103 protein-coding genes and 1 tRNA gene (2 of these 104 running past the window's edge) are annotated in these 115343 nt (G+C 65.7%); 86 read left to right on the plus strand and 18 right to left on the minus strand.

All coding sequences use genetic code 11. From position 1 onward, the window contains the following. The 3 genes from E3T29_RS17095 to E3T29_RS17105 form a co-directional block, all read left to right on the plus strand. A protein-coding gene (locus E3T29_RS17095) for an ROK family glucokinase (RefSeq protein ID WP_134346721.1) crosses the window boundary here: on the plus strand, nt 1-27 show its end. The gene continues 918 nt to the left of window position 1, outside the view; the window shows 27 of its 945 coding nt (coding positions 919-945); its start codon lies off the left edge, out of view; its stop codon occupies nt 25-27. An 82-nt stretch (nt 28-109) separates the two neighbouring features. Then, nucleotides 110-799, plus strand: a complete 690-nt coding sequence (locus E3T29_RS17100) for a 1-acyl-sn-glycerol-3-phosphate acyltransferase (protein WP_134346722.1) — start codon at nt 110-112, stop codon at nt 797-799. A gap of 99 nt (nt 800-898) precedes the next feature. Beyond that, the gene (locus E3T29_RS17105) at nt 899-2269 is read left to right on the plus strand and encodes a class II 3-deoxy-7-phosphoheptulonate synthase (RefSeq protein WP_092339752.1); all 1371 of its coding nucleotides are present in this window, start codon (nt 899-901) and stop codon (nt 2267-2269) included. A gap of 592 nt (nt 2270-2861) precedes the next feature. Here the strand turns inward: E3T29_RS17105 and pknB are convergent. Continuing rightward, a complete protein-coding gene (gene pknB / locus E3T29_RS17110) occupies nt 2862-4814 on the minus strand; it encodes a Stk1 family PASTA domain-containing Ser/Thr kinase (RefSeq protein WP_370449199.1) in 1953 nt (650 codons plus the stop codon). A gap of 106 nt (nt 4815-4920) precedes the next feature. Continuing rightward, on the minus strand, nt 4921-6237 hold the full coding sequence (locus E3T29_RS17115; RefSeq protein WP_134346724.1) for a LysM domain-containing protein: 1317 nt from the start codon (nt 6235-6237) through the stop codon (nt 4921-4923). 209 nt (nt 6238-6446) lie between these two features. Between E3T29_RS17115 and E3T29_RS17120 the strand changes: the two genes are divergently transcribed. Next, nucleotides 6447-6779: an Rv2175c family DNA-binding protein gene (locus E3T29_RS17120; protein WP_369827365.1), complete on the plus strand. Its 333-nt coding sequence runs from the start codon at nt 6447-6449 to the stop codon at nt 6777-6779. 45 nt (nt 6780-6824) lie between these two features. On the opposite strand, the gene E3T29_RS17125 is transcribed toward E3T29_RS17120, so the two are convergent. Next, complete coding sequence (locus E3T29_RS17125; protein WP_134346725.1) at nt 6825-8003, minus strand: polyprenyl synthetase family protein; 1179 nt, start codon at nt 8001-8003, stop codon at nt 6825-6827. A gap of 119 nt (nt 8004-8122) precedes the next feature. Between E3T29_RS17125 and E3T29_RS17130 the strand changes: the two genes are divergently transcribed. From E3T29_RS17130 to E3T29_RS17235, 22 genes are all read left to right on the plus strand, one after another. Next, a complete protein-coding gene (locus E3T29_RS17130) occupies nt 8123-8500 on the plus strand; it encodes a DUF3040 domain-containing protein (protein WP_092339756.1) in 378 nt (125 codons plus the stop codon). Between the two features lie 283 nt (nt 8501-8783). Then, nucleotides 8784-9215 (plus strand): division/cell wall cluster transcriptional repressor MraZ, encoded by a 432-nt coding sequence (mraZ, locus tag E3T29_RS17135; RefSeq protein WP_092339873.1) that lies wholly within the window; start codon nt 8784-8786, stop codon nt 9213-9215. Nucleotides 9216-9313: 98 nt separating this feature from the next. Beyond that, nucleotides 9314-10285, plus strand: coding sequence for a 16S rRNA (cytosine(1402)-N(4))-methyltransferase RsmH (rsmH, locus tag E3T29_RS17140; RefSeq protein ID WP_134346726.1), 972 nt, complete (start codon nt 9314-9316; stop codon nt 10283-10285). Beyond that, a complete protein-coding gene (locus E3T29_RS17145) occupies nt 10282-10848 on the plus strand; it encodes a hypothetical protein (RefSeq protein WP_092339758.1) in 567 nt (188 codons plus the stop codon). The genes rsmH and E3T29_RS17145 overlap by 4 nt, the downstream gene beginning before the upstream one ends. Before the next feature lie 27 nt (nt 10849-10875). Continuing rightward, nucleotides 10876-12693: a penicillin-binding protein 2 gene (locus E3T29_RS17150; protein ID WP_134346727.1), complete on the plus strand. Its 1818-nt coding sequence runs from the start codon at nt 10876-10878 to the stop codon at nt 12691-12693. A gap of 15 nt (nt 12694-12708) precedes the next feature. Next, nucleotides 12709-14253, plus strand: a complete 1545-nt coding sequence (locus E3T29_RS17155; RefSeq protein ID WP_134346728.1) for a Mur ligase family protein — start codon at nt 12709-12711, stop codon at nt 14251-14253. Continuing rightward, on the plus strand, nt 14254-15663 hold the full coding sequence (gene murF, locus E3T29_RS17160; RefSeq protein ID WP_134346729.1) for a UDP-N-acetylmuramoyl-tripeptide--D-alanyl-D-alanine ligase: 1410 nt from the start codon (nt 14254-14256) through the stop codon (nt 15661-15663). Beyond that, on the plus strand, nt 15660-16751 hold the full coding sequence (mraY, locus tag E3T29_RS17165; RefSeq protein ID WP_134346730.1) for a phospho-N-acetylmuramoyl-pentapeptide-transferase: 1092 nt from the start codon (nt 15660-15662) through the stop codon (nt 16749-16751). Before murF ends, mraY begins: the two co-directional genes overlap by 4 nt. Then, nucleotides 16751-18235, plus strand: a complete 1485-nt coding sequence (gene murD / locus E3T29_RS17170; RefSeq protein WP_134346731.1) for a UDP-N-acetylmuramoyl-L-alanine--D-glutamate ligase — start codon at nt 16751-16753, stop codon at nt 18233-18235. The genes mraY and murD overlap by 1 nt, the downstream gene beginning before the upstream one ends. 5 nt (nt 18236-18240) lie before the next feature. Next, the gene (ftsW, locus tag E3T29_RS17175; RefSeq protein WP_134346732.1) at nt 18241-19626 is read left to right on the plus strand and encodes a putative lipid II flippase FtsW; all 1386 of its coding nucleotides are present in this window, start codon (nt 18241-18243) and stop codon (nt 19624-19626) included. Beyond that, nucleotides 19623-20714 (plus strand): glycosyltransferase, encoded by a 1092-nt coding sequence (locus tag E3T29_RS17180; RefSeq protein ID WP_134346733.1) that lies wholly within the window; start codon nt 19623-19625, stop codon nt 20712-20714. Before ftsW ends, E3T29_RS17180 begins: the two co-directional genes overlap by 4 nt. 60 nt (nt 20715-20774) lie before the next feature. Next, nucleotides 20775-22196, plus strand: coding sequence for a UDP-N-acetylmuramate--L-alanine ligase (gene murC / locus E3T29_RS17185; protein WP_134346734.1), 1422 nt, complete (start codon nt 20775-20777; stop codon nt 22194-22196). A 292-nt stretch (nt 22197-22488) separates the two neighbouring features. Continuing rightward, entirely contained in the window at nt 22489-23385 is an 897-nt protein-coding gene (locus E3T29_RS17190) for an FtsQ-type POTRA domain-containing protein (protein ID WP_241987876.1), read from the plus strand. Between the two features lie 446 nt (nt 23386-23831). Continuing rightward, nucleotides 23832-25043 carry a cell division protein FtsZ gene (ftsZ, locus tag E3T29_RS17195; RefSeq protein ID WP_134346735.1) on the plus strand — a complete coding sequence of 404 codons (1212 nt, stop codon included), beginning with the start codon at nt 23832-23834 and terminating at the stop codon, nt 25041-25043. A gap of 93 nt (nt 25044-25136) precedes the next feature. After that, the gene (locus E3T29_RS17200; RefSeq protein ID WP_174776440.1) at nt 25137-25853 is read left to right on the plus strand and encodes a YggS family pyridoxal phosphate-dependent enzyme; all 717 of its coding nucleotides are present in this window, start codon (nt 25137-25139) and stop codon (nt 25851-25853) included. A gap of 35 nt (nt 25854-25888) precedes the next feature. Beyond that, entirely contained in the window at nt 25889-26431 is a 543-nt protein-coding gene (locus E3T29_RS17205; RefSeq protein WP_092339768.1) for a cell division protein SepF, read from the plus strand. Nucleotides 26432-26439: 8 nt separating this feature from the next. Next, complete coding sequence (locus tag E3T29_RS17210; protein ID WP_174776441.1) at nt 26440-26742, plus strand: YggT family protein; 303 nt, start codon at nt 26440-26442, stop codon at nt 26740-26742. A gap of 148 nt (nt 26743-26890) precedes the next feature. Next, a complete protein-coding gene (locus E3T29_RS17215; protein ID WP_134346737.1) occupies nt 26891-27493 on the plus strand; it encodes a DivIVA domain-containing protein in 603 nt (200 codons plus the stop codon). Continuing rightward, nucleotides 27483-28121 carry a signal peptidase II gene (gene lspA, locus E3T29_RS17220; protein ID WP_134346738.1) on the plus strand — a complete coding sequence of 213 codons (639 nt, stop codon included), beginning with the start codon at nt 27483-27485 and terminating at the stop codon, nt 28119-28121. Before E3T29_RS17215 ends, lspA begins: the two co-directional genes overlap by 11 nt. Beyond that, nucleotides 28118-29068, plus strand: a complete 951-nt coding sequence (locus E3T29_RS17225; RefSeq protein ID WP_134346739.1) for an RluA family pseudouridine synthase — start codon at nt 28118-28120, stop codon at nt 29066-29068. The genes lspA and E3T29_RS17225 overlap by 4 nt, the downstream gene beginning before the upstream one ends. A 111-nt stretch (nt 29069-29179) precedes the next feature. Next, nucleotides 29180-32647 (plus strand): DNA polymerase III subunit alpha, encoded by a 3468-nt coding sequence (dnaE, locus tag E3T29_RS17230; protein ID WP_092339876.1) that lies wholly within the window; start codon nt 29180-29182, stop codon nt 32645-32647. Nucleotides 32648-32714: 67 nt separating this feature from the next. Then, a complete protein-coding gene (locus tag E3T29_RS17235) occupies nt 32715-33500 on the plus strand; it encodes a 1-acyl-sn-glycerol-3-phosphate acyltransferase (RefSeq protein WP_134346740.1) in 786 nt (261 codons plus the stop codon). A gap of 136 nt (nt 33501-33636) precedes the next feature. Here the strand turns inward: E3T29_RS17235 and E3T29_RS17240 are convergent, their stop codons facing one another. Further along, a complete protein-coding gene (locus tag E3T29_RS17240; protein WP_134346741.1) occupies nt 33637-34191 on the minus strand; it encodes a flavin reductase family protein in 555 nt (184 codons plus the stop codon). Nucleotides 34192-34273: 82 nt separating this feature from the next. On the opposite strand from E3T29_RS17240, the gene hisD reads away from it, so the two are divergent. The 7 genes from hisD to E3T29_RS17275 all read left to right on the plus strand — a co-directional run bounded on the left by hisD (nt 34274) and on the right by E3T29_RS17275 (nt 41158). Next, nucleotides 34274-35578 (plus strand): histidinol dehydrogenase, encoded by a 1305-nt coding sequence (gene hisD / locus E3T29_RS17245; protein WP_134346742.1) that lies wholly within the window; start codon nt 34274-34276, stop codon nt 35576-35578. Nucleotides 35579-35684: 106 nt separating this feature from the next. Next, complete coding sequence (gene nrdR / locus E3T29_RS17250; RefSeq protein ID WP_092339776.1) at nt 35685-36203, plus strand: transcriptional regulator NrdR; 519 nt, start codon at nt 35685-35687, stop codon at nt 36201-36203. 13 nt (nt 36204-36216) lie between these two features. Then, nucleotides 36217-37257 carry a quinone-dependent dihydroorotate dehydrogenase gene (locus tag E3T29_RS17255; protein WP_134346743.1) on the plus strand — a complete coding sequence of 347 codons (1041 nt, stop codon included), beginning with the start codon at nt 36217-36219 and terminating at the stop codon, nt 37255-37257. A 208-nt stretch (nt 37258-37465) separates the two neighbouring features. Further along, nucleotides 37466-38551 (plus strand): ABC transporter substrate-binding protein, encoded by a 1086-nt coding sequence (locus tag E3T29_RS17260; RefSeq protein ID WP_134346744.1) that lies wholly within the window; start codon nt 37466-37468, stop codon nt 38549-38551. A gap of 179 nt (nt 38552-38730) precedes the next feature. After that, on the plus strand, nt 38731-39543 hold the full coding sequence (locus E3T29_RS17265) for an ABC transporter ATP-binding protein (RefSeq protein WP_134346945.1): 813 nt from the start codon (nt 38731-38733) through the stop codon (nt 39541-39543). Continuing rightward, complete coding sequence (locus E3T29_RS17270; protein ID WP_241987877.1) at nt 39540-40352, plus strand: ABC transporter permease; 813 nt, start codon at nt 39540-39542, stop codon at nt 40350-40352. The genes E3T29_RS17265 and E3T29_RS17270 overlap by 4 nt, the downstream gene beginning before the upstream one ends. Then, the gene (locus E3T29_RS17275; protein WP_134346745.1) at nt 40349-41158 is read left to right on the plus strand and encodes an ABC transporter permease; all 810 of its coding nucleotides are present in this window, start codon (nt 40349-40351) and stop codon (nt 41156-41158) included. Before E3T29_RS17270 ends, E3T29_RS17275 begins: the two co-directional genes overlap by 4 nt. 20 nt (nt 41159-41178) lie before the next feature. On the opposite strand, the gene E3T29_RS17280 is transcribed toward E3T29_RS17275, so the two are convergent. Then, a complete protein-coding gene (locus E3T29_RS17280) occupies nt 41179-42252 on the minus strand; it encodes an App1 family protein (protein WP_370449192.1) in 1074 nt (357 codons plus the stop codon). Nucleotides 42253-42349: 97 nt separating this feature from the next. Between E3T29_RS17280 and E3T29_RS17285 the strand changes: the two genes are divergently transcribed. The 5 genes from E3T29_RS17285 to E3T29_RS17305 all read left to right on the plus strand — a co-directional run bounded on the left by E3T29_RS17285 (nt 42350) and on the right by E3T29_RS17305 (nt 46463). Further along, nucleotides 42350-43027: a TetR/AcrR family transcriptional regulator gene (locus E3T29_RS17285; RefSeq protein WP_092339780.1), complete on the plus strand. Its 678-nt coding sequence runs from the start codon at nt 42350-42352 to the stop codon at nt 43025-43027. A 185-nt stretch (nt 43028-43212) separates the two neighbouring features. Further along, nucleotides 43213-44118, plus strand: a complete 906-nt coding sequence (locus tag E3T29_RS17290) for an ABC transporter ATP-binding protein (protein WP_134346746.1) — start codon at nt 43213-43215, stop codon at nt 44116-44118. After that, entirely contained in the window at nt 44115-44804 is a 690-nt protein-coding gene (locus E3T29_RS17295) for an ABC transporter permease (protein ID WP_134346747.1), read from the plus strand. Before E3T29_RS17290 ends, E3T29_RS17295 begins: the two co-directional genes overlap by 4 nt. Further along, on the plus strand, nt 44801-45556 hold the full coding sequence (locus tag E3T29_RS17300) for an ABC transporter permease (RefSeq protein WP_134346748.1): 756 nt from the start codon (nt 44801-44803) through the stop codon (nt 45554-45556). The genes E3T29_RS17295 and E3T29_RS17300 overlap by 4 nt, the downstream gene beginning before the upstream one ends. Continuing rightward, nucleotides 45540-46463 carry an ABC transporter substrate-binding protein gene (locus tag E3T29_RS17305; protein WP_134346749.1) on the plus strand — a complete coding sequence of 308 codons (924 nt, stop codon included), beginning with the start codon at nt 45540-45542 and terminating at the stop codon, nt 46461-46463. Before E3T29_RS17300 ends, E3T29_RS17305 begins: the two co-directional genes overlap by 17 nt. An 11-nt stretch (nt 46464-46474) precedes the next feature. Here the strand turns inward: E3T29_RS17305 and E3T29_RS17310 are convergent, their stop codons facing one another. Then, nucleotides 46475-47464, minus strand: a complete 990-nt coding sequence (locus E3T29_RS17310) for a M56 family metallopeptidase (RefSeq protein WP_134346750.1) — start codon at nt 47462-47464, stop codon at nt 46475-46477. A gap of 44 nt (nt 47465-47508) precedes the next feature. Further along, nucleotides 47509-47895 carry a BlaI/MecI/CopY family transcriptional regulator gene (locus E3T29_RS17315; protein WP_134346751.1) on the minus strand — a complete coding sequence of 129 codons (387 nt, stop codon included), beginning with the start codon at nt 47893-47895 and terminating at the stop codon, nt 47509-47511. Between the two features lie 104 nt (nt 47896-47999). Here E3T29_RS17315 and E3T29_RS17320 point away from each other — a divergent pair, with 104 nt between their 5' ends. The 4 genes from E3T29_RS17320 to cydC are packed head-to-tail and all read left to right on the plus strand — an operon-like array spanning nt 48000 to nt 53816. After that, nucleotides 48000-49412 (plus strand): cytochrome ubiquinol oxidase subunit I, encoded by a 1413-nt coding sequence (locus E3T29_RS17320; protein ID WP_134346752.1) that lies wholly within the window; start codon nt 48000-48002, stop codon nt 49410-49412. Nucleotides 49413-49424: 12 nt separating this feature from the next. Next, nucleotides 49425-50429 carry a cytochrome d ubiquinol oxidase subunit II gene (cydB, locus tag E3T29_RS17325; RefSeq protein WP_134346753.1) on the plus strand — a complete coding sequence of 335 codons (1005 nt, stop codon included), beginning with the start codon at nt 49425-49427 and terminating at the stop codon, nt 50427-50429. A gap of 20 nt (nt 50430-50449) precedes the next feature. Beyond that, nucleotides 50450-52126 carry a thiol reductant ABC exporter subunit CydD gene (gene cydD / locus E3T29_RS17330; protein WP_134346754.1) on the plus strand — a complete coding sequence of 559 codons (1677 nt, stop codon included), beginning with the start codon at nt 50450-50452 and terminating at the stop codon, nt 52124-52126. After that, nucleotides 52119-53816: a thiol reductant ABC exporter subunit CydC gene (gene cydC, locus E3T29_RS17335; RefSeq protein WP_134346755.1), complete on the plus strand. Its 1698-nt coding sequence runs from the start codon at nt 52119-52121 to the stop codon at nt 53814-53816. The genes cydD and cydC overlap by 8 nt, the downstream gene beginning before the upstream one ends. A 4-nt stretch (nt 53817-53820) precedes the next feature. Here the strand turns inward: cydC and E3T29_RS17340 are convergent, their stop codons facing one another. Next, nucleotides 53821-54456 carry a DedA family protein gene (locus tag E3T29_RS17340; RefSeq protein ID WP_134346756.1) on the minus strand — a complete coding sequence of 212 codons (636 nt, stop codon included), beginning with the start codon at nt 54454-54456 and terminating at the stop codon, nt 53821-53823. An 87-nt stretch (nt 54457-54543) separates the two neighbouring features. Between E3T29_RS17340 and E3T29_RS17345 the strand changes: the two genes are divergently transcribed. The 5 genes from E3T29_RS17345 (at nt 54544) to holA (ending at nt 63049) form a co-directional block, all read left to right on the plus strand. Then, nucleotides 54544-55980: an anthranilate synthase component I family protein gene (locus E3T29_RS17345; protein ID WP_134346757.1), complete on the plus strand. Its 1437-nt coding sequence runs from the start codon at nt 54544-54546 to the stop codon at nt 55978-55980. Between the two features lie 97 nt (nt 55981-56077). Next, a complete protein-coding gene (leuS, locus tag E3T29_RS17350) occupies nt 56078-58663 on the plus strand; it encodes a leucine--tRNA ligase (protein WP_370449194.1) in 2586 nt (861 codons plus the stop codon). Between the two features lie 137 nt (nt 58664-58800). Continuing rightward, nucleotides 58801-59526, plus strand: coding sequence for a helix-hairpin-helix domain-containing protein (locus E3T29_RS17355; protein WP_134346759.1), 726 nt, complete (start codon nt 58801-58803; stop codon nt 59524-59526). Next, nucleotides 59523-61955: a ComEC/Rec2 family competence protein gene (locus tag E3T29_RS17360; protein WP_134346760.1), complete on the plus strand. Its 2433-nt coding sequence runs from the start codon at nt 59523-59525 to the stop codon at nt 61953-61955. The genes E3T29_RS17355 and E3T29_RS17360 overlap by 4 nt, the downstream gene beginning before the upstream one ends. A gap of 38 nt (nt 61956-61993) precedes the next feature. Continuing rightward, nucleotides 61994-63049, plus strand: coding sequence for a DNA polymerase III subunit delta (holA, locus tag E3T29_RS17365; protein WP_134346761.1), 1056 nt, complete (start codon nt 61994-61996; stop codon nt 63047-63049). A 15-nt stretch (nt 63050-63064) separates the two neighbouring features. Here holA and E3T29_RS17370 read toward each other — a convergent pair whose 3' ends face one another. The 4 genes from E3T29_RS17370 to E3T29_RS17385 form a co-directional block, all read right to left on the minus strand. Then, complete coding sequence (locus E3T29_RS17370) at nt 63065-63694, minus strand: hypothetical protein (protein ID WP_134346762.1); 630 nt, start codon at nt 63692-63694, stop codon at nt 63065-63067. Between the two features lie 243 nt (nt 63695-63937). After that, a complete protein-coding gene (gene rpsT, locus E3T29_RS17375) occupies nt 63938-64201 on the minus strand; it encodes a 30S ribosomal protein S20 (RefSeq protein ID WP_092339797.1) in 264 nt (87 codons plus the stop codon). Nucleotides 64202-64460: 259 nt separating this feature from the next. After that, a complete protein-coding gene (locus E3T29_RS17380) occupies nt 64461-65111 on the minus strand; it encodes an LD-carboxypeptidase (RefSeq protein ID WP_241987878.1) in 651 nt (216 codons plus the stop codon). Between the two features lie 15 nt (nt 65112-65126). Continuing rightward, nucleotides 65127-65855, minus strand: a complete 729-nt coding sequence (locus E3T29_RS17385) for an alpha/beta fold hydrolase (RefSeq protein WP_134346763.1) — start codon at nt 65853-65855, stop codon at nt 65127-65129. Nucleotides 65856-65970: 115 nt separating this feature from the next. Between E3T29_RS17385 and E3T29_RS17390 the strand changes: the two genes are divergently transcribed. The 5 genes from E3T29_RS17390 (at nt 65971) to hemW (ending at nt 71449) form a co-directional block, all read left to right on the plus strand. Then, the gene (locus E3T29_RS17390; RefSeq protein ID WP_134346764.1) at nt 65971-67194 is read left to right on the plus strand and encodes an amidohydrolase; all 1224 of its coding nucleotides are present in this window, start codon (nt 65971-65973) and stop codon (nt 67192-67194) included. Nucleotides 67195-67257: 63 nt separating this feature from the next. Further along, complete coding sequence (locus tag E3T29_RS17395; protein ID WP_134346765.1) at nt 67258-67515, plus strand: hypothetical protein; 258 nt, start codon at nt 67258-67260, stop codon at nt 67513-67515. A 183-nt stretch (nt 67516-67698) separates the two neighbouring features. Continuing rightward, nucleotides 67699-69549, plus strand: a complete 1851-nt coding sequence (lepA, locus tag E3T29_RS17400) for a translation elongation factor 4 (protein ID WP_092339801.1) — start codon at nt 67699-67701, stop codon at nt 69547-69549. A gap of 5 nt (nt 69550-69554) precedes the next feature. Continuing rightward, a complete protein-coding gene (locus tag E3T29_RS17405) occupies nt 69555-70205 on the plus strand; it encodes a DUF1990 family protein (RefSeq protein WP_134346766.1) in 651 nt (216 codons plus the stop codon). A 20-nt stretch (nt 70206-70225) separates the two neighbouring features. Continuing rightward, entirely contained in the window at nt 70226-71449 is a 1224-nt protein-coding gene (gene hemW, locus E3T29_RS17410; RefSeq protein WP_134346767.1) for a radical SAM family heme chaperone HemW, read from the plus strand. 22 nt (nt 71450-71471) lie between these two features. On the opposite strand, the gene E3T29_RS17415 is transcribed toward hemW, so the two are convergent. Further along, a complete protein-coding gene (locus E3T29_RS17415) occupies nt 71472-71858 on the minus strand; it encodes a DUF4870 domain-containing protein (RefSeq protein WP_233197512.1) in 387 nt (128 codons plus the stop codon). Nucleotides 71859-71949: 91 nt separating this feature from the next. Then, on the minus strand, nt 71950-72432 hold the full coding sequence (locus E3T29_RS17420) for a DUF4870 domain-containing protein (protein ID WP_134346768.1): 483 nt from the start codon (nt 72430-72432) through the stop codon (nt 71950-71952). A 239-nt stretch (nt 72433-72671) separates the two neighbouring features. On the opposite strand from E3T29_RS17420, the gene hrcA reads away from it, so the two are divergent. From hrcA to era, 8 genes are all read left to right on the plus strand, one after another. After that, nucleotides 72672-73691, plus strand: coding sequence for a heat-inducible transcriptional repressor HrcA (hrcA, locus tag E3T29_RS17425; protein ID WP_092339805.1), 1020 nt, complete (start codon nt 72672-72674; stop codon nt 73689-73691). Nucleotides 73692-73757: 66 nt separating this feature from the next. Further along, entirely contained in the window at nt 73758-74864 is a 1107-nt protein-coding gene (dnaJ, locus tag E3T29_RS17430; RefSeq protein WP_134346769.1) for a molecular chaperone DnaJ, read from the plus strand. 1 nt (nt 74865) lies between these two features. Further along, on the plus strand, nt 74866-75606 hold the full coding sequence (locus tag E3T29_RS17435) for a 16S rRNA (uracil(1498)-N(3))-methyltransferase (RefSeq protein ID WP_104130685.1): 741 nt from the start codon (nt 74866-74868) through the stop codon (nt 75604-75606). 19 nt (nt 75607-75625) lie between these two features. Continuing rightward, nucleotides 75626-76003 (plus strand): HIT domain-containing protein, encoded by a 378-nt coding sequence (locus E3T29_RS17440; protein ID WP_134346770.1) that lies wholly within the window; start codon nt 75626-75628, stop codon nt 76001-76003. Between the two features lie 28 nt (nt 76004-76031). Next, the gene (locus E3T29_RS17445) at nt 76032-77045 is read left to right on the plus strand and encodes a PhoH family protein (RefSeq protein ID WP_134346949.1); all 1014 of its coding nucleotides are present in this window, start codon (nt 76032-76034) and stop codon (nt 77043-77045) included. After that, nucleotides 77042-77506, plus strand: coding sequence for an rRNA maturation RNase YbeY (gene ybeY / locus E3T29_RS17450; protein WP_092339809.1), 465 nt, complete (start codon nt 77042-77044; stop codon nt 77504-77506). Before E3T29_RS17445 ends, ybeY begins: the two co-directional genes overlap by 4 nt. Continuing rightward, nucleotides 77506-78852, plus strand: coding sequence for a hemolysin family protein (locus tag E3T29_RS17455; RefSeq protein WP_134346771.1), 1347 nt, complete (start codon nt 77506-77508; stop codon nt 78850-78852). Before ybeY ends, E3T29_RS17455 begins: the two co-directional genes overlap by 1 nt. After that, nucleotides 78849-79766 carry a GTPase Era gene (era, locus tag E3T29_RS17460; RefSeq protein WP_104090761.1) on the plus strand — a complete coding sequence of 306 codons (918 nt, stop codon included), beginning with the start codon at nt 78849-78851 and terminating at the stop codon, nt 79764-79766. Before E3T29_RS17455 ends, era begins: the two co-directional genes overlap by 4 nt. Before the next feature lie 135 nt (nt 79767-79901). Here the strand turns inward: era and E3T29_RS17465 are convergent, their stop codons facing one another. Then, the gene (locus tag E3T29_RS17465; protein ID WP_134346772.1) at nt 79902-81758 is read right to left on the minus strand and encodes an HNH endonuclease signature motif containing protein; all 1857 of its coding nucleotides are present in this window, start codon (nt 81756-81758) and stop codon (nt 79902-79904) included. Nucleotides 81759-82090: 332 nt separating this feature from the next. Here E3T29_RS17465 and E3T29_RS17470 point away from each other — a divergent pair, with 332 nt between their 5' ends. Together E3T29_RS17470 and E3T29_RS17475 are read left to right on the plus strand one after the other, a co-directional pair. Beyond that, the gene (locus E3T29_RS17470; protein ID WP_166792449.1) at nt 82091-82309 is read left to right on the plus strand and encodes a hypothetical protein; all 219 of its coding nucleotides are present in this window, start codon (nt 82091-82093) and stop codon (nt 82307-82309) included. 2 nt (nt 82310-82311) lie between these two features. Next, nucleotides 82312-83709 (plus strand): MFS transporter, encoded by a 1398-nt coding sequence (locus E3T29_RS17475; RefSeq protein WP_134346774.1) that lies wholly within the window; start codon nt 82312-82314, stop codon nt 83707-83709. A 25-nt stretch (nt 83710-83734) separates the two neighbouring features. Here E3T29_RS17475 and E3T29_RS17480 read toward each other — a convergent pair whose 3' ends face one another. Next, on the minus strand, nt 83735-84583 hold the full coding sequence (locus tag E3T29_RS17480) for a GNAT family N-acetyltransferase (RefSeq protein ID WP_134346775.1): 849 nt from the start codon (nt 84581-84583) through the stop codon (nt 83735-83737). A 22-nt stretch (nt 84584-84605) separates the two neighbouring features. On the opposite strand from E3T29_RS17480, the gene E3T29_RS17485 reads away from it, so the two are divergent. The 6 genes from E3T29_RS17485 (at nt 84606) to leuA (ending at nt 95216) form a co-directional block, all read left to right on the plus strand. Continuing rightward, nucleotides 84606-85202, plus strand: coding sequence for a DUF2975 domain-containing protein (locus E3T29_RS17485; RefSeq protein WP_134346776.1), 597 nt, complete (start codon nt 84606-84608; stop codon nt 85200-85202). Further along, nucleotides 85202-85450, plus strand: coding sequence for a helix-turn-helix transcriptional regulator (locus tag E3T29_RS17490; protein ID WP_134346777.1), 249 nt, complete (start codon nt 85202-85204; stop codon nt 85448-85450). Before E3T29_RS17485 ends, E3T29_RS17490 begins: the two co-directional genes overlap by 1 nt. Next, nucleotides 85447-89196, plus strand: a complete 3750-nt coding sequence (locus E3T29_RS17495) for an SCO7613 C-terminal domain-containing membrane protein (RefSeq protein ID WP_134346778.1) — start codon at nt 85447-85449, stop codon at nt 89194-89196. The genes E3T29_RS17490 and E3T29_RS17495 overlap by 4 nt, the downstream gene beginning before the upstream one ends. Before the next feature lie 209 nt (nt 89197-89405). Then, nucleotides 89406-90725: an alpha/beta hydrolase family protein gene (locus E3T29_RS17500; RefSeq protein WP_166792451.1), complete on the plus strand. Its 1320-nt coding sequence runs from the start codon at nt 89406-89408 to the stop codon at nt 90723-90725. Continuing rightward, a complete protein-coding gene (locus tag E3T29_RS17505) occupies nt 90722-93271 on the plus strand; it encodes a bifunctional lysylphosphatidylglycerol flippase/synthetase MprF (protein ID WP_134346780.1) in 2550 nt (849 codons plus the stop codon). Before E3T29_RS17500 ends, E3T29_RS17505 begins: the two co-directional genes overlap by 4 nt. Before the next feature lie 178 nt (nt 93272-93449). After that, nucleotides 93450-95216 carry a 2-isopropylmalate synthase gene (gene leuA, locus E3T29_RS17510; protein WP_134346781.1) on the plus strand — a complete coding sequence of 589 codons (1767 nt, stop codon included), beginning with the start codon at nt 93450-93452 and terminating at the stop codon, nt 95214-95216. A gap of 126 nt (nt 95217-95342) precedes the next feature. Here leuA and E3T29_RS17515 read toward each other — a convergent pair whose 3' ends face one another. Then, nucleotides 95343-96020: a hypothetical protein gene (locus E3T29_RS17515; RefSeq protein ID WP_198417783.1), complete on the minus strand. Its 678-nt coding sequence runs from the start codon at nt 96018-96020 to the stop codon at nt 95343-95345. Between the two features lie 170 nt (nt 96021-96190). Between E3T29_RS17515 and recO the strand changes: the two genes are divergently transcribed. The 16 genes from recO (at nt 96191) to E3T29_RS17590 (ending at nt 112424) form a co-directional block, all read left to right on the plus strand. Continuing rightward, nucleotides 96191-96931: a DNA repair protein RecO gene (recO, locus tag E3T29_RS17520; protein ID WP_134346782.1), complete on the plus strand. Its 741-nt coding sequence runs from the start codon at nt 96191-96193 to the stop codon at nt 96929-96931. Then, nucleotides 96928-97746 (plus strand): isoprenyl transferase, encoded by an 819-nt coding sequence (locus tag E3T29_RS17525; protein ID WP_233206245.1) that lies wholly within the window; start codon nt 96928-96930, stop codon nt 97744-97746. Before recO ends, E3T29_RS17525 begins: the two co-directional genes overlap by 4 nt. A gap of 61 nt (nt 97747-97807) precedes the next feature. Beyond that, nucleotides 97808-98533 carry a DsbA family protein gene (locus tag E3T29_RS17530; RefSeq protein WP_198417784.1) on the plus strand — a complete coding sequence of 242 codons (726 nt, stop codon included), beginning with the start codon at nt 97808-97810 and terminating at the stop codon, nt 98531-98533. A gap of 78 nt (nt 98534-98611) precedes the next feature. After that, nucleotides 98612-98746: a hypothetical protein gene (locus tag E3T29_RS20520; RefSeq protein ID WP_255410059.1), complete on the plus strand. Its 135-nt coding sequence runs from the start codon at nt 98612-98614 to the stop codon at nt 98744-98746. Nucleotides 98747-98884: 138 nt separating this feature from the next. Further along, nucleotides 98885-100069 carry a tRNA dihydrouridine synthase DusB gene (dusB, locus tag E3T29_RS17535; RefSeq protein WP_134346783.1) on the plus strand — a complete coding sequence of 395 codons (1185 nt, stop codon included), beginning with the start codon at nt 98885-98887 and terminating at the stop codon, nt 100067-100069. Continuing rightward, nucleotides 100062-101312 carry a deoxyguanosinetriphosphate triphosphohydrolase gene (locus tag E3T29_RS17540; protein ID WP_134346784.1) on the plus strand — a complete coding sequence of 417 codons (1251 nt, stop codon included), beginning with the start codon at nt 100062-100064 and terminating at the stop codon, nt 101310-101312. The genes dusB and E3T29_RS17540 overlap by 8 nt, the downstream gene beginning before the upstream one ends. A gap of 139 nt (nt 101313-101451) precedes the next feature. Beyond that, nucleotides 101452-103323, plus strand: a complete 1872-nt coding sequence (gene dnaG / locus E3T29_RS17545; RefSeq protein WP_134346785.1) for a DNA primase — start codon at nt 101452-101454, stop codon at nt 103321-103323. Nucleotides 103324-103540: 217 nt separating this feature from the next. After that, nucleotides 103541-105175, plus strand: a complete 1635-nt coding sequence (locus E3T29_RS17550) for an ABC transporter substrate-binding protein (RefSeq protein WP_134346786.1) — start codon at nt 103541-103543, stop codon at nt 105173-105175. Nucleotides 105176-105275: 100 nt separating this feature from the next. Continuing rightward, entirely contained in the window at nt 105276-106367 is a 1092-nt protein-coding gene (locus E3T29_RS17555) for an ABC transporter permease (RefSeq protein WP_092339826.1), read from the plus strand. A gap of 2 nt (nt 106368-106369) precedes the next feature. Beyond that, nucleotides 106370-107458 (plus strand): ABC transporter permease, encoded by a 1089-nt coding sequence (locus E3T29_RS17560; RefSeq protein ID WP_134346787.1) that lies wholly within the window; start codon nt 106370-106372, stop codon nt 107456-107458. Beyond that, the gene (locus tag E3T29_RS17565) at nt 107458-109161 is read left to right on the plus strand and encodes an ABC transporter ATP-binding protein (protein ID WP_134346788.1); all 1704 of its coding nucleotides are present in this window, start codon (nt 107458-107460) and stop codon (nt 109159-109161) included. The genes E3T29_RS17560 and E3T29_RS17565 overlap by 1 nt, the downstream gene beginning before the upstream one ends. 5 nt (nt 109162-109166) lie before the next feature. Continuing rightward, nucleotides 109167-110057: an ATP-binding cassette domain-containing protein gene (locus tag E3T29_RS17570; RefSeq protein WP_134346789.1), complete on the plus strand. Its 891-nt coding sequence runs from the start codon at nt 109167-109169 to the stop codon at nt 110055-110057. 230 nt (nt 110058-110287) lie between these two features. Then, nucleotides 110288-110360: transfer RNA gene (locus tag E3T29_RS17575), tRNA-Asn, on the plus strand. Between the two features lie 122 nt (nt 110361-110482). After that, on the plus strand, nt 110483-111358 hold the full coding sequence (locus E3T29_RS17580; protein WP_092339830.1) for a sensor histidine kinase: 876 nt from the start codon (nt 110483-110485) through the stop codon (nt 111356-111358). Nucleotides 111359-111378: 20 nt separating this feature from the next. Next, nucleotides 111379-112122, plus strand: coding sequence for an AzlC family ABC transporter permease (locus E3T29_RS17585; RefSeq protein ID WP_134346952.1), 744 nt, complete (start codon nt 111379-111381; stop codon nt 112120-112122). Continuing rightward, nucleotides 112119-112424 (plus strand): AzlD domain-containing protein, encoded by a 306-nt coding sequence (locus tag E3T29_RS17590; protein ID WP_092339832.1) that lies wholly within the window; start codon nt 112119-112121, stop codon nt 112422-112424. The genes E3T29_RS17585 and E3T29_RS17590 overlap by 4 nt, the downstream gene beginning before the upstream one ends. On the opposite strand, the gene def is transcribed toward E3T29_RS17590, so the two are convergent. Further along, complete coding sequence (gene def, locus E3T29_RS17595; RefSeq protein ID WP_134346790.1) at nt 112425-112997, minus strand: peptide deformylase; 573 nt, start codon at nt 112995-112997, stop codon at nt 112425-112427. It abuts the gene before it with no gap. 40 nt (nt 112998-113037) lie between these two features. Between def and E3T29_RS17600 the strand changes: the two genes are divergently transcribed. Both E3T29_RS17600 and E3T29_RS17605 read left to right on the plus strand, forming a co-directional pair. Next, nucleotides 113038-113952 (plus strand): DMT family transporter, encoded by a 915-nt coding sequence (locus E3T29_RS17600; RefSeq protein WP_134346791.1) that lies wholly within the window; start codon nt 113038-113040, stop codon nt 113950-113952. A 155-nt stretch (nt 113953-114107) separates the two neighbouring features. After that, on the plus strand, nt 114108-115343 hold the 5' portion of the coding sequence (locus E3T29_RS17605) for a glycosyltransferase (RefSeq protein WP_134346792.1). 45 nt of this gene lie beyond the right edge of the window; only the first 1236 of its 1281 coding nucleotides appear in the window; its start codon is at nt 114108-114110; the stop codon falls past the right edge of the window.

The following is a 115343-nucleotide window of genomic DNA, read 5'->3' on the forward strand; positions in this document are numbered from 1 at the left end:
CTGGCCCGGCTGCACGCGGTGCGTTGATCGGGCGCTATGGACGTCGGGGCGGCATCCGCTTCGATGCGGCGGGCGGACTAAGCTTTTCTAGTCGGATGAAGGAGTGCGAGTGTTCTATTGGATCATGAAGAACATCGTCATTGGCCCGCTGCTGCTCTCGCTGTTTCGACCGTGGATCATCGGCCTGGAGAACATTCCCAAGACCGGGCCGGTCATTTTGGCCAGCAATCACCTGTCGTTCATCGACTCGGTGTTTCTGCCGCTGGTCGTGCCGCGCCGCGTGGCGTTTCTGGCCAAGAGCGACTATTTCACCGGCAAAGGCCTGAAAGGCTGGGCGACCCGGCAGTTTCTCACCGCCGCCGGGCAGCTTCCGATCGACCGGTCGGGCGGTAAAGCCTCGGAGGATTCGCTCAATACCGGCCTGCGGGTACTCGGCGAGGGTCGCATCCTCGGAATCTATCCGGAGGGCACTCGCAGCCCGGACGCCCGCCTGTATCGCGGGCGCACCGGGGTAGCCCGCATGGTGCTGGAATCGGGCGTGACGGTCATTCCGGTGGCCATGATTGATACCGAGAAGGCCATGCCGACCGGCACCAGGATTCCGCAGGTGCGGCGGATCGGCATTGTGATCGGCACACCGCTCGACTTCACCCGCTTTGAGGGAATGGAGGGCGACCGGTTCGTGCTGCGGAGCGTCACCGACGAGCTCATGTACGAACTGCAGCGACTCAGCACGCAGGAGTACGTCGACGTCTACGCCTCCTCGGTCAAAGAGAAGCGGGCCAGCCTTTCGCGCTAGGCTGCCAGAAGTGCTGTCTGCGCTTTGCGCGCTGCGGCACCTCATCCATTTCGGTTCGGTGCGCGTCACCGGTCCAGTACAGAAAACAGGAACTATCCCGTGGTAGACCCCACCGAGCCCATTGTTGCCGCAGAAGCCTCTGTCATCACGGGTCTGGACCACTGGCGCACCCTACCGATCAAGCAGCAGCCGACCTGGCCCGACGCGGCCAAGGTGGCTGCGGCATCCGCTGAACTGGCGACGCAGCCGCCGCTGGTCTTCGCCGGTGAGGTCGACATCCTGCGCGACCGGCTCGCTCAGGCGGCCGGCGGGCAGGGTTTCCTGCTGCAGGGCGGCGACTGCGCCGAGACGTTCAGCGGGGCCACAGCGGATCAGATTCGCAACCGGGTCAAGACCGTGCTGCAGATGGCCGTCGTGCTCACCTACGGTGCGTCGATGCCGGTGATCAAGATGGGGCGCATGGCTGGCCAGTTCGCCAAGCCCCGCTCGAGCGACTTCGAAACCCGCGGCGACGTGACGCTGCCGGCGTACCGCGGCGATATCGTCAACGGCTACCCGTTCACGCCCGAGTCGCGCGAGGCCGACCCGGACCGGCTCGTCAAGGCCTACCACACGTCGGCGTCGACCCTCAATCTGATTCGTGCGTTCACGCAGGGTGGCTTCGCCGACCTGCGTCAAGTGCACAGCTGGAATCAGGGCTTCGCCGCCAACCCGGCCAACCAGCAGTACGAGAAGGTGGCCAAGGAGATTGACCGCGCGATCAAATTCATGATCGCCTGCGGCGCCGACTTCGAGGCGATGCGCCGAACGGAGTTCTACACCAGCCACGAGGGCCTGCTGATGGATTACGAGCGCCCGATGACCCGCATCGACTCCCGCACCGGAACGCCGTACAACACCTCGGCCCACTTCATCTGGATCGGGGAGCGTACCCGCGACCTCGACGGCGCGCACGTGGACTTTTTGTCGCGGGTACGCAACCCGATCGGTGTCAAGCTCGGCCCGGCCACCTCGGCCGACGACATGCTGCGCCTGGTCGACAAGCTCGACCCGAACCGCGAACCCGGTCGCCTGACCTTCATCACGCGCATGGGTTCCGGCAAGATTCGGGACGCCCTGCCGCCGCTGCTCGAAGCCATCAAGGCGAGCGAGGCGACACCGCTGTGGGTGACTGACCCGATGCACGGCAACGGTGTCACCACACCGACCGGCTACAAGACCCGTCGGTTCGATGACGTCGTCGACGAGGTCAAGGGCTTCTTCGAGGCGCACCGCGCCGTCGGCACACACCCGGGCGGAATTCACGTGGAGCTCACCGGCGACGACGTCACCGAGTGCCTCGGCGGGTCGGAGCACATCGACGAGGCCGCCCTGGCGACCCGCTACGAGTCGCTCTGCGACCCGCGCCTGAACCACATGCAGTCCCTGGAACTGGCCTTCCTGGTGGCCGAGGAGCTGGCCGCCCGCTAGCCCCGCCCGCCCCATTCTCTGGACGGGGCCCAGGCCCCGTCCCCGGGCCCAGCTTATAAACTGGGCCCGGGGACGTAAAGTGGGCCCGGTGAGCGGATGCGGCGAGTTGCGTCGTGACGCCCGGAACGTTCATGAGGCGGCCAGCACAAGGAGGCGGGTCATCCGCTCCTCGCTCAAACATTGCGATGTTCCGGTGGCCTTGCGCGTGTTTCGACAGGCTCAACAACCAGCGTGCGCAAGACCGCCGAAACACCGCAAAACTCGCAACCCCGCAGACAACCCGCCTCCGCCGCTTCCCCGAAGTCGCTCTGAAGCCACGGATTTGATCGAGCCGTGAGTTTTCGAGGTGGGGCGTCGTCGAGGTGTGAGTTTTGAACGTTTCAACAGCCGAAATCGGGCCGAAACTCACACCTCGGTGATCAACACTCACGGGTCGGCGAGCGGATGCTGCACACGCGATCTTCCGCACCCCGACAGGTCGGATGGGTGCGGGTCCAGCCAGCGCCCCATCGCCCCGGCGGTGCCCGGCCCCGAAACATGGGCCCAGCTTCCGGACTGGCCCGGGCGAAATAGAGGTTTCAGACGGGCCGGACTAACCGAACGGGTTCGTCGGATTGACCGTGATTATGCTGTTCTTCGGCACAGACGTTCCAGCGGCGGGGTCTGTCGATGCGACTTTGAGAATGGCGGCAATGGCGTCGGCGGCGAGGTTGTACTTCAATTCGAAGCCGAGCGCAGTCAGCGCAGCCTTGCCATCCGCCCAGGACATCCCCACGACATTGGGCACAATGACCGGCTCCGGACCCTTCGAAATCACCAGGGTGATCGTGGCACCCTCACGTAGGGTCCCCTCCGGCACCTGCGACGTGACCACGTCACCCTCAGCGACCGTGTCGTTGTAGGTCTGCTCTCCCGACACCACGAGCAGGTTTTTGCCGACCAGGATGTCGGTGGCCTCGGCAACCGTCTTGCCGTCGACGTTCGGAATGGCGCCGAGCGACACGACCAGGTTCACGGTCAGGCCTTCAAAGTATTCACCGCCGGCCGAGACATCGGCGCCGTCAGATTCCTTGCTCGCCGAGATGACCGAACCCTCCGCCACGTCACCATTGAAGACCGGGTCCACAGCGCCGACGACGGCTTTCAGATCCGTAATCGCAGCGGATGCCGCCTCCTGTGTCAAACCCGCCAGCGCGGGCAGCGTGATGGGCTGCAGCCCCTGGGAGACGATGACCGTGACGGTGCTGTCCTTGGGGACGCGGCTGCCGGCATCCGGATCGGTGCCGATGACGAGCCCTTCGGCGATGGTGGCGCTGAAAGCACCCGCCAGCTCGGGTTTGAGGCCGAGCTCGGTCAGCTGCGCGGACGCAGCCTCGGGGGAGCCCGAGGCGAAGTCGGGCACGGACACGTCAGAGCCCGGGCCGGAGCCGAAATACCAGCCCGTTCCGCCGAGCGCGGCGGCGAGAAGAATCACCAGGGCGAACAGCCAGAAGCCGCGACGCTTGCGCTTGTCGGCCTTCTTGTTGAGCAGGTCGCCGCTGTCCGGCGGACCGACCGGGCCGGTGCCGGCCGGGTGAAGGCCGAGCAGGGTCGCGGCGGGAGGTTTTGTGGGAGCGAGCTTGGCGCCGAGCACCTGGGTTTCGGCATCCGCTACCGCGTTCGCCCCGGTGCGCAGGCTGGCGGGCAGCACCATAGTCGACTGCAGGGCCAGTTCCTGGGTACCGCCGCGCACGAGCGCGCTCACATCGTGCAGCTGGTCGAGCATGACCCTGGCGTCACGGGGACGGTCCTCCGGATCGCGCGCGGTAGCCCAGAGTACGAGCTCGTCGAGCTCGTGCGGAACCGAGGCGACCTTACTGCTCGGCATCGGAACTGTGTCGTTGGCGTGCTGGTAGGCGATCTGCATCGGAGCTTCGCCCACATAAGGCTGCTCGCCGGTGAGCATCTCGAAGGTCATGATGCCGAGCGCATAGATGTCGCTGCGGGCGTCGGCGATGCCCCGGGTGACGAGTTCGGGGGAGAGGTAGGCGATGGTACCGAGCAGGGCCTGGCCGGTCGCGGTGTTGTTGTTGACCGCGCGCGCCAGCCCGAAGTCGCTGATCTTGATACGGCCGTCGTCAGCCAGCAGCACGTTCTCGGGTTTGACGTCGCGGTGCACGATGCCGGCCTTGTGCGCGGCGGCCAGGCCGCTGAGCACGGCTTCGAGAATGTCGAGGGTCTGCTCCGGGGTGAGCCGGCCATAATCCTTGAGCAGGTCGCGCAGGGTGATGCCGGGCAGATATTCCATGACGAGGTAGGCCATGTCGGCGTCCTGGCCCTGGTCGAAGACGTTCACAACGTTAGGGTGGGCCAGGCGAGCAGCCGAGCGCGCCTCCTGGATGAACCGAATCTTGAAGGCGCTGTCATCGGCGAGATGGCCGTGCATGATCTTGATCGCGACCCGGCGCTCGAGGCGCAGATCGGTGGCGAGGTACACCGTGGCCATGCCCCCGCGTGCAATTCGCGAGCGCACTTGATACCGGCCGTCAATAAGACGGCCAATCATCGGGTCGGTCGAGGGAACGCTCACTCCTTGATTCTACGGAATTCGGCGACGGCACCACTGCACGGCGCGCAGGGGCGCGGCATGCGGGTCGGGACCGACCGCCCGGCTAGCCGAGCTGGCTGAGCCAGGCCTGCGCTGACGCCTCCCACTTGGCGTAATAGTCGGGGTAGGCCGAGATCTGCACGGCCTGCGCCGCCTGGGTCACGGTCATCGATTCCCAGCCCGCGATGTCGAGCAGACCGCGGGTCACGTTCGGGTTCGGGTTGCTCGCGCCGCCGAAGAAGGCGAGGCTGGCCCGCACCGGGTCCATGACTTGTTCCGGGGTACCCCAGCCGGCACTCGGCCGCTGCTGGAACAGACCGAGGGAGTCCCGGTCGCCGTAGTCCACGTTGCGCAGCCCGGATTCCTGGGCGGCCGCAGCCAGCGCCACGACGAGACCGGCATTGCTCACGCCGGCGCCCCGCCCAACCGAAACAATCGTCTGCGCGTTCTGTCGCATCTGCTCCGACATGGGCGTGACCACCCCCGACGTCGCCACCGGGAAAGTGACCGCCACGGATGCCGGCGCCACCGTGATCGGCAGGGTCAAAACCTGTCCGGGATAGATGATGCTTGACCAGCCGAGGCCATTGGCGTCGAGCACAGCCTGCACGCTCACCCCGGCCGCGTTGGCCACGGTGGTGATGGTCTCGCCCGACGCGATGGTGTGAGTCGTTGCTGCGGCAATCTCTGCGACCGGCTCGACGTAGGCGGCCGGTTCCAACACTGGTGCTGCGGCGAGCACAATGACCTGGCCCAGGTAGATGACGCTGGCCCCGGTCAAGCCGTTGGCACCCAGAACGTCAGCGGTCTTCAGCCCGTGCGCGGCGGCGATACCGCTGATGGTGTCGCCGCTCTGCACCGAGTAGCTGGCAGCGGATGCCGCCGGCGCGGCCACGACGGCGGCCGGCGCCGCCGCCTGGGTCAGGGTCAAAACCTGGCCCGGAAAGATCAGGGCCCGGGAATCGAGACCATTCTGCGCCAGCACGGCCGCCGTCGACAGGCCGAACCGGGCGGCAATTCCGCTCACCGTGTCACCGTCAACGACCGAATACTGGGCGGGCGCAACCTGAACGGCGGCTGCCACTGCGGTCACCGATAGAACGGGAGTGGCCTCGGCGAGCTTTGACTTGAGCGGCTTCTTAGCCAGGGCCTGAGCCTGGGCCGGCGCCGCCAGGTTGAGGCTGATCGCGAGCGTGCTGACCAGCACGATCGGCACGGTCAGCAATGCCGAGCGGGAATGCGAGTCACCGGGCTTCTTCGCCCGCCGCTTCGCAGCAGCGTCACTGCTCGAGAAGGCCACGCCAACCGTCTCGGGAACGGTCGCGTTTCGTGCGGCGGACGCCGCGGCATCCGTCGTATTCGTTTTCACCTTGGTCGACATGGTGCTCCGTTCATTGTGCGCACGCGCGCTATCCGTACAGCAAGTTCGTACAGCATCGTCTCGAATGCAGCAATCCCCACTGCGAGGTTTTCACAATTCTGAGGGGGAGTCAATTGAATGGGCGACATGAAATGGCCGGTTCGCGAGGAAAAAGTGCCCGAAGGTTTTGCCTCGGACCCAAATCATGGGAAGCTAAAAGAGTGAGTGATGTGTCTTCAGAGCCCGAGTGGCTTACTATTCCTGCCCTAGTCAACCTGCTCGGAATGAGCCAGAGCCGCGTGCGGCACCTGATCGACGACAAGTACCTGCTGGCCATCCGGCGGGACAACGTTGTGTCGGTTCCTTCCCTGTTCCTGCGTGACGGCGCTCCCGTTCCCGAACTTCGCGGCACGCTGTTCGTGCTGGCCGACGACGGCTTCACCGACATGCAGGCCATGACCTGGCTGCTCGAGGTCGACGACAGCCTGGGCGTGCCCCCGATCGAAGCCCTTCGGGCCGGTCGCAAGGCCGAGGTGCGTCGCGTCGCCCAGGCACTCGCCTAACCGGGCACTCGCCCGGACCGGCCGGGGCGCCGGCCGAACCGCCCCTCAGAACGCCCGGCGCGTCACCCGATCGGTCAGGTCCAGCAGCTTCTGCCTGGCCCCGGCGCTGATCGGCGCGGTCTCGAGCGCCGCGAGAGCCTCAGCCACCTGAGCTTCGATGAGCGCCTCGACCCGGTCGACGGCACCGCTGGCGCTGATGAGTTGCTGCAAGGCGCGAATCTGGGCGGTATTGAGCGTGGGGTTGCCGAGCTGGGCGTCGAGCGATGCGCGGTCGGCGTCGCTCAGACGTTCCCGCGCCAGCGCGATCAACACCGTGCGCTTGCCCTCGGTGAGGTCGTCGCCACTCGGCTTGCCGGTCACGGCGGCGTCGCCGAACACGCCGAGCAGGTCGTCGCGCAGCTGGTAGGCCATACCGAGCGGCAGGCCGAAGGCACGCAGCGAGTTCAGTTGGGTGGCCGAGGCTCCGGCCAGAGCCGCTCCGATCACCAGCGGGGCCTGAACGCTGTACTTGGCTGACTTGTAGACGATCACGCGCAGTGCCCGATCGAGCAACTCGGCTTCCGGCTGGGCCAGCCAAGCGCGCTCCTCGAGAATGTCCAGGTATTGCCCGGCCGTGACCTCAGTGCGCATGAAGTTGAATTCGAGCCTGGCGCGCCGTGCCGAAGCCCGATCGGCCAGCTCGTCCAGCCCCTCGTCGAGCAGCTCATCGCTCCAGCCCAGAAGTAGATCGCCGAGCAGAATCGCCGACGCCCGACCATACGAGGCGGAGTCGCCAGCCCAACCCTCTCGCTCGTGCAAACTTTCGAACAGCTTGTGGGCGCTCGGAGCTCCGCGACGGGTGTCTGAGTTGTCGATGATGTCGTCGTGCACGAGCGCTGCGGCGTGAAAAATCTCCAGCGCGCTGGCGGCCGAAACCACCGCGGCCAGGCCGCCTGCGGCGGGTGCCGGGGCAGCGGATGCCGCGGCCTCGTCGTCCGCACTGACTGACGGCTGACCGGCCGTTGGCTGGCCCGATTCGGGGCCGGAATCCTGCGGCAGAACGCTCCGCGCACCCCAGTAGCAAAACTGGGCTCGAAACCGCTTTCCACCGCTGAGAAACTGCCGTGAGTAGTCGATTAGAGGAGTCAAATCGGAGCTGATCAGGGTCACAATTGGTTCGCGGGACATGAGGTACTCGTCGATGCGAGATTGAACCAAGTCGACCAGGCGTTTGCTTTCAGGCACCCGTATAGCCTAGCCATCCTGGCGGGGCTAGAATGAGGTAATTCGAACCGGGTCATTCGAGTCTGGTCGGTTCGGATTTGTCTACCCAACCGCTCGATCCCGTAACTGGAGGGAATGAGATGCCGCTTTCGGAACAGGAGCAGCGACTCCTTGAAGAGATGGAGCGCAGCCTTTATCACAACGATGCCGACTTTGTCGCCAGCGTTGGAGTGTCCAGGCTTCGCCCGAACTATCGTTCCATCGCGATCGGCGTACTGCTCGCCGTCGCCGGCATTGTCGCTCTCATCGCGGGTGTAGCCATTGCGCAGTTGTGGCTCGGCATTCTCGGTTTCATCGTCATGTTCGGCGGTGTGCTTATCGCCGTGACGCCCGGCAAGGCCATTCGTTCGATGCCCGGACCATCGTCACCCGGTCGCCGTCCGGCGCAGGCCAAGTCCAACCAGGGTTTCATGGAACGATTGAACGACCGGTGGGACCGTCGCCAGGATGGTCAGTAGCGGCTACTCGCGCTAACCTCCACCCTCCACCGGGCACCTATAACTCAATAAATCGCTGCGCTGTAGGGCCGATCATCTGATCGGCCCTTTTTTTGTGCCCAAAAGTGGGTCGAAAGCATCCGTTCTTAGAACTGTCGCTCCATTTCCCTCCACTGTCAGTCCGCAGTGATTTCGGGCAAATTTAGTGATTAATTCTGAAAATTGGCGTAAAAACCTAGGTTGGTGGTTGAAGGTGGAGTAAAGTGGAGCCATACCTGAATCTGGCCGGAAGAAAGGGGTGAGCGTGTTCCTTGGTACCTACGCCCCCCGGCTCGACGAAAAAGGTCGCATTATTCTTCCCGCGAAGTTTCGGGAAGAGCTCTCTACCGGTGTGGTGATGACGCGGGGGCAGGAACACTGCATCTACGTGTTCAGCACCCGCGAATTCGAAACCCTGCACGACAAGATCCGCCAGGCGCCGGTCACGAGCAAGCAGGCTCGCGACTACCTCCGGGTGTTCCTGTCGGGCGCAAGTTCGGAAACACCCGACAAACAAAACCGCGTCACCATCCCCGGCAACCTCCGCAGCTATGCGGGGCTTGACCGAGAACTGACCGTCATCGGTGCTGGCAGCCGAGTCGAGATTTGGGACAGCGAAGCGTGGGCCACCTACCTCGCCGAGCAGGAAACCTCGTACGCCAACACGACGGAGGAGGTGATTCCGGGACTTTTCTAGCCCCTGGCGCCTGACTCCCAGCCGTTTTGCCCTGACACACTTCCCCGGTGCCAGGACGAAATGGAGGGGAATCAGACCTCACGGACTAGCCCGGCATTATGGCCAGTAACGAAATCCCCAGCAATGAAATCCACACCCCGGTACTGCTCGAACGCTGCGTCGAGCTGCTCGCTCCGGCACTCACGAAGCCCGGCGCCGTGCTCGTCGACGCCACACTCGGCATGGGCGGCCACGCCGAAGCGATCCTGTCGCGCTTTCCGGAACTAACCCTGGTCGGCCTCGACCGCGACACCGAGGCCCTCGCTATTGCCGAAGAGCGCCTCAAGGGATTCGCAGGCCGGGTGCACCTCGTACACACCGTCTACGACGGTATCGGCGACGCGCTCGACGGACTCGGTATCACCGAGGTCGCCGGCGTCCTCTTCGACCTCGGCGTCTCCAGCCTGCAGATCGACCGCGTCGAACGCGGTTTCTCCTACTCCAAGGATGCCCCGCTCGACATGCGCATGGACGGCACAGCCGGCCTCACCGCCGAGAGCATCCTCGCCGACTACAGCGAACGCGATCTCAAGCGCATTTTCCAGGACTACGGCGAAGAGAAACTCTCGGCCCGGTATGCCAAGGCCATCGTCGAAGCCCGCGAAACGACACCGTTCGTGCGGTCCGCGCAACTGGTCGACGTGATCACCAAGGCCACCCCGGTCGCCATCCAGCGTCTCGGCCACCCGGCCAAGCGCGTGTTCCAGGCGCTGCGCATCGAGGTCAATCAGGAACTGGCCGTGCTCGAACGGGCCATTCCGGCTGCGCTAGACCGCGTGCAGGTCGGTGGCCGCATCGTCGTCATGGCCTACCAGTCACTCGAAGACCGCATCGTCAAGCGGGCACTCGCCGCGGCATCCGGCTCCACCGCTCCGGCCGGGCTTCCGGTGGAACTGCCCGAACACAAGCCGCTGTTTACCCTCCTGCTTCGCGGTGCCGAACTGGCCTCCGACGAAGAAAAAGCACTCAACCCCCGCGCGACGCCGGTTCGGCTGCGCGCTGCTGTTCGACTGAGAAGGGCCGCCGCATGAGCGACAACCTGGCACGCGTCGCCTTTTCCTTCGAACCTGAACCGTTTGAGACCAGCGCACCGGCACGGCGTGGGTTTCGACTGGTCTCGCCGACGCCGAGCCGCCGTGCCCGGCCGCGCATCTTCTACGCCCTCACCGCGGTAGCAGGCATGGCTGCCATCATGGTCGCCCAGCTGCTGCTGAGCGTCGGCATCTCCCAGGGCGCGTATGAAATCTCCAGCCTGCAGTCGAGTCAGTCGGAACTCGGCCGCACGGCCGCGAGCGTGAGCGAAGACCTCGTGCGGGTATCCTCCCCGCAGAGCCTCGCCGCCAACGCTGAGGGCCTCGGCATGGTCAGCAACTCCAACCCCGTCTACCTGCGCCTCTCTGACGGCGCTGTTTTGGGCGCTCCGGCCTCGGCGTCGGGCTCGCAGGCCGGAGCGGCCAGCCTTGTTCCCAACGCCCTGCTGAACGGCAGCACCCTGCTGTCACAGCTTCCGGCGGATCCGGCGGCTGCCGGTGCTGTTGCGATCACGAGCGCACCGGTAGTTCCTGCGGGACTCGCGGCGCCCACTACCCGATAGTTTCCGTGACTCGACCATGATGGGCAGATGAGCGTGCGCAATACCCGAAGCAGTAGTGCCCGAAACAACCCGACCAATTCGCGGTCCAGCCGTCGCCGCACCCTTGTCACCATCCTCGTGCTGTTTGCCGTCATCGCCGTGTTCCTGGTGCGCCTGGTCGATATCCAGGTCGTGCAGGCCGATTCGCTCACCAAAGACTCAGTAGGAAACCGCTCGGTCGGCCAGGTCGTTTACGGTTCCCGCGGCGAGATCGTCGACACCAACGGTGTCGTGCTGGCCGGAACGGTCATGCGGTACAACATCACCATGTCGCCCGTGAACGCGACGCCCTTCAAACGAACCGTCGACGGTAAGAAGGTCGAAATCTCTGTGGCCGACGCCGCCGCCGAAATCGGTGCCGCCACCGGCCAGACCGGCGACGCCATTCTGCTGACCATCTCCACCGCCCTCGAGGCAAACGCCGAGGCCAACTTCGCCTACATCGCTCAGAAAGTCGATGTCGACGTACTCCGTGCCGTGCAAAACCTGCACATTCCCTGGACCTACTCGGAGAACAGCCCCAGTCGGGTCTACCCGAACGGCGCCGTCGCCGGCAATATGCTCGGCTATCTTTCGGGGGAGGGCGTGCCGCAGGCCGGCCTCGAATCCGGGCAGGACGCCTGCCTGGCCTCGACCAACGGTAAGGAAACCTATGAAAAGGGTGCCGACGGCGTGCGCATCCCCGGCAGCAGCGTCACGAGCACCGCCGCCGTCGACGGCGGTGACGTCGTCACCACCATCGACTCCGACCTCCAGTGGTTCGTGCAGCAGACCCTCGCGGCCCGGGCGCAGGAAACCGGGGCGGCCTGGGCGACCGCAGTCGTGCTGGACGCCAAGACCGGCAAGCTCCTCGCCGTTGCCGATTACCCTTCGGTCGATCCGAACAACGTCGGCGGCACCGAGAACCCCGAAGACCGCGGCTCCCGGGCCTTCACCCAATCCTTCGAACCCGGCTCGACCTTTAAAGCGCTGACCGCGGCATCCGTTCTCGATTCCGGCGTCGCCACCCTGCAGACCGGAATCGTCGCGCCCTACCGGTATTTGCCGGCCAACGGCGCGAACATCAATGACAGCCACTCGCACCCGGACCAGAACATGACCCTCACCGGCGTGCTGATCGACTCGAGCAATACCGGCATGTCCAAGTTCGGTGAGAAACTCACCGACCAGCAGCGCTACGACTACATGAAGGCGTTCGGCGTTGGCACTCCGACCGAAACCGGCTTTCCGCGCGAAGACGGCGGAATCCTGCACCCGGTCGACGAGTGGGACAACCAGACCAGCTACGCGACCATGTTCGGACAGGGTCTGACAACGAGCGCGCTGCAGGTCGCGAGCATCTACCAGACCATCGCCAATGACGGTGTTCGCATGCCGGTACAGCTGGTCGAGGGCTGCCGTCAGGCTGATGGCACCATGACTAACGTGCCCGATGCCACCGGAACCCGGGTGCTGTCCGAGACGGCGGCGAACGAAACCAGCGACGTGCTCGAGATGGTGTACCAGAAGAGCTGGGTGCAGAGTACGTGGAATATTCCGGGCTACCGCGTGGCCGCCAAGACCGGAACAGCGCAGATGCCGGACGGCAAGGGCGGGTACTCCAACGGGTATCTGGTGTCGGTGTCGGGCTTCGCACCGGCCGACGATCCACAGTATGTCGTCTCGGTCAGCATCGCCGACCCTGTTAAACTGAATACGTCTGCCGCACCGGCTCCGGTTTTCCAGGAGATCATGAGCCAGGTGTTGAAAAAGTACCGGGCGGTTCCCTCGGGCGCGACTGCGCCTGACCTCCCTTCCACCTGGTAAGAAAGCGAGCCCTGCGTGTCTGAATTGGCGCCGTCGGCTCTCCGTCCCGAGCACCCCGTTCCGCGGTCCTTGTCGGGATTGGTTGCCGAATTTGATCTGGAAGTACGTGGAGACATCGACGGTCTCGAAGTCACCGGAGTGAGCCTGAGCTCGCGCACGGTGCAACCGGGCGACCTCTACGTCGGCGTTGCCGGGGCACACCAGCACGGTGCCACCTTCGCCGCGGCGGCCGCTGAAGCCGGGGCTGTGGCTATTTTGACCGACGAGGCCGGAGCGCTGCTCGCTGCGGCGAGCGGCCTGCCGGTTTTGCTGACACCGGATGCCCGCGCCGCGCTCGGCGCCGTCGCCGCCTGGATCTACCGCACCGACGACAACCCCGCGACCCTGTTCGCCGTCACCGGCACCAACGGCAAGACCAGCGTCGTCTACCTGCTATTCGGCATCCTGAACCAACTCGGCGTCGTCTCCGGACTCACCTCCACCGCCGAACGCCGTATCGGCGACCTCGCCGTCACGAGTTCGCTGACCACGCCCGAAGCCAGCGAACTGCACGCCCTGCTGGCCCGCATGAACGAGGCCGAAGTGCGCGCCGTCGGCATTGAAGTCTCGGCGCAGGCCCTCAGCCGCTACCGGGTCGACGGCCTCGTCTTCGATATCGCCGCATTCACCAACCTCAGCCACGACCACCTCGACGACTACGCCGCGATGGACGACTACTTCCAGGCCAAGCTCGAGCTATTCCAACCCGACCGCTCGCACCGCGGCGTGATCACCGTCGACACCGACTGGGGCCGCCGCGTCGCCGACGAATGCCGCATTCCGGTGACGACCATCACCAACCGGGCCGATGTAGACGCCGACTGGCGCATGACCGTGGTCGGTGAAACCGCGTCCCACACCGACTTCGTACTCGACGGTCCCGACGGTCGCCGCCTGCACACCCGGGTGCCGCTGCTCGGCTGGTACATGGCCGCCAACGCCGCCCTGGCCATCGTCATGCTGGTCGAGAGCGGATTCGACCTCGACGCGATCCAGCACACGCTGAACCGCGACGGCGGCATCGTCGCGTTCATCCCCGGGCGCGCCGAGCGCATCTCCGGCGACCTGGGCCCGCTCGTCTACATCGACTACGGACACAGCCCCGATGCGTTCCTGAACACCCTCGCGGCCCTGCGCAAGTTCACGCCGGGCAAGCTGATCATGCTGTTCGGCGCCGACGGTGACCGCGACACCACGAAACGCGCCGATATGGGCCGAATTGCAGCCCAGGGCAGCGATATCGTGGTCGTGACCGACTTTCACCCGCGATTTGAAGACGCCGCGAGCATCCGCGCCGTACTGCTGAAAGCAGCGCGCGACGCCGTGCCAGACGGCGAGTTCTACGAGGTGGCCAACCCCCGTACGGCATTCCGTACGGCGTTGTCACTCGCACACGAAGGAGACACCATTCTGTACGCCGGCCCAGGCCACGAGGACTACCACGAGGTACAAGGCGTGAAACTGCCGTATTCGGCCAGGGACGACTCCCGCCAGGCGCTCCGCGACGCTGGGTGGCTGTAAATGATCGCCCTCTCCCTGGCCGAGATCAGCCACGCCGTCGACGGTGCGCTGCACCTGACCGGCGCGGCCACCGCCGCTGACCTGATCGACGGATCGGTGCAGACCGACTCCCGCCTGATCGAACCCGGCTCGATCTTCGTCGCCAAGCCCGGCGCCGTCACCGACGGGCACGTGTTCGCGCCCGTCGCCGCCGCGCAGGGCGCCGCGCTGCTCATCGTGGAACGCCTGCTCGACCTGCCGGTCAGCCAGATCGTCGTCGCCGACGTCGTCGCCGCACTCGGCGCCCTCGCCTCCACGGTCGTCGCCCGCGTGCGCGCTGACGGAGCGCTCAAGATCGTGGCGGTCACCGGTTCCAACGGCAAGACCACGACCAAGAACCTGCTCCGCAGCATGCTCGAGCGGGTGGGCCCGACCGTCGCCCCGCGCGGCTCCTTCAACAACCAGGTCGGCGCGCCGATGACCATGCTCGAGGTGACCTCGGGCACGCGTTTCCTGGTGATCGAGATGGGTGCCAGCAGCGAGGGCGCCATCGCGCGCCTCGTGTGTCTGGCCCGCCCCGACGTCGGCATCGTGCTCACCATCGGTCTCGCCCACGCCGGCGAGTTCGGCGACCTCGACGCCACCGTGCGCGCCAAATCCGAAATGGTCACCCACCTTCTTTCCACGGATGTTGCGGTGCTGAATGCCGACGATCCGCGCGTCGCGCAGATGCAGGCGATGACCCCGGCCCGTGTCGTTCGCTTCGGCGAATATGGTCAGGTTGATGTGCGGGCGAGCGACCTGCACTCCGGCCGCACCGGAACCACTTTCACCCTGCACCTGGCGAGCGGGCAGAGCGCACCGGTCACCTTCCCGGTGCTCGGGGAGCACCACGTGATGAACGCCCTCGCCGCGGCCGCCGCTGCGGAGGTGCTCGGGGTATCACTCGGTGATATCGTCGCCGCTCTCGAGGCAACCACCCGGGCCGAACGGTGGCGCATGGAGGTGCTCGGCGGCAAGGATGACGTCACCGTCATCAACGACGCTTACAACGCGAGCCCCGACTCGATGAGCGCAGCGCTCAAGACGCTCGCCCAGATCGGCACTCCAGGACGGCGCACCATCGCGGTGCTCGGCGAGATGGCCGAACTCGGTGAACTAGCCGGTGAAGAGCACGATCGCATCGGACTGCTCGCCGTGCGCCTGAACATCTCCCAGATAATCGTGGTCGGCCCCGCCGCCCGCCGTATGCACATCAGTACCATCAACGAGGGGTCCTGGGACGGCGAATCGGCGTATGTCGACACGCCGGACGAAGCCTTCGAACTCGTGCGCACCAGCGTGAATCCGGGGGACACCGTGCTCGTGAAGTCATCCAACTCCGCGGGTCTGCGATTCCTCGGCGATCGACTGGGAGACTTGTTCTCGTGAGAGTCCTTCTGCTGTCCGGAGCGTTTTCGCTCGCGTTCACTCTGTTTCTGACCCCGCTGTTCATTCGTTTGTTCAAGAAGTTCGGCTGGGGTCAGTTCATTCGCGACGACGGCCCCAAGAGTCACCACGCCAAACGCGGCACCGCCACCATGGGTGGCATCATCATTATTCTGGGCGTGCTGATCAGCTATTTCACAGCCATGCTGATCGAACAACGACCGTTCACCCCGTCGCCGCTGCTCGTTCTGTTCATGATGGTGGGCCTCGGCCTGGTCGGTTTTCTCGATGACTTTCTGAAGACCCGCAACCAGCGCAGCCTCGGCCTCGGCGGCTGGTCGAAGGTACTCGGGCAGGTCATCGTGGCCGGCGCCTTCGGTGTGCTGTCGCTGCAGTTCGTCGACCGTAACGGCCAGACGCCTGCCTCGACCAGCATCTCGTTCATTCGCGACCTGCCGCTGGACTTCATGAAACTCGGCACCTTCATCGGTATCGCCGTGTTCCTGCTCTGGATCTGCCTGATCGTCGCCGCGACCTCGAACGGGGTCAACGTAGCCGACGGCCTCGACGGCCTCGCCACCGGGGCCTCCATTTTCGCCATCGGTTCCTTCGTCGTGATCGGGTTCTGGCAGTCCAACCAGAGCTGTTTTGGGGGAGCGGATGCCTCAGACCAGTTCAAGTGTTACCTCGGCCCCGACTCCTTCGACCTCGCCATCGTCTCGGCGACCATCGTCGGCGGGCTGATCGGGTTCCTCTGGTGGAACACCTCACCGGCCAAGATCTTCCTCGGCGACACCGGGTCGCTCGCCCTCGGTGGCGCGCTGGCCGCCCTCGCTATTCTCAGCCGTACCGAACTGCTCCTCGTGCTCATCGGCGGCCTCTTCGTGATGGAAGCCGGATCCGTGATCGTGCAGCGTGCGTACTTCAAAATCACCCACGGTAAACGCATCTTTTTGATGAGCCCGATCCATCACCATTTTGAACTCAAGGGCTGGGCCGAAGTCACGGTGGTCGTGCGGTTCTGGATCATCGGCGGCCTGCTCGTCGCCGCCGGCGTCGGGTCGTTCTACCTCGAGTGGCTGTCTCGCTAATGAGCGACGCTGATCGCCTGAACACACTCACCAGCTGGCACGCCGACTGGAAGGGCCTGCGCGTCGCCGTGCTCGGCCTCGGAGTGACCGGTTTCGCCGCCGCCGACACCCTCGCCGAACTCGGCGCCGACGTGCTCGTGCTCGCGTCGCCCGGCCCCGACGAACGATTCGACCTGCTCACGGTGCTCGGCGTGCCGTTCGTGCAGGCTGACCTGCGCGAGGTGCCCGCGGAACTCGCGGCGCAACATCCGCACGTGATCATCGTCTCGCCCGGCTTCCACCCCGACCACCCACTGCTGGTCTGGGCGCACGAGAACGGCGTGCCGGTTTGGGGCGACATCGAACTGGCCTGGCGGCTGCGCGACAAGGTCGGCTCGCCTGCCGAGTGGTTGCTCGTCACCGGCACCAACGGCAAGACCACCACCGTGCAGCTCACCGCCAGCATGCTCGCCGCCCACGGCAGCCGTGTCGCCCCCTGCGGCAATATTGGTGTGCCCGTGCTCGACGCCATCCGCGATCCCGCCGGCTGGGACGTGCTCGTCGTTGAGCTCTCCAGCTACCAGCTGCACCACCTGCCGTTGAGCGGTCCGGGCGCCCTGCGGCCCTGGGCAAGCCTCTGCCTGAACGTTGCCAACGACCACCTGGACTGGCACGGGTCGGCCGAGGCCTATCGAGCTGCCAAGGCCAAGGTCTATTCGAACACGGCTGTCGCCTGCGTCTACAACACAGCGGATGCCGCGACCCTCGCGATGGTGCAGGACGCCGACGTGCAGGACGGCGCCCGGGCCATCGGTATCGGCCTCGGCGTGCCCGGACCGAGCGAATTGGGCATCGTCGACGGCATCGTCTGCGACCGCGCTTTTCTCGAGGACCGGTTCGAACGCGCCCTGGAATTGACCACCGTGCCGCACCTGGTCGCGGCCGGACTCGGTGCGCCGCACGTGATCATGGATGTGCTTGCCGCGAGCGCCCTCGCGCGCTCGTACGGAGCCCTGCCGGCCACCATTCACACGGCGCTGGAAACCTTCCACCTCGACGCCCACCGCATCGAAACGGTCGCCATCGGCGACGGCGTCGAGTGGGTCGACGATTCCAAGGCCACCAACCCGCACGCCGCCGACGCCTCCCTGGCCGCGTACGAGTCGGTGGTCTGGCTGGTCGGCGGGCTGCTCAAGGGCGTGGATATCGACCAGCTCGTGCAGAAGCACGTCGGCCGGTTGCGCGGCGCGATCATCATCGGCGTGGACCGCCTGGCATTACGCCAGGCATTCGCGCGACACGCCCCCGACCTGACCGTGTATGAGATCGACCCGGATGACACTGAACTAGTCATGACGCGGGCTGTGCGGCTGGCCGCCGAACTCGCTCGGGCCGGTGACACGGTGCTGCTGGCACCGGCCGCCGCATCGATGGACCAATTCGAGAGCTATGTCGAACGCGGGCGACTTTTCAATCAGGCAGTACACGACTTTTTGGGTAGGTGACGCGGATGGTACAGGTGCCGCGTAACCCCTCCTCCCGCACCCGGCCGACCACGCAGGCGCAGGCGTCGGCCTCCGACTCACGACCTGCTGCCGGTTCACGATCCACGCCCGGATCACGGCCGGCCTCCGGTTCCCGTGCCGCTGCGGGGCGCCCGCCCGGGGCACCCGAAAAACCGGCGGCATCGGACGGCCCGGGCGGACCACAGGTGCGGATCAACCTCGGGCGGGTGTTCAAGTCCGAGGGCGGCAACTACTTTCTGCTACTCGGCACCACCCTGTTCCTGGTGATCTTCGGCCTCGTCATGGTGCTGTCGTCGTCGTCGGTGGACTCGTTTTTGGCCGACATGGGCTTCTTCGGCGGACTGCTGCGTCAGGGCATGTTCGCGCTGATCGGTATTCCGCTCATGCTCGTGGTCAGCCGACTGCCGCTCGCGTTCTGGCGGCGCGTGGCCTGGCCGGCGATGCTCATCACCTGCTTCTTTCAGTTTCTGGTGGTGGCTACCGGGCTCGGCCGCGGTACCGGCGGTAACACCAACTGGCTGAACATCTTCGGCATTCAGTTCCAGCCGTCCGAGGGCATCAAAGTAGCCCTGGTCATCTGGCTCGGTGTGATCCTGTCGAAGAAACAGCACCAGCTCGACGACTGGAAGCACGTGTTCATTCCGGTGTTCGGGGTGGGTGGCGGCGCCGCTTTGCTCGTCATGATCGGCGGCGACCTCGGAACCACCATGATCATGGCCGGCATTCTGTTCGGCGCTCTGTTCTTCGCCGGCGTCAAATTGCGCCTGCTCGCCGTGCCCCTGCTGGTGGGAGTGGGTGGCGCTATCGTTCTGGCCATCGCCAGCCCCAACCGTCTGACCCGCATCATGAGCTTTCTCAACGAGGGCTGCACCGAGCTGAGCGGTGAGATCTCCTCGAGCTGCTGGCAACCGCTGCACGGCACCTGGGCGCTGGCCAACGGCGGCGTCTTCGGCGTCGGCCTCGGCAACTCCAAGGCCAAATGGTCCTGGCTGCCAGCCGCCGACAACGACTACATCTTCGCCATCATCGGCGAAGAGCTCGGCCTGATCGGCTGCATAGTCGTGCTCGGCATGTTCATTCTGCTGGCCTTCGCCTTTCTGCGCGTCATGCGCACCGCCACGACCGTGCAGGCCAAGGTCTCCACGGCCGCCGCCATGGTCTGGATCATCGGACAGGCTTTCGTCAACATCGGCGTGGTGCTCGGAGTGTTCCCCGTGTTGGGCGTACCGCTTCCGCTGATCTCGGCCGGTGGCACCGCTCTGCTCACCACCCTGGTCGCGATCGGCATCGTGCTCTCCTTTGCGCGCGGTGACCGCTCGAGCGAACCCCAGAACGATTTCACCGACTCCAGTGAGGCTAACCGGGCATGACCACGTACCTTCTCGCGGGCGGCGGAACCGCCGGCCACGTCAACCCCCTGCTCGCCGTCGCCGACCGCATCCGTTTTCTTGAAGCGGATGCCACGGTGCTGGTTCTTGGAACCGCCGAGGGCCTCGAGGCTCGCCTGGTTCCCGCGCGCGGCTACGAACTCATCGCCGTTCCCCGGGTGCCGTTTCCACGCCGTCCGAATCGGGCCGCCCTGCGCTTTCTGCCGCGCTTCAGCGCCGCCGTGCGACTGGTGAGAGACGTCATCCGTTCAAGGCACGTCGATGTCGTCGTCGGGTTTGGCGGGTACGTGTCCACACCGGCCTACCTCGCCGCCCGCCGTGCCGAGGTGCCGATCGTCATTCACGAGGCCAACGCCAGGCCCGGGCTGGCCAACAAACTCGGCGCTCGCTTCACCCGGCACGTCGGAGTCGCCTTCAGCGGCACGCCAATTCGGCACGCCCGGTTCGTGGGCATGCCGCTGCGGCCCGAAATCGAAGAACTCGACCGGGTGGCGGCGCGGCCCGCGGCGCTGGCATTTTTTGGCCTCGACCCGGAACGCCCCGTGCTGCTCGTCACCGGCGGGTCGCTCGGTGCTCGCACACTCAACGCCACAATGGTCGCCTCGGCGCGGGAGATTGTGGCCGCCGGCTGGCAGGTGCTGCACATCACCGGGTCGAAAGCCGAGGTCGCCGACCCCGAGCTGCCGGATTACCACCTGCTGGCGTACTGCGACCGCATGGATCTCGCCCTCGCCGCCGCCGATTTCGCCGTGACGCGCGCGGGCGCTGCCACGGTGAGCGAACTGTGTGCGCTCGGTATTCCGGCGGTCTACGTGCCGTATCCGGTCGGCAATGGTGAACAGCGTTTCAACGCCGCGCCCGTGCTGGCAGCGGGAGGGGGCGTGGTGATCGCTGATGCGGACTTCGTGCCGGCCTTCGTTCAGGGTGAGTTGGTGACCTTGTTGGGTGACCGGGCGCGGCTGGGCGTGATGGCGCGGGGGGCGGCATCCGTTGGCGCGCGCGATGGAACGGCCCGCATGCTCGACCTGGTGCATGGCGCGCTCGTGCCCGTCGGGCGTTCGCACGCGTAACGTAGTTCCCGCAGCATCCGTTTTACTTGCTTCTAACTGCTATCGAGAAAGAGCACAACCGTGATCGCACCAGACCTCACTCTGACCATTCCCGACCAGCTCGGACGTGTGCACTTCGTGGGCATCGGGGGATCGGGCATGAGCGGTATTGCTCGTCTGTTTCTGGACCAGGGCTACACGGTCACCGGCTCAGACGCGAAGGACTCGCCCAACGTCACGGCGCTGCGTGATCTCGGTGCGACCGTGTTCATCGGGCACGATGCGTCCAACGTCGGTGACGCCGACACCCTCGTGGTCACCGGAGCGCTCTGGCAGGACAACCCCGAGTACGTGCTCGCCAATGAACGCGGCCTTCCGGTGCTGCACCGGGCGCAAGCCCTCGCCTGGCTCATTCGAGCGCACCGGCTCGTGGCGGTGGCCGGCGCGCACGGCAAGACCACCTCCACGGGCATGATCGTCACCGGTCTGCTCGGCCTCGGCCAGGACCCCAGCTTCGTCAACGGCGGCGTGATCGAATCGCTCGGAGTCAGTTCCGCCAGCGGCACCGACGACCTGTTCGTGGTCGAAGCCGACGAATCCGACGGCTCCTTTCTGCTGTACCACACGGCCGTCGCCCTGGTCACGAACGTCGATCCAGACCACCTCGACCACTACGGCTCCCTCGAAGCCTTCGAGGCCGCCTTCGTCGAATTCAGCCGCAACGCAACGGAGCTCGTCGTGATCTCCTCCGACGACGTCGGCGCGGTCCGGGTCACCGGGGCCATCACTGCGGGCCTGAGCGCAGCGGATGCCGCCGCCCGCGTCATGACGTTCGGCGAGCACCCGGATTCCACCGTGCGCGTGCACTCCATCACCACGACGGGTCCGGTCAGCTTCAGCGTCTCCTGGCGTGGTCAGGATTACAACGCGACCCTGCGAATCCCCGGCAAGCACAACGCCATCAACGCGGCCGGCGCCTTCGCCGTGCTGGTCGGCCTCGGCTTCGACCCGGCGGCCAGCCTCGATGCCATCGTCGGGTTCGGCGGTACCCAGCGCCGGTTCGAGCTGCACGGAACGGTCGGCGGTGTCAGCGTCTACGACGACTACGCCCACCACCCGACCGAGGTGGCCGCAGCCCTCGCCGCCGCCCGCACCGTGGTCGGTGAGGGACGCATCATCGCGGTGCACCAACCGCACCTGTACAGCCGCACCCGTCTGTTCGCGCGGGAATTCGCCGAGACCCTCGAAAGTTTCGCCGACCAGACCATCGTGCTCGGCATCTACGGCGCCCGCGAAGACCCGGAGCCCGGGGTCACCGGTGCGCTCGTCTCCGAACGATTCCGCGACCCGTCCCACGTCGCCTACGTGCCCGATTGGCAGGATGCCGCCGACTACCTTGCCAGCATCGCCCGCGACGGAGACTTCGTCGTGACCCTCGGCTGCGGCGATGTGAACCGCATCGTGCCCCAGCTGCTCGCCTCGCTCGAAAAAGTACGCGGATGAGGCGGCGGTGAGGCGGCCGGCCGGCTTCGACCGACCGAACGAGCCGCAGCCAGCGCGCCCGACCCCGACCGCGGCCCCGGCCGCGAAATCGCCGCGCGCCAAGCCGGCAGTGCAGCCACTCGCAGAATCTGACGACGCTCCGGCGTCAGCCCGACCGCCAAGGAAACGGGCTCCAGCGCCGACGAAACGGGCTCCAGCGCCGGCGAAACCGAAGAAAGCGCGCGGCGGCGTCGCAGCGCTCAAAACTACGCCGAAACCCTTTGATCCCTCCGACACGACGACGGAACCGATCGTGCTGGCCGGGGGAGGCTCATCCGCTTCGCCGGTCACGGTCAAACCGGTGCCGTCTGACTCGGCCCCGTCATCGGCACGGGCGAGCAGAAAGGCAGAATCGCTTGGAGAGGCCTCCGGCGGCACGCCCGGCGCCCGCGCGGCCCGGTCGGTGCTGCGGGCGGCCCAGCGCGCCCGCAAACGCTTCGAACGCGCCGAGGTGCGACGGTTCACCGGACGCACCCGGCGCCGGCGCACCGCGTGGATTCTCGGAGTCGGCTCGATCGTGCTTGCCTTCGGGCTCATCATCGGGGCGGCCTACTCACCGTTGATGGCCCTGCGCACGATCGAGGTCGTCGGCACCAGCCGGATCCCGGCGGCGGATGTGTCAGCTGCCCTCGCCGATCAGCTCGGCACCCCGCTGCCGCTCATCGACAGCGGCGTGGTCAAGGGCGAACTGTCGAAGTTCACGCTCATCCAGAGCTACGTCACGGAGAGTCGCCCGCCCGGCACACTCGTGGTGCGTATTGTCGAGCGGGTGCCGGTTGGCGTGCTGACCGGACCGACCGGATTCGACCTGGTCGATGCCGCCGGTGTCGTCATCGAGACGACGCCGAACCGCGCGGTCGGCTACCCGCTGATCGACGCGCCGGACGGCATCTCCAGCGCCGGGTTCAAGGCCGCTGCCGCGGTCCTCGCCGTGCTGCCGGAGAGCATTCGCACCCAGCTGGACTTGGTGACCGCGGTCACTACCGACGACGTCACCCTGAGCCTGCTCGGTGGCGAACGCGTGGTTTGGGGCAGCCCGGAAAAATCCGAGTACAAGGCCGTCGTGCTGGCCGCCCTGCTGGTGGGACACCCAGCCGGCACCGTGAATGAATACGACGTCTCCTCGCCCGACAGCGCCGTGCTGCGCTGATTTTCGGCGTTCCGCCTGGCGACCGTGCCCGAAACGGATGCGTGCTACGGTAACCGCCGTAACGGCCACCCGTTTCGGTCGCGGTCGCGGTGAAGGGCGGCAACCGCTCGGCAAGATTCGGCGCGCCGCTATGCAGCACGAGCGACTGAAAGCGGCTGGCGCAGCTGGCGCTGCTTGCGCGGCTGGCGCTGCTTGCGCGGCTGGCGCTGCTGGCGTGCCGCGCGCGCGAGCAGCATATGGGCGCGTGAAGCCCAAAATGGGCGTGAAGGGGTTCGCGCGGAGCCGCGCAACGGGTCGCGGCAACGGATTCTTCGAGTTCTTCGCGACACGCGGGCGCGCCTCCCCAGCGACGCGCCGCGCCCGCATACTTTCGTAATCAGGAATTGCATACTCAGCATAACTTTAAACTTCGACTAGAGGTTTAGGGTTCCACCCGGAGGCCGGACGTGTCAAACAATCAAAATTATCTAGCCGTCATCAAGGTTGTCGGCATCGGCGGTGGCGGCGTCAACGCCGTCAACCGCATGATCGAACTGGGCCTCCGCGGTGTCGAGTTCATCGCCATCAATACGGATGCCCAGGCCCTGCTCATGAGCGACGCCGACGTCAAGCTCGACGTCGGTCGTGACCTCACCCGCGGCCTCGGTGCCGGTGCTGACCCTGAGGTGGGTCGCCGCGCCGCCGAGGACCACGCCGAGGAGATCGAGGAAGCCCTCGCCGGGGCCGATATGGTCTTCGTCACCGCCGGCGAGGGTGGTGGCACCGGAACCGGTGGCGCCCCCGTCGTCGCCCGCATCGCCAAGTCGATCGGCGCCCTCACCATCGGTGTCGTCACCAAGCCGTTCGGCTTCGAGGGCAAGCGTCGCCAGGCGCAGGCCGAGACCGGTGTCGCCTCGCTCAAGAACGAGGTCGACACGCTCATCGTCGTACCCAACGATCGCCTGCTCGAGATCAGCGACCGCGGCATCAGCATGCTCGAAGCTTTCGCGACCGCCGACCAGGTGCTCCTCGCCGGTGTGCAGGGCATCACCGACCTGATCACCACCCCCGGCCTGATCAACCTCGACTTCGCCGACGTCAAGTCGGTCATGCAGGGTGCTGGCTCGGCCCTCATGGGCATCGGTTCAGCTCGCGGCGCCGACCGTGCCATCAAGGCGGCCGAACTGGCCGTCGCCTCGCCCCTGCTCGAAGCTTCGATCGACGGCGCGCACGGCGTGCTCCTGTCGATCCAGGGTGGATCCAACCTTGGTATTTTCGAGATCAACGACGCGGCCCGTCTCGTGCAGGAAGCCGTGCACCCCGAAGCCAACATCATCTTCGGTGCCGTCATCGACGACACTTTGGGTGACGAGGTACGGGTCACCGTCATCGCCGCCGGCTTCGACGGCGGCGAGCCCGGCGCCAAGGCGGTCGAGGTTCGCCGTGCCGACCTCGTCGCGGCTGGCATCGCGGCCGGCGCCGGAACGGCTGCCGCTGGAGCTGCGGCATCCGCTGGGAGCGCCACGGGAGCCCCAGCGACCGACTCGGGCAGCTACAGCGACGGCGAGCTCGCGGCCTCCGTCTGGGGCGGCTCTGACGCCGGCAACGGCGTGACCGTGGCCGACCCGGCCTTTGAAGAAGAGGCCGACGACCTGGACATCCCTGACTTCCTCAAATAAGGCGCGTTTACAGTAGTCCCGGGGACGATGTGTCAGAATGTCGACCCCGGGCGCACTGCCTTAATCGCACGTGACGAACAGAGCAGCATGAGCATGGCACTTCCTGACGCGGCGGCCGAACCGGCACCGGGCACAACGCCACCGAGCGATCTGGCCACCCGTCTGCAGACCGTGCGCGCTGGCGTCGCCGATGCCGCGGGTGAGGCTGGCCGTGACCCGGCCGACATCACCACGATCGTCGTCACCAAGTTTCACCCGATTTCATTGATCGAAGAGCTCTACTCCCTGGGTGTTCGCAACCTGGGGGAGAACCGGCACCAGGAGGCGCAGGGCAAGGCAGCGTCGCTCGCTGATCTCGACCTCGTCTGGCACTTCGTCGGTCAGATTCAGGGCAAAAAGGCGCGCCAGGTGCGGGCCTATGCCAACGTCATCCACTCGATTGATCGAGAGTCACTGGTGACCGCTCTCGGCTCGGAGCAAGCGAGCGTTGACTGCTTCATTCAGGTGAATTTAACGGATGACGCGGCTCGCGGCGGTGTGGATCCCGCGAACCTACCGGCCCTCGTCGACAGCGTTCAGGCCACACCGGGCCTCGTCCTGCTCGGCCTCATGGCCGTGGCACCGCTCGGCGCTGAACCGCGACGGGCCTTTGCCCAGGTACGCGAGTTCAGCGAACAGATCCGCGGCCAGGCCCCGGCAGCCACCGCACTGTCCATGGGCATGAGCCAGGACTACGCGGCGGCCGTGCTCGAAGGGGCGACACACCTAAGAATTGGCACTGCAATCACCGGCAATCGCCCGGTGCTCTAATAATCTCGAAGTAGCAAACCAACACGGAGGTCGACATGTCCAACCCGCTCAAGAAAACCATGGTCTACCTGGGTCTGGCAGACGAAGAGCTGGAGTACCAGGCACCCGCCGGTACCGGCAATTCCAACAGCGGCTCCAGTAACCATGCCGCTGCCAATCACGTGAGCGCCGTTCCGGCACGCGGGCACGACAGCAATGCCCCTCATGCCAACGCGGCCCACCATGATGCCGGTCGTGCACCGGTGACCCCCCTGCGTAAGACTTCGACCCCCCAGAATGTGGCTGCGTCTGAAATGAATGAGATTCTCACGGTTCACCCCCGCGCCTACAAGGACGCCCAGGTCATCGCCGAGTCCTTCCGCGAAGGCATCCCGGTCATCATCAACCTGTCGCAGATGAGTGACGGCGATGCTCGCCGCCTCATCGACTTCGCGAGCGGCCTGTCGCAGGGCCTGTACGGCAAGATTGAGCGCGTCACCGCCAAGGTCTTCCTGCTCTCGCCGTCCCACGTCGTCGTCTCCGGCGACAGCACCACCGAAGAGGGCGCTGAAGACAGCTCCTTCTTCGCGCAAGGCTAGACTTAAGTGTGACTGGTCTATCAATTCTGGGGAATCTTCTCTATTTCGTATTCTTCATGTACTTCCTCGTGCTCTGGGGTCGATTCATTATCGATCTCGTGCGCGGCGTCAACCGGGCCTGGCGCCCGCAGGGTTTCCTGCTGGTGCTCGTCGAACTCGTCTACACGCTGACCGATCCGCCGGTACGTTTCTTCCGTCGTCTGGTTCCGCCGCTTCGCATCGGGCCCATCGCTTTGGATTTCGGCTTCACACTGACGATGCTTTGCTGCATCGTCGGCATGACCGTGGCAGGAATAATACAACGCGCCTAGCGGGGCATGTATCCTTGTCGGATGACTGGTTCGCCGTGAGCCCGTACTCGCTCGTCGGCAGCCCGTAGTCAATAAAATACTTGAGCCACTCATGGGCTTGAGTCAGTCAAATGTTCACAATAAATACAAGTTTTGAGGGTGGAAAGCCATGGCGCTAACTCCGGAAGATGTAGTCAACAAAAGGTTCCAGTCGACCAAGTTCCGTGAGGGATACGATCAGGACGAGGTCGATGACTTTCTCGACGAGGTCGTCGTCGAACTGCGTCGCCTGACCAAGGAGAACGAGGAACTGCGGGGCCAGGTCGGCTCTGACGCTGCCCCGGCAGCTGAGGCTGCTCCGGTCGCTGCCGTGGTCGCTGAGCCCGTCGTGGTCGAAACCGTCGCCGCTCCTGTCGCCGCCGCACCAATCGACGAGACGGCCGGCACGACCAACCTGCTGCAGCTGGCTCGCCGCCTGCACGAAGAGCACGTCAAGGAAGGCGCCGAGAAGCGCGACGCCTTGATCGCTGAAGGCCACGCCACAGCAGCACGCGTCATTGCCGAAGCCGAGACCCAGCAGCGCGTGCAACTGCAGAAGCTCGACCAGGAGCGTTCAACGCTCGAAGGCAAGATCGACGAGCTGCGTACGTTCGAGCGCGAGTACCGCCTGAAGCTCAAGAGCTACATCGAGGGCCAGCTCCACGACCTCGACGCGACCTCGGTGGACGCCGGCAACGCGCCGAAGCCCAGCTTCCAGGGCTTTGGAGCCTAGGGCCCGAACGAAGAAGCGTTCGCGAGCGCTTATCGTTCTAGCCCTCGTCGCGCTGGGCGTTTACGCGCTCGATCAAGTCAGCAAGTACCTCGTCGTCGCTTCGATGACCGAGGGGTCCGTGATTCGGGTTCTGAACGACGTGCTGCAACTGCACTTTGTTCGGAACCCGGGCGCGGCGTTCTCCCTGGCCAGCGGCTCCACTTGGATCTTCTCGATCATCGCCGCGGCCGTCGTCATCTTCATCGCCTGGTTCGCCCGGCGCATCCACTCGTTCACCTGGGGACTGGTCTTCGGACTCCTACTCGGCGGAGTGCTCGGCAACCTGACCGACCGGCTGCTGCGCGAACCCGGCTTCGGCGTCGGGCACGTCGTCGACTTCATCTCCACACCGTGGCTGCTGCCGGCGATCTACAACGTCGCCGACATGGCCATCGTGAGCAGCATGGTCATCTTCATGATCCTGACCATTCGCGGCATCGGTCTCGACGGCAACAAGGTCGTGGCCGAAAGCAAGACCGCCACGCCAACACTGAAACAAACGGATGCTGTGACCCCCGATACCACCACCAGCGACACCGTTGCCCCCACCCGTGAACGGCCGACCCCGGGCGCCGAGGCCCGGCCATGACCGGCTCCCCGGGCCTGTCCAGCCCCCCGGAGCGGCGATCACTGCCGCTCCCCGACGGCCTCGAAGGAGTGCGCGTCGACGCCGGCCTGGCCAAGCTGTTCGGTTTTTCCCGCAGCTTCGCTGCCGAGGTGTCCGAGGCCGGCGGAGTCGTGCTCGACGGCACCGTGGTGGGCAAGTCCGACCGTTTGCGGGCCGGCAGTTGGATCGAAGTGACCTGGCAGCCCAAACAGCCACTCCGCGTCATCCCCATCGCCGTTCCCGACCTCACCGTTGTGCACGACGATGAGAGCATCATCGTGATCAACAAGCCGGCCGGTGTCGCCGCGCACGCGAGCGTCGGCTGGACCGGGCCGACCGTACCCGGGGCCCTCGCCGCTGCGGGTTTTCGCATCGCCACCTCCGGTGCCGCCGAGCGCGCGGGCATCGTGCACCGCCTCGACGTCGGCACGAGCGGTCTCATGGTCGTCGCCAAGTCGGAGACGGCCTATGTCGCACTCAAGAAGGCGTTCCACGACCGCGAGGTCGAGAAGATCTACCACACGGTCGTGCAAGGCCACCCCGACCCACTTACCGGCACCATCGACGCCCCGATCGGCCGCCACCCGCGGTCGGACTGGAAGTTCGCGGTCATGGCCGACGGCAAGCCCTCGATCACCCACTACGAGACCCTCGAAGCCTTCCCCTACGGTTCCCTTCTCGAGGTGCACCTGGAGACGGGGCGCACCCATCAGATTCGGGTGCACATGACGGCCCAACGGCATCCGTGCGTCGGTGACGCCATGTACGGAGCCGATCCGTCGATCACCGCCCGGCTTGGTCTCAAACGCCAGTGGCTGCACGCTAAACAGTTGGCGTTCACTCACCCGGACAGTCACGAGTGGGTCACCTACAACGCCGACTACCCGGCCGACCTCTCGCACGCCCTCGCGGTGCTGCGCGGAGACTGACCGAGGCCGACTCGTCCCTAATCGTTTCACCAACTCGTCGGAGTCCCTGTGAGTAACCCGGTCAGTGCCACTGACAATTTCGTCCACCTGCACGTGCACAGCGAATATTCCATGCTCGACGGCGCCGCCCGGGTGAAACCCCTGATCAAAGCTGCGGTGGAGCAGGGGATGCCGGCGGTCGCGATCACCGACCACGGCAACGTGTTCGGCGCCTTCGACTTTTGGAAGAGCGCGACCGACGCCGGCATCAAGCCGATCATCGGCACCGAGGCGTACATCACGCCCGGCACCGATCGTCGCGACAAGACCCGGGTGCGCTGGGGCACGAGCGGGCAGAACCGTGACGACGTCGGTGGCGCCGGCTCGTACACCCACATGACTTTGCTCTCCGAGAACACGGCGGGCATGCACAACCTGTTCCGGCTCTCGTCGAAGGCGAGCCTCGAGGGCTACTACTTCAAACCGCGCATGGACCGCGAGCTGCTCAGCCAGTTCTCCAAAGGCTTGATCGGCACGACCGGATGCGTCGGTGGCGAAGTGCAGACCCGCCTGCGCCTCGGTCAGTACGAGGAAGCCAAGAAAGCCGCCGGCGACTTTCAGGACATCTTCGGCAAGGAGAACTTCTTCTGCGAGATCATGGACCACGGCATCGACATCGAACGCCGCACCATGACCGACCTGCTCAAGCTGGCCAAAGAGCTCGACTTGCCGCTGCTGGCCAGCAACGACCTGCACTACACCCACGCGCACGACGCCACCGCGCACGCCGCTCTGCTCTGCGTGCAGTCGGCATCGACCCTCGACGACCCGAACCGGTTCAAGTTCGACTCCAACGAGTTCTACCTGAAGACGGCCGCTCAGATGCGGCACCTGTTTCGGGACCACCCCGAGTCCTGCGACAACACGCTGCTCATCGCCGAGCGCTGCGAGGTGGAATTCAACACCCAAGCCAACTACATGCCCCGTTTTCCCTGCCCGGAGGGTGAGAACGAGGAAAGCTGGTTCATCAAGGAGAACGAGATCGGGCTGGCCAAGCGCTACCCGAAGGGCATCCCCGCAGATGTGCGCAAGCGTGCCGACTACGAAATCGGCATCATCGTGCAGATGGGGTTCCCCGGCTACTTTCTGGTCGTCGCCGACTTCATCATGTGGTCCAAGCAGCAGGGAATCCGTGTCGGCCCCGGCCGTGGTTCGGGTGCCGGCTCGATGGTCGCCTACGCGATGGGCATCACCGACCTCGACCCGCTCGTGCACGGCCTCATCTTTGAGCGGTTCTTGAACCCCGACCGTGTCTCCATGCCCGACTTCGACGTCGACTTCGACGAGCGTCGCCGCGGTGAGGTCATCAAGTACGTCACCGAGAAGTACGGCGAGGAACGCGTCGCCCAGATCGTCACCTACGGCACCATCAAGGCCAAGCAGGCCCTGAAAGATGCCTCCCGCGTGCTCGGCTTTCCGTTCGGCATGGGCGACAAGCTCACCAAGGCCATGCCGCCAGCCATCATGGGCAAGGACGTGCCACTGACCGGCATGTTCGACAAAGACCACCCGCGCTACCGCGAAGCAGCCGACTTTCGGGCCGTGATCGAAAGCGACCCCGAGGCCCGCACCGTCTTCGACACCGCCCTCGGCCTCGAAAACCTCAAACGCCAGTGGGGCGTGCACGCCGCCGGCGTGATCATGTCGAGCGACCCTTTGATCGACATCATCCCGATCATGAAACGTGAAGCGGATGGCCAGGTGGTCACGCAATTCGACTACCCCGCCTCCGAAGCGCTCGGACTGATCAAGATGGACTTCCTCGGGCTGCGCAACCTCACCATCATCGACGACACCCTCGACAACATCGCCGTGAATCGCGGCCACCGACCCGTACTCGAAGACCTCGGCCTGGAAGACCCCGCCGCGTACGAACTGCTCGCCCGCGGCGACACCCTCGGCGTGTTCCAGCTTGACGGCGGGCCGATGCGCGCCCTGCTGCGGCTCATGAAGCCCGACAACTTCGAAGACATCTCGGCCGTCATCGCGCTGTACCGCCCCGGGCCCATGGGCGCCAACTCGCACACCAACTACGCGCTGCGGAAGACCGGCGTGCAGGAGATCATCCCGATCCATGCAGAGCTTGAGGAAGCCCTGAAAGATGTCATCGGCAACACCTACGGCCTGATCGTCTACCAGGAGCAGGTCATGTCGATCGCGCAGGTGCTCGCCGGCTTCACGCTCGGTGAAGCCGACCTGCTGCGCCGCGCCATGGGTAAGAAGAAGAAGTCCGAGCTGGACAAGCAGTTCGAGGGCTTCTCCAAGGGCATGCAGGACCGCGGCTATTCAATGGACGCCGTCACCACGGTCTGGAATATCCTGCTGCCGTTCTCCGACTACGCCTTCAACAAGGCACACTCCGCCGCCTACGGCGTGCTCTCCTACTGGACCGCGTACCTCAAGGCCGTCTACCCGGCCGAATACATGGCCGCCCTGCTCACGAGCGTCGGTGACTCCCGCGACAAGCTCGCGCTCTACCTCAACGAGTGCCGCCGCATGGGCATCCAGGTGCTGGCGCCCGACGTGAACGAGTCGATCGGGTTCTTCGCGGCCGTTGGCACGGACATCCGTTTTGGTTTGGGTGCCGTGCGCAACGTTGGCTTCAACGTGGTCGAGGCCATTCGCGGTGCCCGCGAGGAGAAGGGGCGCTTCGAGTCGTTCCACGACTTTCTGCGCAAGGTGCCGCTTCCGGTCGCCAACAAGCGCACGATCGAATCTCTGGTCAAGGCCGGGGCGTTCGATTCGCTCGGCGCGACCCGGCGCGGCATGGTTGAGATTCACGAATCCGCCGTCGAATCGGCCGTCAAGATCAAGCGCGAAGAGAGCAACGGCAACATCGGGTTCGACTTCGACAGCCTGTTCGACGAACCGCAGGACACTGAGCAGGTGCCGGACCGGCCGGAATGGAGCAAGAAGGAGAAGCTCGCCTACGAACGCGACATGCTCGGGCTCTACGTGTCCGACCATCCGCTCGCCGGGTTGGAGATCCCGCTCGCCAAGCATGCCAGCACCACGATCGCCGACCTGATCGCCTCAGAGTCGACCGAGGACGGCGACACGGTGACCGTGGCCGGCCTGATCACGAGTGTGCAGCATCGCATCGCGAAGAAGTCGGGCAACCAGTACGGCATGATCCAGGTCGAGGACTTCGGCGGTGAGATCACCGCGATGTTCATGGGCAAGGCCTACCTCGAGTTCGCGCCGGAACTGATCAGCGACTCGGTCGTCGTGGTGCGCGGGCGGGTGAGCCTGCGCGACGACGGCATGAACCTGCACGCGTTCAGCGTGTTCCAACCGGAGCTCGGGCAGGGTTCAGACCAGAGCATGGTCTCGATCACCGTGGGGGAGGCCCGTGCGACGACCGACACGGTGAGTGCGCTCGGTGAGATTCTCAAGCGCCATGCCGGCGACGCCGAGGTACGGCTCAAACTGGTCAAGGGTGATGTGGCCCGGGTGTTCGAGCTGCCGCACCGGGTGAAAGTGAGCGCCGACCTGTTCGGCGAACTCAAGAGCATTCTCGGCCCGAACTGCCTGACCTGATCCTCGGACCGGATTTCGTCACCGTAGACCGCAGATGACTGACAGGATGCGAGCCTAGGCTGGCAGCATGCACAAGCGAGAGCCGATCTACCAGGCCGCCATCGGAGCCGGGCGAGCCCTGTTCGGCCTGCTTCGGGTGCGCCGCACTGTCACCGGGCTCGAGCAGCTGTCGGCGAGTGGCGGTGCCGTGCTGGCGATCACCCACTTCGGGTACCTGGACTTCGCCTTGGTCGAGTGGGTGACTTGGCTGCACAACCGCCGCCATATCCGGTTCATGGCCAAGAAGGGCGCCTTCGACCAGAAGCTGGTCGGGCCCCTGCTGCGCGGCATGAAGCACATCTCGGTCGACATGGAGAGCGGCGGCGCGGCCTACGCCCAGGCCGTCGAGGCCCTGCGCGCCGGCGAACTGCTGGGAGTCTTTCCCGAGGGAGGTGTCAACGCCTCGTTCACCGTGCGGGAGCTCAAGACCGGTGCCGTGCGCATGGCACTGGCCGCGAACGTGCCGATCATTCCGGTGGCGGTGTGGGGCGGGCATCGGCTCATGACCAAGAACCATCGTTCGACGCTGAGGGAGCGGATCGGCGTGCCGGTCAGCATCCGTTTTGGGGAACCTTTTTCAGCGGATGCCGCTGGCCGCGTTGACGACGACGTCGCGGATACCACGCTACGGCTCCACGACACCCTGCAGGCCCTGGTTGATGCCGTGCAGGCGGAGTATTCGGTGCCGGGTACCGGCCAGTGGTGGCAGCCGGCGCACCTTGGCGGAACGGCGCCGACTCCGGCGGAGGCGGCGGTGGCCGAGGCTGAACGCCGTCGTCGCAAGGCTGCTGAGAAGCTGGCCGGCAAGAAGTAACGGCCGCGCTCCTCGAGCATGCAGTGGCTCTTGTCTAAAGTGTGTCCAGGCTCAGGGGAGTCCCGCGGAAGATAGGGCCGAAAGTGGCATCTCGCGCCAGAGTTGCCCCTGCGGTCCGCGCGGTGGCCGGGCTGGTCTAGACAGCGGCGCCCGGAACCCGGTAGGTGCGCTCGTGGTAAAGCAGGGCCTCGTCGTCGGTGCCCATACCGCCGCCCTCGATCTGCACGACCACGACGGCGTTGTTGTGCACCGCAACCCGTTCGACAACGCGGCCGATCATCCAGCTGGTCACCCCGGTCAACACGGGCAGCCCGTACGGGCCAGGCTGCCAGTGATCGCCGACGAAACGTTCTGCGTGCGGGCCGGCGAGCTTCTCAGCGATGGCCCGGTTGTGGGCACCCAGCATGTGGATGGCCACGCGGTCGGCTGCGGCGATCGCAGCCCACGAGCTGGCCGACCTGGCCATGTTGAACGTTGCGAGTGGCGGAACCGCCGACAGCGAGGCCAGGGAGGTGGCGGTGAACCCGACGGGGCTGCCGTCGGGCGCGAGTGTCGTGATCGCTGCGACGCCGGCAGCGTGGCGGCGGAACGCGTGTTTGAACGCGGCGAGGTCGTCGGGCGCATTGGGGTCGGCGGCCAGCGGTGGGGCTGCCGGGAGAGTAGTCAGTGGGGGTTCAACGTTGCTTTGCATACTCAACCAACAATCTGTTTCAACCTCAGCCTATTCCCGCGCGCTGAGTGTTACGCCTCATGGACGGATAGGCTGGATCACGATGATCCAGACTATTGACCTTCGCGGAAGCGAGCCCACACCGGCCGCGCTCCTGGCCTCCGTTCCCCGCGCCCTGACCAGCGTGGCCGTCGCCGCCGATATCGCGGCCGAGCTGATCGCCGATGTGCGAGCGCGGGGCGGAGCCGCCCTGCTCGACCAGGCCGAACGCCTCGACCGGGTACGCCCGGGCCAGGTGCGCGTTCCGGCCAGCCACATTGCCGACGCGGTCGCCGGGCTCGACCCGGACGTGCGCACCGCCATCACCGAGACCATACGCAGGGTGCGTCTGGCCAGTGCTGCGCAGGTGCCGCCGCACGTGACGACCACGATCGAGGCCGGAGCCACCGTCACCCAGCGCTGGCAGCCGGTGAACCGGGTCGGACTCTACGTTCCCGGCGGCAAGGCCGTCTACCCGTCGAGCGTGGTGATGAACGTCGTGCCCGCTCAGGTCTCCGGGGTGCGTTCGATCGCGCTCGCCTCGCCGCCGCAAAGCCACTTCGACGGTCGCGTGCACCCCACCATCCTCGCCGTCGCCGGCCTGCTCGGCGTCGACGAGATCTACGCGATGGGCGGCGCCGGTGCCATCGGCGCCCTCGCCTACGGCGTCCCCGACATCGGCCTCGAACCCGTGCAGATCGTCACCGGCCCCGGCAACGTGTACGTGGCCGCCGCGAAGCGGCTCATCCGTGGGCAGGCCGGCATCGACTCCGAGGCCGGCCCCACCGATATCCTCGTGATAGCGGATTCCGCGGCCGACCCGCTGCTCGTCGCCGCCGACCTGGTGAGCCAGGCCGAGCACGACGAGCTCGCCGCCACCGTGCTGGTGACCGATTCGATCGAACTCGCCGATGCCGTGGCGGCGCGCCTGGCCGTGCTGGCGGCATCCACTACCCACAATGAGCGAGTGACGACGGCGCTCGGCGGCCGCCAGTCGGCCATCGTGCTCGTCGATAACCTGCACGTCGCGGCCGGTTTCAGCAACGCCTTCGCACCGGAACACCTCGAAATCCAGACGAGTGATCCCGACGCCGTGCTGGCCGAAATCGAGAACGCCGGAGCTATTTTTCTCGGCCCGTATTCGCCGGTGAGCCTCGGCGACTATGTTGCCGGTTCCAACCACGTGCTGCCGACCGCGGGAGCGGCCCGGTTCTCCTCCGGCCTCGGCGCCTATACGTTTTTGCGGCCGCAGCAGGTCGTGCGCTACGACCGTGCGGCGCTCGAAGCCGTCGCCGGTCACATCCGTGCGCTCTCCGACGCCGAAGCGCTGCCCGCGCACGGAGACGCGGTCACCGCTCGCTTCGAGTGAGCCCCATTCCGCGAGAGCGGGAATTTCGTAACTTCAGCCCAACCGAAGCAACATAATTCCCGCTCTCGCGAACCTCAGGGGCGCAGGCCGCTAGGCTGGAGGCACAATGTTCTGCCCGTTCTGTCGCCACCCCGATTCCCGAGTCGTCGACTCGCGCACGAGCGACGACGGGCTCTCGATTCGCCGTCGGCGGCAGTGCCCGGAGTGCGGCCGTCGCTTCAGCACCACCGAGACCGCGAGCCTGAACATCATCAAGCGCAGCGGCGTGGTCGAGCCGTTCAGCCGCGAGAAGATCGTCTCCGGCGTGCGTAAGGCGTGCCAGGGCCGACCGGTCACCGACTCCGACCTCGCCATGCTCGCCCAGAAGGTCGAAGAAACCATTCGCCAGACCGGCGCCTCCCAGGTCGACGCCAACGACATCGGCCTCGCAATCCTGCCGCCCCTGCGTGACCTCGACGAGGTCGCCTACCTGCGATTCGCGAGCGTCTACCAGGGCTTCGACTCCCTCGACGACTTCGAAGCGGCCATCACCCAGCTGCGCACCGAGCATACGGCCCGCTCGAACAGCCTCAAGACAGCGGATGCCGTGGACGCGTCCGCCGCCACCAGTTCCTCGAAAGCGTAAGGCCCAGGGCTCGATGTATCCGCTGTTCTTCAAGTACGTGCTCACTCGACTGGATCCCGAGCGTGCCCACCACCTCGCCTTCACCGTCATCCGGCTGCTGCCGACGCTCGGCATCGGTCGCCTGGTGCACCGTTTCACCCGCCCGCGCACCGACCTCGGGGTCGACACCCTCGGCCTGCACTTCACTTCTCCTTTCGGCGTCGCGGCCGGTTTCGACAAGGACGGCGAGGCCGTGCTCGGCCTCGGCCAGCTCGGCTTCGGCCACGTCGAGGTCGGTACGCTCACCGCCGTAGCCCAGCCGGGCAACCCCACACCGCGCCTGTTTCGGCTCGTGGCCGATCGTGCCGTCATCAACCGCATGGGCTTCAACAACCACGGCGCCGCTGCGGCCGTCGCCCGGCTGAGGCGAATTCGCGCTGCGCCGCATCGCCCGGTGCTCGGCATCAACATCGGCAAGAGCCGCGTCACGGCCGTCGAGAGCGCCACGGCCGACTACCTGCAGAGCGCCCGGACCCTCGCCGCCCTCGCCGACTATCTCGTGGTCAACGTGAGCTCACCCAACACCCCGGGCCTGCGCGGACTGCAGGAGCTCGACCAGCTCGCGCCGCTGCTCACCGCGGTCAAGGGTGCCGCCGGTGCCACGCCGCTGCTCGTGAAGATCGCGCCCGACCTGAGTGATGAGGAGGTCGCCCGCATCGCGACCCTCGCCGTCGACCTCGGCCTCGACGGCATCATCGCCACAAATACCACGATCTCCCGCACCGGTCTGAAAACGGATGCCGCCACCGTCATCGCCGCCGGAGACGGCGGACTGTCCGGCACCCCGCTGCACGCGAGGTCACTGGCCATTCTCCTGCAGATCCGCGCCGTCGTCCCGGCCGATTTCTGCGTCATCTCGGTCGGCGGAGTGGACACAGCGGCCCAGGTCGCCGAGCGCCTCGCGGCCGGAGCAACCCTCGTGCAGGGCTACACGGCGTTCCTCTACCGCGGTCCGCTCTGGGCGCGCCAGATCAACCGCGGACTCGACCGCATCCTGGCCGGAACCGGCCGCTAGCAGAGCCCGCAGAATTGGTCTAGCGGAGGCTATCCTCCCTTTTTCGACATCCGTTCGAAACAAAGTCGAACTCGAACTGATATATGACACGCCTAGACTGCCATTTCCGAGCGTTCTCCACTCGCAACAATTCCCGTCAGCCCGCGTTTCAGTACCACAGCTGCTGTAATCCCACAGAGCCCTTGCACCCTCGAGAGGAACCCCCGCAATGACCCCATCCAGAGGCTCTTTCTATCGTCGAACGGCAACCCGGGTCGTGCGCGGTGTCGCGGTCGCGGCCGTGCTGGCCCTCTCGCTTGCTGCCTGCGCGGGCAGTGACGACGCGAAAGTGGGAGCCGATGGTGCCGCGGCATCGTTCGGTGACGCGAGCATTCAGTTCAGCTGGATCAAGAACGCCGAATTCATGGGCGAGTACCTCGCCGACAAGAACGGCTACTTCACCGAGGCCGGACTCGACAAGGTCGACATGATCGAGGGCCCCGCCTCGATCGAAGCCGCCGTCATCTCGGGCAATGCCGACATGGGCATCGGCAATGCGATCTCCACCGGCACCATCATCGCCAACGAGGGCGCGCCGCTGAAGATCATCGGCGCCACCTACCAGAAGAACCCCTTCACCATCCTGTCGCTCGCCGACAAGGGCAACATTGCCACCCTTGACGACCTTAAGGGCAAGACGATCGGCGTGCAGGCGAGCAACCTGAGCCTGTGGGAAGCCTTCCTCAAGGTCAACGATATCGATGAGAAGTCCCTGACCACCCTCCCGGTGCAGTACGACCCGACCCCGCTGTTCAACGGCGAGGTCGATGGCTGGTTCTCCTACCTCACCAACGAATCCATCGACGCCGAGCTCAAGGGCCTGGGCCCGGTCAACCTGCCGCTGGCCGACTTCGGCCTGCCATTCGTCGCCGAGACCCTCACGGTCACCGACGATGCCATCACGAACGACCGCGAGAAGCTCAAGGCCCTGCTCGTCGCCGAGATTCGCGGCTGGACCGACGCCATCAACGACCCGGATGCCGCCGCGAAGCTCACCGTCGACACCTACGGCCCGACCTTCGAGCTGACCATCGAGAAGGAGACCCGTCAGGCCGAGATCCAATCCACCGACCTCGTCGTGAGCGCGGACACCGTGGCCAACGGCCTGTTCTCGATCAGTAAGGAACTGCAGCAGCAGAGCATCGATACCCTCGCCGCGACGGGCCTCACCATCACCGCGAGCCAGCTGTTTGACATGACCCTGCTCGACGAGGTCTACGCCGAGAACCCGGACCTGCTGGCCTACAGCAAGTAGCAGCGGCGCCCGGCCGGCCGGGCATCCGCCAGAACGCATCGAGCGTTTCAGCGGGTGCCCGGGTGGAACCTAAAATAGGCACCTGCCCGAAATACCATGCAGACCCGCCAGCCGTGCAGATCTGCCAGCGCCAAGGAGCGAACCACGTGAGTAGTACTGATGCCGGAATTCGTGACTCGGTGACGGAGCGCGGTGCCGGGGGCGAAGCGTCGGGCACCGGCCTGCACATCTCCCAGCTGCACAAGGTCTTCGCGGTCGGGCGCAAAGAGGTCGTCGCCCTCGACAACGCCAACCTACACACCGACAAGGGCAGCTTTCTCTCCCTGCTCGGTCCATCGGGCTGTGGAAAATCGACCATCCTGCGTATTCTGGCCGGCCTGGAACAGCCCACGAGCGGCACCACCAGGGTCGACGGCAAGAGCCCCCAGCAACTTCGGCAGGGACACCAGCTCGGCATCGCCTTCCAGGATTCAGCGCTGCTGCCCTGGCGCAGCGTGCGCTCGAACATCCGCCTCCCGTTCGAGGTCGCCCGCGTTCCCGTCGACGAGGCCTACATCGACGAACTGATCGCCCTCGTCGGCCTCACGGGCTTCGAGAAAGCCAAGCCGGCGCAGCTCTCCGGCGGCATGAAGCAGCGCGTGTCGATCGCTCGGTCGCTCGTGCTCAAGCCCTCTGTGCTGCTGCTCGATGAGCCGTTCGGGGCCCTCGACGATATGACCCGGCAGCGACTCAACCTCGAGCTGCTGCGCATCTGGACCCAGAAGCCGGCCACGACCCTGATGGTCACCCACGGCATCGCCGAAGCCATCTTCCTCTCCGACCACGTCGCGGTCATGAGCGCCAGGCCCGGCCGCGTCAAGGAAGTCATCGACGTCGACCTTCCGCGGCCCCGATTGCCCGAAATGATGCGTTCGCCCGAGTTCCACGCGCTGCACGACCGCGCCTCCGACCTGCTGTTTAGTGATGCCGCCGCGCCGGGCGCCGACCAGTGATCCGAGGTTCGCTGCGCGCCCTGCCCGCCTGGGCGACCGGCCTGATCGGCGGCGCGATCGTCATCGCCCTGTGGTGGCTGGGCGCTGTCACGGTTTTCGCCGAGGTCGGTTCCATGCCCGGAGGCGCGGTGCCCACCCCGTTGGACGTGGTCGTGCAGCTCGTCAGCGACGGCCCGGCGTTCTACCTGTCCCACGTCAGTGTCACCGTGCTCGAAGCGCTGATCGGCTTTGCCTGGGGCAACGGACTGGCACTGGCCCTCGCCGCCCTCGTGCTGCTGCTGCCGCGCATCGAGAAGATCGCGATGCAGATCGCCGTGATCACCTATTGCATTCCCATCGTCGCCATTGGCCCGATCGCCTACATCGTGATCGGGGCACCGAGCGCGGGCGACCCGGCCGGTACAGCCGTCTTTCTCGCCGCGATGTCGGTGTTCTTCACGACCGTCATCGGCTCACTGGTCGGTCTCAAGGCAGCGGATGCCGCCAGCCTCGACCTCATCACCGTCTACGGCGGCAGCAAGTTCACCCAGTTTCGCAAGGTGCGCCTGATCGCCGGACTGCCGAGCGTGCTGACCGCGCTGCAGATCGCCGCACCGGCGGCGTTCATCGGAGCCATCCTGGGCGAGTACCTCGGCGGTGTCAGCCGCGGGCTGGGAATCGCCATGCTCGTGGCCGGTTCAACGGCCAACGTCGACCGGGTCTGGAGCCTCGCGCTCGTCGCCGGGGTCACGGCGGGTCTCGGCTACGCGATCTTTGCCGTCATCCTGCGTTTCGCCACCCCGTGGACGACCGGGCGGAGCAGCCGATGAGTTTTGCACGCGTGGCGCTCCTGACGGTGGCGCGCGGCCTGCTGACCGGGCTTATCACCCTCGTTCTCGTACTCGTCGCGTGGCAGGGCCTGCTCCTGCTGCTGGACGTGTCGCCGTTTTTGGCCAAGGGACCCCTCGACGTCTGGAAGTGGCTCGCCACCGTTCCCGAAGCCGCTGACAATCGGGCCATGGTCCTCGGCAACCTCGTCGTGACCCTGAGTGACGCGTTTCTCGGATTCGTCGCCGGACTCACCTGTGCCCTGCTGCTGGCCGTGATCTTCACCCTGTTCCGGGGCATCGAGCATGCCCTCATGCCCATCGCCCTGCTGCTGCGCTCGGTGCCACTCGTGGCCCTCGTGCCCATAATCAGCCTCATCACGGGGCGCGGACTCACCACCGCCGTGGTCATGGGCGCCATCGTTGTGCTGTTCCCGGCACTCGTGAACATCGCCTTCGGGCTGCGCTCCTCGTCACCCCAGATCAGCGACGTGATCACCGTCTACGGTGGCAGCGCCTTCACGACGCTGCGCAAGGTGGCCCTGCCGAGCTCCCTGCCCTCGTTCTTCGCCGCGGTGAAGATCTCGGTGCCCGGCGCCATCACCGGAGCGTTGCTGGCCGAGTGGCTCACGACCGGCCAGGGCCTCGGCAACTCGATTGTCGCCGCCGTCGCCAAGGTGCAGAACTCGGAGGTGTGGGCATCCGTCGTGGTGATCACCATCGTGTCCCTCACGCTCTACGGCCTGGCGCAGGTCGTGGAAAACCTGGTGCTGCGCCGCATGAGCATGGATCAGAGCATCACGAGCTGACCGGGCGCCCATCAGCCGGGCTAGAGCAGGCCGTGTGCGACGAGCTGGTTGGCGAGGCTGGAGCCGTCCGGCCCGTAGACCCACGGGGCCTCGGGGCTGCCGTCGATCAGCACGGCGTCGCGCGAGCGCCCGCCGGCCAGCACGGCCTCGCTCGGGGACAGCTGACGGATGGCCACGGCCGCGACGCTGCCCGGATAGTCGCGTTGAAAGTCGCTGTAAATGGCTTCGTCGTGCTGGCCGTCGTCGCCGATCAGAATCCAGCGCATGTCGGGAAACTGTTCGGCGAGGCGGCGCAGGTTGTCCCGCTTATGTGCGCTGCCGCTGCGGAACCAGCGGTCGTGCGTCGGTCCCCAGTCGGTCAGCAGCAGTGCCCCGGCCGGATACAGGTTGCGGGAGAGAAAACGCGACAGGGTCGGTGCTACGTTCCAGGCACCGGTGGAGAGATAGATGACCGGGGCGCCGGGCGTGAACGACGCCAGGCGTTCCAGGAGCACGGCCATCCCCGGGGTCGGAACCCGGGCATGCTCGTCGAGCACGAACGTGTTCCAGGCGGCCAGCAACGGGCGGGGAAGCGTGGTGACCATCACCGTGTCGTCGACATCGGAGACGACGCCGTAGCCGACCGTGGGGGCCACGATGAAGAGCGGCGCTTCGGCCACGGCGGAGAACTCGGTGTGTAGCCGGGCCACGTGCCAGCCGGCAGGCAGGGATACCGGTACGACGGTGTCGACGACGCCGCCGCGATCCGCCTGCACCCGATGCGTCTGGCCGTCGATCTCAATCGTGACGGTGACGTCGTTGACCGGCACGCTCGTGAAGCTGCGCCAGCCTCGAATACCGGCGTCGCGGCCATCCGCTCGGGGGCGTTTGGTACGCTTCGCCGGCTTTTCCGGCTTGGCCAGAAGTACCCGGCAGAGGATGCGAACCCAGGCGGTCGAGCCGTAGCCGGTGTAGGGGATGACGGTGGGCTGGTAGCCGCGGCGACGAGCGGAATGCTCCCGACGGTCGTGCAGCCAGTCTTCGATACGGGCCGCACGGTGCATGATTCGCTCGGGACTCGGCGCACTCGGCGTGGCGTCTGGGGACTCTGGCACCCTCTCATTCTGGCATATTTGCTGTGCATCCCCCGATCAACCCTGTAGAAAAGGGGTTTTACCCCGTAGTATGGTGACTTATCTTCAAGGGGGATAAATGTCGCTTGGTGGCCTATTGGGTGAAGAGACCGGTGCAGCACTTCAGCAAGTGCGCACCGAGCCGATTCAGCAGCGCAGCGCTGCACGTCTGTCCGGTTTGCTCGATGCGGCCGCCGCCGTTGTGGACGAGGTCGGTTTCGACCGCATCACGACCGCGATGATCGCGGAACGCGCCGGTGCATCCATCGGAACGGTGTATCGCTACTACCCGGATCGGGTTGCTGTACTGCACGCCCTGCACGAGCGTGCCGTGGTGCGCTTTCGGCAGCGCGTGGTCGATGAGCTCGGCGCTAGCACCCTCACTTCCTGGTGGGACGCGGTGGACTGCGTCGTGACGGCTTTTGTCGGCCTGTACCGCTCCGAACCAGGCTTTCGTATCGTGAACTTCGACGACCGCGACGCCGCTCCCGCCGCTGACGCGGTAGCGGATGCCGACTTCTTCGCCCGCCGCCTGGCTGACGTGCTCGTCAACGAGTTCGATCTGCCGGCCGGCGAGGCCCTGATTTTTCGACTCGAAGTCGCCGTCGAGATGGCCGACGCGCTGCTCGCCCGCGCCTTCCACACCGATCCGCTCGGTGACGAGCGTTTCATCGCCGAGTGCCGCCTGGTTCTGCGCGACTACCTCGATCGTTTCTACGGCCCGCAAGCACTGAACCTGCTGGCAACCGCGTCCTAACGGGCGTCACACGCCGGGCGACCCACTGGGTCGCCCGGCTTTCTTGGGTTTGTGGGCCTCGCGTGTTCGCTGTTGGATAAATCTTTTGTGAGCCAGCGTTTTGCCTGTCGCTTCGAATAGTGATTGGCTTAGCATCTGGTTTGTGTTGACCCGACCTGAACTGATGCGAGGAGCGAGCCACCAGGATGATTGAATTCCACTCGGTGACGAAACGGTTCCCCGACGGCACCCTTGCCGTCGATGATTTCAGCCTCGTTCTGCCCTCGCACAAGACCACCGTGTTCGTCGGAACGTCCGGGTCGGGGAAAACAACCCTGCTACGCATGATCAACCGCATGGTTGATCCGACCAGCGGGTCGATCGAGATCGACGGAGCCGATATCGGTACCCTCGAGCCGGTCAAGCTGCGGCGCGGCATCGGCTACGTTATGCAGAACTCAGGGCTGCTTCCCCACCGCAGGGTCATCGACAACGTCGCCACGGTGCCGATGCTGCGTGGAATGTCAAAGAAGAAGGCCCGTGACGAAGCTCTCCAGCTGCTCGACACGGTCGGACTGGACCGTTTACTCGCCAACCGGTATCCCAGCCAGCTCTCCGGCGGCCAGCAGCAACGCGTCGGCGTGGCGCGCGGCCTCGCCGTCAACCCCAATATTCTGCTCATGGACGAGCCATTTGGTGCGGTGGACCCGATCGTGCGCGCCGAACTGCAGCAGGAACTGCTGCGATTGCAACGGGAATTGGGCAAGACCGTGGTCTTCGTCACCCACGATATTGACGAAGCCTTTCTGCTCGGCGATCAGGTGGTCATTCTGCGCACCGGCGGCAAGGTGGCCCAGGTCGGCTCACCCGCGGAGATCCTGGCGAACCCCATTGACGAGTTCGTGGCAACGTTTGTCGGCGCCGATCGCGGCAAGCGATCCCTGCACCTCGAGAACCACGGCGATGGCGACATCGTGGTTGACGAGACCGGTCGTCTGGCCGGCGTTCTCGTAGGCTCCGGCCCTTCAGCGTCGCCGTCAACTGTCAGCTCAGAGTCAAAGGCCGGCCCTCGCGGACCGGGTGCTTCGGCGCAGGGTGGGGATTCGCGGTGACCTGGATCTGGTCGAATCTTGACCTCATTTGGGATCGCACGTTCGATCACCTCATCCTCAGCGTGCCCTCGATCATTCTTAGTTTCCTCATCGCCCTCCCGTTCGGTTGGCTGGCTCACCGGTATCGGGCGAGCCGGGCGGTGATCCTCACCACGGTCGGATTGCTCTACGCAATTCCGTCGCTGCCGCTGTTCATCGTGCTGCCCTTTATCGTGGGTACCAGCATCCGCTCGCCGTTGAACCTCATCATCGCGCTGACCCTCTATGGGGTGGCTCTGATGGTGCGGGTGGTAGCGGATGGTCTCGGTTCCGTCGACCGCGACGTGCAGCAGTCCGCGACCGCCGTCGGCTTTTCCGGCTGGACGTCCTTTTGGCAGGTTGAGCTGCCGCTGGCCGGCCCCGTGCTGCTGGCCGGGCTGCGCGTCGTAGCCGTCAGCACGGTGAGCCTGGCCACGGTCGGCGCCGTGATCGGCGCCCAGAGTCTCGGCAGCCTGTTCACCGACGGGTTTCAACGGGGAATCCAGGCGGAGATCATCGCGGGTATCCTTGCCACCGTGCTGCTGGCCCTGGCCCTCGACGCCGTGCTCGTCCTGATCGGGCGACTGCTGATGCCGTGGACCAGGCGCAGCGCGATCGGCGTCGTCGCTCGACCCGGTGCTGTCGCGCGACAGGAGGTCACCACGTGAGCTTTCTGACCGAAACCCTGGCCTGGCTGGTCGATCCCGCAAACTGGGTCGGCGCCGGCGGGATTCCTACCCGCCTCGCCCAGCACCTGCTGTTCACGCTCGTGACCCTGCTCGTCGCCGCGCTGATTGCCGTACCGATCGGCTTTTTGATCGGCCATACCGGCCGCGGCCGCGGACTGGCCGTGGCACTGTCGGGCGCATTCAGAGCCATTCCTACCCTGGGCCTGCTCACCCTGGTGGCCCTCTGGGTGGGCATCGGCCTGAACGCCCCGTACGTGGCCTTGACCGTGCTAGCCATCCCGCCCATTCTTGCTGGTGCCTATACCGGTTTCGAGGCAATTGATCGCAAGATCATCGATGCCGCACGGGCCGTGGGCATGTCCGAGGCCCAGATCGTGCTGAAGGTCGAGCTGCCGCTCGGGCTGCCCCTGCTCATCGGAGGGCTTCGCTCGGCAACCCTGCAGGTGGTGGCCACGGCTACTCTGGCCGCCTACATCGCTAATTTCGGCCTCGGTCGGTACCTCTTTGAGGGACTGCGAATCCGCGATTACGGCGAGATGCTCGGCGGATCGATCCTGGTGATCCTGCTGGCGATCGTGCTCGAGGGCGTGTTCGCCCTCGTGCAAAAATTGGTTGTTCCCCGCGGCGTCACAGCGGGACTCCCCACAGACATCCGCGACGGGTCATCCCGATCCCGCCCGGTGATGGAATCCACCATCGAGGAAGGAAACAGTCATGTTCACAGCGAATAGAGGCCGGCTCACGCTCATCGGCGTGGTCGCGGTTGGGGCCGTCGTAGCCCTTGCAGGGTGTGCGTCGGGGGACCCCCTGGCGGAACCATCGAGTAGCGCCGGCGGCTCCACCATCGTGGTCGGCTCGCAGGCGTACTACTCCAACGAGATCATCGCCGAAATTTACTCCCAGGCGCTTGAGGCCGGCGGTTTCACCGTTGACCGACAGTTCCAGATCGGCCAGCGCGAGGTCTACCTGCCCGATATCGAGGCCGGCAAGATCGACGTGTTCCCCGAGTACACCGGAAGCCTGCTGCAGGCCCTCGACAAGGCCGCCGTCGGCGGCACCAGCGACGCGACCTACGCTGAGCTCCAGACAGCCTTGCCCGACGACCTTCGGGTTCTTGACCAGGCCGGAGCATCCGACCAGAACTCCTGGACGGTCACCGCCGACTTCGCGAGCAAGTACGACCTCACCGATATCGCTTCCCTGACCAACGTCACCGAACCGATCACAGTCGGCGGCAACTCGGAGCTCGAGACCCGGCCGTACGGGCCGACTGCCCTGAAGGACAAGTACGGCATCAGCATCGCGGGGTTCGTACCGGTCGAGGACAGCGGCGGACCGCTGACCGTCAAGGCCCTGGTCGACGGTGATATCCAGCTCGCCAACATCTACACGGCCGACCCGAACATCAAGACCAACAACCTGGTCGCCCTCTCCGACCCCGACGGACTGTTCTTCCCGGACAACGTCGTGCCGGTCGTCTCCCAGAAGATCGACGACAGCGCGGCAGCGATCCTCAACAAGGTCAGTGCCGCGCTGACGGCAGACACCCTCGTTGACCTGAACGCCCAGAGCAAGAACGACCAGCTCTCGGCGGACAAGATCGCGACGGCCTGGCTGACCAAGGCAAAGCTGATCTAGTTGCGGCAGTTCTAGGCACCGAACAGGATGAGGGCCGGCCCGACCAGGAGCACCGCCGACACGGTGAGTGCTCCGGCCGTGGCCGTGTAGTGCAGCGGCACGGTTGGATTAACCAGCCGCGCCACTCGCGGCAGGATCTGGTGCGCCGGGTGCTCGGGTTCGACCGCGAGTTCCCGGTTACGGTCTGAAGCGGATGCGGTGGCTTGCGCCGCAGCATCCGCTTCTTTGTCTGGTGGGGGAGTAGCGCCGGCCAGGGTGAAACCGACGAGAGCGATCGCGCGGGCCAGGGTCTGGTCGTCAACGATGCGGCGGGCATGATCGTCGGCGAGCATCTCGACCAGCAGGGCGACGGCATTTTCGGCGCGGTTGGCGATGGGGAACCACGGTAGCGCGCTGTGCCAGCTTTTGAAAGCGAGCAAGACCAGGTGGTGCTGCTGTACGAGGTGCGCCTGCTCGTGCGCGATCACGGCACGCACCTGGTCGGCGTCGAGCAGCCGGAGCAGGCCATTGGAGAGTACCGTCGCCGACTGTCCGGCCCCGGGCAGGCAGTAGGCGACTGGCGCCGGATGGTCGATGACCCGCATGCCAGGCTGACCGTGCAGGGGATCGCTGAGCAGGGCAATGAGGGTGTGGTGATGTCGGCGCTGCCGCTCGGCGCGGACGAACGTCGCGAGCAGGTTGAGCAGGAGGTGACCACCGAGCAGAATGGCCGCGCCGATGGCGAGCATGTGGGTGAAGCTCGTTCCATCGGGAAGCGTGCCGGCCGTGAGGTTGCCGCCGAGTGCGACCAGACTCTGGGCAAGGGTGGTGCCGAATGGGGTCAGGCCGTAGAGCAGCAGTGACCCGATCATGGACATGCCGCCGGACAACGCGATGGCCTGCCAGAGCACCAGTGCCACACCGGGGGAGCGCGCGGGCCAGCGCGACCGCCCCAGCAGGAGCGGAACGGGCCAGGCCAGCAGCACGGCGATGGTACCCAGGAGCAGGGCGGCGATGGTCACGCGCGTGGTCGGGTGGTCAGGGACGCAGCGTCAGGCACGCAGTGTCAGGCATTGTCGGACGGCGCAACGCCGAGGAGGTGCCGCAGGGTCTCAGCTTCCTGCGGCGAAACGGAACCGATGAACCGGGCCAGGGCTGCCTGGCGATCGGGCACCTGCCCGAGCACCTCGTGCATGAGGCCAGCGGTGTGTTCGGCGCGGGTCATTACGGCGGAATAGGCGTGCGGACGCACGCTGCGATCGCGCGTGACGAATGCCTTCGTTTCCAGCCGGGACAACACCGTCAAAACGGTCGTCGTCGCCAGCGGCTTGCCCGGCGTGGCTGAAGCTGCGGGCCGCAGCAGAGCATCCTTGAGTTCGTTCGCTGTCAACGGTGCCGTGGAGTCCCACAGGATATCCATCATTAACCGTTCGAGCACACCCAAATTTCCCATGTTGTTAATATTACGTCGCGAAACTGTGTTTTCTACACAGTGTAGAAGAGTAATCTTCTACGTAGCGTAGAAAATGGGCGCTGCACAATAATGCTGGAGGGCATATGAACGAGTGGTTGGATCCTTTACTCCTGTCACGGTGGCAATTCGGTCTCACGACCGTGTACCACTTTCTTTTCGTCCCGCTCACGATCGGTCTGGCCCTCACGGTCGCGATCTTTCAAACGGCCTGGGTACGTACCGACAAGGCTAAATATCTGCAGCTGACGCATTTCTTCGGCAAGATCTTTCTGATCAACTTCGCCATGGGCGTCGTGACTGGCATCGTGCAGGAATTTCAGTTCGGCATGAACTGGTCGGACTACTCGCGTTTCGTCGGTGACGTTTTTGGCGCTCCGCTCGCCTTCGAGGGGATTGTCGCCTTCTTCCTCGAAGCTACGTTCGTTGGCCTCTGGATCTTCGGCTGGGACAAACTACCCAAGAAGATTCACCTCGCCACGATCTGGCTCACCGCGATCGGTTCGATCGCGTCGGCCTACTTCATCCTCGCCGCGAATGCCTTCATGCAGAACCCGATCGCCTACACGATCAACGAGGAAAAGGGGCGTGCCGAACTCACCAGCATCTGGGAACTGCTCACCAACCCCATTGCCCTCGCCGCCTTCCCGCACACGATTTTCGCCTGCTTCATGGTCTCGGCCGGACTCATCATCTCGGTAGCTGCCTGGCACCTGTACCGCAACCAACACCTCGACACCATGCGTCCGGCGCTCAAGTTCGGCCTCTGGATGATGGTCATCGCCGGCGTGCTCACGACACTCGCCGGAGACCAGCTGGGCCTGGCCATGGTTGAGGCCCAGCCGATGAAGATGGCCGCTGCCGAAGCGCTGTACCACACGGCGACCGGTGCCAACGCGAGCTTCTCCATCTTCACCCTTGGTACGCCGGACGGCGTGCACGAGTTGTTCTCCGTGCGCGTTCCCTACCTGCTCTCCTTTCTATCGACCCACACCTTTGACGGCACGGTCGAGGGCATCAACAACCTGCAGTCGCAGTACGTCACCCTGTACGGCCCCGGCGACTACACCCCGACCATCTGGATAACCTACTGGGCGTTCCGCTGGATGATCGGCCTCGGTCTCGCGCACATGCTCGTTGCCGTCGTCGGCCTGTGGCTGACCCGCAAGGGGCGCAGCCCGAAGCGCACCTGGGTATGGAAGGTCGCGATCTGGAGCTTCCCTTTCTCCCTGCTCGCGATGAGCGTCGGCTGGGTGTTCACCGAAATGGGTCGCCAACCCTGGCTCGTGTTCGGAATGCTCAAAACCGAAGACGGCGTCTCGCCCGGCGTCAGCGGCGTGGAGATTCTGATCTCGCTGATCGCCTTCACCCTGCTCTACGGAATTCTCGCGGTAGTCGAGTTCCGACTCATCCTCAAGGCCGTTCAGAAAGGCCCGGACGATGCACCGGTACCCGACGCCGAATCCGGCGAAGTCACGCACGCTGCCACGGTCTACTAACAGGAATACACAATGGATCTCACAATTCTCTGGTTCTGGATCATCGCTGCGTTGTTCATCGGGTACTTCGTGCTCGATGGCTTCGACTTCGGGGTCGGAATGTCCCTGCCATTTCTCGGCAAGGACGACACCGATCGCCGCGTTCTCATCAACACCATCGGCCCGGTCTGGGACCTCAACGAAACCTGGGTCATCGTCGCCGGCGCCTCACTCTTCGCAGCGTTCCCCGAGTGGTACGCGACCATGTTCAGCGGCTTCTACTTGGCTCTGCTGCTCATTCTCGTTGCACTGATTCTGCGCGGTGTGTCCTTTGAATACCGCCACCAGCGCCCCGAATCCACCTGGAAGAAATGGTTCGACGGCATGATCATCGTCGGTTCGGCCGTTCCGGCGCTGCTCTGGGGTGTCGCCTTCGCCAACGTCGTGCGGGGCGTCAAACTCGACGTCAACCACGACTACATCGGCACCTTCTTCGACCTGCTGAACCCGTACGCCCTGCTCGGCGGCGTCACCACGCTGCTGCTGTTCTTCGTGCACGGGGTCGTCTTCGTCTCGCTCAAGACCGAGGGCGACATTCGGGTTCGGGCGCGAAAGCTCGCCACCAAGGCCGGAATCGTGACGATAGTGGTCGCGGCCAGCTTCCTGGTGTGGACAACCTTCGCATATGGCACCGTGGCATCCGCTATCTTCGCCGCTCTGGCCGCTGTGGCGCTGATCGCCTCCTTCCTGGCCAACCTGCGCGGTGCCGAACGGCTCGCGTTCGGCCTGATGGCCGCCACGATCGGTCTCGCCGTGCTCACCCTGTTCGCCTCGCTGTTTCCCGACGTCATGCCGGCCAGCAACGACGCGGCGAACAGCCTGACCATCACGAACGCCTCCTCGTCGACCTACACGCTCGGTGTGATGAGCTGGACCGCACTGATCGGCATGCCCGTCATCCTGCTCTACCAGGGCTGGACCTACTGGGTGTTCCGCAAGCGCATCGGCCGGGCGCAGATTGAGGTCGCCGTACACTAGCGCTGTGGCAGACTGAGCCAGTGCGCCCCCTCGATCCTCGCCTTCTTCGTTACGCCCACGCAGCGCGCCGATTTCTTCTGATCGGCGCGCTGCTGGGCTTCGCGCAAACCCTCGTCGTCATCGCGTTCGCCTGGCTGCTGACCCGGGCGATCACGCTCACGGTCGCGGGGGAGCCCCTGAGCACGATCATGCCGACCCTGGCCGCCCTCGCCGGGGTCGTTGTGCTGCGCTCGGTGCTCATCTGGCTGCTCGAAGTGGCGGCCAACCGCGGTGCCGCCCAGGTCAAGAGCCAACTGCGGGCCCGCGTCATGGCCAAGCTCGCCGAACGCGGCCCCGACTGGGTCGCCTCCCAGCAGAGCGCTCGCCTGTCGACCGTCGTCACGACCGGTCTCGACGCCCTCGACAACTACTTCGCCCGCTACCTGCCGCAACTGTTGCTGACCATGATCGCCACACCGATCCTGATCGCGGTCATCCTCTGGCAAGACCTCGCGAGCGGCCTCACGGTCATCATCGTGATTCCGCTGATTCCCGTCTTCATGATTCTCATCGGCAAGGTCACCCAGTCGGTGCAGCAGGAACAATGGCAGGCGCTGCAGCGCCTCTCCACCGGATTTCTGGACGTGGTCGGGGGCCTCGGCACCCTCAAGATCTACGGTCGGGAACGACGCCAGTTCGACCGGATCCGTTCCATTACCGAGGAATATCGCACCCGCACCATGAAGGTGCTGCGCGTCTCGTTCCTCAGTGGCTTCGTGCTCGAACTCGCCGCGAGCCTCTCGGTCGCCCTCCTCGCCGTGTCGATCGGCCTGCGGCTCATCGACGGTGCCCTGCTGCTCGGAGTCGGTCTGTTCGTTCTGCTCCTCGCCCCGGAGGCGTTTCTGCCGCTGCGCCAGGTGGGCGCACAGTTTCACGCTGCCGCCGACGGGCTCGCGGCCGCCGAAGAGCTGTTCACCATTCTCGACGATGACTCCGTCGCGACGGTCTCGGCTGTCTCGACAGCGGATGCCGCGGCCGGCGCCGGTCTCGTAGCACCCCACGCGGGTCAACTCGGGCAGGCAGCCGGCGCCCTTCGTCTGGCGGGTGTCACCGTTCGGCGGGGCGACTCCGTGGTGATCCACCAGTTGCACGCGGAATTTGCCCCCGGCCAGCTGAGCGTGCTGCGCGGAGTCAGCGGGGTCGGCAAGTCGACCCTCGTAGCCGCCCTGCTCGGCTTCGTGCCGTATACCGGTACCCTCACGCTCGGCGGCGAGGCCGTCACGGCCGGCGCGCCGCGCCCCTGGCTGGCCTGGTCCGGCCAGCGGCCGGGCCTGTTCCGCGGAACGGTGGCCGAGAATGTGGCGCTGGGGGCGGCATCCGCTGAACCCGGCCTGATCGTGCAGGCCCTCGACTGGGCGGGAGCCGCCGAGGTGTTGCCCAGCAACGTTCTCGGGGTGAACGGCGACGGGCTCTCCGGCGGCCAGGCGCAACGCGTCGGCGCGGCCCGCGCCATCTACCGTGCGCTGGCGACCGAGTGCCACGTGCTGATTCTCGACGAACCGAGCTCAGCGCTCGACTCCGACGCCGAAGCCGGTCTGCTGGCCGGCCTCCGCCACCTCGCCGACCAGGGACGCGTCGTGATCGTCGTCAGTCACCGGCCGGCCGTCGTCGCTGCCGCAGACCACGTGATCGAATTGCAGGAGCTCATCCATGTCTGACGTCACCACGGCTTCCCGCGACGTGCTGCGCCTCGCCCAGCCGCGCCCGCGCTGGTTTGCCCCCGGGCTGCTGGCCGGCATCGGGAGCGCCGTCATGGCCGTGGCGCTGCTCGCCTGCTCAGCCTGGCTGATCACCCGCGCGGCCGAGATGCCCTCGCTGGCGTTTCTCGGCCTGGCCGTCGTGGGCGTGCGTGCCTTCGCCATCTTTCGCTCCGTGCTGCGCTACCTGGAACGCCTGACCAGCCACGATGCTGCCTTCCGGCAGCTGGCCGAACTGCGGTTGGGCATCTTTCGCCGCATCGTTCCGGTAGCACCGGCGGGCTTGGCGAGCACCGGTCGCGGCGACCTGCTGACCCGTCTGGTGCGTGACGTCGACGACCTGCAGGACCTCCCACTGCGCGTCGTACAGCCCCTGCTGGTGGCCGGCGTCACCGCGGGGCTCAGCGTGATCGGCATCTGGCTGATCCTTCCGCTGGCCGGCCTCACCCTGCTCGTCTGCCTGCTCCTGGCCGGGGTGCTCGGAACCGTGCTGCCTCGCAGCCTGGCCGCTCGGGCCGACCGCGAGCTCGCCCCGCTCCGCGGTGCCCTCGCCGACGAAGTGCTCGAAATCGCCCTGAACCTCGATGTGCTCACCGCCTTCGACGCCCTCAGCCCGCGCCTGGCGCAGCTCGCACGCACCGATGAGCGCCTGCGGCGCGCCACGCTGCGCCGGTCGGCCGGGGTGGGCGTGCAGTCCGCCGTCGTGGCCCTGTTCGCCGGAGCAGCAACGCTCGGCGCGCTCTACTTCGGGATCCCAGCGCTCGAGAGCGGGGGTGGGCTGCTCAGCCCGGACCTGCTCGTGCCGACCCTCGTCGTCGCCGTGCTCGTGCCGATGGCCGTGTTCGAGGTGTTCGGCATGATTCCCCTCGCGGCCGGGGCCTGGCGTCAGGTGCGGGTCAGCGCGCGTCGCGTCGCCGACGTCGTTCCGCAGGCTGTGCCCGCCGAAATTCCCGTCGACGTGGTGAACCCGCAGGAGCTTTTTTCTCCCGACCAGGCCCTCGGCCCGGTCGTACTGGAACTGACCGATCTTGGCGCGCGCTGGCCCGGCCAGGTCGACGCTGCTGTAACCGGCGTGACCCTGCGACTCGCGCCGGGGGACCGCGTGCACCTTGCCGGCCCAAGCGGCGCTGGCAAGACGACTCTCGCCCAGACGCTCGTGCGCTTTCTGGATTACACCGGTTCCTACCGGCTGAACGGGGTCGAGGCGCGCCTGCTGGCCCAGGATGAGGTGCGACGCGTGGTCGGACTGTGCGAGCAGCGACCCTGGTTGTTTGACGACAGCATCCGTCAGAATTTGCTGTTCGCCCGCGACACGGCCACTGACGCCGAACTCGAGGCTGTGCTCGCCCGCGTCGGCCTGGCCGCGTGGGCTGCCCAGCGCGGCGGACTCGAGGCCCGGGTGGGCGAGCGCGGCGTGCTCGTCTCCGGTGGACAGGCCCAGCGCATCGCCCTCGCCCGGGCCCTGCTGGCCGATTTTCCGGTGCTCATCGTCGACGAGCCCACGGCCAACGTCGACAGTGCGGGGGCGGATGCCCTCGTGCGCGACATTCTGACGGCCGCCGCCGACGCGCACCGTGCCGTGCTGCTCATTTCGCACACCCCCGTACCGGACGAGCTCGTAACAGCGCGGGTGACCCTGCCGGGCCGATAAGACGTCAGTCCATGTGGCGCTGTTCGCGTCGGTGTAGCCACTTCTTGATCAGGAACACCGCGAGGACGAACAGCGCGATCACGCCGACAAACAGGTAGCCGGCGAAGTGCAGCCGGCCGCTTAGCTCGCGGTAACCGCCAGCCGCCGCCGACCCCACGCTGACATAGGCGAGGGACCAGATGACGCAGGCCGGCACGGTCCAGGCCATGAAGGTTCGGTAGCGCATGTGGCTCGCGCCGACGGTGACCGGAATCAGTGAGTGCAGCACCGGAAGAAATCGGGAGATGAACACGGCGACACCGCCGCGCCGGTCGAGGTAATTCTCGGCGCGAATCCAGTTAGGTTCGCCGATACGTCGGCCGAGTCTGCTGCCGCGAATGAACGGTCCGAAGTGATGTCCGAGGGCAAAGCCGATGCTTTCCCCGGCCAGGGCGCCGACGATCACGGCCGCCACAAGCGTGATGAACTCGACCGGGCCGTCGACCGCCGTGCTGGCCACAATGACGATCGTGTCGCCGGGAACGACAAGTCCCACCAGCACCGAGGTCTCCAGGAGCATGCCCAAAAAGGCCAGAAGCGTTCGAATGACCGGGTCGACGCCGGAGACGGTGTCGAGGATCCACGTGAGGATGTCATTCATTTCGCCCAGCCTACGTGCTCGGCGCGATTCAACAAGTCGCGCTGGCCGCCTTCGGGTACGGGCACCGCGCAAAGCTAGGCTGTTCTGGTGACCGGCCCCGTGCAGAGCAGACTCCTAAGTAGCTGGACGGACCCCGCCACGGCTTTTGCGGCCCTCTATTCCGACGCTCCCTACGCGTTCTGGCTCGATGCCGGCCCGGGCGCTCGCACCGGTGTCAGCTACCTCGGCGCAGCCTCGCCCCGCTCCCGGTTCGTGACCGCGTCGGTGATCGAGGGAACGGTCACGTCCGTCTTTCCGACGGATGCTGCGCCGCCGGTCGTCACGCAGGAGACCGTTTTCGAGTTCCTCCGCCGCGACCTGGCCGATGATGAAACGTCGAGCCTCTCTGGGATCGAGGGGTTCGACCTCGGCTGGGTCGGCTGGCTCGGCTACGAACTCGGCGCGCACACCGTCGGCACGCCCGTGCACGAATCGCGCTACCCGGATGCTGCCCTGCTGGAGGTCGACCGGATGATCCGGTTCGACCACGACTCCCGCACCGTGACGCTTGTGGCGAGCCGGGGCGCGGATGATTCGAGCTCGGCCGATCCCAGCTCGGTCGTGACCGAGTGGTTCGACCAGACCGCCGCAGCACTGGCGGCGAGCCCGCGCGGGCCGGCGGCGGCCCGCGCGGCCGTGCCCCGGGCATCCGCCGCTTCAGCGCACTGGAGGCACGACGAAACCGAGTATGCCGCGCTGATCGAGACCTGTTTGGCGGCCATCCACGATGGCGACGCATACCAGTTGTGCCTGACCAATGAGATTCGGGTGCCGGGCCAGTGGCACCCGATCGAGACCTACGGCGTGCTGCGGGCCGGCAGCCCCAGCCACCACGGCGGCGTGCTGCGCTTCGGTGACCTGGCGCTGCTCAGCGCGAGTCCGGAGCAGTTTTTGCACGTGGGCCGGGATCGACGCGTGCGTACCAAGCCGATCAAGGGCACGAGGCCGCGCTCGAAGGAGCCCGGCGAGGACGAGCGGCTGAAAGTCGAACTTGCCCAGAGCGACAAGGAACGTGCCGAAAACCTGATGATCGTCGATCTCATGCGCAACGACCTCGGACGCATCGCCGAGCTCGGTACCGTGGCGGTATCCAGCCTGCTCGCGGTGGAGAGCTACCCACACGTGCACCAGCTGGTCAGCACCATCGAAGCGCTTCTGTCACCGGGCGTCACGGTGGTCGACGCCATCCAAGCGTGCTTTCCGGCCGGGTCCATGACGGGCGCACCGAAGCGGAGCGCGATGACCATTCTGGACGCGCTGGAGACCGGGCCGCGGGGCGTCTACTCCGGGGCGTTCGGCTATATCGGGCACGGCGGCGTCGCCGACCTGGCCATCGTCATCCGCAGTATCGTGCTCGATTCATGCTGGGCCAGCATCGGCACGGGCGGCGGAATCACGGCCCTCTCCAACGCCGCCGACGAGATCGAGGAGACCCGAATCAAGGCGGCCGCCCTGCTTGCGAGCCTCGGTGTCGCCTGGCCCTAGTAATCTAGACCTTGTACACGTGCGCTTCGTCGCGCGTGCGCCCGAGCGAATGCTCCCGCATCGATCATGTTCAACCCCTGCAATGAATGAGAGTCACGTGGCACACGAGCACGAAAGCGTACGCATTGACGCGCGCGATGAGAGCGGCGAAGAAGTGTACGACTTCGCGGCGATCCAGGCGAAGTGGCAACCCATCTGGGAAGAGCTGGCCCCGTTCAAGACGAGCGGCGAGGGTGACACCCGTCCGCGCAAATTCGTGCTCGACATGTTCCCGTACCCCTCGGGCGACCTGCACATGGGCCACGCCGAGGTCTACGCGCTCGGAGACGTCGTCGCCCGCTACTGGCGCCACCAGGGCTTCAACGTGCTGCACCCGATCGGCTGGGACTCCTTCGGGCTACCCGCCGAGAATGCCGCCATCAAGCGCGGCATCGACCCGCGCGGCTGGACCTACGACAACATCGCGCAGCAGAAGAAGAGCATGAAGCTCTACGCGACCAGCTTCGACTGGGATCGCGAACTGCACACGAGCGACCCCGAGTACTACAAGTGGACCCAGTGGCTGTTCCTGCAGCTCTACAAGAAGGGCTTGGCCTACCGCAAGGACAGCTGGGTCAACTGGGACCCGATCGACCAGACCGTGCTCGCCAACGAGCAGGTGCTGGCCGACGGCACGAGCGACCGCAGTGGCGCCGTCGTGGTCAAGAAGAAGCTCACCCAGTGGTACTTCAAGATCACCGACTACGCCGACCGCCTGTTGGATGACCTCAACCAGCTCGAGGGCACCTGGCCGGCCAAGGTGCTCAACATGCAGCGCAACTGGATCGGCCGCTCCATCGGAGCGGATGTCGACTTTGCGATCGAGGGCCGCACCGAGCGCGTCACCGTGTTCACGACCAGGCCCGATACGCTGTTCGGCGCGACCTTCATGGTCGTCGCCCCCGATTCGGATCTCGCCGCCGAACTGGTGGCCGACTCCTCACCCGAGGTGCAGGAAGGCTTCCAGGAGTACCTCGTGCAGGTGCAGCGCAGTACCGAGATCGAACGTCAGGCCACCGACCGGCCCAAGACCGGCGTGTTCCTCGGCCGCTACGCGACCAACCCGGTCAACGGCGAACGCCTGCCCATCTGGGCGGCCGACTACGTGCTGGCCGATTACGGCACCGGGGCGATCATGGCCGTGCCGGCGCACGACCAGCGCGACCTCGACTTCGCCCGCGCGTTCGACCTGCCCGTGCGGGTCGTCGTCGACACCAATTCTCCGGCCACCGGCATGATCCCGGTGATCACCCAGGGCATGATCGACGGCACCGAGGAGCTGCCCTCGCTCGACCCGCTCAGCACCGGCATCGCCTTGGCCGGTGAAGGCCGGCTGATCAACTCGGGCCCGCTCAACGGCCTGAGCAAGATCACCGCGATCAAGCGCATCGTCGAGCAGCTCGCCGCCGACGGCTTGGGCCGCGCGGCCAAAAACTATCGTCTGCGCGACTGGCTGGTCTCCCGCCAGCGCTACTGGGGCGCTCCGATCCCGATCATCCATGGCGCCGACGGCACCGAGATCCCGGTGCCCGAAGACCAGCTGCCGGTGCTGCTGCCGCCCGCTGAGGGCCTCGACCTGAAGCCGCGGGGCACCTCACCGCTCGGCGGAGCGACCGACTGGGTCAATGTGCCCAACCCGATCGACGGCACGCCAGCCCGCCGCGATGCCGACACCCTGGACACCTTCGTCGACAGCTCCTGGTACTTCCTCCGGTTCCTGAACCCGCAGGACGACACCAAGGCCTTCGACCCGAAGGAGGCCGAGAAGTGGGCGCCGGTCGACCAGTATGTCGGCGGTGTCGAGCACGCCATTTTGCATCTGCTGTACGCGCGCTTCATCACAAAGTTTCTGTTTGATGAGGGCTATGTGAGCTTCACCGAGCCGTTTACCGCGCTGCTCAACCAGGGCATGGTCATTCTCGACGGCGCCAAGATGAGCAAGAGCAAGGGCAACCTGGTCTACTTCACCGAGGAAATCGAACGCCACGGCGTCGACGCCGTTCGCCTGACGATGGCCTTCGCCGGCCCGCCGGAAGACGATATCGACTGGTCCGACGTGTCCCCGGTCGGCTCGGCCAAGTTTCTGGCCCGCGCCTGGCGCGTCGCCCGCGACGTCACCAGTGCCCCCGACGCGGAATGGAAGACGGGCGACCTCACCCTGCGCCGCGTCACCCACCGCTTCCTCTCCGATGCGCCTGGCCTGGTCGAATCGTTCAAGTTCAACGTGGTCGTCGCTCGACTGATGGAACTGGTCAACGCCACCCGCAAGGTCATCGACACCGGCGCCGGGCCGGCGGATGCCGCCGTGCGCGAAGCCGCCGAGGCCACCGCCATGGCGCTGAACCTGTTCGCCCCCTACACAGCTGAGGACATGTGGGCTCACCTCGGCTACGAGCCGTGCATCGCCCTCGTGCCGTGGCGCAAGGCCGAACAGACCCTGCTCGTGCAGGAATCGGTGACGGCGGTCGTTCAGGTGGACGGCAAGATGCGCACCCTTCTCGAAGTCTCGCCGAAAATCTCCAGCGAAGACCTCGAGAAAATGGCGCGGGACGCGGCCGCGGTCATCCGCTCGATCGGTGATCGCGAGATCATCAAGGTGATCGTGCGCGTGCCGAAGCTCGTTTCCTTCGTCACGCGCCCGTAGGGCGCAGCGACAGACCGGCCCCGGTCGATCCGGCCTGACCGGTCAGGGCCTTCTCCACAGGGCTGCCCTTGGCCGGGCTGTGCACAGATCGGGTGACCGGCGGCAAGTGGATTCTGCGCGCGGCCTAGCCTGCCATCATGCAGCCCGACCGTTCCCCCTTCGACCTGGAGCGCCTCGCCCCCGCTGCCCGCGGGCGCCCCCGCCTTCGGGTCGGCGTCGGTGCGGCCGTTGTGTTGCTGCTGCTCGCCCTCGTCGTGGCCGTCATCGTGTCGGCCATCGGCCAGCAGGCCGGTCAGCGCACCGTCGGCATCGGATCGGCGGCGATACCATCGGGTTCGACCTCGACCTTTGCGCCGTTCGACGCGGGTGCGAGTGCAGCGCCGACCGACACCGGCGCTGGCGGGGGCGGCGCCATCATTTTCGTGCACGTCCTCGGAGCGGTGGCCCAGCCCGGACTGTTTCAGCTGCGCGATGGTGCCCGGGTCATGGATGCGATTGCCGCTGCCGGCGGTTTGACCGCCGAGGCTGATCCGGCCGGAGTGAACCTGGCCCGCATCGTCGGTGACGGCGAGCAGTTCTACGTTCCCCGGCAGGGCGAGGTGCCGCCGGCGCTCCCGGCGCTCCCGGCGGCAGGCGGGACCGGCGGCGGCGGCGGGGGTGGTGCCCCAGCGGCCAAGGTGAACCTCAACACGGCCACGGTGGCCGACTTGGATTCCCTGCCCCGCATCGGCCCCACTATGGCGCAGCGCATCATCGACTACCGCACCAAGAACGGCCGGTTCGCCAGCGTCGACGGGCTCCGCGACGTCACCGGGATTGGCGACAAAACCTTCGAGGCTCTCAAAGACCTCATCACGGTATGAACCTCGACCTGCGGCTGGCGGTTCCGGCCCTCGCCGTATGGCTGACGGCCGGCCTCCTGATTGGAACTCCCGAGTCGGTCGGGGTCGTTGCTGTGACGCTCTGGCTGCTCGCTGGCGGCTGCACCGCCCTACTCGTCCTCAGTCGGATGCCGCGGCGCGGCCAGTGGCCGGGGGCGCCGCGGGCCGGGCGGTGGCAGACCCTGGGTGGCACCCTGGTGCTCTGCTGTACCGGCGCGGCGCTCGTGGCCACCGCCGTCGGTGTCTGGGCACCGGTGCGACTGCCATCCGAGGTGCGGGGCGCTGCCGAATCGCACGCGGCGATCACGGCCACCATCACCGTGTGGTCGGTTCCGGTGGCAGCCAAGGCGTTCATCGGCAGCGGAACTTCGGGGCGGGTACGCTTTAAGGCCACGCTCACGCAGCTTGAGAGCCGGGGCGAGACCACGCCCGTCTCGAGCCCGGTCGTGGTCTTTGCCGAAGCGTCCCGGAGCGGGGCTGAACCAGAGATCGGTTCGAGCCTCGTGGTGCGCGGCACGCTGCGCACGACCGAACCGGGCGACGCCACGGTCGCCCTGCTGTTTGTGAACGAAACGGCGCGCGGTGTCGCCCTGCCGCCGTGGTGGTTGCAGTGGGCCAACGAGTTGCGGGCCCGGTTCAAGACAGCGGCGACGAGCGTCGCCGGCGACGGGGGAGACCTGCTGCCCGGCCTGGCTATCGGTGACACGAGCGCGGTCAGCCCCGGCCTGGATACCGCGATGAAAACCAGCTCACTCAGCCACCTCACCGCGGTATCCGGAGCCAATTGTGCCATCGTCATCGCCTCCATCATGCTGCTCGGTGGCTACCTCCGGCTGCGTCGTTCCTGGCGCATCGCATTGTCGCTGCTGACCCTGCTCGGTTTCACCATCCTGGTCACACCGGAGCCGAGCGTGCTGCGCTCGGCGGTCATGGCCACTCTCACCCTGGTCTCGATCGGTGCCGGTCGCCCAGGGCGCGGCCTGCCGACCTTGCTCGTCGTTGTCATCGCCCTGTTGGTGAGCGATCCGTGGCTGGCCCGCAACTACGGTTTCGCACTCTCGGTACTCGCAACGGCCGGGCTGTTACTTCTCGCCGGTCCCCTCGCACGCGTTCTGGCCCAGTGGATGCCGTCTGCACTCGCCGCGATCATCGCGATTCCCCTGGCCGCCCAACTGGCCTGCCAGCCCGTGCTGATTCTGCTGAACCCGAGCCTGCCGCTGTACGGAGTTCCTGCGAACATTCTCGCCGGTCCGGCCGCGCCGATTGCGACGGTGGTCGGGCTGATCGCCTGCATGATGTTGCCGCTCCTGCCGGGCGTGGCCGCGGGCCTGCTCGCCGTGGCCTGGCTGCCGTCGGCCTGGATCGCCGCGGTCGCTCAGACGGTGTCGATGCTGCCCGGCACCCGGCTGCCCTGGCCCGGCGGTGCACCCGGCGTGCTGTTGCTCGTGGTCGTCACGGTGCTCACCCTCGTGGTCGTGCTGCGTGGCCGGGCCGCCACTCCGGCCCGCTGGCCGGCCGCGGTACTGGTCGTGCTACTCATCGGCCTGGGCGGTTACGCCGGGTCGCTCATCGGAACCGGCATCGGCCGTGTCGTCTCCTTCCCGCCCGACTGGCAGATCGCCGCCTGCGACATCGGCCAGGGTGACGCCGTCGTCGTGCGGGACGGCGATCAGTACGGACTCGTCGACGTCGGGCCGGACCCTAAACTACTTTCCGCCTGCCTCGGCACCCTCGGCGTCAGTCGCATCAACCTGCTCGTGCTCACTCACTACGACCTCGATCACATCGGCGGAGTCGACGCCGTGATCGGACGGGTGGACACCGCGCTGGTCGGCATGCCGGAGAACGCCCAGGACGTAAGCCTGCACGAGCGGCTCGCCGCGGGCGGTGCCGCCGTTCGGCAGGCCGCGCGCGGCGATTCCGGTACCCTGGGCGGCCTCACCTGGAACATTCTCTGGCCTATTCGGGGAGCGACGACGATGCAGGTGGGCAACCCGGGAAGTGTCACGATCATGTTCGACGGGCGGGGCATCCGTTCTATCTTTCTCGGCGATCTCGGGCAGGAGGCGCAGGATGGCCTGCGTCGCGCATCATCGCCCGGCCGGGTCGATGTGGTGAAGGTCGCGCATCACGGCTCGGCCGATCAAAGCCCCGAACTGTATGCGGAGCTGCGGGCGCGGGTGGGGCTGATCTCGGTGGGGGTGAAGAACACCTATGGGCATCCGACCGAGAAACTGCTGAATATTCTCGCTTCAGTGGGCACGCTGTCGGTGCGCACCGATCGGGAGGGGATAGCGGTGGTCGCTCCGGGGCCGGGCGGCACGCTCGTGCTCTGGACCGAGAAGGTCGCCGACCGTGGTCCGCCGGCGAACCCCACGCCGGCTGCCGAGAGCGTCGGTGGTGCGGGATAGGCTTGATCGACAGCCGCACGAAACCCAAGGAGATCGCTTTGGCCGCACGACCCGCCACGACCGGTTCCCGGTCCGGAAAGGCTGCCCCGGCCCGCACCAGTAAGGGCACCGTCATTCCCCAGTTGGGCTGGCATCAGGTGCGTCCGGCACCGATCGTGCTCGTCTCCGGCACCGAAACGTTCCTCGCCGAGCGATCCATCCGCCAACTGCGCGACTTTCTCAAGCTGGAAGACCCCAGCCTGGAAATCAGCGATGTGCAGGCCGACAGCTATGCGCCCGGTGAGCTGCTCACCCTGGCGAGCCCGTCGCTGTTCGGTGAGCCCCGCCTGATTCGGGTCAGCAACGTCGAGAAGTGCAGCGACACTTTTATGGCTGAAGCGCTCGACTACCTCGAGAACCCGGCCGACGACACCTATGTCGTGCTGCGGCACGGTGGGGGAGTGCGCGGCAAGAAGCTGCTCGATACCATTCGCAGCGGACTCGGCGGTGCCATCGAAATCGTCTGCACCGAGCTGAAGAAAGACACCGAGAAGTACGAATTCGCGACCAACGAGTTCAAGGCGGCGGGCAAGCGCGTCACGGCCAGCGCCCTGCGTCAGCTCGTCGCGGCCTTCTCCGACGACCTGGCCGAACTCTCGGCCGCCTGCCAGCAGCTCATTTCGGATGCGACCAGCGAGGTCACCGAGACCACGGTCGACCGGTACTACGGCGGTCGGGTAGAAACGAACGCCTTCAAGGTCGCCGACTGGGCCATTGCCGGTCGCAACGGCGAGGCGCTGGTTACCCTGCGGCACGCCCTCAGTTCCGGGGCGGATCCGGTACCGATCGTCGCGGCGTTCGCCATGAAGATCCGCACCATGGCCAAGGTATTCGGCGCCAGGGGCGGGTCAGCGCAGCTCGGCGCTCAGTTCGGCCTCGCTCCGTGGCAGGTGGAACGCGCGCAAAAAGACCTGCGCGGCTGGAGCGATGAGGGTCTCGCGCGCTGCATCCTCATGCTGGCCGAAACGGATGCCGCGGTGAAGGGTGCCGGGCGCGACCCGGTCTTCGCCCTCGAACGCCTGATCGGCGTCATCGCCCGTCGCGGCGAGGAGTAATGCGGCTCTTTCCCGTCAGCGGTCGCCGGCGTCCGCGACCGTGATGGTGGAACGGTTCAGGTAGAGCCAGACTCCGTGCTGAAAGCTCGGGTTGCCACAGACCCGGCTGGCAACCCACACCGGCAGCAGGGTTGACGAACTGGCCAGATCGGTCGGCTTGGCCAGGGCCTCGAACGAGGACGGCAGGCTCGGGCAGTACTCCAGCTGCACCCGGCCGGTGACCTCGGAGAACTGCACCGAGACTGGTCGTTCGGCCGGGGGTGCCAGAATGCGCAGCGCCCCGAGTCCGGCAATCGCCATCACGGCAGCGATAGCGAACACGGCACCGAACCCCGACAGCGAGCGAATGCGTCGAATCGTTCGCGCCGCCCGGTCGACTTCCAAATCCGAGCTGATCGAGCGGGCAGTGGCCATCGATGCCGCAAGGTAGAACGTGATTCCAATAAGTAGAAGCGCGATCGAGGCCAGTGCGAGGAACAGCTGGGTGCGCGTAGCGCCGTAAACATCTTCGCCCGTGTTGAGTGCCAGCCACACGGCAACGGCGAGGGCGGCGGCGCAAAGCAGCGCGGCCAGAAACCGAGCGTGTGCGCGTCGATGGGGGCCGCTGCTATCGGGGATCAAACTGGCCGGTGGGGTGCTCTTCACCGGCCAGTCTAGTGGGGTCGCGCGCACCATCCCGCTCGCCGCCAGCAGGATCATTCGGGGTGTGTCGCACGAGCGCACAGCGGTCACCGGTGGGGTCCGTTCGGGTGCGGGTTGAACCGGCCGGGCTCGACTGAATGCAGAAAACCCCCGCCGTGATGGCGGGGGTTTGCTGTGCGACGAGGAGCGGCATCCGCTCTGTGCGAGCCGACACGGTTACCGACGCGCGGGTGGAGCCAGAACGGATCAGACGAGTGCGGAAACGGCCTTCGCGATGGCCGACTTCTTGTTCGCAGCCTGGTTCTGGTGGATAACACCCTTGCTGACGGCCTTGTCGAGCTTCTTGGAAGCAAAGGCGAGACCGACGACGGCCTTATCCTTGTCGCCAGCGGCAATCGCGGTGCGAGTCGCGCGAATCGCGGACTTGAACTCGCTCTTAACGGCCTTGTTGCGCTCCTGGGCCTTCTTGTTGGTGCCAATTCGCTTGATCTGCGACTTGATATTTGCCACGTTTTTTACGCTTTCGTTAGATTTTGTATGGACAGCCGCGAAAGCGGTAGAGGGCGCTCGAACGGCGAAAATCGTGCGGGGTGGGACCCAACACGCAAGCCAACCACTAACGCTACCAGCAATCGTCCCGACCCCCAAACCGGCTGTGCCCGCGCGAGCGAATACCTCGTGAGCGGATGACCGCCCCCGATATGGGTGCGCGCTACGCCGGCTTACCGTAGCGACTGCCCGTATCGGGCGCACCCATGCCGATGCCGCGCTACCGCAGGGACTGCTGCAGATACTGCTCAGTCTCCGTGAAGACTAGCCGGCCAAGTGCTCCGTTGACGATGGGCAATTGCGGCGGGACGTGCCCGCATTCGACGTTTCCGATGATGGGAAGACCGAGCGTACCCAGGGCGTCCAGCCCGGCCTCCAACTGCGTCAGCGTGGGGGAGTCCTTCGCTCCGGTCCGGCCCACGAGCACGGCGGCCGCTCCGTCGAAGAAGCCGGCCAGTCGCATCCCGTGCAGGTATCGGCAGATGGCGGTCGCCTCGTCACCGGCGGCCTCGATGTAGACGAGGGTGGCGATATCCGTTTCTCCGCACAAGCGGGACATGAGCAGCGTGGAGATGTCCGAATAGCCGACGATCCAGGTTGGATCAGCGGCGGCGATGGCATCGAAATCCAGGTGCGCGATGAGATCGATCGCCGTCTCGCCACCCCAGGGCGGAACGATAGCGCGCACTCGTGGGTCGAGGAGCATCCGCATGAACTCGGCGGCGCGCTGCTCCACCGGCGCACTGAGCCATGACCGCGCCCGATACGGGTAGCCGCAACGCCGGTTACCATAGCCCGCACCCATATCGGGCGCGGTCACGCGGTTGCGGAGCGCAACGAGGTCATTCGGGCCGAGATCGGGCGCGGCCAAGCGGATGCTGCAGCCTCAGTCCGCCCGCCACACTTGCTCGGCGATCCGCAGCAGGATCGCGGTGAACCGCTCGGGCTGGGCCAGGCTCGACAGGTGCGTCGCCCCCGGCACCACAACGACCTCCCCGTTTCGGCAGGCCGCGAGAAAGCGCCGTTCGTTCAGCCGAAAATGATCGAGGGCACCGTTGACCAGCCAGATCGGGCCCGGATACGCCGCCAGGCTCGCCAGAGGAGTCAGCGTCGAGGTCGCGCGCAGCCCGGCATCCATTACGTCGAGCGCCGCCCCGCCGGCGAGTACATCGCGCGCGCCCGCCGCGGGCAGAAGCCGGCGCGCCATGGTTTCGTGCAGCCACAGCCCTCGATCGGGCAGGCGATGAATTGAACGGGCCAGCAGTCGATACCCCTCAAGCAGCGGGCCTTTCGGAACGGCGCTGCAACCGGCGGCGACGAGTCCGGCCACGCGGTCGGGGTGTCGGGAAGCGTAAGCCACGGCGTAATAACCGCCGAGCGACAGCCCCACGAGCAGGACCCGGCCACCGAGCGTCTCCACCCCGGCGTCGATGGCGGCGAGCGCGGCCGACACTGTGAAGGGCTCATTCATGCGCTGCCCGTGACCGGGCAAATCGATCGCCAGCACCGGATACCCGGCTGCCCGCAGCTTCTGCTCCTGAAAACGCCACATCGTGGCCGACGCGCGAATGCCGTGCACGAGCAGAACCGGCACGCGGGCCTCGGGAATCTCCATGGCGTGAGCCTAGTCAGCCGCGGCGACAGTCGGCTGGGCACCGCCGGGACGCAGGACTCCTGGCGATCCTCGATCGGGCCGCCGGGCTTCCAAGCACCATGTTTAGGGTAGAACCATGACTATTGCTCCCGCGTCCACCCTGACCGCCATCATCAACGCCCACGTCGTACCGGTTGTCGGCGACCCCATCCCGAACGGCACGGTGCTGATCGAGAACGGCAAGATCACCGCGATCGGCGCCGACCTGACCGTGCCGCCCGCCGCGCGAATCATCGACGCGACCGGCAAATGGGTGCTTCCCGGCTTCATCGAAGCGCATGGGCACGTTGGTATCCACGAAGAGGCAAATGGATGGGCCGGCGATGACACCAACGAGATGACCGGCCCGAATATGGCCGCGGTTCGCGCCATCGACGCCATCAACATTGACGACGAAGGTTTTCGTGACGCACTCTCCGGCGGAGTCACCACGGTCGTCGTCAAGCCCGGCTCCGGCAACCCGATCGGCGGCCAGTCGGTCGCGATCAAGAGCTGGGGCGGTCGCACCATTGACGAGCAGGTGATCAGCGACTCGGTGAGCATCAAGAGCGCCCTCGGCGAGAACCCGAAGCGGGTCTACGGCGACAAGAAGCAGACCCCGAGCACTCGCCTCGGCGTGACCCTGATCATTCGGCAGGCCTTCGTCGACGCCCAGAACTATGTGACGGCGCGCGATGCCGCCACCGAGAAGGGCGACACCTTCACCCGCGACCTCGGCAAGGAGGCCCTCGCCCGGGTGCTCTCCGGCGAACTGGCCTGGGACCAGCACGTGCACCGCCACGACGACATTGCCACGGCCATCCGTTTGGCCGAAGAATTCGGCTACCGCCTCGTGATCAATCACGGCACCGAGGGCCACAAGATCGCCGACGTGCTGGCCGAGAAGAAGATTCCGGTCATCTTCGGACCCATGCTCACCGCGCGTACCAAGGTGGAACTCCGCGACAGGGCGATCGGCAACCTCGCCGTGCTCGCCGCCGCCGGCGTGCTCGTCGCCATCACGACCGACCACCCCGTCGTTCCGGTGAACTTTCTCGTGCACCAGGCGTCCCTCGCTGTGAAGGAGGGACTGCCGGTGCAGACCGCGCTCGAGGCTCTCACCGTCAACCCGGCCGTCATCCTCGGGCTCGACAGCCGGGTCGGCTCCCTCAGCGTCGGCCTCGACGCCGACGTCGTGATCTGGTCGGGCGACCCGCTCGACCTCGGTTCGCGCGCCGAACTCGTGCTCATCGACGGCACCCCGGTCTACCGCTACAGCGACGGCTTCGGCCAGGTCGTCGAGCGAGCCAATCGCGCCTAATTTTTCTTGAGCAGGAGTGTCGATTCCGGCCTGTCTCGATCGTCATGTCGGTGTCACTATCAAATGATCAGAAGGGAAACCACCCTGCAGTGCTCATTGCTCGTCCTGAGCCAGGAAGCCGGCGACGCCCAGGTTGACGAAGCGGCCATGGAATGGGGTCGCAAGGCCTTTGACGCCTACGCGAAGTCACTCGATGCCGCCATCGGCTGGGCGCGGCAGTGTCCGGCGGCCCTCTACGGCGCCGTCGAGAGTCGCCCGTCGGCGGTCATCTTCCGGGATGGACAATGGCAGACCCCGGGCAGCGACACGGCCCAGGCCTGACCAGCAGAACGGATGCCGGGGCGCGGGCCGAGCAGGTGGCCCGCGCCCCGGCGAGCATCAGCTTGCGGTCGGTGACGGCCGGGTGGACGAACGGGCCGGTGTCAGTCGTTCCGGTAGATCTCCGATCGGTGACCGAGCGCAGAGACGGTACAACCGCTCCGAGCATGGGACAATGGACGAACTATGTCACCGAGAGCCCTTCACGCGCTGGAACCGGCCGCCACGGCCCCCGAGTTCATCCGCAACTTCTGCATCATCGCCCACATCGACCATGGCAAGTCGACGCTCGCCGACCGCATGCTGCAGATCACCGGCGTCGTCGACGAGCGTTCCATGCGGGCCCAGTACCTGGACCGCATGGATATCGAGCGTGAACGCGGCATCACCATCAAGAGCCAGGCCGTGCGCATGCCGTGGGAGCTGGACGGCGTCACCTACGCGCTGAACATGATCGACACCCCCGGTCACGTCGACTTCACCTACGAGGTCTCCCGCAGTCTCGCCGCCTGCGAGGGCGCCATTCTGCTGGTTGACGCGGCCCAGGGCATCGAAGCCCAAACCCTCGCCAACCTTTACCTCGCCCTCGAGAACGACCTCACGATCATTCCCGTGCTCAACAAGATCGACCTGCCGGCCGCCGACCCCGAAAAGTACGCCCGCGAACTCGCGAGCCTCATCGGCGGGCGCCCGGAAGACGTGCTGCGCGTCTCCGGTAAGACCGGCGCCGGCGTCGAGGAACTGCTCGACCTCGCCACCACCATGATTCCGGCGCCGAAAGGCAACCCGGATGCCGCCGCCCGCGCCATGATCTTCGACTCGGTCTACGACAGCTACCGCGGCGTCGTCACCTACGTGCGCATGATCGACGGGCACCTGAAGGCCCACGAAAAAATTCAGATGATGTCGACCAAGGCGACCCACGAGATCCTCGAGATCGGCGTAATCTCGCCGGAACCGGTGGAGAGCAAGGGCCTGCGCGTCGGCGAGGTCGGCTACCTGATCACCGGCGTGAAAGACGTGCGCCAGTCCAAGGTCGGCGACACCATCACGACCGCCGTGCGCCCCGCCACCGACGCCCTGCCCGGCTACGACGAACCCCAGCCCATGGTGTTCTCCGGCCTGTACCCGATCGACGGCAGTGACTACCCGGCGTTGCGCGAGGCCCTCGACAAGCTCAAGCTGTCTGACGCCAGTCTCGGGTACGAGCCGGAGACATCCGTTGCGCTCGGTTTCGGTTTTCGCTGCGGGTTTCTCGGACTGCTGCACCTGGAAATCATCACCGAGCGTCTCGAACGCGAATTCAACATCGACCTCATCACGACCGCGCCGAGCGTGCCCTACGAGGTCACCACCGACGACAAGCGCACCATCACGGTGACCAACCCGAGCGAATACCCCACCGGTAAGATCGCTAAGGTGCTCGAACCCATGGTGAAGGCGGCCATTCTCGCGCCGAAAGACTACGTCGGCGTCATCATGGAACTGTGTCAGAGTCGCCGCGGCACCCTGCTCGGCATGGAATACCTCGGCGAAGACCGGGTCGAGATTCGCTACTCGATGCCGCTCGGTGAGATCGTGTTCGACTTCTTCGACATGCTCAAGGGCCGCACCGCCGGCTACGCCTCGCTCGACTATGAGCCCTCCGGCGAGCAGGAAGCCGACCTGGTGAAGGTCGATATTCTGTTGCAGGGCGAGCAGGTCGACGCCTTCAGTGCTATCGTGCACCGCGACAAGGCCTACGCCTACGGGGCGCTCATGACCGGTCGCCTGCGCAAGCTTATTCCGCGCCAGCAGTTCGAGGTGCCCATCCAGGCCGCGATCGGTGCCCACATCATCGCCCGTGAAAGCATCTCGGCGATGCGCAAGGACGTGCTCGCCAAGTGCTACGGCGGTGATATCTCGCGCAAGCGCAAGCTGCTGGAGAAGCAGAAAGAGGGCAAGAAGCGCATGAAAATGGTCGGCCGGGTCGAAGTTCCCCAGGAAGCCTTCATCGCCGCTCTGAGCGGCGATATCGAGACCAAAGATAAGAAGTAGAGCGGATGCGCAGAACCACCTTCACCGACGCCGCCGTCAGCTACGCTGCCATCGGCGGCACGCTCGCGCCCGACCTGATGAGCTATCCGCCGCGCGGCTACCGCCCGATGGAGCAGAGCGTGAAGCTCGGCAGCTCCCAGGATCGGTTCGAGGCCGCGACCAAGTTGCTGATGACCTGGGGAATCCAGCGGGGCAGCGGCATGGAGGTGACCGACCTCGAAAACGGCACCGGCGTGCAGTACACGCCGGTGACCTTTGGGCCCGACGGCGCCCCGGCGGTCGGCCAGCAGCATCCGGTCAACGAAGCGACCTTTGCCGATGACGGCACCCCGTACATCGCCAACGGCATGACGGCGACGCTGAAAATGAAGGTGTGGCTGTTCCGCGTCACCGCGCGGGTCCGCGTTGTCTACGTGATCGACGAGGCGGCCCGCATCGGGTTCGCCTACGGCACCATGGCCGGTCACCCGGAAAGCGGCGAGGAATCCTTCATCGTCGAGCTCCGGGAGGACGACTCGGTCTGGTTGACCATTCGCTCGTTCTCGCGGGCCAGCACCTGGTATTACCGGCTGGCCTGGCCGGTGCTGCGTTTTCAGCAGGCCAAATTCACCCGGCTCTACCTGCGGGCGTTGCACCCCGTTGGCGCCATCAAATAGAACGTACTGGAGCACCACCCATGGCCGGACCCCACCCCGTCGGCGATCCCGCACCCGACGATGGCCTCCTTCCCGCGTCGGCGGCCGTTGACGCCTTCGTGCGCGATTTCGGCGTGTACTTGCACGTGCCGTTCTGCCGGGTGCGCTGCGGCTACTGCGACTTCAACACCTACACCGCGACCGAACTGCGCGGCGTCAAGCAGAGCGACTACGCCAGCCAGGCCGTGCTCGAGGTCGAAGCGGCCGGGCGCATCCTGACCGCATCGGGCGTTCCCAAACGCTCCGTCGCCACCGTGTTCTTCGGCGGAGGTACGCCAACGCTGCTGCCGGTGACCGACCTCGCGAAGATGCTCAGTGCAGTGCGCGACCAGTGGGGCCTGGCCGCCGGGGCCGAAGTCACCACCGAGGCCAACCCCGACTCGGTCGACGCCGCCTACCTCGGTGCCCTCGCCGATGCCGGATTCACCAGGGTGTCCTTCGGCATGCAGTCGGCTGTGCCGCACGTGCTCGCGACGCTCGAGCGCACCCACGATCCCGAGAGGGTTCCGCTCGTGGTCGAGTGGGCCCGGGCCGCCGGGCTCGATGTGAGCCTTGACCTCATCTACGGCACGCCGGGGGAGTCGCTGGCCGACTGGCGCGCCAGCCTCGAGCAGGCGCTCAGCCTGCACCCAGACCACCTGAGCGCGTATTCGCTCATCGTCGAAGACGGCACCAAGCTGGCTCGGCAGATTCGCCGCGGCGAGATCGCGCCGACCGACGACGACCAGCAGGCCGACTTCTACGAACTGGCCGACGAGCTTCTCGCCGCCGCCGGGTACGACTGGTACGAGGTCAGCAACTGGGCCACGAGCGACGCGCACCGCTCCCGCCACAACCTCGCCTACTGGACCGGCCAGGACTGGTGGGGCGTCGGCCCCGGCGCACACAGCCACGTCGGCGGGGTGCGCTGGTGGAACGTGAAGCATCCGGCCGCCTATTCCGAACGGATGCTCGGCGGCATGTCCCCGGCCGCCGGCCGCGAGACGCTCGACGCGCCCACCCGCGAGCTCGAACGCATCCTGTTGCAGAGCCGCATCCGCACCGGAATTTCGGTGGCGTCGCTGTCTGCTGCGGGCCGGATCGAGGTGGCCAGCCTTATCGCCGACGAACTCATCAACGCGAAAGCGGCCCTCGCCGGGACCATCGAACTGACCCTGCGCGGACGGCTGCTGGCCGACGCCGTGGTGCGGCGGCTGAGCGACTAGAGCTGAGCCACTAAAGCGGGGCTTAGCTGACGAACTTGATCGTGAGTGGGTAGGTGTAACCCTGTCCACGGTTCGCGGCCAGCGCCGCCAGAATCATGAACACGACGGCCACGATCGCGAGCGGTATGTAGAGAATGCCGCCGATGCCGATCGTGACAATCGTGATCGGAACGAGTACCGCCACGTAAATCAAGAGGGAGATCTGAAAGTTCAGGGCGGTCGCGGTGTGCGCGCGGATGAACGGTCCGCGATCGCGCAGCATGAGGTAGCCGATGAGGGCCGGTACGAAACCCAGGGCTGCCGCGCTGAAGATAATCCCACCGACGTGGATCAGCGTCGCCCACAACTTCTCGTCCGCGGGGCTCATCGGGGTGGCGGGGGTGGACTGGTACGGATTCTGCTCAGACATGAGGGCCTCTCGCTGTACGGCCGGTCACTGGCACGGCGGTGCCAGTGACCTCCAGACTAATCGCCCCGCCGTCGGTCGGAGCCAGGAGGCGCTACTTGATCAGGCGCACCGCGAACGGGTACCGGTAGTTCTTTCCGTCCTTGGCCTGTACAAATCCCATGATCGAGAAGATGACCCCGGCCAGCCAGACGATCCAGCCCAGGCCCGCGAGCAGCCCGCCAATGCCGAACGTGACCAGGGCGAGGAACGTCGACACCACGGTGATCGCGACATAGGCGATCAGCAGGGTGATCTGAAAGTTCAGCGCCTCCTTCGCCTCGGTGTTGGTGAAGCGCCCTCGGTCTTTGAAGACCAGCCAAATGATCAGGGACGGAAGAAAACTCAGGATGCCGCCGAGGTGTGCCAGCGAAGCCCACTGGCGATCGTCGGCCTCCGAGAGCGGGGCCGCCACGACCGGCGTGGAATAGGGACTTGCACCGGGCTGGCTGTTCGGCGGTTGGCCATATTGCGGCTGGCCGACGTTGGGCTCACGGTAGTTGGAATCACCGGGAGGTTGTGCCTGTGGATCGCTCATGATCGTGCCTTTCGCTCAAAGAGGTGGGAGCGTATAGCGGTAATTAAACGCTCATTTCGGGGTACTGGCAATGGGTGTACTCAGCCGGAACCCGGCCGGTCGCGATAGGATTGGCAGTCAGTGGATGCGAGTGCCAACGGCGTGCCGGCAAACCTGCGTTCCATGGTGCCCAGGGCGCGCGAGGCGAGCGGCATCCGTTGGGCCGAAGCTCTACCTCAAGAATCAGGAAGGCGGGTGCAATGGTTTCCGACCGTGGCCTCGATGTTCTGCGCGTGATCGTGCAGGACTACGTTGCCTCCCGTGAACCCGTCGGCTCCAAATCCATCGTGGACCGGCACTCCTTCGGCGTCTCCGCCGCCACCATTCGCAACGATATGGCCCTGCTCGAAGAAGAGGAGCTCATCGCGGCACCGCACACTTCCTCCGGTCGTATACCCACCGACAAGGGGTATCGCGTTTTCGTCGACCACCTCGCTGATCTGCGTCCACTCACCCCGGCACAGCGTCAGGCCATCGAAACGTTCCTCGGCCACTCCGCCGACCTCGACGAGGTGCTCGTGCGCAGTGTGCGGCTGCTCTCGCAGCTGACCCACCAGGTTGCGCTCGTGCAATACCCCTCTCTGTCGCGCGCCAAAGTTCGCCACATCGAGTTCGTACCGCTGACCGAAACCCGCATCCTGTCGGTACTGATCACCGATTCCGGTGGCGTCGAACAGCGCGTGATCGATCTGCCGCGCGCGCTCGACGAGCAGACACTCGGCGAGGTGCGTGCCCGTCTCAATGTTGCCGTGGTCGGGCTCGGCATGGCCGAGGCATCCGCTGCCCTCGCCGCCAGCGTCTGGCCGGGGTCACCAGCGTTGCAGCCGATCGTCGACCTCATCACGAGCACCCTCGCGGACCAAGTCGGTTCCAACCGGCAGGACAAGCTCGTCATGGCCGGTGCGGCCAACCTCGTTCGCACCGAAGAGGACTTCTCGGGCAGCATCTACCCGGTGCTCGAGGCCATCGAAGAGCAGGTGGTGCTGTTGCGCCTGTTCGGCGAGATGGAGACCGACCAGCACGGCGTGTCGGTGAGTATCGGCCGCGAGAACGCGGCCTTCGGCCTGCCGGAGGCGAGCGTGCTGACCAGCGGCTATACGGCCAACGGCAACCTGGCCCGTCTGGGCGTGCTCGGGCCGACTCGCATGGACTATTCCAACAACATGGCGGCGGTGCGCGCCGTCGCCCGTTACCTGTCTCGCCTGCTCGGCGAGACCTAGAGCTCGGGCCGCCCGGCGGCCTCTTCATCATTTCGAACAACCATCACAACTCAAGGAGAGCCACCTTTGGCTGACCACTACGAAGCGCTGGGCGTTGACCGCGACGCGACCACCGATCAAATCAAGAAGGCGTACCGTCGCCTGGCCCGCGAACTGCACCCCGACGTGAACCCCGGCGCCGAGGCGTCGGAACGGTTCAAGAGCATCACGCACGCCTACGACGTGCTGAGTGACGCGAAACAGCGCCAGAAGTACGACCAGGGCGGCGGCCAGAACGGCGGCTTCGACGGGCAGAACTTCGGCAACTTTGGTGACATCTTTGAGACCTTCTTCGGTGGGGGAGGCGGCAGCAGCCGCGGCCCGCGCTCCCGCCGCGAACGCGGCCAGGATGCCCTCATTCGGGTCGAGCTCGACCTCGACGAGGTCATCTTCGGCACGCACCGCGACCTCGAGGTCGACACCGCGATCGTCTGCGACACCTGCAAGGGCTCGTGCTGCGCGCCCGGCACGTCACCGATCACCTGTGATATCTGCCACGGCACCGGGAGCATCCAGCGCGCAGTGCGCTCCCTGCTCGGTAACGTCATGACGTCGAGCCCGTGCGGATCCTGCCGCGGCTACGGCACCATCATCGCCACGCCGTGCATGACCTGTTCCGGCCAGGGCCGCGTGCGCGCCCGCCGCACGGTTCCGGTCGACATCCCGGCCGGCGTTGACACCGGCCTGCGCCTGCAGATGCCCGGGAGCGGTGAGGCCGGCCCGGCGGCCGGCCCGAACGGCGACCTCTACCTCGAGATGAAGGTGCGCCACCACGAGGTGTTCAGCCGTGATGGCGACGACCTGATGTGCTCGCTCGACGTGCCAATGACCAGTGCCATTCTCGGCACGAGCGTCACCGTGAAGGCCCTCGACGGTGACATCGAGGTGGAGATTCGCCCCGGTTCGCAAAGCTCAGAGGTGCTCACTATCAAGGACCGCGGCATCACCAAGCTGCGCGGCAGCGGTCGTGGCGACCTCAAGATCGGCATCCACGTACTCACGCCGACCAAGCTCGACCACAAGGAACGCGACCTGATCGAACAGTTCGCCGCCCGGTATTCAGCCCCCGCACCCACCCTGAGCCAGTACCAGCAGGGTTTGTTCGCCAAGCTGCGCGACCGGTTCCTCGGCTAACGTGGCACATTTCTACCTGCAGGAAACGCTCCGGGCGGCGCAGTGTCGCCCGGGGCAGGTCGTTTCTGTCGACGGCGCCGAAGCACGGCACGCGGTCACGGTCAGCCGGGTTCGTCCAGGGGACCGGCTCCGCCTGGGTAATGGGGCCGGGTTGCTGCTCGAGGGAACGGTGCTGACGGCGGACGCCGCGGTGTTGACCCTGCGCGTCGACGAGGCGAGCGAGACGGCGGCGGCGACGCCGCGCATCCGCTTGGTGCAGGCCCTGGCCAAGGGCGACCGTGACGAACTGGCCATTCAGGCCGCCACCGAACTCGGCGTCGACGGCGTCATTCCCTGGGCCGCCGCGCGCTCCATCACCAAGTGGGAGGGCGCCAAAGTCGCCAAGGGCCACGACCGTTGGAGCACGATCGTGCGCGAGGCCAGCAAACAGTCGATTCGCGCCTGGCTGCCGGGCGTCGCGCCGCTCGCCAGCACCAAACAGCTGGCCCTGCTGGCCGTCACGACACGGATGCTGCTTCTCGACCCGACCGCGACCGGTCGCCTCACCGAGGTCGCCCCGCCCACCGACGACCGCGACATTCTGCTCGTCGTCGGCCCCGAGGGCGGAATTTCCCCGGCCGAACTACTCCTGCTGGAGCAGGCCGGCGCCACCCAGGTGCGCCTTGGCGACACCGTGCTGCGCACGTCGACCGCCGGACCAGCCGCTCTCGCCATCCTCAACGCGACGCTCGGCCGCTGGTAGCGCCGCTTAAGATAGAGGCATGTCTTCTTCCGGTTCCCCGCCGTCCATTTTCAGCCGCATCATCGCGCGTGAGATTCCGGCGACGATTGTCGCCGAGACCGAGCACATCATCGCGTTCCTCGACATCGCCCCGAAAGCACCGGTGCACGTCGTCGTCACCACCAAAGACCCGCAGTACCAGAACGTGGTCGAGCTCGCCGCCGGAAACTCGGCCCTGCTCGCTGAACTCGTGGCCGTGGCCGAGCAGATCGCCGCGGAGCGCACCAACGGGCAGTTCCGTCTCGTCTTCAACACCGGAGCGGCCGCCGGCCAGACCGTCTTCCACGTGCACGCTCACGTCATGGGCAGCCCGGAACTGACCGACCATCTCGGGGAGGACTCGCTTGGCACACTCTGAATTGCGTTTCACCGTCGATGGCGTCGCCATGGTGCGCCTGCTCGGCCCTGAAGACCGCTTCCTGAGCACCATCGAGGCCGAGTACCCCAACGTTGACGTGCACGTGCGCGGCAACGACGTCACCCTGATCGGCTCAGCCGATGATGTGGAAGCCGTGCGCCGCCTGATCGAGGAACTGCAACGTGCCCTTCGCGCCGGCCACGACCTCGGCGAAACCGAGGTCGCCACCTCGGCACGGATGCTTGCCGCCGACAGCTCCGTGAGCCCCTCCGCCCAGCTCGGTGCCCCCATCCTCACGGCGCGCAACAAGAGCATTCGGGCTAAATCGATCGGCCAGAAGGATTACGTCGACGCCATCGACGAGAACACCATCGTGTTCGGTATCGGCCCTGCCGGAACCGGCAAGACCTACCTCGCCATGGCGAAGGCGGTGCGCGCCCTGCAAAATAAGGAGGTCGAGCGCATCATTTTGACCCGGCCCGCCGTCGAGGCCGGCGAACGGCTCGGTTTTCTGCCCGGCACCCTGACCGACAAAATCGACCCCTACCTGCGGCCGCTCTACGACGCGCTCGGTGAGATGCTCGACCCCGAACTCATCCCGAAGCTGCTCGCCGCCGGAACCATCGAGGTCGCACCGCTCGCCTACATGCGCGGGCGTACCCTCAACGCAAGCTTCGTCGTGCTCGACGAAGCCCAGAACACCACGCCGGAGCAGATGAAGATGTTCCTGACCCGGCTCGGCTTCGGTTCAAAGATGGTCATCACCGGCGACGTCACCCAGATCGACCTGCCGGCCGGCACGAGCGGTCTCAAACTGGTCACCCGCGTTCTCGACGGGATCGACGACATCCACTTCGCCTATTTGAGCAGCGCCGACGTGGTGCGTCACTCGCTCGTCGGCCGCATTGTCGACGCCTACACCGAGTACGACGAGAAAAAGCAGGCCCTCCGCCAGGAGAGCGCCGAAGCGCGTGAATTTGTTAATCGCGGTCCCCAGCGCGCCAGCGCCGCCGGTCGCAACCCGAAACGGAGTTCCAGTTGAGCATCGAAATCAACAACGAGTCGGCCATCCCGGTCGATGAGGCGGCCATCCAGCGCCTCGCTGCCTTCGCGCTCGACACCATGCACGTGCACGCCGACGCCGAACTCGCCATCGTGCTCGTCGATGAGGGCGCGATGGAACAACTGCACGTGCAGTGGATGGACGAGCCCGGCCCCACCGACGTGCTGAGCTTTCCGATGGACGAACTTCGCCCCGGAACCGAGGAACAGGAGACCCCGCCGGGTCTGCTCGGCGATATCGTGCTCTGCCCGCAGGTCGCCAAGGAACAGGCGGAAACCGCCGGCCACAGCACCCTCGACGAGCTGCTGTTGCTGACCACCCACGGCGTGCTGCACCTGCTCGGCTTCGACCACGCCGAACCCGACGAAGAAAAGGAAATGTTCGGCATTCAACGTGACATTCTCATCGGCTTCGCCATGCAGGAACGACAACGCCACTGATGCTCCACGTGTGGTTTATTTATGCGGCGGTCATCCTGGTGGTGTTCGCCGGGCTCATGGCCGCCGTTGATGCCGCGATCACGACCCAGTCCCGGGCCGACATCGCGAGCCTGGTGGCGCATCATCGCGCCAAACGGTCGCTCCAGGCCATCGCCGACGACACCGGCGCGCACCTGAACGCGATCAACTTCATTCGGATCACCGCCGAGACCACCGCCGCCGTGCTGGTGACGCTGGTCTTTGCAACCACGATCGATGCCCTCTGGCTGGCACTTCTGCTGTCCGCGCTCATCATGACCTCGGTTTCGTTCGTGTTGGTCGGGGCGAGCCCGCGCAGCGTGGGCCGCGCGCATCCGGTTAATTTGCTGACCGCGACCGCACTGCTCGTGCACGTCGCCCGCGTGCTGCTCGGACCGGTAGCCAATGCCCTTGTCGCCCTCGGCAACCGGGTCACACCTGGGCGTACCAAACTGGCCACCTTCACCTCCGAAGACCAGCTGCTCAGCATGGTCGACGAGGCTACCGAGCTGGACGTGATCGAGGAAGATGACCGCGAGCTCATCCACTCCATCTTCGAATTCAGCGAGACGGTCGTACGCGAGGTGATGATTCCGCGTACCGACATGATCACCATCGACGCCGACGCCACCATCGACGCGGCCATGGGCCTATTCCTGAGCAGCGGCACTTCGCGGGTGCCCGTGCTGGACGGCGAGGTCGACGACGTTGCCGGCATCCTGTACCTGCGTGACGTGGCACGGCTGGTGTTCGAGCGGCCGATCAACGCGCTGCAGCTCACCGTGGCCGACCTGGCCAGGCCGGCCGTGTTCGTGCCCGAGTCGAAGAAGGCCGACGACATGCTGCGACAGATGCAGCTGGAGTCCAACCACCTGGCCATGGTCGTCGACGAGTACGGCGGAATCGCCGGCCTGGTCACCCTCGAAGACCTGATCGAGGAGCTCGTCGGCGATATCTCCGACGAGTACGACCGTGACGTGGTCGAGGTCGAAGACCTCGGCGACGGCCATTTTCGGGTGAGCGCCCGACTGCCGGTCGACGAACTGGGTGAGCTGTTCGACCTGGAACTCGACGACGACGACGTCGACTCGGTGGGCGGCCTGCTGGCCAAAGCCCTCGGGCGATTGCCCGTGGCCGGCTCGGTCGCGTCGGTCAGTGGACTCAATCTCACCGCTGAACGCACCGAAGGCCGGCGCAGACGCATCAGCACCGTGCTGGTGGAACGCGATGAAGCTTTGATTGATGCGCAGACCGCATTCCTCACGGTACCGACTGCTAACACCAGCAGCACAAGCACAGCGTCTGATGATGAAGGAGAACGGTCATGACCGAAGCTACACCGGCACACCCCGCCGATTACCGAGCGGGATTCGTCTCGTTTGTGGGACGCCCCAACGTGGGCAAGTCCACCCTGACGAACGCGCTGGTGGGGGAGAAGGTCGCGATCACGTCGTCGAAGCCGCAGACCACCCGCCGGGCCATCCGCGGCATCGTGCACCAGAAGAACGGCCAGCTTATTCTGGTGGACACCCCCGGGATCCACCGCCCGCGCACCCTGCTCGGTGAGCGCCTCAACAGCCTCGTCACCGCCACCCTGGCCGGCGTCGACGTGATCGGCCTGTGCATCCCGGCCAACGAGCCGATCGGCCCGGGCGATAAGTTCATCAATGAACAACTGGATGCCTTCCCGCGGGCCAAAAAGGTCGCCATCGTCACAAAGATTGATGCGTCCTCCAAGACCAACGTCGCCAACCAGCTGCTCGCCGTTTCACAGTTGCGGGACTGGGAGGCGATCGTGCCGATCTCCTCAACCAGCCGGATCCAGCTGGACACCCTCGCCACCGAGCTGCTGCGTCTGCTGCCACACGCGGATGCCCCCCTCTACCCGGCCGACGCCGTCACCGACGAGACCCTCGAGTCCCGCATCTCTGAATTCATCCGCGAGGCCGCCCTCGAGGGCGTCACCGACGAGCTGCCGCACTCCATCGCCGTCACCATCGACGACATCATCGAGCGCGACGACCAGGAACTGGTCGAGATCTACGCCAACCTGTTCGTCGAGCGCGACAGCCAGAAAGGCATCATCATTGGCAAGTCGGGCAGCCGGCTCAAGGATGTCGGCACCCGCGCCCGCAAGCAGATCGAACCGCTCGTCGGCAAGCGCGTGTTTCTCTCGTTGCGGGTGAAGATCGCCAAGGAATGGCAGCGCGACCCGAAGCAGCTCGGCCGCCTCGGCTTCTAACAGCTCTTCGGTAGCCGTCAGTACCGCGCTGGTCGAGGCGCGAGGAACGAGTGATCGAGACCGCACCCACCCGCGTCATGCCCGGCTGGCAGCGGCACCAGTGGCAGGATGCCGGGCACCGGACACCGTGAAAGTTCAGTTTCGGTCGTCGTCGTGCGGACGGCCGGGTGTGGGGTCGTCTCCGTCCCGTTGGTCGAGCTGGTCGAGACCGCCATCCCGTGACGGGTGGCTGTCTGCGGTGTCTGCCCCGGGGGGCGTCGGTAGAAGCTGGTCGAGCGGGAGGTGTTCGGCCATGAGTGGATTCTTGCTGGGTAGGGCGATCAGCGTTTGTTCGGGGTCGATTTCGATCGGGGGTTGTAGCCAGTACTGGTCGTTCTGGAGATGGATCGTCCAGTGTCGGTTGTGCAGCAGCATGTGATGGTGTGCACACAGTGAGATGGCGAAATTGATGTTGGAAGGTCCCTGATCAGACCACATTTTTATATGGTGAGCTTCTGTCCACGATGGTGGTTGGTCGCAGCCGGGCCAGCGGCATCCGCCGTCGCGCGCGGCGAGGGCTCGGCGTTGTTCACGGTTGAAGAGACGTTCGTCTCGTCCGACGTTGAGGGGTTGCCCGGACTGACTGAACAGGATTCCGAGGTAGCCGGTGTCGCAGAGGTGCCGGTCGATCGTCTCCGCGGACACCGGAGCGGGGTTGCCCTCGAGGTAGCCGAAGGCTGATGTGGCGCTTCGGCTCCCGGGAGTGCCGCTCTGCGTCGTGCCGCTTTCCGTGGTTTCAGCCGCAGGGGCCGGGCCAGTGCGGGCCGGGCCAGCTATCGAGCCGGCTGTCGGTGCCGCTGTTGTGTCGGCTGCTGGGTCAGCAATGGTGGTGGGGCGGTCGGGTTCGGTGACGATGATCTGCACGACCGGGCGGCGTCCGCCGAACATGGTGTTCGGGTCGGCGTCGGCGCCGAGTTTGAGCAGTTGGGTGAAGGAATCCGCGGCGATTTGGTCGAGGGTGCGCGGGTCGTCCTTGACGCGCTGTGCCCAAGCGGCGCGTTCGGGGTCGACGAACCGCACTCCGCCGCGTCGCGGGCTGGTCAGGGCGTCGTAGGTTGCCATCCACATTTCGCCCTGCTCGGGTGCCAACAGGGCGTGCAGGGTCACCATGCCGTCGGCTCGCCGCCACAACGACCAGGTAGTGTCGTCGCGGGCCTGCTTTTCCCTGGCCTGGATGCCTGCGGCGTCGAGGTCGTCGCGCATGCGCCGCGCCCGCTTGTAGGCCTGCTCGGTGTGCATGCCTGGTACCTCGACCAGCAACACTCGGAGAGCGCCGGCGAGTTTCTCGGCGGTGATGGCCTGATCCAGTGTGCCCAGACCTCGCAGCAGGGCGTCGCCGACGCCGGGCGAGAATGTGCCGGCGGTGACAGCGTGCAGAATCGGTGCCTGCCACGGCACCACCACCGGCTCCACCGGATCCACGGTTGCCATGGGTAGTACCGGGCGGGGCGCGGCCACGGGCAGTGGCGGCAAGTCGGGGTGCAGCGTCGCCCACGCCGCCGCGCGCTCCGCCTCTCGAACGGCGTCCAGCTCGGCGGCGCGCTCGGCGTCCGCGAGGGCGTCGGCGGTCGCCTGCGCGACCCGCTCGGCTTCCCGAACGGCTTCTTCCGCCCGTCGTTCCGCGGTTTCGGTTTCGTTCATGAGGACGCCGACGGCCAGCAGTCGGCCGGCCTCCATACGGCTGAGTCCGGTGGCGTCTTGCACCATCAGCGTCGGGGTGCTAAACCCGTGCCGGGCGGCCAGGCCCGACTGGCCCAACTCCGGGCGGGACCGGTGCGCGATCGTGCCGGCCAGAAGGGCCGCCGCCGTGTTGCTCAGTCGCAGGAGGTCGGCGATCGGACCGCGAGCGGCGAGTACCTGCGCATCTGTCAGAGTGCTGAACTGAGCGCTGGAACTACCGAGCGCGGCGACGGCCGCTACTGCCCGGGTGAGCTCCATCGCCATGATGTTCATGATTCAACTCAACACCCGACCACCGACATTCCCGAGGAAAAATCACGCCTATATGCCCGAAATCGACCGAATCCGGCAAAGAATACCCAAAGAAATGTTTTGAGAACCGGCACGTCCCCGGCGAGGGCCGTGCTGGAAGCTCCCGCACCGGCCTGCTGCATGAAAGTAGGCACCCGAGATCGCTATTGCACGGTCGTCCGTGACACGTTGAGACGGCGGGCGACGTCCGGGTTGCAGTAGCCTGCGAGGGCGGGCACGATCGATCTGGGGGGATAAACGTGATGGCACGGAAGCCTTTCGGCGATATGTCGCCCGTCACGTATCGAAGCCCATTGCGCAAGATGCTCATGCTGCGTCAGCTGAGAAATCTGCTGCGTTGGGTGCAATCCGCCGCTGATTCGGACGGCCCGCTTCCAGTCCTGATCGATGGACACCAGGCGCGGAATGCGCTTGAGCGCGTACTGCTGAGCGAGAACGATTCGCGAGCGGCCTACGACCGCGAGTTGATTGCGCTCGAAATTCGGTCTGCGCGGCCTCGAGCGGCGCAGTAGGCATGCCGGTCCCCGGTGATCGAAATGGTCCACCTGGGCGGAGCGCCGTCCGCGCTGGCCTCTTAGCTGCGGCGCTCCTGGCGTTGGAGCTCGTGGCAGGCATGCAGGCCTACCTTCTGAATACGGTCATGCCCGTCATCGGGACCGACCTCGACGCGAAGGACTTCTACGGAGTAATCGTCGGATCGGCGCAGATCGCCATGTTCCTGACGATGCCCCTCGGCCCCTATCTGCTGCAGCGCTTCCGAGTGGATCGGCTGCTTCTGCACCTGAGTTGGCTTACGGTCATCGGCAGCATCATCAGTGCGTTGGCTCCTACCGTGGGCGTATTTGTGATTGGTCGGGTCGCCTCCGGTCTTGGCGCCGGAGCGTTGGCAACGGTGTCGTTGGCGGCGATCGTATCGGTCCTGCCCGCGGGTTGGCGGCGGGCGGTGCTGGCCGGCTACAACGTCATGTGGGTGCTCGCCTCGCTAGCCGGGCCCCTGTACGCCGCGTGGGTGACGTCTGTGTCGAGCTGGCGATGGGCGCTCGTTCTCTACCTTCCGCTCTTAATTGCGGCTCGAATCGTCGCAGCACGGCAGCTGAGGGGGTCGATGCAGTCCGGTGGCGATCGGGAGCGGCTGACGCTCGGATCCGCCTTCGTGCTGGCTGGGGGAGTGGCGTTGCTATCCCTCGTTGGCCTGCGGGGCCTGCCCGTGTCCGGTGGGATCGTCGTGGGAGTTGTCGGCGTTGCGGCGGTGGTTGTGGCTGCACGTCGGCTGCTCCCGTCGGGGACGCTGCGCGCGCGAGTCGGGCGTCCGGCCGCGCTTGCGACCATGGGACTCCTGACCGGCGTGTACTTCGGCGCCCAGGCGATCATGTCGATCATTGTTCAAGATCTGCTACACGGCACAACCGGGCAGGCTGCGCTCGTTCTCGCCGGCAGTGGGATGGGGTGGGCATTTGCGGGGCTCGCCGCGAGCCGATGGCCATCGCGGAGCCCGCGAGCGTACGTGCGCCGCGCGGCCGTCGGCGGCTCCCTCATCGGCACCGGCCTGCTCGTCACGGCAGTCGCGCTGCTCGTCGATGGCACGGCGCCGCGTGTCACGGTTGTGTTGGTTGGATGGTCGATCGCTGGTGTCGGAATGGGGTTGACCTACCTCGACACCCTGAACAAGATCGTGGATGTGCCGCAGCACGTGGACGGCGTCTCAGTGCCGCGCGCCGCCACGGCGATGATCCTGGTCGAGGCTATTGCAACAGCGGTGGCCGCCACGTTGGCGAGCGCTGTCGTCGGGCGAACCGTCGCGCAGAGCGGAGGCACGGACCCGGCCGTGGTCGTTTTGGTGTTGACCGTCATGGGCGCGGCTTCGGTGGTCTGGCTTGCTCGCCGCGCTGTGGCGACCGATGCAGCACCCTGATCGCGAGTTCGTCGCAGCCGCGATCCTATCCACGCGTTGCTGACGGCTCTGCCGGCGACCAGGAGCCTCTTACTTCGTCGCTGGTCGTACTTTTCACGCGCCAGGCCGTGCGTTCGACGATGGTGAATCCCAATCTGGCCAGGTTTCGAACGCTCGGTGATCTGGGAGCCGCGGTGGCCGCAGCCAGTGGACAGCCGAAAGCTCTTGCGACGCGGATTCGGTGCCCGAGGAGGGCGCTTTGGGCTCCAGCGCCTCGTGCTGCCGGGAGTGTGGACGCCCCGCCGAGCACCGCGACGGCATTTTGCACGGACATGGCCGCAGCGGCGAGGGGCTCGCCGTTACGGAAAGCGATGAATGCTCGAACCATCGGAAGGGCGTGTTCCGTTCGGATCAGCGATCGCACGTTGTCCGTTGCCGCGTACCCAGCGTCGAGTAGGTCCGCGAAGAGTGCTGCATCCGGGGCGGAAGAGACTTCGCGTATCTCCCACTGGTTCCGGTCCGCGCCGTCCGGGCGGATTGCTCCCACACGCAGAACGGCAATGGGACGCACGGGGGCGAGCTCGTAACCCTGGTCGAGCATCCGGTCGTTGAGCGCCTGCGACGGCGATGTTGCGATAATGGTTATTTGGTGTCGGTTCGCGAATCGGTTCAGAACCTCAGGCAGGTGCTCGACGGAATGTTCGTTCAGGCCCTCGACAGTGTTGAGAAATCCGTATTGATCGGCCGTTGCGATGCTCGCCCGCAGGCCGCCCAGGCGGAATGATTCGAACGCGCCCGGTAACCCTCCGGCCGCCGCCGCATCCAGGGCTAACGACTTACGCTCGAAAACAGCCAGCTCAGCGTCGTGAACAGGGTCCTCGACGGTATCCGGCATCTCTGAAGCCTAGGGGCTGTGCGTGCGCACGCTGTCCCGGCGGCGAATTTCGGTCGCGGAGTATGCCCGTGCTCGTGTCGCTCGCAAGAATGTGTGTATATTGTTTATCGATAGATTAACACCGATAAACGATAGGATTCACATGCATCGCTCGGCGATCGTCACCCTGAAAACACTCATCTTCGTGCTGATCACACTGCTTCTGGCGTGCCAGGTCTTTGTGATCCCAGCGGTCGCGCAGCAGATGGTCGAAAAATCTCCCCCACTCGACTATCTCCAGGTGCCCGGGATCATGGTCACGGTGGGGTTCGTGCTCTGCGTGCAGGTCGCGCTCGTCTGCGTGTGGCGGCTGCTATCGCTGGTGCGGGCATCCATCATTTTCAGGGAAAACGCGTTCAGGTATGTCAATATCATCCTCGGCCTGGTCACCCTGGCGACCCTCCTCATCCTCGGGTCTTTCATCACTCTGGCGGTCGCCGGTGTTGCCTCGCCCTCGGTCATCATGCTGTGCTCGCTCGGAATCGTCGTCGGCTCGGGACTGGCCTTGATGATCGTGGTCATGCGCGGGCTCCTCCATCAGGCTTCCCAACTCGAACGCGACCTGGCGGAAGTGGTCTGATGCCCATCGTGATCAACCTCGACGTCGAACTGGCTAAGAAGAAGATGTCGGTCGCCGACTTCGCCGCAGCGATCGACATCACACCGGCCAACGTATCCGTTCTTAAGAATGGTCGGGCGAAAGCCGTGCGATTCTCAACCCTGGACGCCATCTGCCGTGTGCTCGACTGCCAGCCCGGCGACATCTTCATGTGGGTGCCAGAGGACGAAGCCAGTACGCCCGCGCAGGCTTCCGTGTCGGGGTCATGAGCATGCCGCGAGCTGTTCAGCCTTGGAACGACGTCGCGATTCGCCATCTGCTCGACCGCACGTCGTGCCCCGTCTGCGCGGTCGCGCTGCCCGACAGCCCCTGTCGCAATTGCGGTGCCGAACTCGTCGGTGTTCTGGCGGCAGAACTCTGGTCAGCTTCGGAGGCGGCCGCCGCGGCGCTCGTGGCACGACAAGAGGCACTTGAACTCGTGTCGCATCCGCCGCGTGCGATCGACGCCGAAGACAGCGCCGTGCCGACGCCGGCACCGATTCCACAACGGATGCCCGCGCAACCTGGCGCGGGCGCTTCGGCCACTGCGGGCCGTCGGTCGAGCGCGACGGTGCAGTCCGTGCTGGCCATCGCGGGCGCTGGACTGTTCGCCGTCTCCGCGGTCGTCTTCACCTTCTTCAACCCCGACCTCAAAGATCACGCCCTGCGCAGCGTGATCGTCGGGCTGATCACCGTCCTCTTCCTCGGCGGCGCGTGGCTGCTGGCCCGCCACAAGCTGCAATTCTCGGCCGAAGCCGTCGGCGGCCTCGGGATGGTCTTCGTGGCCCTCGACGTCTACGCGTTCTCGGAACTGGCGCCGAGCGGGGTTAGCCCGTGGGTGCTCGCCGCCGCCGGAACACTCGTCAGTGGCGGTGTCATGGTCATGGTGTCGACGCTCGCGCGCATTCGCGGCTGGCTCTGGATCTCGCTCGCCGGACTCACTCTCGCTCCAGCGATGCTGGGCTACGCGGGCGAATCCACACTGGCGGCGATCCTGGGACACCTCGGAGTGGCCTTCGTCGCGCTCGCCCTGCTCAGGACGACACCGATGCTGGCGCAGCGATTTGATGGGCTCCTCCGGTTTGAGCGGATGACGCTTGCGACGATCCAAATCGTCGCGACCGGCATCCTGCTGGCCCAGATCGGGTTCACTGAGTTCACCACCACAACCGAATACTGGCTGACGATTACCGCAGTGCTGACCGGTGTCGCCCTGCTCGCCCTGCTCACGATTCGGCAGGTGGCCAAGTTGTTCTGGAGCGCCGTCACGGGCGCTGCCGCGATGGCCGCCGCTGTCAGCCTGCCCTTCGCCCTCGACCTCGGCGCGCACGGCGCGGGCGAGTGGTACCAGGCCGTCGCTCCCGCAGCGGGTGCCGCCGCACTGCTCGTGCTCCAGGCGGGTGCTCCGAGAGCCCGCGCCCTCGACCGCCGAGCATTCTTGGGTGGTGCATTCGCCATTGCGGGGGTGAGCGTGCTCGTGCCCGTTCTCTCCGCCGTGCTGATCGGGGCCGCAACGGTACTCGCCTCGCTGAGCGGCTCGGACCTCGGTGCGATCGGCCTCATGCCCGCGCACGGCTTTCTCGCCGTTGTGCTCGGACTGGGTGCTATGTCGGCCGGACTCGGAGCGTTCTCGGTGCTAACCAGTCGCGGTGATACCGCGAAAACGGATGCTACCCCGAAGCTGGCAGCGTGGACCGGATCACTAGCGATCTGGCTCGCCGCCCTCGCCGGGCTGGTCTTTGCCTGTCAGCCCATCTTGCCGCTCTGGTCGCGCATCACGATCGCCCTGTGCCTGGCCGTGGCAACGAGCAGTGCGCTCGTCGCCGTTCCGCGCCTGCGCAGTGCCGCCCTGAGAATGCGGCTGCCACTCGTGCTGGGCATCCATTTCGCGGTGCTGCTGGCCGTTATATTCTCCTTGGCCGATGATGGTGTCACCGTCTGGGCTGGCATCGTTATCGTCGCGACCATCGCCGTCATTGCGCAGACCGTGCCGCCCGGGATACGGTTTCTGCACGTCGGCGCGGGTTATGCCTACGCGCTCGTCATCGTCGCGATTGCACTTGACCAACTGGGCCTCGGCACCATCGCCGTGCTCTGCCTGACCACATCGCTCGGCTCGCTCGGCGCGATTGCCGCGACCTTTCTGCGACGGGTCGGGCCTCCGGCCTGGTACGCGATTCTGGTCGTGACGATCGTGCCGTTCATGATCGGCGTTGCGCAGGTGCTCTTTGAGCGCAGCGGCTGGACAGCCCTCTCGACCGCCCTCATCTTCTTACTGGCACTCACCCTCCTCAATACTCGACGCGCGGGCCTCGGAATCGTGCTCCGCACGATCGCCGCCGGCCTCCTCGTTCCCGCTCTTGCCGTCGTGGTGATCTGCCTCGGCGCGCAGGTGCTCCTTGGCAGCGCGTCTCCGGTGACGCTGCCGGTGATCGCGGCCATTGTCGCTATCGTGCTCCCGAGCACCGGCCTGATCGGGTCGATGCTGGGCCTGCGGGGGATTGGGTCGAGGGATACCGCGGCGGCCCGGATCGCGATTGAATCGTCGACCCTGCTGACCGCGGTGATCGCGGTCCAGCTGGCGCTCGTACGCGTCGCTGCCGGGCTGCCGACGACCTTCATCGTGCTGGTCATCCTCGGGCTCGGCACGGCAGCCACAGCTTTCTGGGCGAAACGCCGCTACGGGTGGTGGGTCGCCGCCGCCTCATTCACCGGCGCACTCTGGTGCCTGTGGGCCCTCGCCGAAATCAGCGCGCTCGAACCATACCTGCTCCCGCCGGCCCTGGCCGCCGCAATTGTCGGCCTGATCCTCACCGCACGCGGTTCCCGCGCCGTGCCCCTCTACGCGCTGGGCCTCGTCGTGGCCCTCGCACCGATCCTGGTGATGCTGGCGGTATCCGGCACCGGGGCTGCCGCCCTGGCTCCGTGGCGTGGCTATGGGCTCGTCGTCGCATCGTGGCTCCTGCTTGGCGTCGGCCGTGTGCTCGGCCGAGGCTCTTCGGTGCGTGCCGAACTGCTCCGAGCGCTGCAGATTCCAACCCTGGGCGTAGCGATTGCCGCCGGGGCGGCCGGCGCGATTCAGGGGGTCAGATTTGGTTTCGGTGCCGACCCGATCCTGACCGGAGGTGTGCCGCTCGTTCTGCTCTGCTTCGGAATCGGTCTGGCCGGAGCACTGCCGGCGGCCCTCGGCGCGGGCGCCATCCGCAGGGTCGCGCCGGAGGGGTCGCGGTGGGCCCGCACTCGCTGGCTCTATGCGCCCCCGGCGGTGTTCGTCGCGGTCGCCACCTGGTCATCGATCGAGCGCGATTGGTTCACAATCTGGATGATGTGGGCTCTCATGCTCGCCTACCTCGTGACCGTCGTCGTCATTGCCTGGCGGCTGCGCGCCCGAACAACGAGCCTGCCACCCGTGTGGTTCGTCTTCGCCATCGCGTTCGTCACGGCGATCGTGGCGTGGAGTCCGCGTGACCTGCGCGTCGAATGGTTCTCGCTGCCGCTTGGCCTCTTTCTGCTGGCGGCCGGCGCCTTGGTGCTGAATGGTGCGCGAGCGGATGCCGCGCGCGTGCATCCAGTCGATGCCAGCACGATAGGCACCGTCAGCAGCTGGCCGGCCGGCTGGAACGGCTCCTGGCCCCTGCTCGCCCCCGGAATCGTGGCCCTACTGTCGGCGTCGGTCACGGCCACCTTCACTGACCCGCAGACCTGGCGGGCGATCCTCGTGATCATCATTGCTCTCGTCGCCATTCTGATCGGCTCGAGTCGCAGGCTCGCGGCCCCGTTCCTGATCGGAATCATCGTGCTTCCGCTCGAAAACGTTCTCGTGTTCCTGGTGCAGATCGGTCGGGGGATCGAGTCGATGCCGTGGTGGATCACCCTGGCCGTCGTCGGTGCCGTGCTTCTTATCATCGCCGTCACCTATGAGCGACGTGCGGGTGAAGAAAACAGCATTACTGATCGATTGCGGGACCTGCGCTAAGAGCTGGCGCAGCGACGCTCAGCCCGCAGAGCATGCGCCGATGGTCGGGGAGTAGGCGCGCCCATCCCGCGACCGGCAGGCGCGGCATCCGCTTGCCGGCTGGGAGCGGGCTGTCAGCCAGCCATGACTTTTCCGGGCACTGGCTGATAACTCAGCGATGCCCGTCTACGAACCTGCCGGTGGTGCCAGAGTGGTCTCGGAGGCTCTGGATGAACTCGCTGCTCTCGGACATTAACCCGCTCGATCTCAACCTCATCGACGCACCCCTCCTCGCAGCGCTTTATGGCGTCACCGGTCTTGTACTGCTGCTCGTGTTGCTCGGTCCGACGGGCGTGCGTCGCGCGGTCATGACCGTCATCGGTGCCGTCGTCGGGGCAGCCGCCGGTTGGCTTCTGGCCTGGCTGGTCAGCGACGTCTGGGATCCCTGGGGCGTGTCGCTGTCGATCGGCACCCGGCTCTGGACCGAAGCACTGGGTGCCAGCGTCGCCATTGTGCTGCTGAATCTGCGCGGCCAGGTTCGGTGGCGACGCGTCGTCGCTATGTGCGCTCTGCCGCTCTGCCTGCTCAGCGCCGCGGCTGGGATCAACGCCGACGTCGGCCAATTTCCCACGCTACGAGTGGCTCTCGGTCTGGCTAGTTTTCCGCAGCTCGACCAGGCTCTGGCGACGGCTCGCAGCGACACTCTCGCGGCCGGTACGACGACCAGCACGGGCGACGGAATCGTCGGCACCGTCACCATCCCGGCGACGGTCTCCGGGTTCGCCGCACGACCCGCCCTGGTCTATCTTCCGCCCGCAGCGACGGCAGCCAACCCGCCGGCGCTTCCCGTGGTCGAGATGCTGTCCGGCCAACCCGGCAGCCCGAGCGACGTGTTCACGGCCGGCGGCCTGGCCCGCATTCTCGACCGGTATGCCCAGGCGCACTCCGGCCTCGCCCCCATCGTCGTGGTTCCCGACCAGCTCGGTTCTCCGACTAGTAATCCAATGTGCGTGAATTCCGCGCGCGGCCGGGTGGACACCTACCTCACCATCGATGTCCCGGCCTGGATCCGCGCGCACTTGCACGTGAAAGATCAGCCCAGTGCCTGGACCATCGCCGGTTTCTCCCAGGGCGGCACCTGTTCCATTCAACTTGGGGCCGCGCATCCGGAACTGTACGGTAATATTTTGGACATCGCGGGAGAGCTTGTTCCTAGAAACGGAAGCGAGGCGCATACGGTGGCAGCCGGTTTCTACGGTGACGCCGCCGCCTACGCCGCGGCAGCACCGGCCGCTATCCTGGCCGTGCATGCGCCGTACACCGCGCTCGGCGCGATCTTCGTCGCTGGCGACGGTGACCCGCGCTTTCTGCCCGGGGTGCGCACGCTCGCGGACGCCGCCGCGCGCGCCGGCGTTGACACCCACCTGTTCGTTTCCCCCGGCACGGCCCACGACTGGCACACCGTTGACTACGCCTGGACCAAAGCCCTGCCCATCATCGCAGCCCGCACCGCTTTGCTTGCGCCCGACAACGTTGGGATGACAGGATGACCGGAACCAAAATCGAGAGCGACTCCGGAAAGCGTGACCCCACCAGATCGCGCCCGGTACGGCGCGACGTGTTCGGTTCCCTTGGACGGTTTGCCGGCCAGCGGCCGTTCGCCGTGGCCTATGCCGTATCCCTCCTCGGTGTGGCACTCGTCAGTGGGGTGATCACGGGGCCGTCGCGAGACATCCGTCTACTCTTCGGAACCGGCTACGAGTCGGTCATCGAAAACGGTCACTGGTGGTCGCCGTTGACCTCGGTATTTTTCGTTGACAACGGCGCCGAACTGGTGCTGGCGCTAGCCGGCATAGTGATTATATTGGGGTTCGCCGAACGGATGATGGGCACCCGCCGCACCGTGATCGCTTTTCTGTCGACGTCGATTCTGGGTGCGACGATCGGCCTCGGTGTGCAGTATCTCGGCGTGGCGAGCGGGGAGATGTGGTCACGGGGTGTGAGTGAGCTGTGGGCGGTTGACCCTTTTACCCCAGTTTTGGGCAGCGCTATGGCGGCCAGTTACTTCGCCGGGCCGCTCTGGCGGCGACGCATTCGGGTGCTCGGCCTGTCGACGGTACTCGTGCTCGTGCTGTATTCAGGCCAGCCCTCCGACCTCTACCGGATGCTGGCCGCGGTCGTCGGGCTCGGCGTCGGCTGGCTGTGGCGCCCGCCGCTGCGTGTCACGTCGTGGCGGCGCAGCTCCGACCACGAAACTCGCACGCTGCTGTCCGCCATCGTCGGCATGGTCGCGGTCGGACCGGTCATCACCATCTTCTCCGGTGCCCGGTTCGGTCTGCTCGCGCCGCTCGGCATGCTGCTCAGCCAGGACGTACCTACGGCCGGGGAGGTCGTCGACCGCTGTCTGCTGGGTGACGTGACCCGGCAGTGCGTGCAGGAACTCAGCCTCGAACGCATCGGCGGGGCCGGCCCGGTGCTGGTCAGCCTGCTGCCGTTGCTCACCCTCGTCGTTGCCGCGTTCGGGCTGTCCCGCGGACGGCGGTTCGCCGCGTGGCTGGCGATCACCATCAACACCGGGCTGGCCCTGCTCGCCGCCTGGTATTACGGGCTGCTGCCGATCTCCGGGCAGGCCTACGTCTGGCAGTGGCAATCCGGCCGGTACTGGGAGGTCACCCTCATCCTCGTGGTGTCGGTGCTCGTGCCGCTCGCCGTTGCCCTCGTTATCCTCGGCCATCTGCGCCGTTTTCCCGTTGCTTCCCGCACCGGCGTGCGACGTCGGTTCGTGCTCGTGACTTTGGGTAGCCTCGCTGCGCTCGCCGCGTTTTACATCGGCATCGGATGGCTGCTCCGCGACCATTTTCGCCCAGCCGTCACGCTGCTCGACCTGCTCGCGGACCTGCCGGAGCGCTTCATTCCGGTCGGGTTCCTGCGCCTGGAGCGGGTGTCTTTTCTTCCGGCCGACCCGCTTGCCACCGCCCTGTACGACGGTGTCGGTGCTGCATTCTGGATCGTTGTCTTCGTCGGGGCGATCCTCTGTCTGCGGAGCGCGTCGGTCGGCCCGACCGCCGACGCGCCGGAGCGGCTACGCACCCTGCTCGCCGACCACGGCGGCGGATCGCTCGGGTTCATGACGACCTGGACCGGTAATTCCCTCTGGTTCACCGCGAGTGGGCGCTCGGCGATCGCCTATCGCGTGGTCAACGGCATCGCCATCACCACGTCGGAACCGGTCGGACCGCCCTCCGAGGCCGCTGAGGCCGTGGCCTTCTTTGCGCGCATGTGCGACGACCACGGTTGGGTGCCGGTGTTCTACAGCCTGCATGAGAGCTGGCACCCGGTCTTCAACGCGATGGGCTGGCACACCATGCAGGTGGGGGAGGAGACACTGCTCAATCCGAGCGTCTGGAACACCACCGGAAAGAAGTGGCAAGACATCCGCTCATCCGTCAATCGGGCCGACCGCGCCGGTGTGCGGGCGGTCTGGACCAGCTATCGGGCGCTGTCGCTGGCGCAGGCAGCGCAGATCGCCGAAATCTCGGAGCAGTGGGTTCAAGAGAAAGAACTCCCCGAACTGGGGTTCACCCTCGGCGGCCTGGACGAACTGCGCGACCCCGCCGTGCGGCTCATGCTCGCCGTCGACGATGCAGAGCGCGTGCACGCCGTCACCAGCTGGCTGCCGACCTACCACGACGGTGAAATTGTGGGCTACACTCTCGACTTCATGCGGCGCCGCCCGGACAGCATCAACGGGGTGATGGAATTTCTGATCGCCCAAACGGCCGAGCGGATGCAGCAGAGTGCGCAGATCGAGTTTCTCAGCCTGTCCATAGCGCCGCTCGCCCCGGCTGCCGGGCCCCGGCCGGGCGGAGTGGCCGATCGACTGCTCGAATACCTCGGGCGCACGCTCGAACCGGTGTACGGGTTTCGGTCGCTGCTCGCATTCAAACGTAAGTTCCAGCCGGAGTTCGCGCCCGTTTTCATGGCTTTTCCCGACCCGGTCGCACTGCCGGAGATCGGGTTGGCCCTGGCCCGTGCCTACCTGCCGAGTCTGTCTATGCGGGAGGTCGTCACCTTGATGCGCGGGCTGAGCCAGTAGCATCCGTTGGCCGAGGCGGCGCCAGTAACGGTCGTATCAGCGCTGCCAAACGGTGCTAGCCTGAAAATGTGTTGAACGGTGCGCTCCTCCTTAGCTGCCGCGACGAGTCCTAATCTAAAGGCCTCCCTCGTCGCGGCGTTCGTCGTTGGCTGTACGACACCCACGAGGAAACAGGACCATGAAGAACAATCAGACCGCATCCACACTGCCGATCCACCGCTACCGCCCGTACCACGAGCAGTTCGCCGTTGACTTGCCCGACCGTACCTGGCCGAGCAAGCACATCACGGTTGCTCCGCGCTGGTGCGCGGTCGACCTGCGTGACGGCAACCAGTCGCTCATCGACCCGATGAGCCCCGAGCGCAAGCGCATCATGTTCGATCTGCTCGTGCGCATGGGCTACAAGGAAATCGAGGTGGGCTTTCCCTCGGCGAGCCAGACCGACTTCGACTTCGTGCGCAGCCTGATCGACGAGAACGCGATCCCCGATGACGTCACCATCCAGGTGTTGACCCAGGCCCGCGAACACCTCATCAAGCGCACCTATGAGTCGATCACCGGCGCCAAGCAAGCCATTGTGCACCTCTATAATTCCACCAGCATCCTGCAGCGCGAGGTTGTCTTTCGCGAACAGAAGCAAGGCATCGTCGACCTGGCCCTGTACGGCGCGCGCCTCTGCAAGCAGATGGAGTCGACCATTCCCGGCACGACCATCTACTACGAGTACTCGCCGGAGAGCTTCACCGGCACCGAGCTCGACTTCGCCGTCGACATCACCAACCAGGTCGTCGAAATTCTGGAGCCCACTCCGGAGCGCAAGGTCATCGTCAACCTGCCGGCCACGGTCGAAATGGCCACGCCCAACGTGTACGCCGATTCCATTGAGTGGATGGGCCGTCACCTGACCCAGCGCGAGAATATTCTCATCTCCTTGCACCCGCACAACGACCGCGGAACCGCCATCGCCGCTGCCGAGCTCGGCTACCTGGCCGGTGCCGACCGCATCGAGGGCTGCCTGTTCGGTAACGGCGAGCGCACCGGCAACGTGGACCTCGTCGCGCTCGGCGTCAACCTGTTCACGCAGGGAATCGACCCGCAGATCGACTTCAGCAACATCGACGAGATCAAGCGCACCGCCGAGTACTGCAACCAGTTGCCGGTACCCGAACGCAACCCGTGGGCTGGAGACCTGGTCTTCACCGCGTTCAGCGGCTCGCACCAGGATGCCATCAAAAAGGGCTTCGAAGCAATGGATGCCGACGCCGCCAAGCAGGGCTGCACCGTCAACGACCTGGTCTGGGCCGTTCCCTACCTGCCGATCGACCCCAAGGACCTGGGTCGCAGCTACGAGGCCGTGATTCGGGTGAACTCGCAGTCGGGCAAGGGTGGCGTCGCCTACCTGCTCAAGACCGACCACGCCCTCGACCTGCCGCGCAAGCTGCAGATCGAATTCTCCGGCGTCGTGCAGGCCAAGACCGACGCCGAAGGTGGCGAGGTCACGAGCGAGCAGATCTGGGACATCTTCAACGATGAGTACCTGCCAGCGGCGATCAAGCACCCCGAATCCAAGTGGGGTCGGTTCGAACTGCACTCCACCCGTACCTCGAGCGATCTGACCGGCACGGTGGATCTCGCCGTCGAACTGCGCGACGGCGACACCGTGGCGCAAGCCACCGGGTCCGGCAACGGCCCGATCAACGCGTTCCTCGGAGTGATGGCGGAGCGTGGCATCGCCATCACCCTGTACGACTATGTCGAGCACGCGCTTTCCGCCGGTGGCGACGCGCAGGCGGCCGCCTACGTCGAGCTCGACGTGAACGGCAAGCGGTACTGGGGCGTCGGCATCGACGCGGACATCTCCACTGCCTCGCTGAAGTCGGTGGTGTCTGCGGTCAACCGGGGCATCCGGGCCGAGGTCAGCGACCTGGAGCTGGCCGCCGTTTAGCAGCATCCACTTTTCGCACCAACACGAAAGCCCAGAACCGTCAGTTCGGTTCTGGGCTTTCGTTGCACCATCCGGGTGCGGCCTGGTGTTGGTCTGTGCAGGGGTTAGTGTGATCGGTTGCCCTGATCAGGCCAGGGCGGGCAGGTGCATCGCGCGATCCGTGCTACGTGCACCGAGCAGGGCGCGGCAATCGTTGATCGCGTGGTCCAACAGGGTGTAAAGCCGGGCGTCCGGGTCGGCAATGCAGGCCTCACCGATACCCTGCACCGCAACGCGAATAATCGTGTCGGCGGTGCGCGGAGTGAACTTGGTGTGCGACCAGGAATGCACACCTCCGATGAAGTCACGCGCCCAACGTTCGGCATCCGGTGCTTCATCGAGAGCGGCCCGAATGAGCGGGCGCATCCGCTCGGCCAACGCCAGATCAAGACCGGATGTGTTCCGCTCGCAGGTCAGCACGCCCACCGCGAGCGCGCGCTGGCGTTCCAGACTCGCCACTGGAAGGGCTTCGCACCCGGCGCGCAGGGCAACAGCAACCTCAACGCGCTTATCGGAACCGGTCAGCCCGATGACTGACGGAATCAGCAGCGCGAGCCGCGACCTGGCGTCGTCGGAACTGCAGTCATTGACCATGCGAGCAAGCGAGGCGAGCACCGGGTGGGTGCAGGCGGGGTGGTCACTCCAGGACTCGCCGGCGAGGTAGGAGGCGAATTCCATGAAGCAGCCGCCGCTCTTCGGAGTGCGGTGTTTGCCGCGTGAGAGCACGGGCATAATGTCGGGCAGGCTGCCCTGGACTGGTTTCATGAAAACCTCCATACCACGGGGACTAAGTGTCCTTAAGTGTCCCCCCGTCCGGCCCGAAAAACCAGAGCCAGGGCAGACTAGTGACAAAATTTCAGGGCTAAATGAGCATCCGTTTTGTAGGGGAGGTCAGCCGTGACCGTTCTTACAGCAACCGGGTGGGATAATTACCTGTGCCTGTCTACCGAGATGAAGCCGTCGTGCTGCGCACCCACAAGCTGGGTGAAGCCGACCGCATCGTCACCATGCTCACCCGAGCGCACGGCAAGGTGCGCGCTGTCGCCAAGGGCGTGCGGCGTACCGGGTCCAAATTCGGCGCCCGGCTCGAACCGTTCATGGTCGCCGACGTGCAGCTCTACGAGGGCCGAAGCCTCGACATCGTCACCCAGGCCGAGTCGCTCGGCTCCTACGGCGCCCTGATCACCGCCGACTACGGCAGTTACACCGCCGCGAGCGTCATGGTCGAAACCGCCGACAAACTCACCGAATCCGAGGGGTCCCTGCAGCAGTACCTGCTGTTGGTCGGCGCCCTGCGATCGTTGTCCCGCCAGGAACACGGCTCCCACCTCACCCTCAACTCCTATCTCTTGCGCGCCGTGTCGATGGCAGGCTGGGCGCCGAGCTTTCAGGACTGTGCCCGCTGCGGCGCCCTCGGCGAACTCGGCATCGGGGGGCAACACAGTGCCATGGTCGTGCAGATGGGCGGCCTCGTCTGCGATGACTGCGCCCCTCCCGGTTCGCCCCGGCTCGACGCTGCGACGATCGCCCTGCTCAGCGCTCTGCTCACCGGCGACTGGGAACACGCGAGCGCGAGCCCCGAACGTACCCAAAGCCAGGCGGCCGGCGTCGTAGCCGCCTACACGCAGTGGCACCTGGGCCGCGGGCTTCGCTCGCTGGAACACGTCGCCCGATGATGGCGAGCCTGTTCGGCTTCAAGGGTGCCACGCACAAAGATTCCGTTCCATTCAAACCGCTCGACTGGACCGGCCTCTACCCGCCCGATCTGGCCCGCAAGGTCGTGCCCGAGCACGTCGCCGTCGTCATGGACGGCAACGGCCGCTGGGCCAATGGCCAGGGCCTCACCCGCATCGAGGGGCACAAAGCCGGCGAGGCCGCCCTGCTCGACGTCGTGGCCGGCGCCATCCAGATCGGCGTCAAACACCTCAGCGTCTACGCTTTCTCCACCGAGAACTGGAAGCGCTCGCCCGAGGAGGTGCGTTTTCTCATGGGCTTCAACCGTGACGTCCTGCATCGCCGCCGCGATCAGCTCAACGAGTGGGGCGTGCGAATTCGGTGGGCGGGGCGCAAGCCGAAGCTGTGGGCATCCGTCATCAACGAACTGCAATTCGCCGAGAAACTGACTGCCGGCAACGACGTACTCACCCTCACCATGTGCGTGAATTACGGCGGACGCACCGAAATAGCGGATGCCGTGCGAGCGCTGGCCGAGGACGTCGCCGCCGGCAGGCTGAAGCCATCTGGCATCACCGAGAAGGCCATCGCGAAGCAGCTCTATGTGCCCGAACTCCCCGACGTAGACCTGTTCGTGCGCAGCTCGGGGGAGCAACGCACGAGCAACTTTCTGCTCTGGCAGAGCGCCTACGCCGAGATGGTCTTTCTCGACACCTTGTGGCCGGACTTCACCCGGGTCGACCTGTGGCGAGCAGTCGAACTGTACGCCTCGCGCAACCGACGCTACGGCGGAGCGGTCGACGCCCCAACGTCCTGAATGCCGCCTGCCAATATTCCCTGCGGGGAATACACGAGCGCAGGGCCCCGTTGGCCCGAGTGTGACTGACACAACTACTACCGACATTTCTGCCCCCACGAGCTCCGACCCGATCAAGGTCGATATCTGGAGCGATGTGCAGTGCCCCTGGTGTTACATCGGCAAACGCAAGTTTGAAGCCGGAGCGGCCCAGTTCGACGGCGCCGTCGAGGTTGAGTACCACAGCTTCGAGCTCTCACCCGACACCCCGGTCGATTTTGTCGGAAACACGGTCGACTATCTCAGCCAACACAAGGGGATGCCGGCCGATCAGGTGAAGCAGATGCTCGCCAACGTCACAGAGATCGCCGCGAGCGTCGGCCTCGACTACGACTGGGACTCGGTGCACCAGACCAACACCGTCATCTCGCACGAATTGCTGCACTACGCCAAAGCGCACGGCCGCCAGCTCGACATGATGGAACGCCTGCTCAAGGCCTACTTCATCGACGGCCGCCATGTGGGCCGGGTCGAAGACCTCGCCGACCTGGCCGCGGAGATCGGACTCGACCGGGCCGACGTCGTGCGGTCACTGACCGCCAACGAGCACCTCGCCGCGGTCAAAGCGGACGTCACGCAGGCCGGTGCCTACGGCATCCAGGGCGTTCCGTTCTTCGTCATCGACGGCCGCTACGGTATCTCGGGCGCGCAGGACCCGACGGCGTTCGCCCAGGCCCTCGACCAGGCTCGCGCCGATCGTTCGAAGGATGCTTCCACGAATACTTCCACCGGCGCTGCTTCCGCGTAGCAGCGATACCCAGCCGCATCGCGTAGCCTGACAGGTAAGACTTTCACCGATCCACCCAATTGATTCAGGAGATAACTCATGACTGACACCATCGCCACCACGCCGCCCGTCTTCACCGACGCTGCCGGCCGTCCCACCATTGAGCTCCTGGGCGCCCCCGCTGCGACCGACGAGGCCGCCGGCTCCTGCTGCGGTGGCGGCTGCTGCAGCTAATTTGAACTCATTTCAACACGAACGCAGCTGCCGCAGGCCTGGTCACCAGGCGCGGCAGCTGCGTTTCTGCGTGGGCTGCGGCATCCGTTCCACCAACGATTCGAAGCATGCCTCGCTTTCTGGGAGAATTGACGCAACATGACCTCACCCACCCGCACTGTCGGTCCACCTGTCGACCAGGTGGCGCCGACCGGACCGCTGCGAATCGGCCCGCTCACGCTCGACGTGCCCGTGGTGCTCGCTCCAATGGCCGGCATCACCAATACGGCGTTCCGCAGGCTCTGCCGCGAATACGGCGCCGGACTGTTCGTCAGCGAAATGATCACCTCACGCGCGCTCGTTGAACGCAACGCCGAGACGATGCGGCTGATCACACACCACGAGAGTGAAACCACCCGCTCCATTCAGCTTTACGGCGTTGACCCTAAGACCGTCTCCGAAGCGGTGACCATGCTCGTCGCCGAAGACCGCGCCGATCACATCGACCTCAACTTCGGCTGTCCGGTGCCCAAGGTCACCCGTAAGGGCGGGGGAGCGGCCCTGCCGTGGAAGATCGGCCTGTTTCGTCAGATCGTCGAAGCCGCCGTCACCGCCGCCGGCGCGGTTCCGTTGACCGTGAAAATGCGCAAGGGCATCGACGCCGACCACCTCACCTACATCGAGGCCGGTAAGGCTGCCGCCGGAGCCGGCGTCGCCTCCATCGCGCTGCACGGTCGAACGGCTGCGGAGTTCTACTCCGGCCACGCCGACTGGTCGGCCATCGAGAAGCTCAAGAACGCCATCAGCGACGTACCGGTGCTCGGCAACGGCGACATTTGGTCAGCCGATGACGCCCTGCGCATGGTGCGCGAGACCGGATGCGACGGCGTCGTCGTCGGGCGCGGCTGTCTCGGCCGACCGTGGCTGTTCGGCGATCTTGCCGCGGCCTTCCGCGGGCAGGAACTCAAGGCCGAACCCGGCCTCGGCCAGGTCATCAACGCGTTCCGCCGCCACGCCGAACTCCTCACCGAATACTTCGACAGCGAAGACCGCGCCTGCCGCGACATTCGCAAGCACGTTGCCTGGTACTTCAAGGGCTACCCGGTGGGCGGTGACCTGCGGGCCAGCCTGGCCATGGTGCAGTCCCTCGCGCAGCTCGACGACCTGCTCGGCACCCTTGACGCCTCGTTGCCCTACCCGGGAGCAGATGTCGAGGGCCCGCGCGGTCGGGCGGGAACACCGAAGAAGCCGTCTCTGCCGGAGCGCTGGCTCGAATCGCAGGATCTTTTCGGTGCGGAGCGAGTGAATTTGACCGAGGGCGAAGGGGACACCAGCGGTGGCTAACTCAAACGGATACAGCGAGAACGACGAGGCCCGTTGGTTTCCCGAAGAGCACTACTCCAGGCGCAGCGACTTTGCCCGCGACCGGGCACGCCTACTGCACTCGAGCGCCCTGCGCCGCCTCGCGGCCAAGACGCAGGTGCTCAGCCCCACGGCGGGGCTCGACTTTGCCCGCAACCGGCTGACTCACTCGCTCGAGGTCGCCCAGGTGGGGCGGGAGATTGCCTCGCGTCTGAACGTCGACCCCGACATCGTCGATACCGCCTGCCTGGCGCACGACATCGGGCATCCGCCCTTTGGCCACAACGGTGAGAAGGCACTCAGCCTGTGGTCGGAAGACATCGGCGGGTTCGAGGGAAATGCCCAGACCCTGCGCCTGCTCACCCGGCTCGAGCCTAAGGTATTCGGGCCCGACGGTCACAGCTATGGACTCAACCTCACCCGGGCGAGCCTCGACGCCAGCTGCAAGTACCCCTGGCCGGAGGGTTCCTCGGTCTATGACCCGAGCGGGCGTGCCAAGTTCGGGTTCTACCAGGACGACATTGCCGCGTTCGAGTGGCTGCGCGCGGGAGCCCCCGACCGCCAGCTCTGCATCGAAGCGCAGGTAATGGACCTCTCCGATGACATTGCCTACAGCGTGCACGACTTCGAGGATGCCATTGTCAACGGCTACGTCGACGTCGCTGCCCTGAGCAGCCGCACCGACCACGACGAACTCCTTGCGACCATGTCGGAATGGATCGGCGACGAAACCAGTGCAGACGACCTCGCGACGGCGTTCAACCGGCTCGACTCGCTCGATGTCTGGATGGACTCGTGGACGGCCGGGCGCCGCGACCAGGGCCACCTCAAGAACCTCACGAGCCAGCTCATCGGTCGGTTCAGCGGTGCCGCCGTGCATGCCACCAAGGAGGCGCACCCGGGCGCGAACATGCTGCGCTTCGGGGCCAATGTAATCGTGCCCCGCGAGATCCAGGCCGAAATCGCGGTACTCAAGGGCATCGTCGCGGCCTTCGTCATGACCCGCAACACCCGCAAGCCCATCTACGTGCAGCAGCGTCAGGTACTCACCCTGCTCGCCCAGACTCTGCACCACTCCGGTGACGAACACCTCGACCCCGGCTTCCGCGAGGACTGGCACGCTGCCGCCGACGATGCCGCCCGCAAGCGTGTCATCGTCGACCAGGTGGCAAGCCTGACCGACCAATCCGCCCTGGCTTGGTACGAGCGCCTGGTCCAGGGCTAGCCCCGCCCCTGCCCCGCCTTTACTGTGGACGGGGCCCGGGCCCCGTCCCTGGGCCCAGTTTATAAACTGGGCCCAGGGTCACAACATGGGCCCGGCGCCAGCAACGCACCCTGTCAGACCAAGAAGATAGAATTTATATATGGCTGGACTTATTCGACAAAGTGACATCGAAGAGGTCAAGGCCCGCACCAATATCGCCGACATCATCGGTGACTACGTCACCCTGAAGTCTGCCGGTGTCGGCTCGATGAAGGGCCTCTGCCCCTTCCACGACGAACGCAGCCCCAGCTTTCACGTGCGCCCGCAGGTCGGTTTCTACCACTGCTTCGGCTGCGGCGAGAGCGGCGACGTCTATTCCTTTCTGCAGAAGATGGACCATGTCAGCTTCAGCGAAGCCGTCGAACGCCTGGCCGGCCGGGTCGGCCTCGACCTGCACTACGAAGACGGCTCCGGCGCTGCCCCCGACCACGGCAACCGTGCCCGCCTGCTCGCTGCCAACCAGGCGGCATCCGATTTCTTCATCGAACAGCTCGGCAGCGCCGGTGCCGAGGTCGGCCGGGCCTTCCTCGGCCAGCGCGGCTTCGATGCCGCAGCGGCGACCCGGTTCGGAGTCGGCTTCGCTCCGAAGAGCTGGGACGAACTGACCAACCACCTGCGCGGTCGAGGTTTCACCACCGACGAGCTCACCCTCGCCGGCCTGGTCTCGAGCCGCGAGGGATCCAGCGGCATCTACGACCGCTTTCGGGGCCGCCTGGTCTGGCCCATTCGCGACATCACCGGGCAGACCATCGGCTTCGGCGCCCGCAAACTGCTCGACGACGATAAAGGCCCGAAATACCTCAACACCCCGGAGTCGCCGGTGTACCACAAGGCCCAGGTGCTCTACGGACTCGACCTCGCCAAGCGTGACATTTCCCGCAGCCACCAGGTGGTCGTGGTCGAGGGCTACACCGACGTCATGGCCTGCCACCTGGCCGGCATCACCACGGCCGTCGCAACCTGCGGCACGTCGTTCGGCGTTGACCACATCAAGGTGCTGCGCCGCGTGCTCGGTGACGACTCGGGCGTCGGCGAGGTCGTCTTCACCTTCGACCCGGATGCCGCCGGTCAAAAAGCCGCCATGCGCGCCTTCAGCGAGGAACAGCGCTTCTCCGCCCAGACCTACGTGGCCGTGGGGCCGGAAGGCCTCGACCCCTGCGACCTGCGCCTGCAGCGCGGTGATGATGCCGTGCGTCGCCTGGTCGACTCGAAGAAGCCCATGTTCGAGTTCATGATTCGACAGATTCTCTCCCAGTACAACCTCGACACCGTCGAGGGCCGAACGGCCGCCCTGCGCGCCGCCGCCCCCGTCGTCGGCGAGATTCGCGACCCGGTGCTGCGACCCGGTTACACCCGGGAACTCTCCCGCATGCTCGGCGTCGACATGGGCGACGTCGCCAAAGCGGTGACGAACGCCCAGTCCGGCGCACGCGCATCGGCGAGCGGCGGGCCGAACGCGCCCCGGCACGGCGGCGTGATCGAAGTCGTGCCGGAACGTCCGTTCTCGCTGGTCGAACTGCCCACCGATCCGGTCACGAGGCTCGAACGCGACGGCCTCATGGCCATGCTGCAGCGACCCACGCTGATCGGCCGGGACATTCTCGACAGTGCGGTGCAGACCTCCTTCGCGAATACCTCCCTCGCGGTCGTTCGCGATGCGATTGCCGCGAGTCTGTCGCACTTCGAGGCGGCGGACTGGCTCGAGCGGGTCGTCGCCGAGGTGCCGGACGGTTTCAAGAACCTCGTGCAGGAACTCGCCATGGCGAACCTGCCCGAGCGCACTGAGAAAGACGTCGCCCGCTACGTGCGCGACATCACGATCGTGCTCATCGACAAGGACCTACTGAGGCTCAAAGCCGAATTACTCGGTCGCCTGCAGCGAGCGGATGCCGACGACACCGAGATGTACCGCACCCTCCAGCGTGAACTCGTGCGGGTCGAGGCCGAGCGCCGAGCCCTTCGCGACGACTAGCACGCCCGCTGGCGCGCACACTCGAAGCAACATCTGAGCACTGAATTTCAGACTGCAACATATGAGCCCGACTTTGTTGCAGATATGTAAAGAAGCTGCGGCTGAGCGTGGCTACCTGCGAATTCTGTGCTAATTCTTACCTAACAGCAATGAAAAGTTATGCCCATTTTTTGGGTGTTCCGGTTCATGAGACTTCTACAGGAAGAGGACGACGGATATGACATCCGCATTCACCAACGGCAAGCGTGCTCTCGTTGCCACAACCGGACTCGCGGTCGCCGCACTGGTTCTTTCCGGCTGCGCGTCCGGCGGTAACACCACCCCGGCGGCCACCGGCGGCCCGATCACGATCGGCACGACCGACAAGGTAACCACGCTCGACCCGGCCGGCTCCTATGACAACGGCTCTTTTTCGGTGCAGACCCAGGTCTTCCCATTCCTCATGAGCAGCAAATTCGGAACAGCGGATGTCGAACCCGACATCGCCGTCAGCGCCGAGTTCACAGCGCCCACGGAATACACCGTCACCCTCAAGCCCGACCTTAAATGGGCCAACGGCAACGCACTCACCGCCTCGGACGTCAAGTTCAGCTTCGACCGCCAGCTGGCGATCGCGGCCGATACCGGCCCGTCGTCGCTGCTCTACAACCTCGACAGCACTGCTGCTGTGGATGACACGACCGTCGTCTTCACGCTCAAGGCCGGTAACGACCAGATCTGGCCGCAAATTCTATCCAGCCCCGCTGGCGTGATCGTGGATGAGGACTCCTTCTCCGCAACGGAGGTCACCTCCGACGATGACATCGTTGCCGCTGAGGCCTTTGCCGGCCAGTACGTGCTGACGAGCTACGACTTCAACAACCTCCTCTCCTACAAGGCGTACGAGGGCTACGAAGGTCTGCTTGGCGCTGCCAAGACAGATGTCATCAACGTCAAGTACTACACCGACGCTTCGAATCTGAAGCTCGACGTGCAGGAAGGCAACATCGACGTCGCATGGCGCAGCCTTTCCTCGACCGACATTGACGACTTGCGAGGCAACGACGCTGTCAAGGTCGTTGACGGCCCCGGTGGAGAAATCCGCTACATCACCTTCAACTTCAATACGCAGCCTTTCGGCACGACAACCGCTGACGCCGACCCGGCCAAGGCCCTCGCCGTTCGTGCCGCAGTCGCCGACGTTGTTGATCGCGCCGAGCTCGCCGATCAGGTTTACAAGGGCACCTACACCCCGCTGTACTCCTACGTTCCCGCCGGAATGACCGGTGCCACCGAATCGCTCAAGGGTCTTTACGGAGACGGCCAGGGCGGGCCGGACGTCGAAAAGGCCAAGGCTGACCTCGCCGCAGCCGGCGTGACCACGCCGATCGCACTCAACCTTCAGTACAACGCCGACCACTACGGCCCCGGCTCGAGCGACGAATATGCGCTGATCAAAGACCAGCTGGATGCCTCCGGTCTGTTCACGGTCAGCCTGCAGTCGACCGAGTGGGTGCAGTACTCCAAGGACCGCGTAGCAGACGTGTACCCCGCTTACCAGCTCGGCTGGTTTCCGGACTACTCCGACGCTGACAACTACCTGGCCCCGTTCTTCGCCGAGGGCAACTTCCTCAAGAACCACTACGACGACGCCGACGTTACTGCCCTGATCCAGAAGCAGGCCGTCACCACCGACGCCGCAGAGCGTACCGCTCTCATCGAGGAGATCCAGGACAAGGTTGCGGCGCAGCTCTCGACCGTGCCGCTTCTTCAGGGCGCCCAGGTTGCCGTCACCGGAACAGACATCACCGGAACCGGGGACACACTTGATGCTTCCTTCAAGTTCCGTTACGGCGCGCTGGCTAAGGGCTAGACCGTACAGCGACTAGAGTTTTTTCTAGTTTGATCACCGGGGGTGTTCAGCGACACGATCGCTGGATGCCCCCGATTCTTTTTGCAATTGTGAGGTAGTAATGACCACTGTGGCGATGAAGCCGCCCGTACCGGCGGCCGGGCGTGTTCCCAAGAAGAAATCCAGCCCGGGCGGTGGAATAGGCCGTTACCTTCTCATACGCTTCCTGCTCATCTTCCCCACCATTTTCATCCTGGTGTCGATGGTGTTCTGGCTCATGCGTACGACCGGAGACCCGATCACCGCCGCCCTCGGCGGCAAGCTCGGTCCGGATCAGCTTGCCGTACTCATTCACGAGGCCGGCTACGACCGACCGATTATTATTCAATACTTCGAATACCTCGGCCAGGTCTTCACCGGCAACTTCGGCACGACCATCAGCACGAATCGTCCCGTGTCTGAAGTCCTGCTCACCTACGGATCCGCGACGGCCGAGCTCGTGTTCTACGCGCTCATCGTAGCCTTCATCGTCGGAATCCCACTCGGTATGGTCGCTGCGTACTGGCGCGACAAAGCACCGGATGCCTTTCTCCGCGTGTTCGCCATCCTCTGCTACGCCACCCCGGTATTTTTCGCCGGGCTACTTCTCAAGCTCGTCTTCGCGGTTTGGCTCAAGGCCTTACCCGTTGCCGGCCGAGCCACCGTCGGTTCCGAATTGCAGATGCAGTTTCTTCCGGACAAGACCGGTATCTATCTGATCGACGCAATCAAGACGGGCGATCCCGCCGTACTGGGTGACGTTCTGCTGCACGCCGTGCTTCCCGCGTTAGCGCTCGGACTCCTGACGGCCGGAGTGTTCCTGCGACTCGTGCGCACCAACGTCATCGGAACCCTCGGCACGGACTACGTCAATGCCGCTCGCTCCCGGGGAGTGAATGAATTCCGTCTGGTCAGCAAGCACGCCTATCGGCCCGCGCTGATTCCGATCATCACCGTCATCGGATTGCAGGTGGCGCTGTTGTTGGGCGGAGCCGTGCTGACCGAAACCACCTTCGAATGGAAGGGCCTGGGTTTCATGCTCATCGAATTCATCAAGGCCCGTGACTTCGTAGCGGTGCAGGGAATCGTTGCCCTTCTCGCCGTGATCGTGGCCCTGTCCAACTTCATCGTGGACATCATCGCCGCGCTCATCGACCCGCGAGTGAGGTACTGACCATGACAACGCTCACTGAAACCACCCACGCCCCCAAGGCTCCACTGTGGACACGACTGCCCGTCGTGCACCAGCTCCGGCAGAGCGTTGGGCTGCAACGAGGCATGCTCGTCGTCGGCCTCGTGATCACTGGAATCTTCATCCTGACCGCGATCTTCGCCCCGCTCCTGGCGCCTTATGGCTTTAGCCAGCTCCGCGATGAGAACGGAACCTTCGGCGCCCAGCAGTCACCGGGCGGCGCTCACTTGCTGGGCACCACCGTCGGTGGTTACGACGTGCTCTCCCGTGTCATCTGGGGGTCGCAGACCGCGATCACCGTGATGGTCATCGCTGTCGTGCTGTCGATTTTCGCCGGCGTGGCCCTGGGTCTCGTCTCCGGCTACTTCGGCGGCTGGCTCGACCGGGTACTCGTGGTCATCTGCGACGCCGTCTATGCCTTTCCAGCCCTGCTGCTCGCAATTGTAATGGGCATTGTCATCTCCGGTGGCCGATCCGGTCTGTGGGGCGGAATTTTCGCCGCCGCGATCTCGATCACCGTGGTCTTCATCCCGCAGTACTTCCGGGTGATTCGCGCTGAGACAGTGCGCATCAAGGCGGAAGCCTACGTGGAGTCGGCCCGCGTTCTCGGTGCCAGCAACGGGCGTATCATGTTCCGTCACGTACTGCGTAATGCCACCCGCACCCTGCCGCTGATCTTCACGCTCAATGCCTCTGAGGCACTCTTGACCCTCGCGGGACTCGGCTTCATCGGCTTCGGCATCGAACCGTCGTCGGCCGCCGAGTGGGGCTATGACCTGAACAAGTCACTCTCCGACGTGACCAGCGGCATCTGGTGGACCAGCCTGTTCCCAGGTCTGGCAATTGTGCTCGTGGTTCTCGGCATCACCCTCGTGGGTGAAAGCCTCAACGACCTCGCCGACCCGCGCCTGCGCAGTCGACGTGCTCCCGGCAAAACCGCCGCCGTCGTCGCCGCAACGAGCGTTGTTGCCGGTGGAACCCTGTCCGCCGGCCCCGGAGGAATCGAGGGGCTCGAACCCGACGCTCCAGCCGACAACCCGCACCCGAACGACGACCCATTTGAGGCCAAATAATGAGCGCTCAGTCCCTTCCCGACGTCGTTCGCATCGACAACCTCAATGTCACGTTTGCCACCGACGGTGGTGCCGTCAAAGCAGTCGACGGGGTGACCCTGCGGGTTGCTCCGGGCGAGATTCTCGCCATCGTGGGGGAGAGCGGCAGCGGCAAGAGCGTCACGGCCAAGACCATCCTCGGGTTGCTGCCAGAAACGGCAACCGCGCACGGTGCCGTCATCCTCAGCAGCAAGGACGGTTCTGATTCCAACGACGTTCTCGCGGTGAGCAAGCAAAAGTTGCGCCAACTGCGGGGAACGGATGTTTCCATGGTGTTCCAGGAGCCTTCTACCGCCCTGAACCCCGTGTTCACCGTCGGTTGGCAGATCGCCGAGGGTATTCGCGCCCACGGTGAGTTCAGCCGCAAGGAAGCCCGCGCGAAGGCCATTGAGATTCTCGGCCGCGTCGGCATCCCCGACCCGCAGAGCCGTGTCGACTACTACCCGCACCAGTTCTCTGGCGGCCAGAAGCAGCGCGTGGTTATCGCCATGGCACTCGTGCTCGACCCTGGGCTGATCGTGGCCGACGAACCGACCACCGCGTTGGATGTGACGGTGCAGGCCGAGATCCTCGACCTGCTGCGCCGTTGCCGCGATGAATTCGGCACCGCCATCGTGCTCATCACGCACAACATGGGCGTCGTCGCTGACCTCGCCGACCGCGTCGTCGTCATGTACGAGGGCAAGATCGTGGAGGAGGCGCCTGTGCACGAGCTCTTCTCAACACCGCGACACGACTACACCAAGCGACTGCTCGGCTCGGTGCCCCACGTCGGCCAGGGCACCATTCGCGCGACCCAGCGCGCTCTGGCCCGCGAACCCGGCTGGGCAGCCGAACCCCCGGTCGTCGTGGCCGACAACCTGAAGATCCAGTACCCGGGCCGGTTGGGGAAACCCGGTTTCACCGCCGTCGACGGCGTGAGTTTCGTCATCCGCTCTGGCGAAGTGCTCGGTCTGGTCGGCGAGAGCGGATCGGGCAAGACCACGATTGGCCGTGCCATGGCCGGACTCACCCGGGTGACTGATGGTTCCCTGAGTGTGCTCGGGCACGAGATGAACGGATTCAAGGAACGCGCCTTCAAGAAGGTGCGCAGCGACATCGGCTTCGTCTTTCAAGACCCGGCGTCAAGCTTCAACCCGCTTCTCACGATCGCCGAGTGCGTCGCCGAACCACTCGTCGTGCACGGGCGCGCCGCCAACGCCGGGGCCGCCCGTAAGCGGGTCAACGAACTGCTCGAGGCGGTGCAGCTTCCGCGCGCCTACGGCGACCGATACCCGCACGAGCTCAGCGGTGGTCAGCGCCAGCGTGCCAGCCTCGCCCGCGGCCTCGCGCTGGAACCGAGTCTGCTGATCGCCGACGAGCCCACCAGCGCGCTCGACGTGTCGGTGCAGGCCAAGGTGCTCGAGCTCTTCGCCGAACTGCAGAAGGAGTTCGGCTTCGCAGCCCTGTTCATTAGCCACGACCTCGCGGTCGTCGACATTCTCGCCGACCGCATTGCCGTGCTGTATAAGGGGAAACTGGTCGAGGAAGGTACTGGTGCTGAGGTGCTCGGTGCCCCGAAGGATGCCTACACCCAGCGTCTCCTCGCCTCGCTGCCGGTTCCGGATCCGGCTGCCCAGGCGCTGCGCCGGAACGAACTCCGCATTCTGCGGGCGGCGGGATAGCCCGCATGAGGCATGGCGCGGCATCCGTTCCCCCAATCCAGACCAGCGATCTGACCATCGAATACCCACCCCACGGTGCCAGCCCGGCGTTTGTCGCGGTGCACGGGTTCACCCTGCGCATCGAGCCCGGTGAGGTGGTGGGGCTGCTCGGCGAGAGCGGTTCCGGCAAGAGCACCGTGGCCCGGGTGCTCTCCGGTGACGCTTTTGTGAGCGACGTGACCGGCATCCGTCCGCAGATCACCGGGGGAGACGCGACCGTGCTGGGGTTCGGCCTGCGCCGCATCAGCAAGCGCAAGCTGGCCCGGCTCACGTTCGGGGTCGGGCTGCTGGCCCAGGACGCTGCCGATACTCTGCCGTCGACCATGACGGTGGCCGAGATCGTCGCTGAGCCCGTGCTGGAACGCGATCGACGCTACAACCGTCGCGCCCTCGGCGCCCAGGTGGCCACCATGATCGACGCGGTGCGCCTGCCCCTGACGGTTCTAGGGCAATACCCTTACGAGCTCTCCAGCGGCCAGCGACAGCGTGTGGCGCTGGCCCGTGCGCTCGTGTTCGGTCCGGCGCTGTTGATCGCTGATGAGCCCACAGCAGGCGTTGACGTACTGGTGCGCGACGCGGTTATCGACCTGATCAGCGAATTACAGCAGGAACGGTCGTTCTCGGCTCTCGTCATCAGTCACGACCTGGCCGTGCTGCAGCGGGTGGCCAACCGCATCGGTGTCATGCATCAGGGCGTGCTCGTCGGCCTCGGCACCATCGACGACGTCTTTCGAGACCCGTGGCATCCCTACGTGCGCGGACTCGCCGCCGCCCTGCAGCATCCCGCAAGCGCTGCAACCGACACCGCCGCAGCCACCGCCAGCGACGATGAAACGGATGCCGCAGCCGCGAGCTGATCGCCGGTCGCGACCGATCGCATCCGCTTGATGCGCGATCGGTCGCGGCCGGCCCGACACGCCCGACCGGCTTTTGGCGCGTCAGACTGCTCATTTGTTGCAAGCGGCCCACCTTTCGGGCGATGCAGGGCCTTTGAACTGGCAAATCGGGCACGTCAGAGCCGATCGGCAGTCGACGTGGTTTGGGACAGGCAAGAAACCTTGGTAAAGTAGCAACGCTGTTCAAGCATTCCTCGATAGCTCAATTGGCAGAGCAGCGCACTGTTAATGCGCAGGTTCTTGGTTCGAGTCCAAGTCGGGGAGCGAAAGGCCACTCAGGGCTCCACCCCGGGTGGCCTTTTTTGTCGGTTCGTTTTGTTCCGACAAAAAAGGTTCTTCCAATTTCGACAGTGCGCCGGGCTTGGCACACGAGACGGCGGTCAGCAGTGGATTTCTCGCAACTTCTGGTACCAGCACTCGGCGTACTCTCCGGGGCGCTGCTCGTGCTGTGGGCCATCTCGCTAATTCGCTCACGCCGGGTACTGTTCGACCGCAATGCCGCCGAACGCGTGCGCATCGAACTGGAGCTCTCGCTCGCCGAGCAGCAGGGACGCTTAGCCATCATCCGCGAGCTGCAGGATGGCGCCGTGCTCACCATCGCCCGCCTTATCACCCGCGCCGAGGGTGCCCGCTACACCGCCGAGAGCGACCCGTCGACGGCTGTGCGCGCTGCCACGGCGCTCGTCGATGACGGCCGGGTGGCTCTCGCCGACATGCGCCGCGTGCTGACCATCGTGCGCGAGGGCGAGACCGTCGGCGCGCTCCAGCCCGGCCCGCAGTCGACCCGTGACCTGTTTCGGGTGATGCGCGACGCCGGGCTCGTGGTGAGTTTCATCGAATCGGGCGAACGCTTCGCACTCAAGGCGGGCGCCGAGCTCGCCATCTTCCGCATTCTGCAGAGTGCCCTCTCCAACGCGCTCAAGCACGGCGGCGTCGGTACCGAAGCTCGCGTGTCGTTCACCTGGACCCGCGACGGCCTGCAGCTGCTCGTCGACGACGACGGCATCCGTGCTGCAGCCCGTCGGGACGGCAAGGATTCCGGCGAGCAAGCCGCACGCACCCCGTACACGATCGAGGACGACCTCAAAGCCCTCAGCGAGAGCATTGCCGGCCCCGGCATCACGCAGATGCGGGAGCGCGCCCAGCTGTTCGGCGGCGTGTTCAACGCCGGAACGGTGCCTGGTCTGGGTTTCTCGGTTTCGGCTGTGTTCCCGTCACTGCGCTTTCACAACGGCGTGCACGGCGTCGACCTCACCCGGTGACCCCGGCACCCCTCCTCACCGTGCCTGCGTCCCACCCCGACGACGAGACACGCCAGCAACGCCTGGCCGTTCGTGAAGGTCTGGCCGTGGGGCTCGCGACCGCTGCCTATGGGGTGTCGTTCGGTGCACTTTCGGTCGCCGCGGGGCTCGACATCTGGCAGACCAGTTTCATTAGCATCGTCATGTTCTCCGGGGGCTCCCAATTCGCCCTCATCGGCGTGCTCGCTGCCGGTGGGGTCGCCGCCGGCCCGGCAGCCATCGCGAGCGCAGCGCTGCTCGGTGTGCGCAATGGCATCTACGGCATGCGTACCGCGCCGATCGTCGGCGCCGGCCTCTGGAAACGCCTGGCCGCCGGGTGGATCACCATTGACGAATCCACCGCGGTCGCTGTCGCCCAGCCGACACCGCACAGCCGCCGGGTCGGCTTCTGGGTCACCGGCCTGGCGGTCTTCATAGGCTGGAACGCGACCACCCTGATCGGCGCACTGATCGGCGATGCCCTCGGCGATACCCGGGCATACGGGCTCGACGCTGCAGCAGCGGCCGCGTTTGTCGGCCTGCTCTGGCCCCGCCTCAAGCGGATGCAGGCGGTCGCGGTGGCCGTCGCGGCTGCGGTCGTCGCCGCCACGCTCACCCCCGTGCTCATGCCGGGTCTGCCCGTGCTGGTCGCCGCCCTCGTGGCGGTCGTGGTCGGACTGTTCAACTGGCTGGGCGGGCCGACCGTGCCCGGCGGGGCATCCGCTCGAACGAAGTTGCGCTCATGACCCTGTGGCAGATCATTATTGCGGCTTCCATCGCCGTGCTCGCGCTCAAGCTGGCCGGCTATCTCGTGCCGCCGGCCCTGTTGCAGAAGCCCACGCCGTCGCGCATCGCCGACCTGCTGACGGTGGCGCTGCTGGCGGCGCTGATTGCCGTGCAGACGCTCGGCAGCGGGCAGGCACTCACCGTGGACGCTCGCATTCCCGCCGTGATCGTGGCGGCCGGGCTGTTTGCGATCAAAACGCCGTTCATCGTCGTCGTGATCGTGGCGGCGCTGGTCGCCGCGGGGCTGCGCGCGCTGATCTAGCTAGCCCTCGAGGTCGTCGATGCCGGGGGTCCAGCTCAGGCCGGGCACGCCCCAACTCTTCTTGCGTTCGACCTTGGCCGCCATTTTCGCATAGACGTGCTCCAGGCGATCCACATAGAGCGTGCCGTCGAGGTGGTCGTATTCGTGCTGGAAGATGCGGGCGAGCCAGCCATCAGCTCGAATCTCAAAGGGTTGCTGCTCGGCATCAACGGCCCGCAGAATGGCGGACTGGGATCGCTTCAGGGGAAAACGCTCGCCCGGAAATGACAGGCAGCCTTCGTCTTCGTCGACATCTTCGTCATCGACGGGCTCGGCCGACACCGGCGTGATCCACAGTTCGGGGTTGATTGCAACGCCGCGCCACGATACCTCGTCGTCGTCCTGGTAGCTGTAGGTGAAAATGCGCAGCCCAACCCCCACCTGAGTGGCGGCGAGACCGACCCCCGGCGCGGCATCCATCGTCTCGAACATGTCTCGAACCAATTCGCGCAAATTATCGTCGAAATCGACGACGGGAGCTGCGGGGGAGTGGAGAACGGGGTCACCTGAAATTACTATCGCGCGTACGGCCATTTCTCCAGAATATCGGCAAGCTTGTCGATAGGGTCATCAAGTGACCTCTGACCTAACCGATCTGGCGACAGAAATCGCTATCGATCCACGTCAGGCCATCGGAATTCCGCTGGCCTTGGTCGGTGCGGTTTTTCTCTCCCTCGGCGCTCAATTCCAGCACCGCGGCGTCACCAAAGTCGAGGCGCGCACCGAAGAGGTCACCGGCGGACTCAACGTACGCCAGCTGACCCTGCTGCTGGCTCGGCCGTCGTGGGTATTCGGTTCGCTCATGCTCGGCCTGGCCATCGTGTTCCAACTGACCAGCCTCGCCTTCGCCCCCATCATCGTCGTGCAGCCGCTCGGGGCAGTCGCCCTCGTGATCACCGCCGTGCTGAACGCGAGAGTCAGCAAAGTCAAACTCAATCGGGTCAGCATTATCGCCATCTCGATGTGCGTGGGCGGGGTCGGCCTGTTCGTCACCGTTGCCGCGTTCACCGCAGTCGACAAGCCGGTCACCGACCAAAACCTGGTGACCATCCTCTTCGTGCTTGCGGCCGTACTGCTGGCCTTTGGGCTCGCCTTTGGGTTTCTGCGCCGACGGTCCCAGGCGATCTTTTATATTCTCGGCGCCGGTGTGCTGTACGGATTCGTCGCCACCCTCGCCAAGGTCGTGATCAACCGCACCCAGCACGGCAACTTCGAGTGGCTGACCCTCACCTGTGTGCTCGGTCTGCTGTTGGCCGCAGCGCTCGGGGCCTACTTCGTGCAGAACGCCTACGCGTCCGGACCGCCCGATCTGGTCATTGCCGGGCTCACCGTCGTCGACCCGCTCGTCGCGGTGGGAATCGGAATCGTTGTGTTGGGTGAAGCCAGCCAAGCCCCACCCGCAGCCGCAATCGCCTTCGTCGTTGCCGGCGCGATCGCCATTTGGGGCGTCTTCCTGCTCGCGCGCTACCACCCACAACTCGATCGCTGACCTCCTGCGAATTTCGGCCGCCACGGTGCGGGGCGCCGCGCGGGTGGCACGGTTTAGAATAGGGTTCGAGTGTGCAGCGTCATTTCTTGCCGCGCGCACCCGAGATATCCTGCCGGACGATGATCCCCGGCCCAACAACGTAGGGACCACTCCACTTGTCAGATTCGACCGACTTGCTGAGCAGCCCGACTCCGGGCGATGCGCCCGAGAGCGCGACGGATGCGCCGACCGAGAAACCTCGGATTCGCGTGCTCATTGCGGCCGACACGTTTGCACCCGATGTGAACGGTGCGGCACGATTTGCCGAGCGGCTCGCTGCTGGCCTCGTCGCCCGCGGCCACGAAGTGCAGATTATGGCGCCGGCCGCGTCGCGCAAGCACGGCAGCTGGACTGAGATGCACGAGGGCCAGCCCATGGTGGTGCATCGCCTGCACAGCTGGCGCTGGTACCCGCACGACTGGCTGCGATTCGCCCTGCCTTGGCTGATTCGCGGCGAAAGCCGGCGCATTCTCGATTCGTTCCACCCCGATGTCGTGCACTTTCAGTCGCACATCAACGTGGGGCGTGGCGTGTCCATCGAGGCGGCGAAGCGCAACATCCGCTTGGTCGGTACTAACCACTTCATGCCGGAGAACATGGTGAAGTTCTCCCTCGTTCCGGTCGGTTTGCAGGATCGAGTCATCAAGGCCGCGTGGCGGGCGGCCCGCCGCACCTTCGGGCGCGCCGCAGCGGTCACGACTCCGACCCGCCGCGCCGCCCAGTTTCTTGAGAAATACACCGGCCTCACCGGGGTATACGCCATCTCCTGCGGGATCGATGCCGACAACTACGCACCGAATTTTGAGCCGCGCACCGAGAACCGCATCCTCTTCGTCGGTCGCGTCACCGGTGAGAAGCAGATCGACGTCCTACTTCAGGCTGCAGCGCTGCTGTCCGCCGATCTCGATGCTCAAATTGAGATCGTCGGCGGGGGCGATCAGAAACGCAACCTGGAGCACCTGGCCGACACCCTCGGCATCCGCTCGCGTGTCACGTTCACCGGTTACGTGACGGATGACGAGCTGCGCGCCGCCTATTCACGCGCCACGGTGTTTGCCATGCCCTCTGTCGCCGAGCTGCAGAGTATCGCCACGATGGAGGCGATGGCCTCCGGACTGCCCATTGTCGCGGCGGATGCCATGGCGCTGCCGCACCTCGTGCACGATGAGGCGAACGGGTACCTATTCAAGCCGAGCGACGCGCAGGATCTGGCCGACAAGCTGACCGTGGTTCTCACCGCGCCGCCGGATCGCCTGGCGGAGCTCAAGCGAGAGTCACTCAAGCTCATTGCCGCGCACGACATCAAGCGAACGTTGAACACATTCGAATGCCTGTATCGTGGGGAGCCGGTG

It is taken from the genome of Cryobacterium sp. TMT1-66-1 (assembly GCF_004403435.1).
Taxonomy (GTDB): Bacteria; Actinomycetota; Actinomycetes; order Actinomycetales; family Microbacteriaceae; genus Cryobacterium; species Cryobacterium flavum.

Bases quoted from the DNA above. Each gene is read 5' to 3' on its own strand.
- E3T29_RS17360 (WP_134346760.1), top strand. From the start codon at position 59,523: ATGAACCTCGACCTGCGGCTGGCGGTTCCGGCCCTCGCCGTATGGCTG.
- dusB (WP_134346783.1), top strand. From the start codon at position 98,885: ATGACCTCACCCACCCGCACTGTCGGTCCACCTGTCGACCAGGTGGCG.
- E3T29_RS17570 (WP_134346789.1), top strand. From the start codon at position 109,167: ATGAGGCATGGCGCGGCATCCGTTCCCCCAATCCAGACCAGCGATCTG.
- cydB (WP_134346753.1), top strand. From the start codon at position 49,425: ATGGATCTCACAATTCTCTGGTTCTGGATCATCGCTGCGTTGTTCATC.
- rsmH (WP_134346726.1), top strand. From the start codon at position 9,314: ATGGCCAGTAACGAAATCCCCAGCAATGAAATCCACACCCCGGTACTG.
- def (WP_134346790.1), bottom strand. From the start codon at position 112,997: ATGGCCGTACGCGCGATAGTAATTTCAGGTGACCCCGTTCTCCACTCC.
- E3T29_RS17515 (WP_198417783.1), bottom strand. From the start codon at position 96,020: ATGAAACCAGTCCAGGGCAGCCTGCCCGACATTATGCCCGTGCTCTCA.
- E3T29_RS17565 (WP_134346788.1), top strand. From the start codon at position 107,458: ATGAGCGCTCAGTCCCTTCCCGACGTCGTTCGCATCGACAACCTCAAT.
- E3T29_RS17405 (WP_134346766.1), top strand. From the start codon at position 69,555: ATGCGCAGAACCACCTTCACCGACGCCGCCGTCAGCTACGCTGCCATC.
- E3T29_RS17290 (WP_134346746.1), top strand. From the start codon at position 43,213: ATGATTGAATTCCACTCGGTGACGAAACGGTTCCCCGACGGCACCCTT.
- E3T29_RS17440 (WP_134346770.1), top strand. From the start codon at position 75,626: ATGTCTTCTTCCGGTTCCCCGCCGTCCATTTTCAGCCGCATCATCGCG.
- E3T29_RS17180 (WP_134346733.1), top strand. From the start codon at position 19,623: ATGACCACGTACCTTCTCGCGGGCGGCGGAACCGCCGGCCACGTCAAC.
- dnaG (WP_134346785.1), top strand. From the start codon at position 101,452: ATGGCTGGACTTATTCGACAAAGTGACATCGAAGAGGTCAAGGCCCGC.
- E3T29_RS17235 (WP_134346740.1), top strand. From the start codon at position 32,715: ATGCACAAGCGAGAGCCGATCTACCAGGCCGCCATCGGAGCCGGGCGA.
- E3T29_RS17560 (WP_134346787.1), top strand. From the start codon at position 106,370: ATGACAACGCTCACTGAAACCACCCACGCCCCCAAGGCTCCACTGTGG.
- cydC (WP_134346755.1), top strand. From the start codon at position 52,119: ATGTCTGACGTCACCACGGCTTCCCGCGACGTGCTGCGCCTCGCCCAG.
- E3T29_RS17145 (WP_092339758.1), top strand. From the start codon at position 10,282: ATGAGCGACAACCTGGCACGCGTCGCCTTTTCCTTCGAACCTGAACCG.
- dnaE (WP_092339876.1), top strand. From the start codon at position 29,180: ATGCTCGACGGCGCCGCCCGGGTGAAACCCCTGATCAAAGCTGCGGTG.
- ftsW (WP_134346732.1), top strand. From the start codon at position 18,241: ATGGTACAGGTGCCGCGTAACCCCTCCTCCCGCACCCGGCCGACCACG.
- E3T29_RS17555 (WP_092339826.1), top strand. From the start codon at position 105,276: ATGACCACTGTGGCGATGAAGCCGCCCGTACCGGCGGCCGGGCGTGTT.
- E3T29_RS17465 (WP_134346772.1), bottom strand. From the start codon at position 81,758: ATGAACATCATGGCGATGGAGCTCACCCGGGCAGTAGCGGCCGTCGCC.
- E3T29_RS17480 (WP_134346775.1), bottom strand. From the start codon at position 84,583: ATGCCGGATACCGTCGAGGACCCTGTTCACGACGCTGAGCTGGCTGTT.
- E3T29_RS17475 (WP_134346774.1), top strand. From the start codon at position 82,312: ATGCCGGTCCCCGGTGATCGAAATGGTCCACCTGGGCGGAGCGCCGTC.
- pknB (WP_370449199.1), bottom strand. From the start codon at position 4,814: ATGATTGGCCGTCTTATTGACGGCCGGTATCAAGTGCGCTCGCGAATT.
- E3T29_RS17150 (WP_134346727.1), top strand. From the start codon at position 10,876: ATGAGCGTGCGCAATACCCGAAGCAGTAGTGCCCGAAACAACCCGACC.
- E3T29_RS17420 (WP_134346768.1), bottom strand. From the start codon at position 72,432: ATGAGCGATCCACAGGCACAACCTCCCGGTGATTCCAACTACCGTGAG.
- E3T29_RS17275 (WP_134346745.1), top strand. From the start codon at position 40,349: ATGAGTTTTGCACGCGTGGCGCTCCTGACGGTGGCGCGCGGCCTGCTG.
- E3T29_RS17260 (WP_134346744.1), top strand. From the start codon at position 37,466: ATGACCCCATCCAGAGGCTCTTTCTATCGTCGAACGGCAACCCGGGTC.
- E3T29_RS17495 (WP_134346778.1), top strand. From the start codon at position 85,447: ATGAGCATGCCGCGAGCTGTTCAGCCTTGGAACGACGTCGCGATTCGC.
- E3T29_RS17385 (WP_134346763.1), bottom strand. From the start codon at position 65,855: ATGGAGATTCCCGAGGCCCGCGTGCCGGTTCTGCTCGTGCACGGCATT.
- E3T29_RS17225 (WP_134346739.1), top strand. From the start codon at position 28,118: ATGACCGGCTCCCCGGGCCTGTCCAGCCCCCCGGAGCGGCGATCACTG.
- E3T29_RS17500 (WP_166792451.1), top strand. From the start codon at position 89,406: ATGAACTCGCTGCTCTCGGACATTAACCCGCTCGATCTCAACCTCATC.
- E3T29_RS17205 (WP_092339768.1), top strand. From the start codon at position 25,889: ATGTCCAACCCGCTCAAGAAAACCATGGTCTACCTGGGTCTGGCAGAC.
- leuA (WP_134346781.1), top strand. From the start codon at position 93,450: ATGAAGAACAATCAGACCGCATCCACACTGCCGATCCACCGCTACCGC.
- E3T29_RS20520 (WP_255410059.1), top strand. From the start codon at position 98,612: ATGACTGACACCATCGCCACCACGCCGCCCGTCTTCACCGACGCTGCC.
- E3T29_RS17200 (WP_174776440.1), top strand. From the start codon at position 25,137: ATGGCACTTCCTGACGCGGCGGCCGAACCGGCACCGGGCACAACGCCA.
- E3T29_RS17505 (WP_134346780.1), top strand. From the start codon at position 90,722: ATGACCGGAACCAAAATCGAGAGCGACTCCGGAAAGCGTGACCCCACC.
- hrcA (WP_092339805.1), top strand. From the start codon at position 72,672: ATGGTTTCCGACCGTGGCCTCGATGTTCTGCGCGTGATCGTGCAGGAC.
- nrdR (WP_092339776.1), top strand. From the start codon at position 35,685: ATGTTCTGCCCGTTCTGTCGCCACCCCGATTCCCGAGTCGTCGACTCG.
- hisD (WP_134346742.1), top strand. From the start codon at position 34,274: ATGATCCAGACTATTGACCTTCGCGGAAGCGAGCCCACACCGGCCGCG.
- E3T29_RS17215 (WP_134346737.1), top strand. From the start codon at position 26,891: ATGGCGCTAACTCCGGAAGATGTAGTCAACAAAAGGTTCCAGTCGACC.
- E3T29_RS17340 (WP_134346756.1), bottom strand. From the start codon at position 54,456: ATGAATGACATCCTCACGTGGATCCTCGACACCGTCTCCGGCGTCGAC.
- hemW (WP_134346767.1), top strand. From the start codon at position 70,226: ATGGCCGGACCCCACCCCGTCGGCGATCCCGCACCCGACGATGGCCTC.
- E3T29_RS17445 (WP_134346949.1), top strand. From the start codon at position 76,032: ATGGTGCGCCTGCTCGGCCCTGAAGACCGCTTCCTGAGCACCATCGAG.
- E3T29_RS17240 (WP_134346741.1), bottom strand. From the start codon at position 34,191: ATGCAAAGCAACGTTGAACCCCCACTGACTACTCTCCCGGCAGCCCCA.
- E3T29_RS17455 (WP_134346771.1), top strand. From the start codon at position 77,506: ATGCTCCACGTGTGGTTTATTTATGCGGCGGTCATCCTGGTGGTGTTC.
- E3T29_RS17415 (WP_233197512.1), bottom strand. From the start codon at position 71,858: ATGTCTGAGCAGAATCCGTACCAGTCCACCCCCGCCACCCCGATGAGC.
- murF (WP_134346729.1), top strand. From the start codon at position 14,254: ATGATCGCCCTCTCCCTGGCCGAGATCAGCCACGCCGTCGACGGTGCG.
- E3T29_RS17395 (WP_134346765.1), top strand. From the start codon at position 67,258: ATGATCAGAAGGGAAACCACCCTGCAGTGCTCATTGCTCGTCCTGAGC.
- E3T29_RS17490 (WP_134346777.1), top strand. From the start codon at position 85,202: ATGCCCATCGTGATCAACCTCGACGTCGAACTGGCTAAGAAGAAGATG.
- E3T29_RS17590 (WP_092339832.1), top strand. From the start codon at position 112,119: ATGACCCTGTGGCAGATCATTATTGCGGCTTCCATCGCCGTGCTCGCG.
- murD (WP_134346731.1), top strand. From the start codon at position 16,751: ATGAGCGACGCTGATCGCCTGAACACACTCACCAGCTGGCACGCCGAC.
- E3T29_RS17320 (WP_134346752.1), top strand. From the start codon at position 48,000: ATGAACGAGTGGTTGGATCCTTTACTCCTGTCACGGTGGCAATTCGGT.
- E3T29_RS17525 (WP_233206245.1), top strand. From the start codon at position 96,928: ATGATGGCGAGCCTGTTCGGCTTCAAGGGTGCCACGCACAAAGATTCC.
- E3T29_RS17255 (WP_134346743.1), top strand. From the start codon at position 36,217: ATGTATCCGCTGTTCTTCAAGTACGTGCTCACTCGACTGGATCCCGAG.
- E3T29_RS17315 (WP_134346751.1), bottom strand. From the start codon at position 47,895: ATGGGAAATTTGGGTGTGCTCGAACGGTTAATGATGGATATCCTGTGG.
- E3T29_RS17285 (WP_092339780.1), top strand. From the start codon at position 42,350: ATGTCGCTTGGTGGCCTATTGGGTGAAGAGACCGGTGCAGCACTTCAG.
- era (WP_104090761.1), top strand. From the start codon at position 78,849: ATGACCGAAGCTACACCGGCACACCCCGCCGATTACCGAGCGGGATTC.
- E3T29_RS17550 (WP_134346786.1), top strand. From the start codon at position 103,541: ATGACATCCGCATTCACCAACGGCAAGCGTGCTCTCGTTGCCACAACC.
- E3T29_RS17130 (WP_092339756.1), top strand. From the start codon at position 8,123: ATGCCGCTTTCGGAACAGGAGCAGCGACTCCTTGAAGAGATGGAGCGC.
- lepA (WP_092339801.1), top strand. From the start codon at position 67,699: ATGTCACCGAGAGCCCTTCACGCGCTGGAACCGGCCGCCACGGCCCCC.
- E3T29_RS17390 (WP_134346764.1), top strand. From the start codon at position 65,971: ATGACTATTGCTCCCGCGTCCACCCTGACCGCCATCATCAACGCCCAC.
- E3T29_RS17305 (WP_134346749.1), top strand. From the start codon at position 45,540: ATGTTCACAGCGAATAGAGGCCGGCTCACGCTCATCGGCGTGGTCGCG.
- E3T29_RS17115 (WP_134346724.1), bottom strand. From the start codon at position 6,237: ATGTCGACCAAGGTGAAAACGAATACGACGGATGCCGCGGCGTCCGCC.
- E3T29_RS17355 (WP_134346759.1), top strand. From the start codon at position 58,801: ATGCAGCCCGACCGTTCCCCCTTCGACCTGGAGCGCCTCGCCCCCGCT.